This window comes from Bacillus sp. NTK074B (assembly GCF_017303375.1).
Classification (GTDB): Bacteria; Bacillota; Bacilli; order Bacillales; family Bacillaceae_B; genus Rossellomorea.
Map to the genome: position 1 here is coordinate 1 of NZ_JAFKOH010000002.1, position 115,343 is coordinate 115,343.

General features: G+C 40.8%; 115 protein-coding genes, 7 pseudogenes and 3 other annotated features (1 of these 125 running past the window's edge). Of the genes and pseudogenes, 26 read left to right on the forward strand and 96 right to left on the reverse strand.

Features of this window, described 5'->3' with window-relative positions:
* Positions 1–307: 307 nt before the first annotated feature.
* Together JI667_RS03355 and JI667_RS03360 are read right to left on the reverse strand one after the other, a co-directional pair.
* Complete coding sequence (locus JI667_RS03355) at positions 308–1,018, reverse strand: class I SAM-dependent methyltransferase (protein ID WP_206850545.1); 711 nt, start codon at positions 1,016–1,018, stop codon at positions 308–310.
* A 344-nt stretch (positions 1,019–1,362) separates the two neighbouring features.
* The gene (locus JI667_RS03360) at positions 1,363–1,890 is read right to left on the reverse strand and encodes a GNAT family N-acetyltransferase (RefSeq protein WP_206850547.1); all 528 of its coding nucleotides are present in this window, start codon (positions 1,888–1,890) and stop codon (positions 1,363–1,365) included.
* Between the two features lie 235 nt (positions 1,891–2,125).
* Between JI667_RS03360 and JI667_RS03365 the strand changes: the two genes are divergently transcribed.
* Entirely contained in the window at positions 2,126–2,680 is a 555-nt protein-coding gene (locus JI667_RS03365; protein ID WP_206850548.1) for an MEDS domain-containing protein, read from the forward strand.
* A gap of 219 nt (positions 2,681–2,899) precedes the next feature.
* Positions 2,900–3,343, forward strand: coding sequence for a hypothetical protein (locus JI667_RS03370; protein WP_206850549.1), 444 nt, complete (start codon positions 2,900–2,902; stop codon positions 3,341–3,343).
* 71 nt (positions 3,344–3,414) lie between these two features.
* Here JI667_RS03370 and JI667_RS03375 read toward each other — a convergent pair whose 3' ends face one another.
* From JI667_RS03375 to JI667_RS03395, 5 genes are all read right to left on the reverse strand, one after another.
* Positions 3,415–3,789 carry a nucleotide excision repair endonuclease gene (locus JI667_RS03375; protein WP_206850550.1) on the reverse strand — a complete coding sequence of 125 codons (375 nt, stop codon included), beginning with the start codon at positions 3,787–3,789 and terminating at the stop codon, positions 3,415–3,417.
* Between the two features lie 103 nt (positions 3,790–3,892).
* Positions 3,893–4,204, reverse strand: a complete 312-nt coding sequence (locus tag JI667_RS03380; RefSeq protein ID WP_206850551.1) for an iron-sulfur cluster biosynthesis family protein — start codon at positions 4,202–4,204, stop codon at positions 3,893–3,895.
* A gap of 12 nt (positions 4,205–4,216) precedes the next feature.
* The gene (locus JI667_RS03385) at positions 4,217–5,104 is read right to left on the reverse strand and encodes a diacylglycerol/lipid kinase family protein (protein WP_206850558.1); all 888 of its coding nucleotides are present in this window, start codon (positions 5,102–5,104) and stop codon (positions 4,217–4,219) included.
* A 140-nt stretch (positions 5,105–5,244) separates the two neighbouring features.
* Positions 5,245–7,401 (reverse strand): YhgE/Pip family protein, encoded by a 2,157-nt coding sequence (locus tag JI667_RS03390; RefSeq protein WP_206850559.1) that lies wholly within the window; start codon positions 7,399–7,401, stop codon positions 5,245–5,247.
* Positions 7,402–7,909: 508 nt separating this feature from the next.
* Positions 7,910–8,281 (reverse strand): MerR family transcriptional regulator, encoded by a 372-nt coding sequence (locus tag JI667_RS03395; protein WP_206850560.1) that lies wholly within the window; start codon positions 8,279–8,281, stop codon positions 7,910–7,912.
* Between the two features lie 92 nt (positions 8,282–8,373).
* Here JI667_RS03395 and JI667_RS03400 point away from each other — a divergent pair, with 92 nt between their 5' ends.
* Both JI667_RS03400 and JI667_RS03405 read left to right on the forward strand, forming a co-directional pair.
* Complete coding sequence (locus JI667_RS03400; protein WP_206850565.1) at positions 8,374–9,135, forward strand: SDR family NAD(P)-dependent oxidoreductase; 762 nt, start codon at positions 8,374–8,376, stop codon at positions 9,133–9,135.
* Positions 9,136–9,712: 577 nt separating this feature from the next.
* A complete protein-coding gene (locus JI667_RS03405) occupies positions 9,713–10,732 on the forward strand; it encodes an STAS domain-containing protein (RefSeq protein ID WP_206850567.1) in 1,020 nt (339 codons plus the stop codon).
* A 150-nt stretch (positions 10,733–10,882) separates the two neighbouring features.
* Here the strand turns inward: JI667_RS03405 and JI667_RS03410 are convergent, their stop codons facing one another.
* Together JI667_RS03410 and spoIIP are read right to left on the reverse strand one after the other, a co-directional pair.
* On the reverse strand, positions 10,883–12,277 hold the full coding sequence (locus JI667_RS03410; RefSeq protein ID WP_206850569.1) for a protoporphyrinogen oxidase: 1,395 nt from the start codon (positions 12,275–12,277) through the stop codon (positions 10,883–10,885).
* A 214-nt stretch (positions 12,278–12,491) separates the two neighbouring features.
* Positions 12,492–13,559 carry a stage II sporulation protein P gene (gene spoIIP / locus JI667_RS03415; RefSeq protein ID WP_206850570.1) on the reverse strand — a complete coding sequence of 356 codons (1,068 nt, stop codon included), beginning with the start codon at positions 13,557–13,559 and terminating at the stop codon, positions 12,492–12,494.
* 490 nt (positions 13,560–14,049) lie between these two features.
* On the opposite strand from spoIIP, the gene JI667_RS03420 reads away from it, so the two are divergent.
* A complete protein-coding gene (locus tag JI667_RS03420) occupies positions 14,050–14,286 on the forward strand; it encodes a DUF1797 family protein (protein WP_206850571.1) in 237 nt (78 codons plus the stop codon).
* A 93-nt stretch (positions 14,287–14,379) separates the two neighbouring features.
* The gene (locus tag JI667_RS03425; protein ID WP_206850572.1) at positions 14,380–15,141 is read left to right on the forward strand and encodes an AAA family ATPase; all 762 of its coding nucleotides are present in this window, start codon (positions 14,380–14,382) and stop codon (positions 15,139–15,141) included.
* 75 nt (positions 15,142–15,216) lie between these two features.
* Here the strand turns inward: JI667_RS03425 and JI667_RS03430 are convergent, their stop codons facing one another.
* From JI667_RS03430 to JI667_RS03445, 4 genes are all read right to left on the reverse strand, one after another.
* Positions 15,217–15,537: a DUF3892 domain-containing protein gene (locus JI667_RS03430; protein ID WP_368077884.1), complete on the reverse strand. Its 321-nt coding sequence runs from the start codon at positions 15,535–15,537 to the stop codon at positions 15,217–15,219.
* 182 nt (positions 15,538–15,719) lie between these two features.
* The gene (locus JI667_RS03435; protein ID WP_244668188.1) at positions 15,720–17,123 is read right to left on the reverse strand and encodes an N-acetylmuramoyl-L-alanine amidase; all 1,404 of its coding nucleotides are present in this window, start codon (positions 17,121–17,123) and stop codon (positions 15,720–15,722) included.
* A gap of 810 nt (positions 17,124–17,933) precedes the next feature.
* Positions 17,934–19,226 (reverse strand): Zn-dependent hydrolase, encoded by a 1,293-nt coding sequence (locus tag JI667_RS03440; protein WP_206850578.1) that lies wholly within the window; start codon positions 19,224–19,226, stop codon positions 17,934–17,936.
* 225 nt (positions 19,227–19,451) lie between these two features.
* The gene (locus JI667_RS03445) at positions 19,452–20,321 is read right to left on the reverse strand and encodes a sulfite exporter TauE/SafE family protein (protein WP_244668189.1); all 870 of its coding nucleotides are present in this window, start codon (positions 20,319–20,321) and stop codon (positions 19,452–19,454) included.
* Positions 20,322–20,401: 80 nt separating this feature from the next.
* On the opposite strand from JI667_RS03445, the gene JI667_RS03450 reads away from it, so the two are divergent.
* Positions 20,402–21,244, forward strand: a complete 843-nt coding sequence (locus tag JI667_RS03450) for a LysR family transcriptional regulator (RefSeq protein ID WP_206850580.1) — start codon at positions 20,402–20,404, stop codon at positions 21,242–21,244.
* Positions 21,245–21,296: 52 nt separating this feature from the next.
* Here the strand turns inward: JI667_RS03450 and JI667_RS03455 are convergent, their stop codons facing one another.
* The 13 genes and pseudogenes from JI667_RS03455 to JI667_RS03520 all read right to left on the reverse strand — a co-directional run bounded on the left by JI667_RS03455 (position 21,297) and on the right by JI667_RS03520 (position 32,177).
* Positions 21,297–22,517, reverse strand: coding sequence for a dicarboxylate/amino acid:cation symporter (locus JI667_RS03455; RefSeq protein ID WP_206850582.1), 1,221 nt, complete (start codon positions 22,515–22,517; stop codon positions 21,297–21,299).
* Positions 22,518–22,615: 98 nt separating this feature from the next.
* Positions 22,616–24,301, reverse strand: a complete 1,686-nt coding sequence (abc-f, locus tag JI667_RS03460; RefSeq protein ID WP_206850587.1) for a ribosomal protection-like ABC-F family protein — start codon at positions 24,299–24,301, stop codon at positions 22,616–22,618.
* 462 nt (positions 24,302–24,763) lie between these two features.
* Positions 24,764–24,853: pseudogene (locus JI667_RS03465) on the reverse strand (oxidoreductase); the annotation flags it as partial.
* A 236-nt stretch (positions 24,854–25,089) separates the two neighbouring features.
* The gene (locus JI667_RS03475; RefSeq protein ID WP_206850595.1) at positions 25,090–25,470 is read right to left on the reverse strand and encodes a VOC family protein; all 381 of its coding nucleotides are present in this window, start codon (positions 25,468–25,470) and stop codon (positions 25,090–25,092) included.
* A gap of 276 nt (positions 25,471–25,746) precedes the next feature.
* On the reverse strand, positions 25,747–25,929 hold the full coding sequence (locus JI667_RS03480) for a hypothetical protein (RefSeq protein ID WP_206850596.1): 183 nt from the start codon (positions 25,927–25,929) through the stop codon (positions 25,747–25,749).
* 75 nt (positions 25,930–26,004) lie between these two features.
* Positions 26,005–26,697, reverse strand: a complete 693-nt coding sequence (locus JI667_RS03485) for an alpha/beta fold hydrolase (protein WP_206850597.1) — start codon at positions 26,695–26,697, stop codon at positions 26,005–26,007.
* A gap of 40 nt (positions 26,698–26,737) precedes the next feature.
* A complete protein-coding gene (locus JI667_RS03490) occupies positions 26,738–27,157 on the reverse strand; it encodes a GNAT family N-acetyltransferase (RefSeq protein WP_206850600.1) in 420 nt (139 codons plus the stop codon).
* Positions 27,135–27,554, reverse strand: a complete 420-nt coding sequence (locus JI667_RS03495; RefSeq protein WP_206850606.1) for an ASCH domain-containing protein — start codon at positions 27,552–27,554, stop codon at positions 27,135–27,137. Before JI667_RS03495 ends, JI667_RS03490 begins: the two co-directional genes overlap by 23 nt.
* A gap of 235 nt (positions 27,555–27,789) precedes the next feature.
* The gene (locus JI667_RS03500; protein WP_206850608.1) at positions 27,790–28,719 is read right to left on the reverse strand and encodes an RNA polymerase sigma factor; all 930 of its coding nucleotides are present in this window, start codon (positions 28,717–28,719) and stop codon (positions 27,790–27,792) included.
* Positions 28,720–28,867: 148 nt separating this feature from the next.
* Positions 28,868–29,098, reverse strand: coding sequence for a hypothetical protein (locus JI667_RS03505; protein ID WP_206850610.1), 231 nt, complete (start codon positions 29,096–29,098; stop codon positions 28,868–28,870).
* Positions 29,099–29,110: 12 nt separating this feature from the next.
* Positions 29,111–30,211 carry a M50 family metallopeptidase gene (locus JI667_RS03510; protein ID WP_206850611.1) on the reverse strand — a complete coding sequence of 367 codons (1,101 nt, stop codon included), beginning with the start codon at positions 30,209–30,211 and terminating at the stop codon, positions 29,111–29,113.
* A 66-nt stretch (positions 30,212–30,277) separates the two neighbouring features.
* Positions 30,278–31,435, reverse strand: coding sequence for an ABC transporter permease (locus JI667_RS03515; RefSeq protein ID WP_206850612.1), 1,158 nt, complete (start codon positions 31,433–31,435; stop codon positions 30,278–30,280).
* Entirely contained in the window at positions 31,425–32,177 is a 753-nt protein-coding gene (locus JI667_RS03520) for an ATP-binding cassette domain-containing protein (RefSeq protein ID WP_206850617.1), read from the reverse strand. The genes JI667_RS03515 and JI667_RS03520 overlap by 11 nt, the downstream gene beginning before the upstream one ends.
* Positions 32,178–32,335: 158 nt before the next feature.
* Here JI667_RS03520 and JI667_RS03525 point away from each other — a divergent pair, with 158 nt between their 5' ends.
* Together JI667_RS03525 and JI667_RS03530 are read left to right on the forward strand one after the other, a co-directional pair.
* Positions 32,336–33,040 (forward strand): LytR/AlgR family response regulator transcription factor, encoded by a 705-nt coding sequence (locus JI667_RS03525; protein WP_206850619.1) that lies wholly within the window; start codon positions 32,336–32,338, stop codon positions 33,038–33,040.
* Between the two features lie 23 nt (positions 33,041–33,063).
* Positions 33,064–34,032 (forward strand): sensor histidine kinase, encoded by a 969-nt coding sequence (locus JI667_RS03530; protein ID WP_244668208.1) that lies wholly within the window; start codon positions 33,064–33,066, stop codon positions 34,030–34,032.
* Between the two features lie 352 nt (positions 34,033–34,384).
* Here JI667_RS03530 and JI667_RS03535 read toward each other — a convergent pair.
* The 19 genes and pseudogenes from JI667_RS03535 to JI667_RS03620 all read right to left on the reverse strand — a co-directional run.
* Positions 34,385–34,522 (reverse strand): annotated as a pseudogene (locus JI667_RS03535) (N-acetyltransferase); the annotation flags it as partial.
* Positions 34,523–34,551: 29 nt separating this feature from the next.
* Positions 34,552–35,154, reverse strand: coding sequence for an AAA family ATPase (locus JI667_RS03540; protein ID WP_368077885.1), 603 nt, complete (start codon positions 35,152–35,154; stop codon positions 34,552–34,554).
* A 12-nt stretch (positions 35,155–35,166) separates the two neighbouring features.
* Positions 35,167–36,195: a serine hydrolase domain-containing protein gene (locus tag JI667_RS03545; RefSeq protein ID WP_244668190.1), complete on the reverse strand. Its 1,029-nt coding sequence runs from the start codon at positions 36,193–36,195 to the stop codon at positions 35,167–35,169.
* 36 nt (positions 36,196–36,231) lie between these two features.
* Positions 36,232–36,748, reverse strand: a pseudogene (locus tag JI667_RS03550) (GNAT family N-acetyltransferase).
* A 6-nt stretch (positions 36,749–36,754) separates the two neighbouring features.
* Positions 36,755–37,645 (reverse strand): alpha/beta fold hydrolase, encoded by an 891-nt coding sequence (locus JI667_RS03555; protein WP_206850620.1) that lies wholly within the window; start codon positions 37,643–37,645, stop codon positions 36,755–36,757.
* A 20-nt stretch (positions 37,646–37,665) separates the two neighbouring features.
* Positions 37,666–38,196, reverse strand: a complete 531-nt coding sequence (locus JI667_RS03560) for a DinB family protein (protein WP_206850621.1) — start codon at positions 38,194–38,196, stop codon at positions 37,666–37,668.
* A 29-nt stretch (positions 38,197–38,225) separates the two neighbouring features.
* On the reverse strand, positions 38,226–39,350 hold the full coding sequence (locus JI667_RS03565) for a metallophosphoesterase (RefSeq protein WP_206850631.1): 1,125 nt from the start codon (positions 39,348–39,350) through the stop codon (positions 38,226–38,228).
* A gap of 60 nt (positions 39,351–39,410) precedes the next feature.
* Positions 39,411–39,794, reverse strand: coding sequence for a nucleoside 2-deoxyribosyltransferase (locus JI667_RS03570; RefSeq protein ID WP_206850634.1), 384 nt, complete (start codon positions 39,792–39,794; stop codon positions 39,411–39,413).
* Positions 39,795–39,797: 3 nt separating this feature from the next.
* Entirely contained in the window at positions 39,798–40,094 is a 297-nt protein-coding gene (locus tag JI667_RS03575; RefSeq protein ID WP_206850636.1) for a hypothetical protein, read from the reverse strand.
* Positions 40,095–40,737: 643 nt separating this feature from the next.
* On the reverse strand, positions 40,738–40,929 hold the full coding sequence (locus JI667_RS23120) for a YetF domain-containing protein (protein WP_368077886.1): 192 nt from the start codon (positions 40,927–40,929) through the stop codon (positions 40,738–40,740).
* Between the two features lie 26 nt (positions 40,930–40,955).
* Positions 40,956–41,543 (reverse strand): kinase, encoded by a 588-nt coding sequence (locus JI667_RS03580; protein ID WP_206850638.1) that lies wholly within the window; start codon positions 41,541–41,543, stop codon positions 40,956–40,958.
* 91 nt (positions 41,544–41,634) lie between these two features.
* Positions 41,635–41,869 (reverse strand): annotated as a pseudogene (locus JI667_RS03585) (hypothetical protein); the annotation flags it as partial.
* Between the two features lie 65 nt (positions 41,870–41,934).
* Positions 41,935–42,642: a M48 family metallopeptidase gene (locus tag JI667_RS03590; protein WP_206850642.1), complete on the reverse strand. Its 708-nt coding sequence runs from the start codon at positions 42,640–42,642 to the stop codon at positions 41,935–41,937.
* 3 nt (positions 42,643–42,645) lie between these two features.
* Complete coding sequence (locus JI667_RS03595) at positions 42,646–43,155, reverse strand: DUF1456 family protein (protein WP_206850644.1); 510 nt, start codon at positions 43,153–43,155, stop codon at positions 42,646–42,648.
* Between the two features lie 414 nt (positions 43,156–43,569).
* Positions 43,570–44,766 carry an ATP-binding protein gene (locus tag JI667_RS03600; protein WP_206850646.1) on the reverse strand — a complete coding sequence of 399 codons (1,197 nt, stop codon included), beginning with the start codon at positions 44,764–44,766 and terminating at the stop codon, positions 43,570–43,572.
* 255 nt (positions 44,767–45,021) lie between these two features.
* Complete coding sequence (locus tag JI667_RS03605; protein ID WP_206850648.1) at positions 45,022–45,639, reverse strand: HAD family hydrolase; 618 nt, start codon at positions 45,637–45,639, stop codon at positions 45,022–45,024.
* A gap of 11 nt (positions 45,640–45,650) precedes the next feature.
* Positions 45,651–46,220 (reverse strand): signal peptidase I, encoded by a 570-nt coding sequence (gene lepB, locus JI667_RS03610; RefSeq protein WP_206850651.1) that lies wholly within the window; start codon positions 46,218–46,220, stop codon positions 45,651–45,653.
* A gap of 219 nt (positions 46,221–46,439) precedes the next feature.
* A complete protein-coding gene (locus JI667_RS03615; protein ID WP_206850652.1) occupies positions 46,440–47,330 on the reverse strand; it encodes a cupin domain-containing protein in 891 nt (296 codons plus the stop codon).
* A gap of 92 nt (positions 47,331–47,422) precedes the next feature.
* On the reverse strand, positions 47,423–48,712 hold the full coding sequence (locus JI667_RS03620; protein WP_206851141.1) for a D-serine ammonia-lyase: 1,290 nt from the start codon (positions 48,710–48,712) through the stop codon (positions 47,423–47,425).
* Between the two features lie 103 nt (positions 48,713–48,815).
* Here JI667_RS03620 and JI667_RS03625 point away from each other — a divergent pair, with 103 nt between their 5' ends.
* A complete protein-coding gene (locus JI667_RS03625) occupies positions 48,816–49,589 on the forward strand; it encodes a putative hydro-lyase (protein ID WP_206850654.1) in 774 nt (257 codons plus the stop codon).
* Positions 49,590–49,820: 231 nt separating this feature from the next.
* Here JI667_RS03625 and fabF read toward each other — a convergent pair whose 3' ends face one another.
* From fabF to JI667_RS03655, 6 genes are all read right to left on the reverse strand, one after another.
* The gene (gene fabF, locus JI667_RS03630; protein WP_206850662.1) at positions 49,821–51,059 is read right to left on the reverse strand and encodes a beta-ketoacyl-ACP synthase II; all 1,239 of its coding nucleotides are present in this window, start codon (positions 51,057–51,059) and stop codon (positions 49,821–49,823) included.
* Between the two features lie 173 nt (positions 51,060–51,232).
* Positions 51,233–52,141: a glycine betaine ABC transporter substrate-binding protein gene (locus JI667_RS03635; protein WP_244668191.1), complete on the reverse strand. Its 909-nt coding sequence runs from the start codon at positions 52,139–52,141 to the stop codon at positions 51,233–51,235.
* A gap of 21 nt (positions 52,142–52,162) precedes the next feature.
* The gene (locus JI667_RS03640; RefSeq protein WP_206850663.1) at positions 52,163–52,900 is read right to left on the reverse strand and encodes an ABC transporter permease; all 738 of its coding nucleotides are present in this window, start codon (positions 52,898–52,900) and stop codon (positions 52,163–52,165) included.
* A 4-nt stretch (positions 52,901–52,904) separates the two neighbouring features.
* Entirely contained in the window at positions 52,905–53,897 is a 993-nt protein-coding gene (locus JI667_RS03645) for an ABC transporter ATP-binding protein (protein WP_206850664.1), read from the reverse strand.
* An 18-nt stretch (positions 53,898–53,915) separates the two neighbouring features.
* Positions 53,916–54,554 carry an ABC transporter permease gene (locus tag JI667_RS03650; protein ID WP_206851143.1) on the reverse strand — a complete coding sequence of 213 codons (639 nt, stop codon included), beginning with the start codon at positions 54,552–54,554 and terminating at the stop codon, positions 53,916–53,918.
* Positions 54,555–54,846: 292 nt separating this feature from the next.
* Positions 54,847–55,728 (reverse strand): TetR/AcrR family transcriptional regulator, encoded by an 882-nt coding sequence (locus JI667_RS03655; RefSeq protein ID WP_206850665.1) that lies wholly within the window; start codon positions 55,726–55,728, stop codon positions 54,847–54,849.
* A 212-nt stretch (positions 55,729–55,940) separates the two neighbouring features.
* Here JI667_RS03655 and JI667_RS03660 point away from each other — a divergent pair, with 212 nt between their 5' ends.
* The 3 genes from JI667_RS03660 (at position 55,941) to JI667_RS03670 (ending at position 61,773) form a co-directional block, all read left to right on the forward strand.
* On the forward strand, positions 55,941–59,000 hold the full coding sequence (locus tag JI667_RS03660) for an efflux RND transporter permease subunit (protein WP_206850666.1): 3,060 nt from the start codon (positions 55,941–55,943) through the stop codon (positions 58,998–59,000).
* Between the two features lie 192 nt (positions 59,001–59,192).
* Complete coding sequence (locus JI667_RS03665; RefSeq protein ID WP_206850668.1) at positions 59,193–60,629, forward strand: MDR family MFS transporter; 1,437 nt, start codon at positions 59,193–59,195, stop codon at positions 60,627–60,629.
* Positions 60,630–61,275: 646 nt separating this feature from the next.
* Positions 61,276–61,773: a DinB family protein gene (locus JI667_RS03670; protein ID WP_206850670.1), complete on the forward strand. Its 498-nt coding sequence runs from the start codon at positions 61,276–61,278 to the stop codon at positions 61,771–61,773.
* Positions 61,774–61,938: 165 nt separating this feature from the next.
* Here JI667_RS03670 and JI667_RS03675 read toward each other — a convergent pair whose 3' ends face one another.
* The 8 genes from JI667_RS03675 to JI667_RS03710 form a co-directional block, all read right to left on the reverse strand.
* Positions 61,939–62,733, reverse strand: coding sequence for an ABC transporter permease subunit (locus JI667_RS03675; protein WP_206850677.1), 795 nt, complete (start codon positions 62,731–62,733; stop codon positions 61,939–61,941).
* Between the two features lie 14 nt (positions 62,734–62,747).
* Entirely contained in the window at positions 62,748–63,539 is a 792-nt protein-coding gene (locus tag JI667_RS03680) for an ABC transporter permease subunit (protein WP_206850679.1), read from the reverse strand.
* A gap of 6 nt (positions 63,540–63,545) precedes the next feature.
* Positions 63,546–64,430, reverse strand: a complete 885-nt coding sequence (locus tag JI667_RS03685) for an ABC transporter ATP-binding protein (protein WP_206850681.1) — start codon at positions 64,428–64,430, stop codon at positions 63,546–63,548.
* An 18-nt stretch (positions 64,431–64,448) separates the two neighbouring features.
* Positions 64,449–65,060 (reverse strand): TetR/AcrR family transcriptional regulator, encoded by a 612-nt coding sequence (locus JI667_RS03690; protein ID WP_206851144.1) that lies wholly within the window; start codon positions 65,058–65,060, stop codon positions 64,449–64,451.
* Between the two features lie 275 nt (positions 65,061–65,335).
* Positions 65,336–65,689 carry a fluoride efflux transporter CrcB gene (gene crcB, locus JI667_RS03695; RefSeq protein WP_206851145.1) on the reverse strand — a complete coding sequence of 118 codons (354 nt, stop codon included), beginning with the start codon at positions 65,687–65,689 and terminating at the stop codon, positions 65,336–65,338.
* A 5-nt stretch (positions 65,690–65,694) separates the two neighbouring features.
* Positions 65,695–66,093, reverse strand: coding sequence for a fluoride efflux transporter CrcB (gene crcB / locus JI667_RS03700; RefSeq protein WP_206850683.1), 399 nt, complete (start codon positions 66,091–66,093; stop codon positions 65,695–65,697).
* 128 nt (positions 66,094–66,221) lie between these two features.
* The gene (mgtE, locus tag JI667_RS03705) at positions 66,222–67,580 is read right to left on the reverse strand and encodes a magnesium transporter (RefSeq protein ID WP_206850689.1); all 1,359 of its coding nucleotides are present in this window, start codon (positions 67,578–67,580) and stop codon (positions 66,222–66,224) included.
* Between the two features lie 108 nt (positions 67,581–67,688).
* Positions 67,689–70,853, reverse strand: a complete 3,165-nt coding sequence (locus JI667_RS03710) for an SNF2 helicase associated domain-containing protein (RefSeq protein ID WP_206850699.1) — start codon at positions 70,851–70,853, stop codon at positions 67,689–67,691.
* 641 nt (positions 70,854–71,494) lie between these two features.
* On the opposite strand from JI667_RS03710, the gene JI667_RS03715 reads away from it, so the two are divergent.
* From JI667_RS03715 to JI667_RS23125, 3 genes and pseudogenes are all read left to right on the forward strand, one after another.
* Positions 71,495–72,112 (forward strand): acetate uptake transporter, encoded by a 618-nt coding sequence (locus JI667_RS03715; protein WP_206850701.1) that lies wholly within the window; start codon positions 71,495–71,497, stop codon positions 72,110–72,112.
* An 876-nt stretch (positions 72,113–72,988) separates the two neighbouring features.
* Positions 72,989–73,171, forward strand: a complete 183-nt coding sequence (locus tag JI667_RS03720; protein ID WP_206850703.1) for a hypothetical protein — start codon at positions 72,989–72,991, stop codon at positions 73,169–73,171.
* Positions 73,172–73,279: 108 nt separating this feature from the next.
* Positions 73,280–73,653, forward strand: a pseudogene (locus tag JI667_RS23125) (DUF421 domain-containing protein).
* Positions 73,654–73,759: 106 nt separating this feature from the next.
* Here the strand turns inward: JI667_RS23125 and JI667_RS03735 are convergent.
* The 20 genes and pseudogenes from JI667_RS03735 to rlmN form a co-directional block, all read right to left on the reverse strand.
* Positions 73,760–74,674 (reverse strand): ferritin family protein, encoded by a 915-nt coding sequence (locus JI667_RS03735; RefSeq protein WP_414635219.1) that lies wholly within the window; start codon positions 74,672–74,674, stop codon positions 73,760–73,762.
* Positions 74,675–74,747: 73 nt separating this feature from the next.
* Positions 74,748–75,707 carry a GNAT family N-acetyltransferase gene (locus JI667_RS03740; protein WP_206850708.1) on the reverse strand — a complete coding sequence of 320 codons (960 nt, stop codon included), beginning with the start codon at positions 75,705–75,707 and terminating at the stop codon, positions 74,748–74,750.
* Between the two features lie 17 nt (positions 75,708–75,724).
* Positions 75,725–76,726 (reverse strand): serine hydrolase domain-containing protein, encoded by a 1,002-nt coding sequence (locus JI667_RS03745; RefSeq protein ID WP_206850710.1) that lies wholly within the window; start codon positions 76,724–76,726, stop codon positions 75,725–75,727.
* Positions 76,727–76,795: 69 nt separating this feature from the next.
* Positions 76,796–78,046 carry a tyrosine--tRNA ligase gene (gene tyrS / locus JI667_RS03750; RefSeq protein ID WP_244668192.1) on the reverse strand — a complete coding sequence of 417 codons (1,251 nt, stop codon included), beginning with the start codon at positions 78,044–78,046 and terminating at the stop codon, positions 76,796–76,798.
* A gap of 117 nt (positions 78,047–78,163) precedes the next feature.
* Positions 78,164–78,374 (reverse strand) — a binding site (T-box leader).
* 58 nt (positions 78,375–78,432) lie between these two features.
* Positions 78,433–79,089 carry an O-methyltransferase gene (locus JI667_RS03755; RefSeq protein WP_206850714.1) on the reverse strand — a complete coding sequence of 219 codons (657 nt, stop codon included), beginning with the start codon at positions 79,087–79,089 and terminating at the stop codon, positions 78,433–78,435.
* 129 nt (positions 79,090–79,218) lie between these two features.
* Complete coding sequence (locus JI667_RS03760; protein ID WP_206850715.1) at positions 79,219–79,668, reverse strand: SMP-30/gluconolactonase/LRE family protein; 450 nt, start codon at positions 79,666–79,668, stop codon at positions 79,219–79,221.
* A gap of 211 nt (positions 79,669–79,879) precedes the next feature.
* The gene (locus JI667_RS03765; RefSeq protein ID WP_206850716.1) at positions 79,880–80,176 is read right to left on the reverse strand and encodes a putative quinol monooxygenase; all 297 of its coding nucleotides are present in this window, start codon (positions 80,174–80,176) and stop codon (positions 79,880–79,882) included.
* 21 nt (positions 80,177–80,197) lie between these two features.
* The gene (locus JI667_RS03770) at positions 80,198–80,836 is read right to left on the reverse strand and encodes a nitroreductase family protein (protein WP_206851147.1); all 639 of its coding nucleotides are present in this window, start codon (positions 80,834–80,836) and stop codon (positions 80,198–80,200) included.
* A gap of 24 nt (positions 80,837–80,860) precedes the next feature.
* A complete protein-coding gene (locus JI667_RS03775; protein WP_206850717.1) occupies positions 80,861–81,295 on the reverse strand; it encodes a MarR family winged helix-turn-helix transcriptional regulator in 435 nt (144 codons plus the stop codon).
* 147 nt (positions 81,296–81,442) lie between these two features.
* Entirely contained in the window at positions 81,443–82,216 is a 774-nt protein-coding gene (locus JI667_RS03780) for an HAD-IIB family hydrolase (protein WP_206850718.1), read from the reverse strand.
* Between the two features lie 77 nt (positions 82,217–82,293).
* Positions 82,294–82,485 carry a hypothetical protein gene (locus JI667_RS03785; RefSeq protein WP_206850719.1) on the reverse strand — a complete coding sequence of 64 codons (192 nt, stop codon included), beginning with the start codon at positions 82,483–82,485 and terminating at the stop codon, positions 82,294–82,296.
* Between the two features lie 194 nt (positions 82,486–82,679).
* Positions 82,680–83,141: pseudogene (locus tag JI667_RS22620) on the reverse strand (DinB family protein).
* Positions 83,142–83,178: 37 nt separating this feature from the next.
* Positions 83,179–83,463: a hypothetical protein gene (locus JI667_RS03800; protein ID WP_206850730.1), complete on the reverse strand. Its 285-nt coding sequence runs from the start codon at positions 83,461–83,463 to the stop codon at positions 83,179–83,181.
* Positions 83,464–83,483: 20 nt separating this feature from the next.
* Positions 83,484–83,918 (reverse strand): hypothetical protein, encoded by a 435-nt coding sequence (locus JI667_RS03805; protein WP_206850732.1) that lies wholly within the window; start codon positions 83,916–83,918, stop codon positions 83,484–83,486.
* A 42-nt stretch (positions 83,919–83,960) separates the two neighbouring features.
* Positions 83,961–84,326, reverse strand: a complete 366-nt coding sequence (locus JI667_RS03810; protein WP_206850735.1) for a hypothetical protein — start codon at positions 84,324–84,326, stop codon at positions 83,961–83,963.
* 77 nt (positions 84,327–84,403) lie between these two features.
* The gene (locus JI667_RS03815) at positions 84,404–85,768 is read right to left on the reverse strand and encodes an NAD(FAD)-utilizing dehydrogenase (RefSeq protein ID WP_206850737.1); all 1,365 of its coding nucleotides are present in this window, start codon (positions 85,766–85,768) and stop codon (positions 84,404–84,406) included.
* 13 nt (positions 85,769–85,781) lie between these two features.
* Positions 85,782–86,639, reverse strand: a pseudogene (locus JI667_RS22625) (DUF2785 domain-containing protein).
* 58 nt (positions 86,640–86,697) lie between these two features.
* On the reverse strand, positions 86,698–87,924 hold the full coding sequence (locus JI667_RS03830; RefSeq protein ID WP_244668193.1) for an MFS transporter: 1,227 nt from the start codon (positions 87,922–87,924) through the stop codon (positions 86,698–86,700).
* Between the two features lie 14 nt (positions 87,925–87,938).
* Positions 87,939–88,982 carry an ArsR/SmtB family transcription factor gene (locus JI667_RS03835; RefSeq protein ID WP_206850740.1) on the reverse strand — a complete coding sequence of 348 codons (1,044 nt, stop codon included), beginning with the start codon at positions 88,980–88,982 and terminating at the stop codon, positions 87,939–87,941.
* Positions 88,983–89,224: 242 nt separating this feature from the next.
* Positions 89,225–90,295 (reverse strand): 23S rRNA (adenine(2503)-C(2))-methyltransferase RlmN, encoded by a 1,071-nt coding sequence (gene rlmN / locus JI667_RS03840; RefSeq protein ID WP_098351586.1) that lies wholly within the window; start codon positions 90,293–90,295, stop codon positions 89,225–89,227.
* Between the two features lie 330 nt (positions 90,296–90,625).
* Here rlmN and JI667_RS03845 point away from each other — a divergent pair, with 330 nt between their 5' ends.
* Positions 90,626–91,171 (forward strand): GNAT family N-acetyltransferase, encoded by a 546-nt coding sequence (locus tag JI667_RS03845; RefSeq protein WP_206850742.1) that lies wholly within the window; start codon positions 90,626–90,628, stop codon positions 91,169–91,171.
* Between the two features lie 51 nt (positions 91,172–91,222).
* On the opposite strand, the gene JI667_RS03850 is transcribed toward JI667_RS03845, so the two are convergent.
* From JI667_RS03850 to JI667_RS03870, 5 genes are all read right to left on the reverse strand, one after another.
* Entirely contained in the window at positions 91,223–91,906 is a 684-nt protein-coding gene (locus JI667_RS03850) for a serine hydrolase (protein WP_206850743.1), read from the reverse strand.
* On the reverse strand, positions 91,896–92,717 hold the full coding sequence (locus tag JI667_RS03855) for a hypothetical protein (protein ID WP_206850745.1): 822 nt from the start codon (positions 92,715–92,717) through the stop codon (positions 91,896–91,898). The genes JI667_RS03850 and JI667_RS03855 overlap by 11 nt, the downstream gene beginning before the upstream one ends.
* A 68-nt stretch (positions 92,718–92,785) precedes the next feature.
* On the reverse strand, positions 92,786–93,376 hold the full coding sequence (locus JI667_RS03860) for a GNAT family N-acetyltransferase (RefSeq protein ID WP_206850747.1): 591 nt from the start codon (positions 93,374–93,376) through the stop codon (positions 92,786–92,788).
* Between the two features lie 393 nt (positions 93,377–93,769).
* Positions 93,770–94,510, reverse strand: coding sequence for a class I SAM-dependent methyltransferase (locus tag JI667_RS03865; protein WP_206850749.1), 741 nt, complete (start codon positions 94,508–94,510; stop codon positions 93,770–93,772).
* Between the two features lie 49 nt (positions 94,511–94,559).
* Positions 94,560–95,255 (reverse strand): Type 1 glutamine amidotransferase-like domain-containing protein, encoded by a 696-nt coding sequence (locus tag JI667_RS03870; RefSeq protein ID WP_206850757.1) that lies wholly within the window; start codon positions 95,253–95,255, stop codon positions 94,560–94,562.
* 285 nt (positions 95,256–95,540) lie between these two features.
* Between JI667_RS03870 and JI667_RS03875 the strand changes: the two genes are divergently transcribed.
* On the forward strand, positions 95,541–97,172 hold the full coding sequence (locus JI667_RS03875) for a M4 family metallopeptidase (protein WP_206850759.1): 1,632 nt from the start codon (positions 95,541–95,543) through the stop codon (positions 97,170–97,172).
* Positions 97,173–97,302: 130 nt separating this feature from the next.
* Here JI667_RS03875 and JI667_RS03880 read toward each other — a convergent pair whose 3' ends face one another.
* Positions 97,303–98,784 carry a SulP family inorganic anion transporter gene (locus JI667_RS03880; protein WP_206850767.1) on the reverse strand — a complete coding sequence of 494 codons (1,482 nt, stop codon included), beginning with the start codon at positions 98,782–98,784 and terminating at the stop codon, positions 97,303–97,305.
* A 270-nt stretch (positions 98,785–99,054) separates the two neighbouring features.
* On the opposite strand from JI667_RS03880, the gene JI667_RS03885 reads away from it, so the two are divergent.
* A complete protein-coding gene (locus JI667_RS03885) occupies positions 99,055–99,471 on the forward strand; it encodes a universal stress protein (RefSeq protein WP_206850768.1) in 417 nt (138 codons plus the stop codon).
* Between the two features lie 28 nt (positions 99,472–99,499).
* Here the strand turns inward: JI667_RS03885 and JI667_RS03890 are convergent, their stop codons facing one another.
* The 3 genes from JI667_RS03890 to JI667_RS03900 all read right to left on the reverse strand — a co-directional run bounded on the left by JI667_RS03890 (position 99,500) and on the right by JI667_RS03900 (position 102,613).
* Positions 99,500–99,715, reverse strand: a complete 216-nt coding sequence (locus JI667_RS03890; RefSeq protein ID WP_206850771.1) for an alpha/beta hydrolase-fold protein — start codon at positions 99,713–99,715, stop codon at positions 99,500–99,502.
* Between the two features lie 140 nt (positions 99,716–99,855).
* Complete coding sequence (locus tag JI667_RS03895; RefSeq protein WP_206850773.1) at positions 99,856–100,905, reverse strand: M14 family metallopeptidase; 1,050 nt, start codon at positions 100,903–100,905, stop codon at positions 99,856–99,858.
* A gap of 235 nt (positions 100,906–101,140) precedes the next feature.
* Complete coding sequence (locus JI667_RS03900; RefSeq protein ID WP_206850774.1) at positions 101,141–102,613, reverse strand: esterase/lipase family protein; 1,473 nt, start codon at positions 102,611–102,613, stop codon at positions 101,141–101,143.
* 242 nt (positions 102,614–102,855) lie between these two features.
* Between JI667_RS03900 and JI667_RS03905 the strand changes: the two genes are divergently transcribed.
* Both JI667_RS03905 and JI667_RS03910 read left to right on the forward strand, forming a co-directional pair.
* Positions 102,856–103,164: a PadR family transcriptional regulator gene (locus JI667_RS03905; RefSeq protein ID WP_206850775.1), complete on the forward strand. Its 309-nt coding sequence runs from the start codon at positions 102,856–102,858 to the stop codon at positions 103,162–103,164.
* 18 nt (positions 103,165–103,182) lie between these two features.
* Complete coding sequence (locus JI667_RS03910) at positions 103,183–104,367, forward strand: chromate transporter (RefSeq protein WP_211201192.1); 1,185 nt, start codon at positions 103,183–103,185, stop codon at positions 104,365–104,367.
* 112 nt (positions 104,368–104,479) lie between these two features.
* Here the strand turns inward: JI667_RS03910 and pssA are convergent, their stop codons facing one another.
* Positions 104,480–105,154 (reverse strand): CDP-diacylglycerol--serine O-phosphatidyltransferase, encoded by a 675-nt coding sequence (gene pssA / locus JI667_RS03915; protein ID WP_206850776.1) that lies wholly within the window; start codon positions 105,152–105,154, stop codon positions 104,480–104,482.
* 210 nt (positions 105,155–105,364) lie between these two features.
* On the opposite strand from pssA, the gene JI667_RS03920 reads away from it, so the two are divergent.
* From JI667_RS03920 to JI667_RS03930, 3 genes are all read left to right on the forward strand, one after another.
* Positions 105,365–105,811, forward strand: a complete 447-nt coding sequence (locus JI667_RS03920; RefSeq protein ID WP_206850777.1) for a DUF2062 domain-containing protein — start codon at positions 105,365–105,367, stop codon at positions 105,809–105,811.
* A gap of 268 nt (positions 105,812–106,079) precedes the next feature.
* Positions 106,080–106,304 carry a hypothetical protein gene (locus JI667_RS03925; protein ID WP_206850778.1) on the forward strand — a complete coding sequence of 75 codons (225 nt, stop codon included), beginning with the start codon at positions 106,080–106,082 and terminating at the stop codon, positions 106,302–106,304.
* Between the two features lie 182 nt (positions 106,305–106,486).
* The gene (locus JI667_RS03930; RefSeq protein ID WP_206851152.1) at positions 106,487–106,873 is read left to right on the forward strand and encodes a 4a-hydroxytetrahydrobiopterin dehydratase; all 387 of its coding nucleotides are present in this window, start codon (positions 106,487–106,489) and stop codon (positions 106,871–106,873) included.
* Here JI667_RS03930 and JI667_RS03935 read toward each other — a convergent pair.
* From JI667_RS03935 to JI667_RS03960, 6 genes are all read right to left on the reverse strand, one after another.
* Positions 106,770–107,189, reverse strand: a complete 420-nt coding sequence (locus JI667_RS03935) for a GNAT family N-acetyltransferase (protein ID WP_206850779.1) — start codon at positions 107,187–107,189, stop codon at positions 106,770–106,772. The genes JI667_RS03930 and JI667_RS03935 overlap by 104 nt on opposite strands.
* Positions 107,190–107,207: 18 nt before the next feature.
* Positions 107,208–107,678 carry a GNAT family N-acetyltransferase gene (locus JI667_RS03940; RefSeq protein ID WP_206850780.1) on the reverse strand — a complete coding sequence of 157 codons (471 nt, stop codon included), beginning with the start codon at positions 107,676–107,678 and terminating at the stop codon, positions 107,208–107,210.
* A gap of 67 nt (positions 107,679–107,745) precedes the next feature.
* Positions 107,746–108,480, reverse strand: coding sequence for a UMP kinase (gene pyrH / locus JI667_RS03945; RefSeq protein ID WP_206850781.1), 735 nt, complete (start codon positions 108,478–108,480; stop codon positions 107,746–107,748).
* Between the two features lie 232 nt (positions 108,481–108,712).
* On the reverse strand, positions 108,713–109,915 hold the full coding sequence (gene thrS / locus JI667_RS03950) for a threonine--tRNA ligase (RefSeq protein WP_206850783.1): 1,203 nt from the start codon (positions 109,913–109,915) through the stop codon (positions 108,713–108,715).
* Positions 109,916–109,966: 51 nt separating this feature from the next.
* Positions 109,967–110,187 (reverse strand) — a binding site (T-box leader).
* A 35-nt stretch (positions 110,188–110,222) separates the two neighbouring features.
* Positions 110,223–110,444 (reverse strand) — a binding site (T-box leader).
* 73 nt (positions 110,445–110,517) lie between these two features.
* Complete coding sequence (locus tag JI667_RS03955; protein WP_206850784.1) at positions 110,518–111,339, reverse strand: undecaprenyl-diphosphate phosphatase; 822 nt, start codon at positions 111,337–111,339, stop codon at positions 110,518–110,520.
* A gap of 249 nt (positions 111,340–111,588) precedes the next feature.
* Positions 111,589–112,446 carry a YitT family protein gene (locus tag JI667_RS03960; RefSeq protein ID WP_414635221.1) on the reverse strand — a complete coding sequence of 286 codons (858 nt, stop codon included), beginning with the start codon at positions 112,444–112,446 and terminating at the stop codon, positions 111,589–111,591.
* A 474-nt stretch (positions 112,447–112,920) separates the two neighbouring features.
* Here JI667_RS03960 and JI667_RS03965 point away from each other — a divergent pair, with 474 nt between their 5' ends.
* Positions 112,921–114,189, forward strand: a complete 1,269-nt coding sequence (locus tag JI667_RS03965; protein WP_206850786.1) for an ATP-binding protein — start codon at positions 112,921–112,923, stop codon at positions 114,187–114,189.
* Between the two features lie 137 nt (positions 114,190–114,326).
* Positions 114,327–114,677: a hypothetical protein gene (locus JI667_RS03970; protein ID WP_206850787.1), complete on the forward strand. Its 351-nt coding sequence runs from the start codon at positions 114,327–114,329 to the stop codon at positions 114,675–114,677.
* Positions 114,678–114,789: 112 nt separating this feature from the next.
* Here the strand turns inward: JI667_RS03970 and JI667_RS03975 are convergent, their stop codons facing one another.
* Positions 114,790–115,343, reverse strand: partial view of an LTA synthase family protein gene (locus tag JI667_RS03975; RefSeq protein ID WP_244668194.1) — the end only. Its footprint extends 1,291 nt past the window's final position; only the last 554 of its 1,845 coding nucleotides appear in the window; its start codon lies beyond the right edge, outside the window; it ends in the stop codon at positions 114,790–114,792.

Genomic DNA, 115,343 nt, shown 5'->3' on the forward strand with positions numbered 1-115,343 from the left:
AAAAGTTTGACTATCACAAAGGAAATGTAGAGATCGCGTATGCCACTGCTTTTTCATTCGTTGCAGTGACTGATTTTCATTTAATAATCCGTTACTCTTTTTAAACTGATGGTCACAAACCATTTTACTCTGTCAACTACTTACTACTCTAGAGGGGAAAGGGAACTGCGTAGACTCCTACGGAAAACGGGACTGTTCCCTTCACCCTCCTGCACCACACCTTAAATGATAGAGCATTCGCAAATCTTAGTCTGTATTTAAATAGCAACAATCTTTGAGAAAACAGCCTTAAATATAACCATACACTTTATTTAATTCCTTTTTGAAAAAGTCCAGTCAGTAAGTCCGATGCACCGAAAAGGTTTTCTGACTCGTTTTGATCGATCATTTTTCTAATTTCAATGGGTTTCAACGAATGAAAGACATCTGTCAGCCTGCTCTCTGTATATCCCAGTCCACCCATAAGAGAACCTTTTCGATATACTTCCCAATCTGATATAGCAGAACCTCCTAAACTCCCACCCTGATGAAAACACGTGATACCAAAGTATCCTTCTGGCCTTAATGCTCTTTCTATAAGGTTTATGTAACTTATCCTTCTATGAGGGGCAATATGATGAAAACAACCTGAATCGTAAATAAAATCGTACTTTCCATCCTCAATTTCAATATCAAAAATATTTCGGTGAAAAAAGTTTATGGAAAGATTTCTTTCATCCGCTCGTTCCTTAGCCCAATCAAGAGATGTCTTTGACACGTCAACTGCATCTACTTCAAAGCCGTTTTCTGCCAGATAAATGGCATTCCTTCCTGGTCCACAACCGAGTTCAAGTACCCTGCCACAGGTGATGATTCCGCTCTTTAAATAAGAGGCCAGATTTTCGTCTGGTGCGTTAACAAATATAGGGACGGATTTCTCACGATCAGAAAAAAACTCATCCCAAAATGGAGCCGGTTCCCGTAAAAATGAATCCAGCATTCTCAATAAATCATCATAATGGTGAATGGTTTCTTGCATGTATTTCCCTCCTTTTCAATCTAATTCCATTGTACTTTATGACAAGAATAGGAAGGTTACGACGTTTTTACAATAAAGTTATATTTGGCAGAATCCCAAGATTAAAGATGAGGTATGTGTATGCTTTAAAACAGCCAGAAGACCCATTATGGAGTAAGGAGATACTGCTAAAGGGAATATATTCAAAATTCCTTTCATTCGGTGAGAGTCAATCTGGACATTCTGAAAGAGACAGATAAAATCTATCGGACTCGCACTTTGTCATATTTGTTACATGAACGTAACATTATATAAGTGAAAAAGAACGACGCTGGTTCCTTGGTCTGTTTATACATGATTTTCAACTATCCTATTAAGTCTTTCTCCATGCGTACATCAGCCCACATTTTTTCATTCCAATAAGTAAAGCCAGGTATTCTCGCTATCTCCTCGTATCCAAGCTTCTCGTACAGCCTGTGTGCATTACGATTAAACTCAAAGACTCCAAGTTCAATCCGTAGTAGTCCCTCCTTCCTAATCTCATTCTCCAGATATTGGATAACTTCAAACCCTATACCCTTACCTCTTCCCTCGGGTTCACCGATCGTAATGCCCAGCCAAGCAGTTCCCTTAACTTTTTTATGAAGATGACCTGGATCGATCATGTAATTCATTTCTCCCACAAGCTTATCGCCCAAGTATATAAGATAAATATGGTGAGAATTCAGTCGACTTCTTGATTCATCCAATGTCATATGTGACCGCTTCTCAAGTTCCTCCCCGTTTCGATTTGGGCGGATGAGGTGGATTAAATCCGGATGATTATCCCATTTATTCAATGTCTTGACGATTTTCGTGTCAGGATTAACTAATTTTTTGAAATGAACTTTCATTCACTCTACCTCCTTTTGATTTATAATAGCTTCCATCAGTGGCAGTTCGTGAAACAGAGGAATTTTGACAACTCCTACTTTCTTAAGGATGGAATGTTAATAGTGCAACTACTCAGCAATAAACCTGTATAGTTAGACAATTGATTATGTTATGCTAAATGTAACCAACCTTTTAAGGACAAGGTAAATGATTTCCTGAGGCTAAGATTTCCATTCGAATGAGAGGTGAGGATATATGGAAGTGTTAAATGAAAAATTGGAAACGTTGCACAAAGGTCATGTCTTTTATCAATTCCAGGAAGAAAATGCTTATATTCTGAACCTTATGATTTTTATACGCGCTGGTTTGGAAAATAATCAACATATGCTGATAATAGAAAGTATGAGGAATATCACAAAAGTTAAAAGTAGAATGAACAGGTTGTTTACACCAGAACAGGTATCATCCATATCCTTAGTTGATAACTTTGACTACTACTTTTTAAATGGTGATTTTAACACTCAAAATATTCTCAGGCACTTCCAGAAGGATCTAACCGTCATAAAAAATTTCAATCCTTCTATTAGAACCTGGGCTCACGTCGAATGGACTTCAAAAGAACCTGATGCAGCTCTCCTTAAAGAATTTGAATCAACAGCTGATGATTATGTTCTACAGGAAGGCTTACTTTCAGTCTGCGCCTATTCCAGAAACAGGCTGTCGAATACCTTGATACTAGCATTGGAAGAGGTACATCAGTATGTAATGACCGACGATGTCCTCAGCCTTTCGATGGCGTATGAAAGATAATAAATTACTCTAGAAGACCCGTCGATTAGACGGGTTTTTTTTGATCATACTGTGCAGAGCATTTTAATAGAATATTAAATTGATCTGAATCGCCGATATATCCTTATTTTAACATTAAACCATTATCCGCTGTTTTTTTATTTGTTCGTTCTATCGGTGCCCTTCCTTCAGTAAGTATAACTGTAGTACATGCAATAGTTATACCTAGGAGGTGTCCTTGTGGATGGATTAATTAATCCCATTGGGCTGAATGAAGTCATAAAGTATGATGATCTCTTTCATGGAACGGTTAACAGAATGTCCCTGAAGGCTGGGCGTATAGTACGGATAGTATATTGGATGAAACCTGGTAAATCTTTTATTACCTATGACATACTTAAAGGGAATAAGAAATACGTGAATATTGAAGATTGCCCATCCCCTCCTTCGATTAGAAGATCTGAAATCAGCTATGTAACGCTATTTGGGTTGAATCAGTCGGTCAATATCGAAGTAGCAGGGGTGCAGAGATCTTCTGTTATCGTATCCATCAACACCATTTGGGACGATGAAGGTTATACGGTTTATTATGGGGTGACAGATCGGACGGATACAACGTACTTTGGGGTTAAAGAAGAATTGCTTGTGAAATGGAATCCGCAATATGCTGAGTGGAATGATTAAGAAATAACACCTGCTGAATATATTCAAAAAGGGACCGTGGTCTTAGCTCAGACCAGAGTCCCTTTTATTCTTCACTTATAAAAAACTTTATCTACGTTATATTTAGCTTGTAATTTATTAATGATATATGTCTCATATATGTCGCGATCCATTGCGTCCTCTACTATGGCTACATCGATACGGTAGACTTCGCCTCTATGATTTCGTAATGGAGATACTGTATCTTCAAGATGCTTTTTGACTCTTTGTCTCAGCTTCCTGGCCTTACCTACGAATAAAAGTTCATCATTAATATTGTAGAATAAGATAATACCGCCCTTGTCTCTTGGAATTTCATGAAGATCAATAAAGCCTTCTATGCTTTTGATCTTTGGTTCTTCTGATTCTTTTGGTTGTTTGCGTTCCGTTATGGATATATCCGCTTGAGGGATTTGAATCTTAATCATGAATGTTCACGTCCTTTGTTTGCTGTAAGAGGTAATGGTAACATAGAAAGGATTAAATTACTACACAACGTTGCACTTATCGATAAAAAAGGGAGAATCCCACTTATGAGTAACGCAGTCCAATACGATTGTTAAATGTTTGATTCTTGTTTTTAAAAACAAAGAAATTATTTCTAAAGTCAATCGTCAGATCATGGTCGTACGTTTCTTCAAAATCATCGTCAACGATAAACATAAGATTTTCGGTACGGATAATCTTTTCATAGGATGCTGGTTCTCTTTGTTCTACTACCTTCATTTCATAGATATTGTTCACAATGTCGCAACTTCCTTTATCAAATGATAATTGAATGATTTTGTGTTCGGGGATTTCGTTTAATTTCTTTTTCGCTGTTTGGGTGATTTCTAACTTCATTCGAATCTCCTCCTATTTCTTTAATGGAACGAGTATATCTAAATGCTGCTTTAAATTCTCTATTACTATGGGTAGATTATCCCCTTCGTCGCCATCCACATTTGCGATCATTTCATAGGTCGATGATGCTTTCAGTTTGGTTGTTTTCATATAGTGGACGTGCTTACTTTCGGCCAACTCACCAGACAAAACCTTTGGAAGGAGCAGAAGGAATTGAGGCAATGCGATATCCTTAATGATAAACACGTGAAGTTTTCCATCATTTACTTTAGCATCGGGTGCTATCGTTTCCATCCCGCCTACAGAATTCGTGAGGGCCACCAGCATCAGAAGGGCTTCCCCTTCCCAGTCATGGTCGGATTGAAGCTTTAGCTCAAATGGCTGTTTCTCCTTCATTTTCTTCAATCCTTCTATTATATAAGCGAGTGGACCAAGTTTTGATTTCTGCTCAATGGGAGTGGAGAATGATGCTTCTGCCAATGCCCCCACGGCCACGATATTAATGAAGAATCTCCCATTAATCTTTCCGATGTCTGTTCTCTGCACTTGATTTTGTTTGAAAATATCAATTGCATCCTCTGGATTCATTGGAATATTGAGTGCACGTGCAAAATCATTAACTGTACCGAGAGGGATAAGACCCATTAAAGGACGATGTTCCTGTTCAGCCATTCCGTTAATGACTTCATTGATCGTCCCATCTCCTCCCATGGCCGCGACGAATTCAAATTCACCTTTACACGCTTCCCTGGCAAATTCCTTAGCATCTCCTTCTCCTTTCGTCTCCCGTACTTCTGTTTCATACCCCATTTCGTCCATGGTCTTAAGAGCATGATCAATATATTGTTTCCCCAGTTCCTTCCCTGAAGATGGATTGACAATTAGCATGGCGTGCTTCACGCTGGTTCCTCCCTTTTTGTATGTAATCAGTTAAGGTATACCCTATTTTGCAAGAGAGGAATCCTTCTAACCACAAGGAATGAAACGAAATCAGGGGAATTATTCGATCAGTAATGGATACTCATTAATTTTGTTTAAAGTTAATGGAACAACCCCGACTCTTTCGATTTTCTCATAAATGATTTAGTCCGGTCACTTAAAGGTCCTTTGAGAAACGCACCGAATAGTAATCCAATCACACCAAAAAGTCCGAGAATCAGAATGTCCCGATACACCCTCTCCCAAACGATACCACCAACAGCTTCTCTCATAAGATCGATGGCATATGAGAATGGTAAAAAGGGATGAATCGTTTGGAAAAATGTTGGTAATAGAGGAACTGGATAAGTCCCTCCTGCCCCTGCAATTTGAAGAACAAGCAGCACGATTGCCATCGCTTTTCCGATGTTTCCAAACACAGACACCAACGTATAAACTACAACCATAAAAATTAAGCTGATAAATAATCCGAATAAAATAAACCAGAATGGCTGAGCAATATGCACTCCTAAAACAAAAATATCACCAACTGTTACGATCATGGCTTGAACTAATCCGATACTAATAAATGTTAAAAGCCTACCAAAATAGATCTGCGTTTCTGAGAATCCTTGTTCACCTGACACCTCTGTAGCTAAAAGGGAAATGAGCAGAAGTGCACCTACCCATATAGCTAGAACGGTATAAAATGGTGTCATCGCTGCACCGTAATTTTCGATTGGGAATAAACTGTTCTTATTTAAAACGACAGGCTCTTCAAAAAAGCTTTTCTCAAGCTTTGGATCATTTTGTAGGATCCTAATGATTTCATTAATATCTGTTTTTCCTTGAATGTCCCTGATGCGATCGGCTAACTGGTTGATTTTATCTTTTACATATGGATATTGTTGTAACACGTTCTGAAGGGTTTCAGTTCCCTTATCTATATTTCCTTCTGTATTAGAGAGAATTCGCTGGACTTCTGGTATCGTACTCTGGATCTCTTGTAAAGTCCTTCTTGCTTCACTCAATGTTCCCTTCGCTGACGCTACCTCTTCCAAGACGGCCGGTTCTATCGTTTGTTTATATTCTTTTATAAAGGCATCAATCTCAGTTTTCGTTTTGACGGCACGATCTTGGATGCCATTTATTACATTGTCCACGTCTTGCTGCTTTGTTGTAAGAAAGGCATTTATTTTCTGCCCTTCTTGTTGAGCGGTCTGCATTTCCTCCTTGACCATACCGAGCTGAGTGAGAGCTTGTTGTATTTGTTCCTGATTTTGATTGTCTTCATTACTTTGTAATGACATTAAGGAAGATTCGATCGTATCGATCGTTTGAATCGAAGTTGAAAGCCTTTCATTCATTTGGTTATCAATGGCTTCTGCTCCACTAAGGTCAATTTTGGATGACTGTATCTGCTGGATGAAGTCGTTCACTTTGGCCGCCATTTCTTGTACGTTTTCCAAATCTTTTTGAATGCGGGGGGCGACCTTATTCAATCGGTCTTCAGCTGTCCTAAGAAAAGCGGTTGTCTGGTCAATCGTATCGAGACCTTGATTCGTCATACGCTTGGCCTCCGGTATCCCACTTTGTGCTTTATTGATAATTTCTTGGGCACTTTTGGCATCTGAAAAGGATTCATTTAAGATATCACCTATCTCTGGTAGCTTTTCTTCAACACCAAATACGTATTCTTCAAATCTTTTGATATCAGGAAGGTCCTTCTCAATCTCAATACCCAGCTCATTAAACAATTCGAAAATAGTTCCATTTACGGTTGATATAAAGGAACTGGTGATTTTGTTCACTATCCCACCTGCTCCAGACTCCGTAATCTTAGGAGCTATTGCATTAATTTTTTCATTAACGTAATACTCTAGGCTGGCTTTTTCAGGTTGATCCTCGATGACAGTGGCTAACTTACTGGAGAAATCCTCCGGGATGATGATAACTGCAAAATAATCCCCGTATCCCACACGGTCCATGGCATTCTTCTTATCAATAAATTGCCAGTTCATGTCGTGATTTTTCTTTAACTCCTTTACCAGATCCCTTCCAATATTTATTTCTTGTTCTCTAATTTCACCACCATTATCTTCATTTACAATTCCAACCGGAAGCTTATCTGTCTTACTGTATGGATCCCAGGAAGCTTCAATGTTGAACCATGCATAGAGTGAAGGTAATAGCATCAATCCACCAATCAAAAAGGCAGCTACTCCGTTTCTTGATACATTTATCATATCTCTTGAGAAAATACGCCAGATGTTTTTCATATCAAATCCTACCTTTGTCCAGATCTTTTAGTCTGGAACTTAGTATACCCATCTTCTATTTCCTCACTACCTTCCTTAGTTAAAGCTTAAAGTGAAAAAAGAAGATACCTTGGGACAAGGCATCTTTGCTTTAAACGTTTTTAGGATAACAGTGAAACTCCGTTTTTTACATCTACAGCTTCCTCATCTATGTTGCCAAGATGAAGATCTTGTTGTGGAAACTTTCAATAAAGGAACTCTCACCTGCGGAACATCACCACCAGTTCTTAAAAAAATGATATGTTTATTATCCAATGTCTTTATAAATTTAGCTTCATATTGATCTTTTTGCCATCCCCAACCAAATCATTAACAATGTCTTGGTTTCCTACTTTAATAGGGCGTTTACATAATAAAATATCACTAGCGGTGATAGGTAGATTTCCCCCTTCTAGTTAACGCGTAAACGATTTAGTTTTATCATTCCATCCCAAATAAAATCAGTGAAATAATGATTGATAGAAAAATATTACACACCTTTTTTTTTCTCATCCACAAGCCTCTTATACGCGTCAATCTTCTTACTTAACATTTCATTTGTAGACAATAGAACTTGGACCTGTTCCTGTATGTTTTTTTGATGATTCTCCAATAACATTAATCGATCTTGCGTTGTTTGGGGTCCTTCCAGGTACAATTTTGTATATTTCTTAATAACTGAAATCGGCATTTGTGTTTCCCGCAACTTCATCACAAAATTCAACCATTTTATGTGGGAATCAGTATATCTTCTCGCCCCTGCCGAGGAGCGGTCAGGTATTATAATTCCTTCTTTTTCGTAGTAACGCAGCGTGTGTGGATTCACCCCTAATACTTTTGATGCTTCGCTGATGCTATACATATAGGTTACCTCCAATGAATAAATACTTGACTTAGAGTCCACTCTAACCCTTAAGATTAAATTGTATCATACCAAGATAGGAGGAATAAAACATGAATTATACGGTCATTACGGGGGCAAGTTCGGGAATCGGATATGAAGCAGCACTGGCCTTTGCAGCCCGTGGGAAGAATATTATTGCGGTTGCAAGAAGAGAATACAAATTAAACGAGCTTAAAGAAGAGATTTTAACCATTCATCCTGAAGTGAATGTTGTCACAATGACGACAGATCTATCTATAAGCGACAACGTTTACTCATTTTATGAACGTTTAAAACCTTATGAAATTGAAACGTTTGTGAATAATGCAGGATTTGGCAACTTCGATTCTGTAGCGGATCAAAGCCTTTCTAAAATTCAAAGCATGCTAAGGCTGAACGTTGAAGCATTGACCGTGTTATCATCTCTATTTGTACGAGACTATGAAAATGTGAAGGGCACACAACTTATCAATGTTTCATCAGGAGGAGGGTACACCATTGTCGCAGATGCAGTCACTTATTGCGGAACAAAATTCTATGTAAGTGCCTTTACGGAAGGACTCGCCCAGGAACTTTCTTCAAAAGGTGCACATATGAAAGCGAAGGTCTTGGCTCCGGCAGCGACTGAAACTGAGTTTGCTCAACGCTCCTTTGATGTAAACGAGTTCGAATATAATGGTACCGTCCCACAATATCATACTGCAAAGGAAATGGCACAATTCATGCTGGACCTGTATGACAGTGACAAAGTGGTAGGGATTGTGAATGGTGAAACGTACGAATTCAATCTTGTGGATCCAATATACCCTTATGCGAATCGATCACAAAAATAATACAACCATTCCCCGGCTGGATAAACATATATATAAAAAGGATGGGAAATAACTAAATCTATACTCTCTAAGACGGACAATGAGATCACGTGTTACACGGCTGCCTGATTTCCGTGCAAGACTTCCCTTTCCCCGGGCGGAAGGCAAGCCTTCTCACAGCTTTCTCCCCTCTAGGGGTCTCACCTATTCCGCTTTTCCCGCAGGAGTCTTCGTCTTGCACTCCAATCAACTGATGAATCTGCTTAATACACGGATTCAGCTTTAGCACTAAAATTTAAAAAATCCGAACGAGTCAGATTTTTATCCAATCACTCGTTCGGATTTTCTTTAACTGAAACCCTTTGTCCCAGCTACTTTTTTCAACGCTTTCCAAGGTGGAAGCAATAGAAAAAGAATAAAGGTACAAATGTATCAAAAAAGATATTTCTATTAGCAATTCAACAAAAACAGGTGTGAAAAAAGTTCGATTTCTCTATCCAAGAGGTTTATTCATGGTTATATCAGGGTACATAAAAAACATTTGAGTTATTTGTACATATAAACAAATTCCATACTGTTGTTGATGGGGGTAAAGGGAATGCAGAAGTTTGATATTGATGTAAATGGATCTCTATTTGATTGGGATTTAGAAAAAGGTTCCATTACATTTGAAAATGATGAAGTGGTTTTATTTTGGGTGAATACTGCTTTTAAAACGTTAATTGACTCTATTGAGGAAATCGCAGGAGAAAAGGAAGCGAGACTGGTGCTCGAAACAGCCGGTTACCGTACAGGACTTATCGTAAGTGACTTTTACCTTGATTCCATCGGAAAACAGGAAGAGATACTGGATAAATTACCGAACACCTACGTAACTGCAGGGTGGGGAATTACCAAGATTTTATCGTACTCCCTTGAAGAGAAAAAAGCTGTTGTCCAATTCAGTAACGGGTGGGAGTACAAAGTGAACATCGCCCAGGGAAAAGAAGTAGAAGGAACATTTATGCCCGGTCATTGGGCCGGTGTATTAACAGGTATATTCGGTTCCAAAGTGTGGTATCGAGTACTCAAAAGTCAAATACAGGGGGATGACTGCAGTGTCTACGAGTTCTTCTCATCGGATATCTCGCCGTCTTTGAATGTCAATGCTCTTATAGAGGAACAAACAATGGCTGCCCAGGAAGAATTAAATCGTGTAACGCAGCAACGGACTGAAATCTTATCTGATATTATAAAGGAAATTTCTTCCCCAATCATTCCTGTATTGGATTCGATTCTTGTCGTACCGCTCGTTGGAAGCTATAACGAAATACGTGCAGAAGAATTGCTGAATAAAACACTGCTCAATTTACCCCGTTATAAGGCTCAATTCCTGATTATAGATTTAACAAGTCTTAGCCGGGTGGACGACTACACTCTATCGTTTATCCAAAAATTTGTTGGTGCAGCCTCACTCTTAGGAACTACATGTCTACTTGTCGGCATTTCTTCTGAACTGAGTATAAAGATTACACAAAGCGGTTATACAATGAATCATATTCCATGTTTTTCTCTTCTTCAACAAGGTGTAAACTATGCACTGGATCAACTGGGGATGGAAATTGTAAAAAAAAGATAAACGAGTAAACTGGCAGGAACATAGAATCCCTGCCAGATTTTTTCATCTCCCGGTTCTTTGATGAAAAACAAAGAAGGATTGCTATAGACAGCAATCCCCTTGAACATTCACGTACTAATAAAGATTTCACAATTAATTAATCTAACTACACTACGTTTTAATAATATCTTCTATAATGGATCCAGCCGTTTTCTTACCGTTCTGAATACAAGCTCCAATTCCAACTCCATAGTAAGATGCTCCAGCAAGCTTTACCCCCGGCCATTCAGATAACATATGAAGTTCCAATGCTTGTACAGAATGATTATGGTTTAAATTGTAATTCGGCATTAAATTTTCCCAGCTTGTTACATCTACTGATACCGGATTGGCGTCAATCCCAATACTCTGTTTTATATCTGTAAGAGCCACGCTTGTCAGTTCTTCGTCTGACAATTCCTTTAATTTATTATAATGAGGATTTGTACTTTTATAGAAGAGCCTCACCAACAGGTTATTTTCTCTAGATGTGTGCTTCCATTTCCTGCTTGTCCAGGTACATGCTTCACATTTCACACCGTTGCCTCCAGATACTATAAAACCCGTACCATCAGCGGGAAGCTCCTCATCCGGTATATCAAATCCAACGTAAACCGAAATTAACGAAGAGTTACGAAGTTGATTGAAATGTGGATTTAATCTTTCATCGTCCAATATTTGTTGTGTCACATCATGTGGTGTTGCCATTATGACATAATCAGCAAGAATGCTGCCTTTTCCTTTCAACTGGACCTCATATCGGTCGCCTACCCTTTGGATTTTATTTGTTTCAATCCCCTTAAGGATCGTCTCATTACCACATTGTTCTTCTAATCGGGTAATGATAGTAGATAAACCATTTTTAAAAGAAATGAACTTTTTATTTGAGTTTCCTTTGAATTTTTTCCTATTTTCAGATAACCCTTTCATAATGCTTCCGTATTCGTTCTTATAATCCAGCAAATATGGTAGTGTGGAAGCCATAGTCAAAGAATATAAATTACCTGAGTATACCCCTGATAAAACAGGGGCGATCTGATTTTCCACAAGCTCTTTCCCTAAAAACGTTTCTAAAAATTCCCCAATGGAACTGTTTTTAGTGAAATGGGTATTCTTCGATTCCAGGTCTTTCAAAGCTGCCTCCTTACCTTCTTCAGAAACAAGTGTGCTCTCATGGATTGCTTCAGGACTCATGGGAATCCCGAATATTGAGTCCAATGGAATTTTATGCAGCTCACCATTTGTATATATGTAGGATGTCCCAGTTTCATTATAAACCGCATTATCAATAAGATGGAGTTCCTCGATTAATGCAAGAACTTCTTCATGCCGCGCAACAATGGAATCCGCACCAGCTTCTATAATAAATCCGCCTTCTGTGTTGGTCCTGATTTTCCCACCAAGCTGTTGATCACGTTCGATTAGTAGACACTTCAAATCTATGTCATGTTCTAAGGACAATTTCTGAAGATAATAGAGGGTCGTTAATCCTGTAATACCTCCGCCTACAACAACCACTGTTTTCATACCATTCACTCCAATAATTACATTTATGTATACAGATTATCATGTTTTGGGGTGGATATAAAAAAATTCTATGGCAGAAATAAGAAAAATACTTCAATCAACCGATTAGGTGAGAAATTTGTCTAGAAGATGGCTAATGGCTGATCAACAGTTTTAGGTTGATTTAACGTTACATATAAAAAGATGTGTACATATATACACATCTTCTCACCATTTATTGTGCATTTACTTCCACAGCATCCTTTTTATAATATTGAGCAAAGATCTCCGCAAAAGCTTCGGTAGAGTTATATAGTTCTACTAAATTATTTTCGACTCCACCAAATTCCAAAAGCATAGCACGCTCTGTTAGATCCTGATTATAAACCCCGTTCCCTTCCGCCTTTGTTTTAACGAAGACTCCCCGACTGATACCTGGGTATTTTTCTTCTAATGTAGCATTTAATTCTTTCGCGATTTTCAGGTTTTTTTCAAAGTTTTTATTTTCTTTCCCTACGATAAAAAATAAACGCGCATAGTTTTTACCATTAATTGTCTTGGTGGTAATATTTCTTGGTTGGGAGTCCCGATGAATATCAATTAAGTAGGTTAAGTTCTGGTCCTGTGCGATGGCCTCCTGAACCAGTCCCCTTGTTAACTTATAGGATTCAAAATAGGTCCATGATTTGTTTTTTAATGCCTGATTTACATCTGTCTTGTCCTGGATAGCTCCAATTCCCCGTGATTCAAGCTCTTGTTTCAGCTTTGATCCTACTGCAATCACGTTGACCTTTTCATTGGTACTCGCCGGGTCTTTTGAATCATTGTTTTTAATCAAAGGGCTGAACGCTTCCCAACTGTGAGAGTGATAGATAAAGACAGACTTCTCATCAATTTCTTCCACTCCATTCCCTGAGTTATGGTTTGCCTGGTCAATTTGGTTCTGATCGATTTCCTGATTCTTTAGCTGATCTTCCGTTGGCGCAGGAGACTCGTTCGGAAGATTGGTAATATCCGTTCCTTTACCAGCAACTGCGATGTGGGTATGGTAGTTCTCAATCCCCGGTATCTCACGTCCAAACAAACTTCTTGGGTCAAGGAGCGATACATTTGTCACGCTTTCCAACCAATCAAAGTCATGATTTAATGCATCCTTATTCTCAATGCGTAATCCCGTCATTTCCTGTGACAATAGCATTAGGAATGTTTCCTTCGGCACAATCTCGGATACCGAAGTATAAAACAAGCTGTCCACCTTCAGTTTAATGGCCGTGGAAGAAATCAGCCAAACTGTTAAATACATGAGTATGATTCCTATTAATATGATCCGGATGACGGTTTTCATAGAAACGAACACTAGTGGGACTAGGCTATTATTATTTCGAGACTTATACGACATCATCAGTACCCCTATATAAAGTATTTAATAGTTAACTTTATGCAGAAGTTGGAGTGAGTAGAAGATATTTTGTCCATTTCGTTCTGATTACCTAACGAGAAGACCAGATGACCTTTTTTCTCACAGCAAACGATATTTCACGCTTTAATGTTTTCTTTCTTCAACTTAAGGCGTGTTTAATCGATTTTCATTTTATGCCGCTTCCTTTGTCCTTTCATCATATGAATCCCGATAAGTATGTATACGCATGTTTCATATGATTTAAACCCCATTTTCTGTTACTTTCAGAACGCATGTTTCTATTATTACCCATCTATGTTATACTTGAAGTTCATTGGGTCTACGAGACTGTATTTAGTCAATCCCTCGAGCAAGTAGAAGGGAGACATGTTAAATGTCACTAGAAAATATCGTAACCATGCTCAAGACTCTTAAGGAATTCAAGGAAAGTGAGATTGTTCATACAATATCTGACCATGAGAATTCACCTGTAATGACTGTTACTTACCATTGGGATACGGAATGCTTTCAGATTACCTATGTGGATACAATGAAAGTGGAAGAATTTACTGATATCAGCCTATTGGCGACTACCATAGAAAGTATTGCACTTCTTGAACCTTCAAGATAATGTATAAAGAAAAGCCATTACTCTCTTGTAATGGCTTTTTTCGTATTTGAATTATGATTTATTATGGTATCCTAAAAGAAAGGGAGTGAGCCAATGTCTTTTTACACTCAGCCATACATACGATCAGTGTCCCTAAAAAGGGAAACTATCCCCTCATTTCCCTCTTATCCCTTTGATATACCAAGTATACGTTCCTTAAAGGATCTTTCCCTTCATCCCAATGTCACGTTCATTGTTGGTGAAAATGGAATGGGGAAATCTACACTACTAGAAGCGATTGCGTTGGCAATTGGCTTCAATGCCGAGGGGGGAACGCTGAACTTTTCATTTTCAACGTATGATTCATCCCCGATCCTGGATCAATATTTGAAGATCGTAAGAGGAGTGGACCGACCTCAGGATGGGTTTTTCCTGAGAGCAGAAAGTTTCTATAACGTGGCAACAAATATCGAAGAAATGGATATGGAGCCCTTATCAGGTCCAAAGATCATAGACTCATTCGGGGGTAAATCCCTGCATGAGCAATCACACGGTGAAGCGTTTTTTTCCACCTTTATGACTAGGTTCAGGGGGAAAGGCATCTACATCTTAGATGAGCCGGAAGCTGCTCTTTCACCTTTAAGGCAATTATCCATGCTTTCCCGAATACATGAACTAGTTAATGATCACTCTCAATTCATCATTGCTACCCACTCCCCCATCCTGATGGCCTATCCATCATCGAAACTTATTCAATTAACCGATAATGGTTTACATGAATCGTTCCTGGAAGATACCAGTCATTATCAGATTACGAAACAATTTTTCGATGACCGTGAACGAATGTTGCATCACTTATTAAAAGATGAAGATTGATACAATGTTTTATAGGTCCGTCTCTCAAAAAACGAGCATAACCCTTGGTAGGTTATGCTCGTTTTTCTTTCACGCTTAGAATGAAGGAAGTTCACTAAGGTTATTTTCTTTCAATCCGTCTGGTTCACTTCGCAGTACATCCCTGCCATATCGGTTAATCACATCGACATGTGCGATTTTTCCGGCTTTTGCTTCTTCTAGTGCAGTCAAATAATCCAGTTCCCTTCCCCTTTCGGTTTTGAACGCGATAAGGTCATTGTCGTTATTTCTTCGGACAGCAATAATCTGTTCAGCGCCGGAAGAAAGTTCTTCAGACATCTCCGTCTTAGCCTGAATATTTCCCTGCTGCTTATATTCTGCATAAATTTTTTCGAAGTTTTTTTCTTCCGTTGAAATCACCTCCCGAATGTATATGTTTAGTATTCGCGTGATGACGTTTATTTATGAATGAAGCTTTGATTACTCTAAAGAATGTAATATGAATGGTGTAGGGTTGTTTTAACGTCCATTTATACACTTTCAATAATATTTAAGCACCTTAAAAAGAGTGCCAATCTGTCGGCACTCTACCTTTAAAATCATTTCAACTTATTTAGGGCATCCATAAGCATTGCTTTCTGAATATCCATGGCTTTAAGGGCATTTTCAAGATTCCTTTTGTAAACAGACAGAATGCTTTGACCATACGAAGTTCCTGGTACAGCCCACTTCCCATTTAGATCGGTCCAGTTTTTCGCAATGCCCCTGGTGACAAGTGAAAACCGGGGATCGACAAGTGGCGCTCCTTCTGGAAGAGGATTTGTGGATGCATACGCATAAAGGTGCTGTATATGTGCAAGTACTCCTTCTTCAGGTGTGGCAAATGATGCCCCATCATTTCCCGGTCCGGTCGTCCCAATCCCTGCATAATTGTTTTGAGAGGGTTTAACTTGTCCTGTGAATCTGAAAAAATTGGTTTCGTGAATGGCTTGTGCAAAAGCTATATCTCCTCGAATACCATAAAGATCACCATAATAAACATAGAATTCTCCCAACATAGGTGCAAAAGGATTCACGTTTATAACAAAATCATCTAATTGCTGTGATCGAACAATTGATGGTCCAAGAATGGAAAGGTCCATTCCAAGCTGCTGAGTCGGCTTTGGCGATTCTGTTGATGGAGGCTCTGTTGGATTGGAAACTGAGGCTGTCCCTTCTGGTAAAATAAAGGCTACAATTCCAATTTGATTTAGTACATTAACTTGATCTTCTGCGTTATCCAGCTTCGAGTAAGCACCAGATTGAACTCTATAATAGATTTTATCAGTAACAACCACAGTATCAATAAAAGATTCAATTGCTGCTGCTTTCAACTCGTTGACACGGTCTTCAGCATTCTTTCGTTCTGTAAATGAGCCGGCAATTACCTTGAAGAGCTGTTTGCTACCTGTCTCTTTTGCCGGTAGCGCCAGAGCTTTGGCTACTCCTTTCGCGAGAGCAGTCCCTACTGATTGCCTGAATTTTTCATCATTTAAAAGAGCAACGTCCTTCACATTATCAACGAATAATACTTCAACTAACACCGACGGCATTTTCGTTTCACGGAGCACATGAAAATTTGCTCTCTTCTTTCCCCTATCTGTTACATTATATGGTTTAACCGCTGCCATCACTTCATCGTGGATAATGCCTTGATATGATAAAGTTTCTGACGGTACGCTTCCATTGTAAACATAGCTTTCAAAGCCAGTCCCTCCACCTGCATTGTGGTGAATGGATAAATAAAAATCCAGATTCGAACGATTGGCAAGGTTGGATCTATCGGACAAGGATAAGGTTTGGTCTCCAGTTCTTGTCATCAGTACATTCACATTGTATTTCGACACCAAATAATCTTTGACAACAAGTGCAGTCAAAAGATTGAATTTCTTTTCTTCATTTCCTTTATAAGTGGCACCTGGATCTGACCCTCCATGTCCTGGATCAATCATGATGGTCTTCAATTAACATCCTCCTAAGAGCTTGACATATAGTACTATATTCCCATATGGATAAGCATGCTTGGACATTATCCTATCGGAACCCCTTACCCACATAAAAAAGGTTCCCTGCTAATGAGCAGGAAACACTTTTCTATACGTACGTTTCTATTTTTATGGAGGGGACTTTCTTATAGGGTTCTTTTATCTTTATCTCTATTGTATTTCGAAATCCACGTTCTTATTCACTTTATTCATTATCATTGAATTACCTGACCGGCGGAGTGCCATACTGTGATCGCTTCAATTTTTTCAGTATGAACCGTTGATCTTATAACCATTGTTTCTTAATTCCTACATGGGGTCTGAGGGTCGCCCCAAACTGTGCAGTGTACTGATTCGAGAGGGAAGGAGATCCCCAGATCAAAATTGGCATGAGTTACGGATGGACTTTGAAAAATATATTGTAGGATTTTTCTTGCCAATACATCACCTCCATAGAACACTTTATGTAGAAAGTGACTGGTTGGTGAGGACAAGCAACTCATTTTTATATAAAATGGACTACTTTTTTCATGCTATACATTCTTTAATAGATCTGGCTCCTTTTTCTGCCCCCAAAGCCGTTTACAGTGGAGGAGATGAAAGTGTTCATCAATCTGAAGTTTATAAATATCTGGCTTTGACGTCCCTTTCCAAAAATCAAAACCATACTGATCAGAAAAGTAGTTCATCGTACAGGTCATGATGTGCCCGTGAATTCCTATCACAATCTTCTTCCCTTTATGTTGTGAATAGAGTTCCCTAATATTTTACACACTACCTATTAACTCTTTACTTTTTTTCGTTAGAAGAATACTCGGCTTTATCAGGAACAAGGTGACTGTCTCCTTGTTCCTGACAAATGCGCATTGCGGTGGCGTAAAGAAGCTGGACACCTTTTTCGATGTCATCCATCTCAGCAAATTCTAATGGATTATGACTGATCCCTTTTTCACAGCGGACGAAAATCATGCCATAATCACTGATATAAGACATGATCAAAGCATCATGGAACGGTCCGCTCATCAAGGTCGGAGAATCGAATCCGAGCTTTTCGTCTTCTTCTCTCATGATTCCCTTGATCCAATCTGCACAGTACCTTGGTTCACTCCGTGTGTCTTCCTTTATATCGTATTTAAGATGGTACGTTTTAGAGGTTACTTCTATCAATTCATATAGTTTTCGCTCCAGTATTGTTCGTGCTTGAACGTCGATATCGCGCAGGTCGACAGTGAACTCTACTTTTTCTGCAATGATATTCCTCGAATTCGGAAATACCTGCATGCTTCCGACAGTCCCTACCGTTGTGTTCGTCCCTTCTTTTTTGACCAGTTCATCAAACTTCCGGATGATTTGTGAAGCACCTACAAGGGCATCCTGTCTCATCGTCATAGGTACGGATCCTGCATGACCTGCAAACCCTTCAAGTGTTACCGTCAGCCATATCGGGCCTGAAATCCCCGATACAATTCCTACCGGCTTGTCTTTTTCTTCAAGCACCGGCCCCTGTTCTATATGGAGCTCCAAAAAGGCTTCGATATCACCTTTCTTGTACACAGGACTATCTGACAAGTCGGTATCAACACCAAACTCTTTCAATGCCTCCCCCCTCGTCACTCCATTCTTGTCTTTCCGTTCAAGCTCCCCTTCTTCCAGCATCCCGGCCAAAGCCCTGACACCAAAGATACCCTTATTAAAACGGCTTCCTTCTTCATCGGAAAAGCATATCACTTCAATTGTTCGTTCAGGAATGATGCCATTGTTCTTCATGCTTTGAACGACTTCGATTGCTCCAAGTGCACCGACTGTTCCATCGAATCTTCCACCGTATGGCTGGGAGTCTATATGAGATCCAAGAATAAGGATTGGTTTGTTTTTATCCCGCCCCTCAAAACTGCCAATCAAATTACCAAATCCATCAATCCTTGGCGTTAATCCCGCATCAACCATCCAGCTTTTCACCAGATCCACTCCCTGCCGATCTTCCTTTGAATGAGCCAGACGGCAAACTCCTGTTTCTCCAATTTTCCCGATTTCAGCTAACTCTTTTAGATGACGTTCTAATCTTTCCCGATTGATTTTCATAGAATCACCCTTTGTTAACATATTTTAAGACATATTGATATTGTATAAGCTCTTGCATTCCTATTCATTAGACACATTGTCTATAAATTAAGGAAGTTTTTGCTGAACGGTCTTAAACTATGTAAAATAAGGATATTTGTTATGATTAGCTTCGATAGCTATCACGATAGATCCTTCACGTTTTTACAAATGACACACAAAAAAAAGAGAGGTTTTTCACCTCTCTTAATAATTTGCCGTTCTTTTTGACTGTTGTATTGAATAAATCAGTATTCCGAAAAATACGAGTACCGCTGAGAGAATCAAGACCAGTGAGACTGATGCAATGGAGAGCATCTTGAAAACAACACTCACAGCTACCACCATATAGAGGATTGCCAACATCCGTTTGACACGGACACCCGAAAAGCGTTTTAGCTGGATGGATCCGATCGGCGTTCCGATCAGTGCACCGATGATAAGCAAGACACCGTGTCTATAGTCAAGTGATTCCCCTGTATACATAAAGGAGGTTATCCCCGATAATACGATGATCGATGCAGCTGAAATGCTGGTCCCAATCGCTTTATTCAGATCAAGTTTAAGCCACTTTGTAAGTAACGGTGTCATGACAAATCCCCCGCTGACTCCCATAAGTGAAGAAATCATTCCAGTGAACATCCCAATGACAGGTGCTGCAAGTGGTCCTTTTGCTTTGGCATCCTCTTGCCCTTTCCTGAAGAACTGATAAGAAAACCAACTTAAGATGCCGATGTAAACAATTGATATAAATGTGGATGCTCCATTCATTGAATCTAGCCATTTTACAAACGGTACGGTCAGTACGGAGCCTATCACTCCGGACACGCCCAGGAGGACTGCCAATTTTTTATTTACGTTTCTTAATCGCAGGTGTGAGACAGTACCAGTCACCGTTGAGCCCAATGTAAGCATTAAAGATAGTATGATGGCCTGGCTGGGTTCATACCCCAGAACCAATAAAGTAGGGGTCAGAACGATTCCGCCTCCGATGCCAAAGAAACCCGAGATGACGCCTATGACGGCACCGCCTATCATAAATAATATCCATTCCATGTCGTACGTCACTTCCTTCATGTAACATTATACCTCGAAATTAGTTATAATAGAAATGAATAAAGATAATAAAGTCGATTACGTTTTATAATGGAGGGTGCATGATGCAACTGGATTGGATCCGGACGTTTGTTACACTCGCGCAACTTCAGCATTTCACTAAGACTAGCGAGTATCTGAATTTATCGCAGCCTACGGTCAGCGTCCATATAAAAAAATTAGAACATAGCCTGGGAACAGCTCTTATCTATCGTTCCTCCACCAACCAGCAATTTAAGCTGACACCTGCGGGAGACCAGGTGTTTGAGCAGGGGAAAGAGATGATGGAGTTGTGGAGATCAATGGTACAGGTCAATCAGAAGAAAGAAGAAATCCAACTACGGATTGGCTCGACCCATACGGTCAGTGATGTTCTGCTACCGGACTTTGTCAAAAAAATCAAGGTTCTTTATCCTCAAGTCCGTTTACAACTAATGATTCATAACCACGAGAGTATTGTAGAAGCCTTGAATTCGAATGAGCTCGATCTTGCCCTTGTTGAAGGAACGAAGGGGTTGGCACCGTTTCATGTAGAAGTGATCAGTCGGGATGAACTTCGCTTCTTCGCGAGCAGCAGGGTGAATCTGCACTCATCACCTTTCATACTGAGGGAACAGGGGTCAGGTACGAGGGAATATGCGGATGAGTTCTTAAGGTCTGAGCGAATCGTCCCCGTTGAAATCCTTGAAGCAAGCAGTCACTTCCTCATTAAGCAACTCGCTGTGAGGGGCCTTGGAATCGCATTTCTCTCGAGCTCCATGGTCAAAGAAGAAGTGCTACAAGGAAAGCTCATCCCAATCGAACCACACATCATCCACCGTCCCTTTTATGCCGTCCATCCTGAACATGTTGCTTCACTTTCCATCATCAGAGAGCTGGTATCCTTGATTGAGGATACGAATTAAATGAAGAGGGACGGACCTCCATTTGGAGGTCCGTCCCTCTTTCATATAGCCATTACCTGTTTGCTTCTGATCGATCAACCACCGCTGCTCCTACGATATCGCCGATTACGTTAGATGCCGTTCCACCCATACCTATGATGGCATCGACTCCTGCAATGAGGGCAACGATTTCGAGTGGTAGTCCAAACATCGTTAACACAGCCGATAATGTAACCAATCCAGCAGCAGGGACTCCTGACGTTCCAATGGAAAGTAAAGTCCCTGCCAAAACGATCATCAAGAGGTCAATGGCGGAAAGATGTAAATTCGTGACGTTTGCCGCGAAAACAATCGATACCCCCATTCTAAGGGCTCCCCCGTCTGAATTAAAGATGGCCCCTAAAGGTAATGCGAAATTGGCCGTTTTATCAGTTATACCGGCTTTCTTGGCAGACTGAATGGCAACCGGAAGAGATGCAATACTGCTTGAAGTGAAAAAGGCTGTACTGTATGCTTCTTTCGTCTTTTTGAAAAATGTGACAACCGGATTACCCGTCAATTTTAAAAAGCCCGCATATACGATCACCCAAAGTAGAAGGATTCCTAAATAAAAGACTCCCACAAACTTTAAGAGGGATTGAATCGTGTCCCACCCCTGCTGACCGAATGTCGCCGCACTGATTGCAAGCACACCGATCGGCGCGTAGGCCAGCACCCCTTTAAGGAGGATGTAGAACATTTCATTGAAAGCAGTAAAAATGTTATCCAATAATTCACCGTATTCTTTCAGCTTACTTTCTTGAGAGAACTTCATCCACGAAATGGCTATCCCCATAATAATGGCCAGGAACATGATTGCAAGCGTATCGCCCCTCGCAAAAGCCTGGAATAGATTATCAGGGATGATCTGCAGCAGTACATCTCCGAACTGTGGTGCTTCTGGCTCTTCCACCTGGGCATTAGGTAGTTCCAGGTTTGTACCAGGGTTGAACAAAAACGCCAATCCAAGACCGATGAAGACCGCTGCTGCCGTGGTAGCTGCATAATATATAATCAGCTTCCACCCCATCCGTCCAAGCTGGGTCACACTCATCTTATTCACGGCTTGCACTACAGTGAGGAAAATCACCGGGATGGCTATCAGGCTCAGAAGGTGAATGAGCACCGTTCCAAATGGCTTTAGAACTTCGGCATCTGATTTAAAGACTAGTCCAATGATGATCCCTAACAAGAACCCGACAGACATCTTCAAAACAAATGGGACTTTCATATATTGCTTCCATATGTACTTCATTAACATCTACGCCTTTACATATATTTTTTTCAGACCCCCATTATATCATTTTTCACATGAGAGGGACGGACCTTCTTTTCAAGGTCCGTCCCTCCAATTTATATGCAATCCCCATCTTTTCTCCGCTTTTCCAATTCCCGCTTATATTCATCATAATTGCCACTGTATCTTTTAAATGTATGTTCTTCAATTGCGATGATACTCTCAGCCATTCTATTGATAAAATAGCGGTCGTGGGAGATGAAGAAGATGGTACCGGTGAATTCGTCCAGGGCTTCCTCAATTGTTACAATCGTATCAATATCCAGATGATTCGTCGGCTCATCCAAAATCAGTAGATTGATATCCTGAAACAATAACTTCGCAAGTTTCAACCTGATTTTCTCACCTCCCGAAAGATGTTTCACTTTCTTGAATACACTCCCTTTATAAAACATGAATCTTGAAAGGTATTCCCGTGCCTTGCCTTCAACTATGGAAATATCCTCCCTAAAAGTATCAAGAACGTTTGCGTCTTCGTTTTTAAATATAATCGTCTGGGGCAAGTAGGCTGTATTTACATTTGCACCGAACTGTATTGTGCCTTCATCAGGGTGGTCTTCACCTATTAACATTTTTAGGAATGTGGATTTCCCACTCCCATTCGGACCAACCATCGCAACTCTTTCTCCATAACGGACCATCACATCGGTTTTAGAAAAAATCAATTTATCCTCAAACTGTTTCGATAAACCAATGACTTTAATGGCCTCTTTCCCCGATCGTCCTGAAGCTTTCACGTCAAGTTGCATGTTCCTCCTTTCAAATATAGGCTTATCAATTAGCTCCACCTTGGACAGTTTCTTTTGAACGCTTGCCGCTCTTTTAAAGAACTTCGTATTATCAGCCCTCAATGCCCAATCACGCAAACTCATAACCGTATGTTCCATGCGCTTGATTTTCTTTTGCTGTTCCTTGAAATGTTCATATTGAACTTTTAAATTCTCTTCTTTTTGAAGAACATATGAAGTGTAATTCCCTTTATATGAAATGGATTTTTTATTCTCGATCTCTACAATCTTTGTCACTACGTTATCTAAGAAATAGCGATCATGGGAAACAATGAGTACCATTCCTTTATAGCTCTTCAGGAAGCCTTCAAGCCATTCAACCGATAACATATCAAGGTGATTCGTCGGTTCATCCAAGAGCAGGATGTCGGGCTGATGAATTAAAAGCTTCCCCAGCCCGACAGTGGTTTTCTCTCCGCCGCTTAACTGGTTAAAGTTGCGCTCCAACAAGCATTCTGTAAGCTGAAGTCCCGAACAGATCTTGCTTATTTTTTCAGCCCGATCATAACCGCCCTTTACTTCAAATAACTGAGTGAGGTCACTGTATCGGCTCAAAGCTTTATCAAGTTCATTTCCTTCCAACCCGTTCATGTCATTTTCCAATTTACGCATTGCTACTTCTACCCGGTCCACTTCTTCGAATGCTGAATAAAGGACATCCCTCGCCTTCATTCCTTCTGGATAGACAGGCGCTTGTTCTAAATACGCACTGGTTGCCCCATTTGACATGTGAATGAGCCCTTCGTCATATCCGAAGCTTGAGGTTTGAGGGTATCCAGGATAATAATTCATCGGCTCAATGCCGGCGATCAATTTCAAGATCGTACTCTTCCCGCATCCGTTCTCTCCGACGATCCCCATTTTATCTCCTTGATAGACTTCAAGAGAAACATCTTCAACGACGAGTGTCGCTTCCATATATTTTTTGATTCCATTAATTTTTAACTCCAACATATCCGTCCCTTCCTTCATTCAAAATGAAGTTACGCTATTTATCGACAGGACAAAAAGAGAAGTACTATTATTCAATTTCCCAATAAAAAATGACCATAAGAAGGAGAATCCTTCCTACAGTCATGTATCATGATCAACATTTATTAATAGTGGGTCCACCCCAGTCAGGTACCGGGAGGTGCCCAACCTTCATGAACACTTCATATTGATATCAGGACAGTAAGCTTCCTTCTAATTGCCTGATTCCATAAAGAGCATAACAAACAAACCTGTTTTACACAGGCTATTAAAGCTCATTACAAAATCCGTATTAATTTAAAATTTAAATTAATCAGCAATTAGTTGGTTCCATAAACTTACTATCCCTCCTGCAACATTTTCATTATTATCTCATTATTAGATAAATTTGTAAATAGAGGGACGGACCTCTAATTTCATTTAAAAGGTCCGTCCCTCCAACGATTACTTCCCTAGAAAGCCACCTTCAGAATTAATGAGTTGGCCAGTGATCCAGTCGGATTCTTCACTAGCCAGGAAGTTGATTAATTTTGCAGTGTGAGAGAGAATCAGAAAAAATCTTGTCATGTATTTTTTCCATAAATAAGTCGTAATCCTCACGGGTTTCCCAAAATGCAAATACACAAGCAGTGAGATTTGGATCCCGCCTGATTGTCCAATGAATCCATTCACTGAATGAAGTCGGCTCCATTGCTTTTGAGATTCAACAATCATTCTTTCTAATTCTCCCTCTCGCTGGAGGTAATTCTCTTGATCAACATTTCTTCAACTCAAATATTTTCATGGATTTCCAGTAAAGTACCGTCGGGATCGCGGAAATGAGCGACCCTCATCCCCCACTCAACTTTTTCCATGGGCATTGTGATAAATTCCACTTTTTCTTTCAGTTTTTCATACGACTCCTCTACACTTTCTACTTCAAAAATCAAAGCAACATGGTCGACAAGAGATGCTTCATGAATATTTTCACTACCCAGTGCATCCGTCATCTGCTTCCGCTCAAATATACCTAAATGTATCTTTCCAACTTTAAACTGCCCATATTGGGAATTTTCATCTCCCCAGGATACTTTGAATCCCATAACATCCCTGTAAAAAAGGAAGCACTTTCTATAATCTTTCACCAGTAACCTGGTATGTGTTAAATTCAAAATAAAAACCTCCTCTACCACTCTTCTACTACCAATTATTTCAAATTACTTTATTGAATACAATCTTTTTCTTACAGCAAACTAGAAAAAGGGGTAAAATGAATGATTCTATTTGTTAAATGCTTACGCTAATAGAATGATTGATTGGATCAATTTAATAAGTCTAGTCATGGAATGACAAAAAGCCCAGTCTTTTGATGCTGGATTTTCCAATTCTTTGTTAGAACGGGAAATGAAGAGGGTCACATAGGTTTCATACTAATGGGCTGTGTCTCATCACTGCCCAGTCCCGCCCCCGGAGTCACGCCCGCCACCCATCGTGTAGTTTCTATCTTCTCCTGGTTTCGCATCATGGTCTATCCCCGGGGTGTGCCGGTCATTTCCTCTCCTTTTACGTCTGATATCAATGACTAATGCAAGTAATAAGATCCCGCCAATTAAAACTGCAAACCACGTCATTTATATCTCCCCCTCATAAATCATATGTCGAAGACGGAAATCAAATGCACTCCTACCTCTTTGCCCATATGAGTATCACAATGACTGACCTATTCGATCTAAAAACCTTTGTACAGTGGAATTAAATATATCCGGTTCATCCATATTTGCTGTATGCCCTGCATTCGGGATTAAGCCGACCTCAATATCCGGATTTGAATTTTTAATATAAGCAACTGACCCCACTTCATGACAATCGAGACTTCCATTTAAAGTCAGTACTGGCACCTTAAGACTTTGTAACTCTTCTTTGGTAACGCCGGGATAATTGTAGGTCATCGTGTGAATAACTTTTTGAATAGTTTCCTTCCATTTATCCCCGTGCAGTTGAATAAAATGTTGTGCAATTTCTATGTCATTCTCTTCAAGGTGCAGAAGGTAATCATTCTGTTTTTCCATGACCTCTTCCAACTCTTGTGGAATATAAGGAGAATAACCAGTCAGAATGACCCCTTTCACAAGTTTCGGCTTTTGTAATGCGATATGTATGGCCAGTGACGCCCCAAGTGACAACCCTAGAATATACCCTTCTCCTTTTTCATTCATCATTGAATACAGAGATTGCAATGTGTGGTCAATATAGTTATCCGAAGCCTCTATTATTGAATCCCCATGTCCGGGCAAATCGAGGATTATAAGCTCGTAGCGATCTTCAAAATATGAAATCTGATGTTGGAAGTGTGTTCGTGCCGTTCCCATAAAACCGTGCAGCATATATAGTTTTTCCATTTTTTAATCTCCCCCTTATTGTAGCCTTCCACAGCCTTCCTTAATGCTCCTGAAAGGTTTTCCTGAATCCATAAAACGGTCTGTACCCTTTTTGTTCATAATACGTATGGGAAGTAGAACTTGCCAGCATCTCTATTCTCGTATCCGGATACAAACCATGTACGTATTGAAGCAGTGCGTCACCGATTCCCTTTCCACGAAACACACGATGGATCAGTAATTCACAGATGAATAGGGTGATAGATTGATCGGTCAATCCCCTGATATAAGCGATGATTTCTCCTTCATGTAATGCCACATAGGCGATAGTAGAGTTGTTCCATGCGTTTTTTGTGCTTTCCTTCTTCTCCACCAGGTTGTTCCACTGTTCCTCTGAGTTTAGATCATGAATACGCGTAAAGTCTTCCTCTCTATATTCTCGTACTTCAAAGACTACATTATCTTTCAGACTTAATTCCATTTCGCCACTCCCCACTTTCCACTTTTAATAATTCCGTAACCCCGCCATTCACCGCTTTAGAAAGATTCACCCATATGACTGCACCCATTGGATGCTTGTAAGGGAAAGGTTCATCAAACAGCGTTGGCTGATCCAACACCCATGCATATGTCTTTTTGTAAGGCAGCGAAACGACGTCTTTTCCGTTAGCACCATGCCTTATGGAGTTCTCACGGTAATCTTCCAATGTCAATTCTATACTGTCTTTGATTTCAACTGTTCCTACGACTGTACCGGTACCGCTCTTTATTAATCCTACGCGTCCTCTGACAGCCGTATTAGAACCCCGTATCTCCCAGGTCTTTTCCCCTTTAAGGATGTAGTCGATCCATGGTGCTCTGATTATTAACCCTTTCATTGATGGCTCCTTCTACACTTATTTTGTGAACAGGACGATCGACTCCACTCCGATAAAACTCCTGCATATAGTCTTTTGTTTCATTTAACAGAGAAAACTCCAAGTCAAATTTACACACTGATATGAATCATGATTACTCATTCACTTTAACATAATTATCCAATGACGATAATCCCTTTAGGATAAAAAAAAGAAGCTAACCTCTGGATCAGCTTCCTACACAGTGCGATATACGTTAATCCCAATCAACGACAGGTTTATCTACTTGAGCCTTAATCCCCAGTTCAACTGCAGCAGCAAAAATCAATTCCTTCCTGAAATAGTAGCTGATGTGATGCACGATTTTCTCATTCTCCAATTCCTGATACTGTATATCATGAATTTCAGGACCTTTGTCGCCTTCTGATAGAATGACGATGACATTTCGTCCCCACAATCTAAATTCCACAGCCCTCATACATGGAAGTCCATATTTCATGGAACCTGAGCGCATTTCTTCCTTTCCAAATTCCTGGAAACCCAGTGCGGCATCATTTTGTGCTTCTTCACTGATTAATGCCAAAACTGCGTCGATATCCCCCTCATTCATGGCTTTCAGGTATGCCTTGATGATCGGGTGAGTTTCAGATTGTGTCTGTTGGTTTTTGCTCTCATGTACATCTATCGTTTTCAGTTTTTCCTTCATACGGCGGACTGCAGCATAGACTGCTCCTGGTGTCGTCCTCACCATACCAGCCACTTCCCTGGCATCGAACCCGAATACTTCCCTCAGCAAGAAGACAGCGACCTGACGGGGATAAAAATGGTCAAAAAGAATGTGTAACGCTTCTTCTGCCTCCAGCCCATCTTTTGAAGTATCTTGAAGACGTTCATCTTCTTCAAGGAGACCGACATGTCTTTTTTCTTTTCGGCACTGGTCAATCCACGTGGTTGTTGCCATTCTGTACAAGTAGGCTTTCGGATTTGTAGGATGCCAACGCTGGTAGTATCCTCCGAACGCTTTTAGCATCGTATCCTGAAATAAATCTTCCCCATCCCAAGGTGAACCCGTTAAATATCGGCAATATTTCCATAAATCTTCTTTAAATCCTTCCATCATGGAATGAAACTCACTCGCCAATTCCCTGTTTTTTTCCGTAAACAATTGATCCATGATTTCGCTCATATTTATCCCCCTCAACAATTTTCATTCATATGTAAAACGTTTAGCTACCGCCAAATTATACGGACACGACAAAAAAAGTGAAAAATATTTATTTCACTTTTTTATTTTACCATATTATTCAATTTTCCTTAATCAAGGACATAGGATACTATTGCCCATCGTGAGGCACCAATTCCTTTCTTGTTTGTTCGTGCTCCCTCCTTTTGTGTGCCTGCCACGTACGGATCATACTTGGTACACCAACTGACATGCTCACCATAAAACTCCATACAGTGTACATCCACTGGCCAGTGTATAATGCTACACAAATAAAAAACAACAGTTGACCCAACAGGGCAAACCATGAAGCAATCCATGCGAATATCAGATTCTCTTTCATGCTATTTCCTCCTCAATATCCATCTAATAAATGACCTTCTCCTGCATGACGGTATGCATGTGATTGTGCCATTTTATTCTCGACCATTTTTGTCAATTCCGCTTCAGCTTGAAAATATCCATATAATGCTCCGTTATCAGCAATAATTTTTTTAACGTATTGAAGTTTTTCATAAGCTTTTTCCTCATTATTCTGCAGGTGTGCGATGATGGCTTTTCCTCTATAGTAACTGACCGCCTCTATTTTTGTGAGCGATCGTTGGAGTTTTATCATTTCCGTTACGTTTGGTTCATTGCTAAAAAAAAGCGAGAGCTGTTCCAAATGAATGAGAAAACCAAGGATATGTTTGTCTTTCTTTGTAAAGGGGATGTTTCGGTAGGAATTAATCTTTTCCATAGCGGGTTTAAATCCATTCGAAACCACTTCCCGGTAAAAGATCATCTGGGCATAAAATATATTTCCCTTCTTCACTTCCTTCTCTTCTGCCTTTTGAAGATACTCTCTGCTCCAATCAAGGGGATGCTTCTTACTAAGCAATTCTTTCATGATAAGTAAATCGTCAATGAGATTGAATGACTCCTCGTTCTTTTTGAACAGCGTAATAAGCTGGTACCCATCACTTTTCATATGTATTTTCATTGGTATGATGGTGGCCATAAATATCGCACTATTCATCGTAGCTGAAAATAATAAGAAATCGTTATGCATCCATACATAAAGGAAATAGCTTAGTGATGCCGCGGCGAGTGAAATGGCTGGTCCCCCCGCAACGGCCGCTGCCCATTTTAAACGCAGCTTTTCCTTTGTTGTCGAGGGAGGGATCATCATGGCCACACCACCTATAAATAGCCAACGTTTGTTTTCTTTTATTTGAATCCCTTCCATTGTCATTTCAATTTGAATTGGACCTGCAGTAAAGAAACCAAATTCAAACCCATTCCATTTCCCGACTATGACATGCCCCAGCTCATGGAGGCAGATAGCCAACCACCCTGAAAATAAGATACTGACGACTAGAATCGTACCCTCCCTTAATGACTCAATGGAAAATCCTATCGTTAGCAAAATAAATCCAATGGCCGTGACCCATTTAGGGCTATTTAGTGATTTCAAAACTCGTTACCTCCTAACCAACTATAGAAGCAACCACGATCATAACCGTGATTGCTTCATTGTACTTTAATTCATCACCCATTTATCCTTCAAGAACAGCACCCTGCCAATGATGAAGATCATCACCATAATCACCAGATTACTACCGATCGTAATGGCGATGTGCTCATAATCGACAACCCCCATCAGGAGTTCTTTAAATTGGCTGAAGAGGTTCAGAATCGGGATGGCAAAATGTTTGAAAGTGAGTTCATTAAGTCCCACATTTGTGATAAACATGCCTGGAAATGCAGCAAGCATCATGATGGGTGCACTGTAGCTGCCTGCTTCCTTGACGGTTTTCCCTAGAATGCTTGTGATCATCTGGAGCGATGCAATAAATATGGCATAGACAATGGTAAGCATCAGGGAAATCCCGACTATCTCATAGACATTCTCACCGAAGGAAACTGCTTTTTTCAGATTTTCTGTAAACAGACTGATTTCAACAGCGAGGACAACGAGGGTGACAAGTCCTGTGATGACTCCAACAGAAGCAATGGTCAACCACTTTGACAACATCAATGTAGAACGTTTGATAGGTGTCATGAGCAATGCTTCCATCGTTTTTTTCTCTTTTTCCCCTGCGAATAAGTCTGCAGCCGATGGTGAGGTTCCCACTCCTATGGATATGGCCAGGATAAGAGGTACAAGGAAAGATAGCAGGAACATGCTCCCCTCATCATCCGCCACCTCTTGTTGTGTGATAGTGAACGGCTGAATGATGGAAGGGTCCGTCCCCTCTGCTCTTAATCTCTCTGATGTAACTTCTTTTTCATAGGCGGTTAGGGCATTTGTAGCTGCATTCATAAGATTACTTGAATTCTGGCTGAAGGAGTCTCCGATTAAAGTGATTTCAGTTTCCTTTCCCTGACTGATCCTTTGAATGAAATCAGTGCTTACCATCATGGCGGCAAGTGCTTCTCCCTCTTCAACAGCTGCTCTCGGATTGTCGGTCTTTACAAGGTCAATATTTTCAAATCCTGTGAATATTTCCGTGAGTTCACTACTGATAGAGGTGTCCACTGCAAGGGCATAGGATTCCCCTTCTCCTCCGGAAACCATATTCTCATAGAAGAAGACAAGTCCACTCATCATGAAAATCGGAAGGAAGACGGTAAGCAGAAGAGTTCTGCGGTCTCTGAAACTGTCTTTCAGTTCTTTCATGTAGATATTAAGAAGCATAGTGCTCATCCCCTCTCACCAATTTACTCATAAAGATGTAATTCAGATCCCTGCTCTTTTCAGTTTTATATAATTCTTCAATTTCTCCTTGGTACACCAGTTCCCCTTTATGCATCATGGCCACTTTATCACACAGCATCGATACTTCCTCCATGATGTGGCTGGAGAAGAGGATGGTCTTGCCTTCCCGCTTCAGTTGATGGACAAGCTGGCGAAAAACATTTGAAGACGTGATGTCGAGACCGGTCGTCGGTTCATCAAACAAAATGATATCCGGATTGTGGATTAATGTTCTAGAAATAGCGACCTTCTGACGCATCCCCTTAGAGAATCCTCCTACCCGTCTGTCAAGATAATCTCTCATTCCGAACATCCTCGACAAGTCATCGATTCTCACTTTCGTTTCATGCTTGCTCAAGCCGTAAAGTCGGGCGAAGTATTGCAGGTTCTCCCTTGCGGATAAACGGTCATATAAACCCGTTTCACCTCCAAATAACACACCGATCCTCGTTTTGATTTCGTTAGGATTTTTAATGGTATCGTAACCTGCTACTTCTATGAAACCCTCTGTAGGTGTCAGTAAAGTGGCAATCGCTCTTAGAAGCGTGGTCTTTCCTGCCCCGTTTTCACCGAGAAGCCCTACCACTTCCCCTTTCTGAACGGAAAGAGAGACATGCTTTAAAGCGGTTATATAATTCTTTTTATCTTTAAATGTCTTTGTCACTTCATTAATATGGATCAATTTTTTCACCTCATCAATATTTTATATATTCTCATCATACAAACGAAAGGCGAAAGAATCTTTACTTATGTCGTGAAAAGTCCATTTCTTGTCGTGAAAATGCCAAATCCTTCTTTAGAAATGGTAAAATGAAGTAGAAACATAGAAAAGCGGGGGGAATGGAAGTGAAGGTTGGTCTGGTAGACGATCGGATGATCGATTTAGATAAATTAAACGGCATCGTTTCCCGTGCTGACGGTGTGGAAATCGTCTTTTCCACCACCTCCGCCGAGGAAGCCTATGACCAAATCAAGAGAGAAACCATCGACGTTCTGATTGCGGATATTGAAATGCCCCACCTATCTGGATATGAACTGGCTGATATCATCCACTCTCATGCCCTCAATATTTCGGTCATTTTTGTAACAGCAAACAGTGGATATGCCGTTCATGCCTTTGAGTTGAACGTCCACGACTATATCATGAAGCCATATACGAATGACAGGCTCACGAAATCTATCGAGCGACTGATGGAAAAGTCGAAGTCGGCTGAGTTGAAGGGCCGCCTTTACCTAAAACAAAAAAATGATATACATATCGTACAGAAGAAAGATATCGTCTTTATTGAAAGATCCGGCCGCTCCACGACGATTTACACAAAAGAGGAAAGCATCAAAACCTATCTCACGTTGAATGAATTAGAAGGTGAATTGCGGGAAAGGGATTTTATCCGTTCCCATCGGTCCTTCATCATCAACATACACTTTGTGAAGAATTTCTCCCTTTATGCGAAAAATTCATATATCATCACATTTGAAGGTCTCGATGCTCAGGCCATGATCACAAAGGAAAAAGTAGAGTACATGCAACAACATTATTTCTAAAAGGTGGAACCGCATTGAAACAAATGATTATCTACTGGTTCGTACTATCGTTAATAGGATTTATACATATTCACCAAATATTTATGAATTTCCCGTGGCAATTGCCATACTATCTTACTTACCCGGCTGTTTTACTCATAGTATATTTGTTTTATAGAAAAACGATTATCCATACTCCCGATTTCATCCGAAAATGGAATATCCCTTTCTCTTTGGCACAAGGAATGTTGTTAGTACCATATGTGGCTGAAAAACCATCGTGGCAGCTGGGAGCATTATTTCTCGCATTTATCGGAATTGAAATCGCCAGATGGGATGTGGCAATGAAAATGAAGAGACTGATGAATGACCAAAAGCAATATGAAGAGGAGCGCACTCACCTGACAGAAACGTTCCGAATTGTCCGTAGTGAACGTCATGATTTCCTTAAGCACGTGACTTCCATTCACTACATGCTGGAAAATCATTACTACGAAGAAGCATCTGCCTATCTAGATGACCTGGTGGATGGTTATGAAGAAACCAACCTATACATTAAAGGAGAACGGGGCAGTGTAGCAGGGATCCTCCAGGAAATGTACAATCGTGGGAAGGCTTCAGGGGTTACGATGATATACGATGCAGACATGCCACTTTCTACCTTGCCAATGAAGGATAAACATATCGTCTCACTGCTTGGAAATCTGTTATCAAATAGCATTGAAGCTTCCACCGAGTGGCAAAAGCATTCCGGTAGGCAGGCAAACGTTAGCCTGCAGTTCTATAAGAGAAGTGGACTATATATGATTATTTGCCAGAATCCTTCTTTACCGATTCCGACACCGATCCTTGACCGGTTATATCAAAGGTATGGTCATACGACAAAAAATAATCACGAAGGCCTTGGAACAAAAATTATTCAGGACACAATCCATGCCTACACGGGTTCCCTCGACTTCACGTATAAGGAAGAGGAATTCACCGTGAAAATTAAGATTCCCGCCATTCATTAAGTGCTTTCAAGGCATTATCATACATGAGGTCAGAGATTGTTCACTTCCGACCTCTCTTTTTTTGTTGATCCATGCACATTGAAACGTTTTGAACAAGAGCATGCGGGGAATATGCTTATGAACGATTCGAGAGGAGGAACCTCATATGATTGGAGCATCTGGAGTTGCACTGTATATTATTATTCCTCTATTGATTATTGCAGGAATTATTGGAATAACGATCGGTTATTTTAGAAAAAAAGCGAGAAAAAATAGAAACTTCTAGGAATCAAGATGCGTATGAGGCTCAGTTTTTAGCCTGAGCCTTTATAATGCAAACAATTGATATATTTGTGTCATGCCCATTTAGAATTTACCGATGCCCCTCTTTACGTGCCTGAATGTAACCATAATACACACATGTTCCATTTCCCGTTAAATCTTTTACTTCGAAGCGGCAGGTTTCATAGAATTTGAAATTATTGGCAGAGGTATGAGCAAACCAATCACCAACAAATTGATTGTCTCCTTCCTTATGTGTTAAGTGAATATTCGCAGTTGCTTTATTTGTGTTTTTATCCTGCTGAATTTCTTCCTAACTTCACTTCTATCATCTGGCAATAATGTGATTTCAAACAGATCCGCGATTGATTCTGCAACCATTTCCACCGTCATATTGTTTGTATGGATACGGTTTTCAAAGATTTTGTGTGATAAACCTACTATGCATCTGTTGATCTGTTTTGCTCCCCATGAGTTCTTTCTATCTCCCCTTTTCCTTAATCTCTTTTCAATTATCTCTTTGTCCGCCCACAGAACAGCATGCTTGACAATTACACCATCTCTTCTTAATTCAGTAACAATTTCATGGAAATAATCTGTATCGACGATTGTCATGGGCACAATGATGACACCATTATAATGTTCATCAAGATATTTCAGAATGGAATAGTTGCATTCCCTCCAAGGTGTGTAATCTTGAAAATCTGCTTTCGACGCCTGTTCAGGAACCATCTTTCTGAACAGGTATCCTACTTTTTCCGGGTCATATACAAAGGAATCAGGTATTCGTCTATGTAATTCATATGCCGTTTGCGTCTTACCGGAACCAAACGCACCATTGATCCAGACAATCAATTCAATCACCTCAATACCCTAAATTCTTTTATGAATGAAAGCTCTATATACTTCCCCTATCAGCCCTTTCAGCTGATGAACACCCGTGTCAGTATTGGTCATGATCACCAGTCCGTTTTCTTCATAAGGGTTCGCCACCATCATGCATTGAAAGCCGACACCCCAACCAAGTGAAGAAATCTCAACCCGTTCACATCCGAGATCAAGAAAGACTCCAAGACCCATCCATTCCACTCCACCCTGTGGCTTGATCATGTCTTCTGCGGCAATGGAAGTGAGGAGATTACTTTCCCCCTTAAGGGCGGTCATTAATTCCATCACCATAATAGCCACTTCCGTTGGGGTGGTCCACAGGCCGCAAGCAGCAGGATAAGGATAAATCGGGTATTTTCCTTCTACTAATCCATTGTCTTTCGTGTGACCACAAGAAAACTGATTTTTGAGAGAAGGCAATCCATATGTACTTTGATTCAATTGCAGTGGCTGAAATAAATGCTCCCGTATCACCTCTTGAAAGGATTTCCCCATTATATTTTCAATCACAAGCTGAATCATGCAATAACCGGCATCGGAATATGAGAAATCGCTTCCAGGCTCCACTTTCGCTTCAATCAGACTGTTGAAATAGGGTGTCGTCCCTTCCAATAGTTCTTGCATGGTAGGTACTCCCCATAGAGTATTGAGTTCACCGAATCCGTTGATGGGATCAACAATCCCAGACTGATGACTGAGCAAATGTCTGAGAGTCATGACTTCATTACATAAATTCTCATGGATAATCCTTGTTGACAGGTATTTGCTTACATCTTCATCGATATGTAAAATACCCTGTTCCGATAAGGTCATGACCAACATAGAAGTGAAAAACTTACTGATGGAACACGCATTAAAGATAGATTCCTGATCAACTCTTCTTGTCGATCCTATTTCAAGGGAACCAAAACAGTCTGTTCGTCTTATCTCAGCACCTTCAATCATCGCCATGCTGACTCCTGCTATTCGATATTCTTCCATTTTCCTCATTAAGTTCATTGGTAGTGGTTCCATCGCAGCCCCCTGGGTTTTGTTTTGACTTCAGGATGATCAATAGTTGAACTTTATAGGGATGTCACGAACTGCTCTTTTCCAAATCATATGATCCGAGCCTTTACCCCAGTAATTCTTCAAACAATAATCCGGTGTCCCCAGTATATGGGACCATACCTTTTGAGCCCTCGCATATCCACTATCCAGACAAAACTCTTCAATGTCTCTGCTCTGGAACGTGAGGAGCATGGCGTTCAGCAGCAGCGAGCCAATTCCCCGCCTTTGAAAGCCGGGATGTACAAATACTGTTCCTATCTCATACAAACCCTTTAAAGTACCCTCTGTTATAGAATTGATCAGGTCACTGGACGGTCCATATTCAATCGTCCCCACACCCATCGCTTTGAAAGTCAGACTCCAAATAGTTTATCTTTGTTGTAATTTCATTCTTGATGTCCTCTTGAAGCGAAGTTAATCCTTCTTTTGCAAAAGTATCTTGAATGACCGTACAAAAGAAGTGATTCAATTCATCTTGATCCTCGATTCGAGGTCGATACATCTCAATGTCATTCACTCTGTATCACTTCCCTGTTAATTTAAGAACAGACTCAACAATGACATCAGGACGATCCAGAAAGATTGAATGACCTGAGCCCTCTGCAAAGATCACTTCGCCGTTTTCGGATAAACTTCCTTGTTGAATGATTAACTCTTCCCATTTCTCTTCAAATCTTCGTAACTCCCATTCCGGTATGTACGTCTCTGTGTCTGATAGAATGGTATGTTCTTTATCCCGTCCGATTACCACAAGAGGGAGATTTGGAAACTCATTCAATTTCTTAATGATTTCAGCATCCTTCTTCCAGTTTTGAATTTCGGATGCCATTGCTTTGTAAAGGGAAGGTTGAATTTGGAACGCGATTAACTTCTTTTGTACTTCTGCAGGAAAGTGTTTGTGTTTTTCCAGCAGGGAAGGTTGGATGATACTGATCAATTGCTCCTTTTCTTTTGAAGCATAATCTAGACATTTAAGCACCCATTTGTCATCAGATTCTTCATTCAGAAAGTGAAGGTCCAGTTCATCCAACTCTCTTACGTTCACCGAAGTAGAATCTACTAGAACCATTCCAGCCACCATTTCAGGATGCACTTTCACATAATGCTGTGCACACAAGCCTCCATATGAGTGTCCCACTAAATAGATAGGCTCTTTTACTTTCAAGAAGTGAAGAAGTTCATACAGGTCCTGGACTGTGGCAAAAGTATTTCTCACTTCCGCTCCCAGTTCACTATCACCAAGACCGGGGCGGTGATACATGAGGACTTGAGTTGTCTTCCTTAACTCTTCTGTGACTTCATACCACTCCTCAAATGAGCAGCCCATCCCTGTGAGAATGACGATTAATGGACCGGAATGACCTTTTTGGAGTATTTCCAATTTGTGATTATTGATGATTTGCAAACTGTTCATAACTGGTTCCCTTTTCATGATCACATGTGACTTTGGCTGTTACTTGCGGTAAGCAGCCTTCTGGTCATCCGGATTTGTCCTCTATGATTAATCTCATCTTCAAACACATGAAACCAAATAAAGTAATGGTTGGATGCCTGATCCTCCCATAAGGTGTCTTGAAACAGCCATTCATCATTGCGTGTGGAGAGTTCCAGAAGTGTATGGCTCCTGACCTCATGAAGTTGTGTCAGGTAAAATTCTAAGGGATTTCCTTTTATTGTTGCTCTTCCCTTTTCCCCAAGCCCATAGGCTGCACCCCACTCATCGATTTCCAGTTGATTGGGTTTCCTTCCTTCAAACAGCTCAATCTGAAACCCCCTCTCAACAGCCGCCATATGTAATAATAACGCTCCGATACTGTTTCCATCCTCACACGGTAAAAAATCCAGTTCAGTGGGAGTTAATCCCTTTACACTGTCCAATGTGGTCTTTCTAACATAGTCCATTTGAGAGACCAGGTAACTGATCTGCGGACTATAACCTGTTTGTTCTTTGATTCTATGTACCATTGAATTCTGCACCCCATCTGCCAATTTTTTCACCCTGCATGGATCAAGGTTGGTTCTTTCACTGGTGAAAGGACATCTTTAGGGATCCATCCCTCTTCCCCATTTTTCTTGATTAAGCTGTACCCTGCACAAGTATTATCTACAACAGAAACGACTTCCCCCTTCCTTACAGAAATCTGCGCACAAGAAAGATCAGTCTTTGCCCGGAATGTCCCATCTTCATGTTGATGAAGGTATTCATTCTTGACAAATAATTGTTCATGGGTACCCTTTTGTTTACACAGTGTAAAGTGCTCAGATGAATGTATAGGAATCAATTGATAGTGTGGATATGAAATAGCTCCAGTCATTGCTTCCGAATGAAAATCCTTCACAACCTGACAGGTGGGTAAATGATCTGTATGCACATGGGAAAAAGTGTCCCCACTTTCTGCTCTATGTATGATAAATGCATTTAACTGTCCTGAAGATTTAATGACGTTTCCTCCATCAATGGAGATGATTTTCTTTTCTTTATTCACAATTGGATTATTTGAAGGGATATCACTGGTATAGTTGACTACCGGCCAGTGTCCGACAATGACATACTTTCCTGAACCATGTGATTTCTCAAGGAAAGAAGGCATCATGATGGCTGCAATTCGATCTGTTTCCCGCCAATCATCTTTGTCCTCAAGACCTGCATGGACAAATATATAGTCTTCTGTATCAATCGCAGTCGGTAATTCCATCAGCCAATTAATTTCTTCAGAGAAATGATGAGCAAGGATTTCTTTCACCTCTTTGATCGTGGTACCATCATTCATGTCAAATCCCACTTCGTCAAGCCATTCCTTTAAAATGGAATGTTTTTTTGATCTTAAATAATTCATTAACTTTGGGTTCTCTTCCAGAAGGTCCTCCACCACGGTGTCACAGTTTCCTTCCGTTACATGGACGTTTTCATTCCTCTTTGATAAGTCCATGATAAACTTGAGCACACCTTTACTGTTACTTCCTTTTTCACAAAGATCACCGTTAATGATCAAATGATCCAGGGAACAGAAATGTATCTTTTGTAGAAGATCAGTCAATAGATCCAATTCTCCATGGATGTCTGAAATCACGATGATCCGTCCATGACTGGGTAAATGTACTGTTTTTATTTTTTTCAATGAGGGTCTCCTTCCACAAGTAATACTTTAAGCTTGAAGGGGCTTGTTCGGTCTTCCTGATCAAGCCTTCAGAATATATCCTAGTAGATCATTAATATCCCCGGAACACTTTTCCACTTCCGGTAAATGGTAGAAGGTAGTCGTAGTGGCCAAGTCATATATTTCATCCCCTGAAGAATAAAGAATGATCCTTTTCCGAAGACCAAGGGCGATGCCGAGTTCCACGTGACTTCCTTTTCCACCGGGAAGGATGAGAATGACTATATCTGAATCAATAATCGCTTCTTTTTCACACTGACCAATGTGTTGAAGGTCTTCTACTGTCGATGCACGTTCGTTTTGGGTCCAATCATATGTAAGGATATACCCTTCCCGTTTTAACTGTTCGCTTACATATTGTACAAGAGGTTTATTTAAAAATCCTGATGCCAGATAAAACTTCATAGTTCACTCCTTTTCCAGCTTATGAAACAATTTTCTCTGTTTCATGTAATCGATTGCCTTTGTTTTGTTTTTTTGTTTGACCACATAAGCTGCTTCATTCTTATCCCTCTGATAAGCAAGGAGCCTCTCCGGATCAAGATCTCCATCCTTGATGGCTGCTTTAATAGCACAATTCGGCTCAGTATTGTGGGTGCAGTTCTTGAATTTCCAATTGACTGCAAGTATCACGATGTCTTCAAATGAATCGGGAGTATGTTCTTCGGGATTCATAATTTCATTTATGTTTTTATTGGGGTTCATAGTGGTTCCTTTCCAAGTTCGGTATTTCATTTAACCTCAGGAGTGACTAAAAAAACAACCAAGCCAGGACAAGTGATTATATACCTCGAATATTTCTTGCTGTCGGCTCCTATCCCCCATTTCCATAGACCGGCCCTAACCAGATACACACCAAGCATTGTCATAAAACATGTATAAAGATGAATACCACTTTTTATTTTCCTTGTACCAAAACTTTGATTCATAAATCCCCAAAAGGATACAACAATACATATTCCAATTATTCCAAATTATCTCATAGAAAACAATGCTTTCCTATATAAAAAGAGGCTGGGACATAACTAAATCTATACACTCTAAAGACGAACATTTAGATCACGTATTACACCGCTGATGATTTCCGTGCAAGACTTCGCTTTCCGCGGGCGGAAGTCTTCCTCTTGCACTCCAATCAACGGCTAGAGCTTAATACTTGGATTAAGCTCTAGCATAAAAAATAAAAAATCCGAACGAGTGATTGGAATAAAACGCTTACTCGTTCGGATTTTTTTAGCTGAAACCCTTTTGTCCCAGCCTCTTCTTCATTCTGAAACTCGATCATTTCTTAGATCGATGTAAAGTGTACCATTTTTCTGAAGCTCGACGTTGAGCGCATCTTTTACATTTAACTGGAAGTAGTTAAGCTTACAATTCCTTCTGATGGAATATAGTTAGGATGGCCTGTAAAGACATTTTGATCTCTTTTTGTTAACGGTCGAGGACCTGGTTTTATTCTTAACGTTAATTTCCCGTCCGTTCCAAAGATGGCACTAGCGACTTCACTTATGGAAAATATATTTTTCTCCCTTGGGAGTATACTTAATTCAGGTGCACACTTCCATTTTAAGAGTTTATGACAATATCGGCGGTTTCAGCCGGTATGTAGTGGGTTACATAATATTCTTCAGCTTTCCAATATCTGTTCTCAAACTTTGATATATTTTGCTTTGTTTCAAATGTTTCCCGCTCAAATCTTGTTGCTTTAGGACAATCCAGATAGATGATCTTATCAAAGAAACCCTTCCATTCTTTTCGTTGAAGGAAGACCCCTTCTACAATGATCAACCCTCTATTCGGTAACTGAATGGTTCTGATCTCATGAATATCAGAGTCATTCTGATAAATAGGGAGGGTGAGCTGTTCGCTATCTTTCATTCTTTGAAAAAAATGCTCCTTTAGCCACTCCACATCCCATTGCAAATGGAAGTACTCATACCACTCCTCAAATCCAGTGTCATATCTCCGCTTCCGTTCAACAATAAGATCATCAAGATGAAAAATAGAATAGTCGAGGTCCTTTTTAAACATATACTGGCTCAACTCATTAACAAAAGTAGTTTTACCCGAACGGCTTAAACCATCTATCCCCAAAACAAACCTCCCTTCTCCATACTGAACACCGATATCACTCATTAAATCCTTCACATTCACCACTCCCTGATTGGAGGGACGGACCTCTTATTTCAGACCTAAAACCCTACAGATTAGGATTTGTTGGCTAAAATGGAGGTCCGTCCCTCATTTATGCTTCTTGTATGAAGGGGCTTGGTTCCCTTATGCTGAATAGCTGAAGTTCGTGCATGGATCTTGTGCATAGGCTGAAGAATAGTCTGCGGAGGTTTTCGTCTCCGTAGATTTTTTTGTGAGGCGCCGTAGATGATGACGGCGTCGAATTCAATTCCATTGTCCAAATATGCGGGAATGTCGACAATACCCTGTTCGTAATCGAGTGTTACGCTTGTCATAAGGTTAATGCTCCATAGAATCCCACATAGAAAAACGCCAATCTCTCCTTCTGTGTTTTTTAAAAAAGAGAATTACTCTACACCGTCATCTTCCAGCTTGTCATTGCAAGCCACCGCTCCTTCTCTTTATAATCCGGAACGATTTTCCCAACCAGCCGCCAGAAAGAACGATCGTGATTAAGATGTACCATGTGGCACATTTCATGGACGACAACATAATCAATGACTTCCTGTGGTGCCATGGCCAGCTTCCAGTTAAATGTAAGCTGCCTCCTTCCATCACACGTTCCCCATGTCTTCTGGCTATCCGAAATGCGAATGGACCGGGGCTTGGTTTTAAAATGGGGTTGATGTATTGAGATGCTCCTCTCAACGATTGCCTTACACCTTTGGTAGTAGAAACGCTTTAACGCCTGCTTGATTGTTTTATCCTCTACTTCTTTCACTTCGACAACTAAAATATTTCCTTTCAAAGTCACATGGTCTTGCTCAATATCTGGATTGTGATGAACTTCTATGGGAAAGTTCTTGCCGAGATACAGGAAGGGTTCTCCATGATGATAGGTCTTCAACTGAGGTCCATGTAAGCGTGCCTTTTTTTCTTTGGATTGTATAAGGACTTTCTTCCAATTATCCTCCAATAAACGGATGACGGATTCTTCATCTGTGCCTTTGGGTGCCAAGATTTCAATATTTCCATAGTTGTCCAGATATATGCCGGTTGATTTACGATTTTTATATGTTAATTCAAAATGGAGTGTTTCCCCTGAATATGTATGATTCATTTCTTAACCTCTATATTTTATTGCTAACCCCTTTAAGAAATTGCGAGCGTACCGATCACCGCAGACGCGATAATTTTTATGGCCTTCCCTTCGGAATATCGCACCTAATTCACCTTTTGAAATATGAACATCAGCAGATTCCAATATTTCAATCAAATCCTCACTTGTTAGCGATAGTGCTATCTTCACTTTTTTAAGAAGAAGATTATTTACATGTTCATAAGTAAGTGACGGTTTTTCAGACTGTCCAGGTTTTGGCTCCTGCCGTCCTCTTTTGAACGTTATGAATCCATTCAAAAAGGACTCGAACATTTCATCGTCGCATGGAATATGCCCATCGTTTTCTACGTCAATATCAAGTTCTTCTTCTTCCATCGACTTCGTAAGGACCTTCAGTACCTCTTCTTTCGACAAGTCCATTCCGCCCAGCTTGAAGATCTCCACCATCTCTGTATTTTTAATATCGAGAGCATACCGCAATCGAATTAGAATATCATTATTGTCAATATTCATCTTTATGCCTCCTGAGAATTTGCGCTTTACTAAATCATTAGCTTATCATTTAAAGGACAGAAAAAGAAGCTTATATGAACTACCCTATAAAAAACACCTGGAATTTACTCGTTTTGTCGCTTTCTCATTGGCTGTTTTCTTAAACATTGTTGCTCCTGGATGTAGCGAGTGGCGGTTGATTTCCGCTACAGGTGCTCGCTTTCCGCGGGGCTAGCGGTGAGCCTTCTCGGCTTTGCTGAGGAGGCTCGGCCGAACGTCCGTGGAAAGCGGAGCGGTTCCCTTCACCCTCCTGCACCACAACCTAATTGACAGAGCATCGTCAATCTAAGTTTGGATGCAAATAGCAACAATCTTTGGGAAAACAGCTTTCTTATTTGAACCAAAGGTCCGTCCCTCAAGAGGACAGACCTTTCTTTAAACGGATATGAGCGGGAATTGGAGGGTGACGGTTGTTCCTTTGCCGGGTTCACTTTGAAATTTTATTTCCCCGTTATATTTCTTAACGATGTTAAAACAGATCATAAGGCCGAGTCCTGTTCCTTTACTTTTTAATGAATAAAACGGGGTTCCAAGGCTTTTTACTTCTTCACCCGTCATACCTCTCCCATTATCCGAAATTCGGATCACGGCATGTCCTTTCTCCTGGTTAGCCGTGATAGATACAGAACCGCAATCTTTAGATGCTTCAATCGCATTTTTTATGAGATTAATGAACAGTTGCTTCAATTCGATTGAATTAGCAGAAATATGACATTCCTTTTCAATATGTAGATGTATACTGTTATCATTTAACATTCCGTACATACTCAGGAGCTCTGTTACATCCTTTAGGACCATTTCAACGTCGACATTTTGCACCATTCCTTTGCGATCAGGTTTTGAAATGGACAGGAATTGAGAAATAACATGCTCTGCCATATCCAACTCGTTAATCATCAGGGGGAAATTTTGTTTCGATTTGAGTGTCTCATCTTCTGCATAGTATTGTAGAAATCCCTTCACGACAGTCAGGGGGTTCCTGATTTCATGCGCAACAGCTGCGGCCAGTTGCCCCGTCGTCTTCATGCGTTCTGCCTGTTGTACCTGCTCATAATATACACGCTGTTTCTGCATTCGAAGATTTGTTAAATGAAAAATGAAATAAAGAAGAATTTGACTTGCAAAGAAGTTCACAACATTACCAATCAGGTCCTTATAAATATAGGGGTATAGGAACCCTTTATCGATCCAGGCGATAAAGCTGAATGTAAATCCAATGAAGACAATATTCAGCACTAAAGAAAAATAAAATAGCCATTTATCAAAAAACAAAATGGAAAACGCCGGGATAAAACAAAGGAGAATGAAATCAGACCATGTTTCCGGGTAAAGATAAAACAATATATAAAAATATCCCGTCGAAAAGATGACTGTCATATATCTTAAAAATGCATTTTCATATCGAGGGTATAAAACCAGGCATAAGGAAATGATGATAACCATAACACCATGGATTACAAAGCCGGAATTTAATTGATTATCAATCAAGAGGCCTACCGTCATCAATAAGATGATAAACGAAATGATTAAATAATAATACTTTTTATGCAAACTTTCTTGGAATTCTTTCATCACTATACTCCTACTAGTAGTCTAGAAATTTCCCATTCTATGTCAGGTTATTGTAACTATCTTACAAACAATAATGAAAGTCAATGCTTTTCATTTTGTAGGTCCGTCCCTGATTGGGCGGCCGGCAGGTTGAGCAGAGAGACACAACAATCGACACAAGTGTGGAATGTGAGGAATGGTTTATGTAAACCAGGGTGCTAAGACGCAAAAGAAGGCAAAAAATCTTCTACGATTCTTTGCCTTCTTTCAATGCATTTAAAATATCTTCAACAATTCATCGAATGATTCTACCATAAACTCATAGGTATCCACTTCCCCAAAACCATACGATACATAAACAAAAGGGACCCCTGCCTCTTTGGCTGCTTTTTGATCTCCTTTTGTATCTCCGACATATACTGGTTCTTTTAAATGGTTACGCTCGATGATGAGTTTGATGTTGTCTCCTTTTGAAAGACCAGTCCTCCCAGGGTTCTCATAATCATTGAAGTGCTTGTCCAGTCGGTGATAATCATAAAAGGCTTCAATATACCCATCCTGACAATTGCTGACAATGAATAATCTATACTTCTTAGATAGTTCCCCCAAAACAGAATCGATGTGTTGATATAATTCCCCACCATGTTTACGTAAATGAGGAATTTCATGTCTTGAGAGGTCTTTCAATAACTGAACACGTTCTTCTTCTTCTAATTCCGGGAATAATATTTCACCTATTTCTTTCATTTGAAGGCCCATGGTCCCTTCTAGTTGCTTTCGGGTAATACCATTCAAATTTCCACCATATTTCGTGATTACCTTATTCCATGCTTCAAGCACAGATTCGATCGGATCCCATAGTGTTCCGTCCAGGTCAAAGATGATGCTGTCCATTCTCACTCCTCCTATTTTTCACTAGTTGGCGCTTCATTTTGTTTCGTAATAATCTTCATTTCTTTTACCGGCCAATAAACAATATTTGTCGTCCCCACTACCTCATCAATCGGGATTGACCCGATCTGACGGCTGTCCTTACTGTATCTTCTGTTATCCCCCATAACGAAAAGTTCACCTTCAGGAACAGTGAGCTGTTTCACCGGCGTATCCATTAACGTGAAGTCTGGGGTGAGGGAGCCAATCACGGATGTTTTTTGCTTGTCCAGGTAAGGTTCTGCGTATGCTTTCCCGTTTATGTATAGTGTATCGTTCTTATATTCAACCTTATCTCCCGGCAGGCCAATTATTCGTTTAATATAGTCTTCCGTTTTGGTTGCGTGAAAGACGATGATATCAAAGCGTTCCGGCTCATTTATCTTATTGACAATCATGCGGTCCTGGTCAAGTAAAGTTGCATTCATTGAAGCTCCCTCTACTACAATCGGGATAATGATAAAGGTACGAATAACAAATGCCAGTAGTACCCCAATGATCATAGGCTGTAGCCAACCCCAAATTTTTCTTTTATCTGTCTCCATGTACGTCACCCTTCCTTATAACACTCTCCCCATCAATTTATTTTAGCATAAAATTTTTAATTTTTTGTTTTATCTAGAAAAGATGTGGAATATGACAGGGACTGAATGTAAAGTAAATCATTAGAATAAGCAGAGTTAAAACTGGATATAGTCAAGTAAAAAGATGCGAAAACCCCAGAGTTCGCATCTTCAAGTAGTTTGATAGGTCGATAAGCGTTTCTATTCTTTTTCAGCTGCTATCGCATCTGCCTTCGTGACATGAACAGTTCCCCGTGGATGTTGAGGCGGCGCATAAATGGAGTATAACTTGAGAGGGATATTTCCGGTATTGATGAGATTATGCCAAGTTCCTGCGGGAATTATGATAGCAAAGTCTTGCTTCACTTTTTTCTCGTACGTTAAATGATCTTGACGATCACCCATACGGACTATCCCTTCTCCTTGTTCCAGCCGGAGGAATTGATCCAGATTGGGATGGATTTCAAGGCCAATATCTTCTCCAGGATTGATGCTCATCAATGTTACCTGTAGATGTTCTCCTGTCCATAATGCTGTGCGGAACGTGTCATTATTCACAGTAGCTTCATCGATATTGAAAGCATACGGTGAAGGGCCGAAATCCTTTGACATCATACGGCTCTGTTCAGCTGCTCCCAATTCACTTAACGTTCGTGCGTGCTCCCACTCATCCCTGCACGTATTCACCAGAACCTCATATACAACCGAGTGCTGGGCCTGCATGCTGCAGAGCCGAAACTGCTCATAATCCCCAAGCTCTATTTCATATGCCCTTTTGAGTCCCTCTCGATAATTATGAAACGGAATGGTTTCAACTTGATAAACCGGGTGAGAGTCTGTTAATGAAGTGTATACATTCGTTAAATCCCACCAATGTCTCTGCTCATCTTCCATCACGTGCAATAGGGAATCTCTCTCTTCCTGGTTCGGGGCACTATTCGCAAGTCTGTGATAGAAATCAACGTTAGTAGCTTTTTTTTGAATTCCACTCAGCAGATTGTTCACCAATTGTCCTGGACTACCCTCTGTTCCCGATAAGGGTGATGGATAGGTAGAAGCATAAAAAGAATATCCGTTCGGTACATTGTACATACTGATCAATCCCTTCAGTTTTTCACCAAGATATCATATGCTTAAGTAAGATAGGTGTGCTTATGCCCACCGACCGAAATAGATTCGCTTCATCATTCCAGAAAGCCTTTCCCTGTTTCAATATACTCTTCCATATTCGAAGGAGGTACAAGACTCCCGCCAGTTGCCCATACCAAATGAGTGGCGTGTGATAAATCAACTCCAATTGAGGAAAGATGCTCTTGCACACTTGGCTGGACCGGTCCGATCATACCAGCCAAAGCGGACGGCTCCAATGAAATGGATTCTGAAATATGCAGTTGAGCGAGCAATTTGAAAAGCGTCTCATCACTGATTGTGAAAAAACCGTTTAACATATTTTGTATCATTCTACCTGCCAGGGCAGACGGCCTTGCAACAGCTAGCCCATCGGCTTCCGTGCGGTTTGTTAAATGGATATCCCGTACAGATATTCGTTCATGCTTTCCGGTTGCAAGCCCCAATAGCATACAGGGGGACTGAACAGGTTCTGCAAAATAGCAATGAACGTGTTCGCCGAATACATGCTTTAGTCCGAAAGTAACACCACCAGGTCCACCGCCTACCCCGCATGGCAAGTAAACAATCAATGGATGTTCTCTATCTACTTTTAACCCTTCACTTTCTAGCTGATCTCTGAGCCTCAGAGCAGCGACTGAATAGCCTATAAAAAGATCTTTAGAGTTTTCATCATCTATGAAGAAAACTTTCGGGTCTGACATACACTGTTTCCTGCCCTCGGCTACGGCATGTGAGAAATCCTGTTCATGTTCCACCACCTCGACCCCTTTCTCCCTCAAGAGCTCCTTTTTCCAAAGCTTTGCATCCCGGGACATATGCACGGTTACTTTAAAACCAAGTGAAGCCCCTATAACACCGATACTTAATCCAAGATTCCCTGTAGAGCCGACTGTAATGGTGTACTGGGAATAGAACTCTTGAAATCGTTTAGACCCAAGTATTGAATAGTCCACTGATTCGTTGATCCAGCCTCTTTCGATGGCGATGGCTTCAGCAATCTTTAATACCTCATAAACGCCTCCCCTTGCCTTAATTGATCCTGCAATAGGGAGATCATTGTCGCATTTCAAGATGATTTGTCCATGTATAGGGGATTTGTAATAATCCTGAAGGGTTCTTTGCATACTGTCCAGATGTTTGATGGGTGACTCGATCATTCCGTTCACTGTCTCTGGAAATAACTTTTTCAGCAATGGTGAAAACCGGGCAAGTCGCTCCTCCGCTTCGACCATTTCCTTAAGGCCTGACTTTGTTATACTATTGCTGTTTAAGGAAGGGTTCTCCCAGAAAACTTCCTTCGCCGATTGCAGTTCAGATAATAAATCCTTGTTCAACTGATACATGTTCTCCTCCACGACTGATCCCTCCTGTATGCCTGTTCGGAATGTGTGATAAAATAGATGATATTCTTCAGAAAATTATAACAGAAAAGGAGATCCTAATTTCATGTTACCTTCTAAACTGAGAGCAAACATTCGATCCGGAAACCATCAAACGCACACCTCAGGGCTTTGTCAGAATTATGTACAAGCGAATTTGGTGATCCTTCCAAAAGAATACGCTTTTGACTTTTTACTATTCACCATACGTAATCCAAAATCATGTCCTGTCGTCGAAGTGTTGGAACCAGGACAATTTCAATCCCAATATGCCAAGGATTCAGACATTCGCACGGACATCCCTATGTATCACATTTATGAACATGGTGAATTGGTCGAGAAAAAGGTGAATATTGAAGAAGTGTGGAGAGATGATTTTGTCAGCTTTCTCATCGGCTGCAGTTTCACATTCGAAAGCCAGCTGATCAGAGGGGGGATCCCCCTTCGCCATATAGAAGAAAATAAAAATGTGGCCATGTATACAACGAATATCCAAACCGATCAAGCAGGGGTCTTTGGTGGGTCAATGGTCGTTTCCATGAGACCCGTCCCTGATTCACTTGTGCAAAAAGCAACGGAGATCACCTCACTATTTCCTAAAATGCATGGGTCACCCATTCATATCGGTGACCCTGATAAAATCGGGATCCCGGATATCGCCAAACCCGATTTCGGGGACTACGTGGGAATCAGAGAAGGGGAAACACCGATGTTCTGGGCCTGTGGTGTAACACCTCAGGCAGTGGCACAGCATGCCAACATCCCTTTCATGATTACCCACTCACCAGGCTGTATGTTCGTTACAGATTGGAAAAATGAAGACTATCTGCATGGAAGTTAATCGAGAGGGACGGACCTTGCATGTGCAAGTTCCGTCCCTCTCTATCTTACATTTCATTTGATCCTGGATATTTGCGACGGCAGGTCCATATAATGATACTCTCGAAAATTCCTTTATGGACGCTTCCAGCACTACGTTTCTTTTATCTTCCTATATATTAAAGAATGCAGGCTTTGACAATTTCCTCATTCTTCCTTTCAGGAATAAAAACGATACATTTCTTTCCAGAAATCAAGAAAGAGCTTTAAATATCAGGACCGTATTATGCCCCCCAAATCCTAAGGAATTACTCAAGGCAAAGTTCACTTCCTTAAATCTTGGGAGGTTAGGAACATAATCCAGGTCACACTCTGGATCTCTTTCAATTAAATTCAGGGTGGGGAGGATGACTCCTGTCTTCATCGTCATGAAAGTGAGAATGGCCTCAACAGCACCTGAAGCACCCATCATGTGTCCCGTCATGGATTTGGTGGAGCTGACGGGGATGTCATATGCTTTTTCTCCAAAGAACGTTTGAATGGCTTTCGTTTCATCTCTGTCATTCAGTATAGTGCTGGTTCCATGTGCGTTGATATAATCAATATCAGATTTTAGAACGCCACTTTGTGCAAATGCCATCTCCATTGCTCTTACACAGCCTTCACCACCAGGAACTGGACTTGTGATGTGGTATGCATCTCCCACTGTTCCGTAACCTATGATCTCTCCATAGACTGGAGCGTTCCTTCTAATTGCCGATTCAAAGGTTTCCAAAACAAGAGCGCCCGCACCTTCTCCCATCACCAAGCCATCACGGTTACGATCAAACGGACGGCAAGCAGCTTTAGGGTCTCCTTGTGGTGAAATGGCTCCCATTGCACAAAATGCACCTATTCCTAAAGGAGTAATGGAAGCTTCAGTACCACCAGCAATCATGATATCCGCTTCCCCACTCTGAATCACTCTCATTGCGTCTCCGATAGCATTGGACCCTGAAGCACAAGAAAGTACTGTACAGTTATTCACTCCCTTGGCATTTAGTGCGATAGCCACCTGGCTCGAAGCCATATTTGAAATGACCAGTGTCGTAGCAAAGGGATAGACCCGTTCATATCCACCTTCGAGCAGTTGACGGTGTGTATCTTCAAAGCTCTCGATTCCTCCAATGGCGGTTCCCATCCAGACTCCTACACGGTCTGGTGGTACATCCACCCCTATCGTAAGCCGGGAATCTTCGACTGCCATCACCGAAGACGCTATGGCATACTGGCTAAACCTGTCCATCCTGTGCCTTTCGTTTACATACATATAATCGGATAAGTTAAAATCCTTCACCTCAGATGCACACTTCGCCGGGAATCCACTACAATCGAATCTTGTTATCTTATCAATTCCTGAATCTCCATTCTTTGCGGCATTCCATATTTCTCCTAAACAATTACCCATACCTGACACTGCACCTAAACCAGTTACGACGACTCTTTTACCCATTCCCCAACACCTCTTCCATTTTAAGGTTTCTATAACTTAATATTACCAAATATTTCTTGTTATTAGAATTTTCATCTCAAATATTTTTTTATGATTAGACGGATGACCTACACAACTGAATTTCATCAAAAAAAGACTAAACCGAAATGGTTTAGTCCTCATTTAAGTCCTTATTATTCTTTTATTAGGTCATTATCCACGAGCCAATCATGGGCTACTACTGATACGCTGTTTCCTTCAATATCAACTTTGTAATTCAGTTTCCGCATAATATCACTGTTAAGTTTATTTGCAAGCTTTGCTGTGATATCTTTTATTTCAGGATATTTTTTATATACCTCTTTATTGATGCTTACGGCAGCCCGGTACGGTGGGAAGAAGCTTTTGTCATCCTTCAAGGTGACAAGATCATAATCTACAATGGTTGCATCAGTTTCAAAAGCAACCGATACATCCACCTGCCGGTTATTCAACGCTCTTTGGGTCAAACCAAGGTCCATTTGTCTGATTTGCCCTGATCCAAATGTGAAACCGTACTTTTTCTCCACTCCCGGGAGACCATCAGACCGATTGGCAAATTCAGCATCGGATGCCATCGTTAATTCACCCGGGTGGCTGTTTACATACTTCGCCAGATCACTGATTGATTCAATTTGCAATTCTCTTGCCTTATCCTTGTTCATGGCAAGGGCGTATGTATTATTCACATTGGACATATTCATCCAATGGATTCCTCTCTTTTCATCAAGCTCTTTCACTTTTTTAAACGTTTTCTCGGGATCGGACATTGGTTCTTGTCCCATATAAGTGATCAAGGCTGTCCCTGTGTATTCCCACATCATATCAACCTGCTCATTTTCCAGTGCCTTTCGGACAACGGTGCTTCCAAGGTTGTTCATTTGCTTTACCTTAAACCCCTCTTCTTTTAATAAAAAGGCCGTCATCTCAGAGAGAAGGTACTGTTCGGTGAAATTTTTGCCACCTACTGATACTTGTTTGCCGCCTATCCCAATGTTCGAACAAGCAGAAAGCATCGTAATAAGGATCCCGATTCCTATCCACCTCAGTTTTTTATTCATCATTCACACCTCCTGCTTCAACCATTACATTTCCATTGTTTGTTTTGTGCCTTTTGGAACAACCAACCGTTCCACGAACCTCAAGAGTAAATCAACCAGTATGGCCAGTAACGTTACCGGAATGGCCCCTGAGATTAAATAGCCATTATCAAATAGCTGGATCCCCGTGAAAATCCAGACACCAAGGCCACCGCCTCCTACGACATAAGCAAGGGCTGCAGTCCCGATATTCAACACAACAGCTGTTCTGATCCCTGCCAGGATGGAGTAAGCTGCATTCGGTAATTCAATTCTAAAAAGGATTTGATGGGGCTTCATCCCCATCCCTCTTGCAGCGTCGATGAGATTATCATCAATGGAGTCAATCCCTGCAACTGTATTTCGATAAATAGGTAAAAGCGAATAAATAAACAGTGCGAATATGGCTGTTTTAAAACCGATCCCCAAAATACTGATCATTAGGGCCAGAACAGCCAAACTGGGTATGGTTTGACCAAGATTTACTGTGTTTGACACAATCCACTCGGCCCTCCTGAACTGTCTTCTGGTAATCAAGATTCCTGCCGGAACAGCAATGATTAGGGCAAGTAAAGAAGATACCAGGACTAATTGCAGATGCTGATTTAATAAATGTAAAAATGTTTTGGATTGACTGAACATGTAATCGAAATAATGGTTTTTAATGGCCCAGGTAAAGAATAGGATGACCAATGCGTAAATGATATACCGAACAATATTACTGATTACCTTCTTGGTATTCACAGAATCATCCTTCCTGAACAGCGTTCGATTTCCCTTTGATTTCATAATGTAAATATTTTTGAACCAGATCTATAGTGATCGCACCTAATTTATTCCCTTGATCATCCACTACAATCACTTGTTCAGCTTCTTGGTTCAATAGCATGGACAACGTATTCCTGAGATCATGTCGAACATGGATCGTTTTAGTATCAGGAATCGATTCGTCAAAATCCGCTAACCCTATGATACTCTCCAGATCCGAAATTGTATGCAGACTGAGACTCTTTATGGCCCGGTCCTTTCCGAAGAACTCATACACAAAGTCACTCTTTGGACGAACAAGCATCTCGGAAGGTGTATCATATTGCATGATTTCCCCTCCGCGTAATAATACAATTTTATCTGCCATCTTAATGGCTTCGTCAATATCATGACTGACAAACAAGATGGTCTTCTTTACTTCCCTCTGAATCTGCAGAAATTCATCTTGAATTTTTTCACGAATAATCGGATCTAATGCTCCAAATGGCTCATCCATCAACATGACAGGAGGATCTGCAGCAAGTGCACGGATGACACCGATACGCTGTTGTTGTCCACCTGATAATTCATGGGGATACCGTTTGCCGAATTGTTCACCCTTCAGCCCTATCATATCCATTAACTTATTAAATCGGTCCTTCTTTTTCTTCTTGCCCCAACCTAACATATCCGGGACAATCATAACGTTCTCTTCTATTGTCATATTCGGAAACAAACCGTTACTTTGGATGACGTATCCGATTTTCCTGCGAAGTTCGATTTGGTTTAATTCCATTGAATCCTGACCGTCGATGATGATCTTCCCGTCAGTTATCGACTCCAACCGGTTCACCATTCGCAATAAAGTGGTCTTACCACAACCGGATGGACCCAGTAATACGACAATGTGACCTTCTTCAACGGTAAAGTCGACACCCTTCACCGCTGTCACACTGCCTTCATATGTTTTGGTCGTATGATCAAACGTTATCATTACTTCACCTCTTTTACTTTATGCAATGCTTTTTGGGGTATATCGTTTTTGGATCCATAACAAAATGCCATCAGCAATCATGGCCAATATGGCCACTGCAACCGATCCACTGATGATCAAGTAGTTATCCCCCCTGGAAATCCCTTGAGTGATAAGCACTCCTAATCCGCCGGCACCGATATATGCTGCAATCACACCTATTCCGATATTCATTACAACAGCTGTGCGTATTCCTGCCATAATAACGGGAAATGCGTTTGGAATTTCCACTCTCAATAGGCGTTGATGGGTCTTCATCCCGACTCCCTTTGCAGCATCGCGCATCTCTGGACTAACATTGCGAATAGCTGTATATGTATTCCGAATGATGGGAAGCTGAGAATAAAGGACCAATGCCACAAAGGCAGGAACAAACCCAATTCCCTGATTAACGATAGAGAAGATCGGAATCATCAATCCAAATAGGGCAATACTCGGGATCGTGAGCATAACAGATGCTATCTGCAAAACTGTTTCTGCCAGGTAGTCATTTGTTGTCAGATAGATTCCGAGAGGAACCCCGATTAAAAGTGCAACAATAATGGCAAGTCCCACAAGCACTGCATGTTCTACCGTTAAATCAAGAATCCGGGGGGCATTGACCTCAAGAAATTTCATCCATTTATCCACATGTACTCCCTCCTTCATATATATGTATGGGCAAAATAAAAGCCGTCCAGGATCTAATATATCCTGACGACCCACGGAGTTAGTATAACCGTATAAATGCGCCAACATTCTTATTCCCTCTTATTCGGGTCTCGAAACATATTATTACATATGACGGCCTTTAGCAGAGGGGGTGAATCTGAATTTACTAACAGCCATTTCGAATTTACATTGTCATTACATGTTTTGGAAATGGGTTCTTTGAGTTCTTCAAGCGTTTCGATGAAAATAAAAACCTTCCCTATTTAACGGGAAGGAGCTGCTTTTCTAAATCTTCGGCTTGTAGTTTAATTTCTTGTTCTTCCATCAACAATCTGAACAGACCTTTAATAATCAACTCATCTGGATCGGTTTCACGGCATTGCTCTAAAATCCTGTTTGCTATGTTCATAAGGTAGGGAACCTGAGTTGTGTTCAATTCTTTAATCTTATCATAGAGTGCCCTCCACGCATTTTCCCTTTTCTCAAAAGAGATGAAGGCTCCTTCCTTATCCATGCTGACAGTAAAAGGCTTCATCAGATCATCGTCTAATAATGGAGCACTGTTACCATTTAGGAAATCACTTGCGAGGAGGGAAATTTGCCTGACAATATGCGTACCCAGTATTTCCGGATTCAGAGAATCATCATGTGAGATCATTAACATCATATAAGATGAATAGATTGATTGTGTCATCCACATCAGGTCCCATTTATAAGGACTGATCTCATCTCCGTAAACTGCCAAGAGATTGCGTTCGAGCCAGCTGAACAGCCTCCCCCTCATACGGTGTTCCATGGCATGCAGCTTTTCACTATTCTTGGCCGACTCCCCTCTCATGTGCATCTTCATATAGGATTTGTACTCTAAAATTCCTTCGAATTGAACTTGGAACTGTTTGGCGAATCGCTCCAATGGAGGCAGGTTCCCATCCAGTCCTACAACGAATGCCCGTTCAAATACGAGTTGCTGATAATGTTCATATATCGATATGATTAGATCTTCCTTAGATTGAAAAAATGTGTAAAGTGAACCCTTTGATATACCCACACTATCGGCAATCTGCTGCATAGAAGTCTGATTATATCCATAAGCTGCAAAGAGTTCCACTGCTGATTCAAGTATCGCCTTCCTTTTATCCATTTTCTACACCTCTATATTTAAAAAACATTCACTCTCTCATTTTAACCATACCCGAGGCAAATTAGAAGAGCATTTATTCTTGACTACATTGGAATTTTAGGTAAAATGACTAGTGAGTCATCTAATGTAAATTCCATTATATCAATGTTCCATCGCTTCTCATTCTAATCTAGTGACCAATTAGTCAAACGTTATTAAAGGAGGTTTCATGCATGTTAAAATCTATTCTAAATCGTTCGAAAATCGTGTTGATATTCGTCATATTATTTGTCATTATCGGGATTTTCACGTTTATCCAATTACCCCAAAGGGAGATACCTGAAACAAGTGTCAACATTGGCACGGTGACGACTGTTTACCCTGGTGCAACAGTTGATTCAGTCGAAAGGAGGGTAACCAATCCCATTGAATCATCATTGCAAGCAATCGATGGCATCAAGGAGATTAACTCTTCTTCAGCAGCAGGTTTCTCTACTATCATTGTAGAGGTTGAAGACGGCAAAGACAAAAAGGAAGTGTTCGGCGATGTCCGACAAGCCGTCTCGGATGCTTCAACATCATTTCCGGAAGAGGCATTCGATCCTGAAGTAAATGAATCCACTGTAAAAATGCCAATTGTTTCATACCACATAACGAGTGACAAGAAAGAAACACTTCTTGAGTTGGATGAAGAAATAAACAACTGGAAAGAAGAAGTGGAGGATTTATCTGGTGTCTCCAGCGTGACAGTGAAAGGACTCCCTGAAGAAGAAATTGTCATCGAACTAAAGCAGGACGAATTAAAAGCCTCGGGCCTTAATCCTTCGGCTATCATGAGTGCAATCAATGATGAGTATTATCCTACCCCACTTGGAAAGCAGGAAGTGGACAATAAGGTAGTACAATTAACCGTTGATCACTTTACCACTCTCGATGAAATGAACGAACTATTCGTCGGTAAGAACCCTCAAGGTGAATCGGTTTTTCTTAAAGACATAGCTAACGTAGAGACTGCCCCTAAGGAACTCAAAGACATTGTAACCTTTGAAGGAAAGCCTTCCGTTTCGTTTACTGCATTTGTACAACCAGGCGAAGATATTCCAACGGTTGATGAAAGAGTAAGTGATAAAGTGGAGGAACTGTCAGAATCCCTTCCAACTGATGTAAAGCTTGTGCCCTACTATTCCCAGGCATCCACAGTCACCAATATATTCGATGGACTCTTTATGTCCCTCGCCATTTCCGTTGTTGCGGTCATTCTGACTACCGCCCTTGGATTGACGGTTTCTGGTGCCTTTGTTGTAGCACTAGCTGTACCGATTTCCGTGCTAATGGGATTAATACCGCTTCCATTTGCAGAAGTGGACTTAAATCAGATTTCCGTTATCGGAGCGATTATTGCACTCGGTATCCTGGTCGATGACTCGATTGTGGTCAACGACAATATTCAACGTCGATATAAACTTGGTGATGGAGCATTAACGGGTGCTGTAACAGGAGTGAAAGAGATTTGGGTTTCGATTGTCACTTCCTCTCTTGCCATAGTTTTTACATTCCTGCCTCTTATCTTCTTGTCAGGTGGAAATGGGGCATTCATAAGGGCATTACCGACTGTCTTGATTACGACTATCATTGCTTCAACACTCGTTGCATTGATTTTTGTTCCCATCATGAGATACTTGCTTTATAGTAAAACGAAGAAAAAGGTATCCGATGCTCCCGGGTTATTCGGAAAGCCTTTGAATAAACTTGCAGATTTCTATGCAGATACTATTTTGACGAAGTTTTCAAAAAGGCCCTTTGTCGTTTCTGCCATCGGACTGGTCTTCACGACGGCGATCTTTGGCTTGATTGCCCTGACTCCATTTGAATTCTTCCCATCAGCCGATCGTGAAGAAGTAACCGTTGATGTCACCCTTCCTATTGGAACAACGATCGAAGAAACTTCCACCACTCTGCATGAAATAGAAGAACTCTTAAAGACAGATGATGGCGTCTATGAAACTTCTGCGTTCGCTGGTACCGGATTACCGAATCTTTTCAACAGTTCTCTATCAAATTCCGGACAGAACACTGGTCAACTTGTAGCAAGAGTCGATCGTAAAAATCAAACTGCACAAGGGTTGATTGATGACTGGACGGACAAATTACGTAAGGATTATCCTGAAGCGAAGATTTTCATGGAAACAATCCAGCAAGGTCCTCCTGCAGGAGCTCCTGTAACGGTTACCGTTTCAGGGCCCGATATCAATCAATTGATATCCCTAAGAGATGACATTTCCCCTGAAATTAATGCGTTGGATACTGATCTCGTCGTTGACAATGTTGGAGATATGGAGCCAACGATCCAATATGTGCCGAATCGTGAAAAACTTGAAGAAAATGGAATGACTGTTAATGATGTAAGCCAACAGCTCCGTTTAGCTACAGAGGGCATTCCTATGAAGGCATTTGATAATGGAGTCACAAAGCGGGATATGACTCTTCTTATAGAAGCAAAGGATGATGAAGTCGACCTCGCTTCACTTGAAGTTCCTGCTAAAAGTGGTAATCCTGCAGGACCTCCAAAGCTGATTTCACTGGATCAGCTTGTTACTTCAGAGAAGAAGGAAGAACTCCAGCTTATTCCACACAAGGGCGGTGAACGGGCCATAACGATTCGTGCCTTCCCTGATGACGAGGAAAATTATAAAGAAAATGTACAGGAAATTGTTAAAGATGTCCGAAATGACTTAGATGACAAAAATTATTCCATCACGTTAGGCGGGGAAAACGAAGCGCAGAATGATTTCTTTGCAGAAATCACCATATTGTTTATCATTGTTATATTCTTGGTGTATCTGTTGATTGCCCTTCAATTCAATTCTTTATCACTTCCATTCCTTGTACTGGTTGCTGTATACCTGGCGATAGCAGGTGCGGTCCTCGGACTGTTTGTCACCCAAACACCCATCAGCTTCCTGGCCGTGATGGGAATGGTCTCACTGACTGGAATTGTCGTAAGGAATTCCGTCGTATTAATTGAATTTATTGAGCAAGGGCTTAAGAATGGAATGAGTGTGAAGGAAGCAGTCGTTGAATCTGGCCGAACACGATTACGTCCTATTCTTCTCACAGCACTCACCTCTATCGTGGCACTTATTCCAGTGGCAGTAAGCGGGGATGCACTATTTACTCCATTAGCCGTAACGATTATCTCAGGTATCCTCTTTTCAGCTGTATTGACGCTGATTATTGTTCCAATGATGTACCTTGTCTTTAATCGGTTCAGAAGAAGAAAGGCTGAAGCTTAAAGCAAATACGCCAAAGGGGGAGACATAGTCTCCCCTTTTTTATGATTAAATAAATCCTAAGATGGAAAGATTATAGAAATCCTTTCTTGTGTACTTAAGTATCAAGGGACAGGATGAACATTCTTCTTGTGATATTTTCGTGCATCAAGCATGATAGATACGTGTAATAATTTATAATCTTGGAGGGAATTCATGCCTGCTATAAATTCAAAAGCGATCCTCATAACTTTTATGATCGGTGCTTTCTTCGCTATATTAAATGAGACACTGTTAAATATCGCACTGACAGAATTAATGGAGGTATTTAACGTAGATGCTCCCACAGTTCAATGGCTTGCCACGGGATTCATGCTGGTTATGGGGGTTTTGATGCCTATTTCTGCCCTTTTGATCCAGTGGTTTACAACACGACAAATGTTCATAGGGGTCATGACTATATTTCTTCTTGGGACCATCATCGCAGCATGCGCCATAAATTTCCCCATGCTTCTTGCAGGGAGAATGATACAAGCTGTTGGAACAGGATTACTGATCCCTGTTATCATGAATGCTTTGCTGCTTCTCTACCGCCCGGAAGTTCGCGGAAAGATTATGGGTACATTCGGTTTGGTCATCATGTTTGCACCGGCTATCGGACCTACTCTATCCGGTGTCATCGTTGATTTACTGGGATGGAGATGGTTGTTCATCACCGTCATTCCATTTGCCGTGTTTGCTATTCTGTTTGCACTGAAATATCTACAAAATGTTGGTGAAGTGACTCGGCCTGGTGTCGATGTGTACTCCATCATCCTTTCATCCATAGGAATTGGCGGCATTGTTTACGGTTTCAGTGCTGCAGGTGAAGAAGAAGCGGGATTCACTTCTATTAAGATCATTATCATCATAGCGGTTTCGATCTTCAGCATCATTCTGTTTGTATTCCGTCAATTGAAGCTTACTGAACCGCTCCTTGATGTTCGCGTTTTCCAATATAAAAGCTATACAAGAGGGGTGACAATCTTCGTCATTGTCATCATGGCTATGTTTGCTTCTGAAATCGTGATGCCGATGTATCTTCAGGGACCTCTGGGATATTCAGCTAAAACAGCAGGGTTATTGTTACTCCCTGGTGCCCTATTGAATGGACTTATGTCTCCAACGATGGGCTCACTATTCGATAAATACGGACCTAGAAAACTGATCATTCCAGGTACATTCACACTGGTGGGAGTCATGATATTCTTCAGTACAATCAATCCGTCAACACCTATTTGGCTTTTTGTTCTCGTTTACATCATTCTCATGCTATCCATTTCAGCCATCATGATGCCGGCACAGACGAACGGGTTAAACGAACTTCCGAAACACCTGTATCCGCACGGGACCGCCATTGCCAATACTTTGCAACCCGTTGCAGGTGCCCTGGGTGTCTCCATCTTTGTCAGCATCATGACACAAAGTCAGGCAGGATATATTGAAGGGCAGTCAGGTGTAAGAACGGAACAAATCTTTCATAACGCCATGACCTATGGCGTTCATCATGCCTATTGGTTCGCACTATTCTTGGCGGCAATCGCATTCTTCACTTCATTGTTTGTACGCAAAGCGATTGCACCGGATTTTGAAAAAGCCGAACTGGAAAATTAATTGGATTTATTTAATTGAACGAAAAGCTGATGAATAATTGGCTTTTCGTTTTTTTATAAGGCTGTTTTTGTAAACATTGTGTCTTTTGGATGTAGCAAGTGGCTGTTGATTTCCGCTACAGGTGCTCGCTTTCCGAGGGGCTGTTCGAGCCGCCTCTGCATCTTTCCCCCCAGGAGCGAGAATCAACTATACAGAAGAAATGTATTAGCATCATAAAGGAAATGTGGAGATAAATTATGCCGCTGCTTTTTCATTCGTTGTAATGAACGATTTTATTTAATCATATTTCCTTTAACCTTCCATAATCGATGTTCACGTTCTATATTGCTCTGTGAATACTTTACTACTCTAGAGGGTGAAGGGGACTGCGTAGACTCCTACGGAAAACGGGCGTGCCGAGACCCCTGAAGCGGTTTTTCCTGAGGAGGCTCGGCTGAACGTCCGTGGAAAGCGGGACTGTTCCCTTCACCGTCCTGCACTACAACCTAAATGACAGAGCATCGTAAATCTTAGTTTGTATGCGGATAGCAACAATCTTTGCGAAAACAGACCTGTTAAAAAAAAGGGATTCAAAAGGGCTTTTGCTGTACGTACCTTTTATCCGGGAGTAGAATGGAATTTAGAGCAGATTAGAGGAGGACATGTCATGGAGAAAGAGATTAAAACGATTGAAGATATTCGTTCTGAAGTATTAGATAGTGTAAACCATCTAACTGATGAGCAGTTGAACGAGGAATTGGAAGCCGACCGTTGGACAATCATGCAAGTGTTGGATCATCTCTATTTAATGGAAAGATCCCTTACGAAAACGATTCAATTGACGCTGGAAAAGGGTGAAGAGCAAGAAGTGGAATCAAAACCGGTTCACTTTACCGTCGATCGTTCTACCAAAGTAGACGCACCACCCTTCGTCGTTCCAACAGAAGAGGAGCTGACCCTCCAAGAAATGAAAGATAAACTGGCATCTTCTCGAAACGATCTTCTAACTTTCCTGGATACAACAAGTAAGGAAGCCTTGCAGCGAAAAGCTTATCCTCATCCCATTTTTGGACATATCCGATTAGATGAATGGATTTCATTTATCGGGTTCCATGAAAAAAGGCATTTAGAGCAAATCGAAGAATTGAAAAAAAAATTATTCTAGTAATCCATTGATTGTGTAAATTATCACCTAAGCTTTTTACAACGAATTCTTTCCTTTAATTAAAATGAGGAATGATTTTACGATATATCTTTAGTTTATATTCACAAAGTTGATGATAAGTTCTGACAGAAAAGCCCATCTAAAGAAAATTAGATGGGCAGTCCATTACACATTCAAATCTCGTTTATCGTAAAACAGGAATGTAGAAAATGCTAAAACCACAATCAGAACAAGTGATATCCCTACAAAGATAAATTCAAGTCCTCCGCCATACATGACGTTCTTCGCTTCAAAGTACTTGAATGGGGTGAAGTATTTCAAGTGCTCGATTTTTTTACTTAAATCGATGGCAAAGGAAAGGATAAAGGTGAATAACAATACGCCCGTCGCAAATGACCCTGCTTTACCTGATTGTTTACTGTAAGAAGCTATCGCAGATCCACTTACTAAAAAGAGCACTTGCAATATGAACATTCCTAACATGGTGATTCCTATATCCCCTGCTATAGGTGTTTCACTGTAATGACCCACAAACAACAAGGAGGAAATCCAGGCAGTTAGGGTTAGTATCCCAACCTGTGTCAAGGCAGCCAACAGCTTGATTCCTATAATATTCTTTCTCTTCAGTGGTTTGACGAACAAAAACTCTACTGTCTTATCCCTCTCTTCCTTGGAGATGATCGTTGCGCCAATCATGGCTGCATGAATGGTTGCCATTAACAAAATATAAAGAAAGAGCATCCCATAGTATCCACTTGCCGTGGACAAATCCAGCGTACCGAACCCCAGAAATGCTTGTAACGATTTGGGCATTCCGGCCATCAAATCATTCATGGACTGACCAGAAGAAGAATAGCCTGCATATTTCCCCATGCCGGATCCAATCAAAGCGACCATCCCCATGCACCAGATCATAAGGGACTTTCGATGTGCCTTTAATTCTCTCACAAATACATTCATCCTTTCCCCTCCTTCTACACCGTATGGATATCTTTTTTATTATAAATAACGAGACTTGTCATCAGGGAAACAAAAATCAAGACCAATCCCAGGATCAGGAATGCCCATTCATACCTCCCGTGATCCATAATATACGTGTAATCGAAGTACCTAAAGGGGGTGAAATAACGAGTTGCTTCTTCCACCGCTCCCACCATCCCCACTAAAAAGAAAGCGAATACCACACCTAAAGAAACCGAAATGACCGATTTCACTTTTGAAAATACGACCGCAATGATCATACCAATCGAATACATGATCATTTGAGTGAATAAGAGTGTAAGAGAAATCAAGAAGAAAACAATCAGACTGAAATCCTCCACCTTTACCATATTGGCAACAGTGATGGCGGAAATCATATAGACGAGATTGGTCAAGAGGATCGAAGTCAGAGCTGCCAGCACTTTAGAAGAAAGTACTCTCGTGCGGGTGACGGGCTTGGTAAACAGAAAATCAGCAGTCTTTTCCCTGATTTCCTTTGAACTGATCGAAATCCCAACATTCATGGCTTGAATGGCACCACAAAGTGTAATGTACAGAAATATATAAGAATAAAACCCGTTAAGAGACCCAATCGTTTCGACTTGAATCCCCAATGCTCTGCGAACTCCTTCCGAAAACCCTTCCAGAAGCTTTTTAAATTCGTCTATTTCTTTATATATGGACGGATACATGGACATGAACAAAATTAACAAGGTGATGAGTGCTAAGGTCCAAAACAAGGTAGACTTCCGATAAGCCTTCAGTTCATAAAGGAAGATATTCATTAAGAATCAAGCCTCCTTTTCATAATAATGCAAAAAGATTTCTTCTAAGTCCGGCTCCTCGATCCAGAGATTCGAAATTTCAATGTTTGCAATCTTCTTCAAAACGGTGTTTATATTTCCTCTAAAAAGGAAACTTACATGTTGATCTTTCATTTCCAGATTATTCACACCCTCAAGTTCAAAGTACGATGGATCCACTTCTCCATTGATTTCTATTTTGATTTTTTTATGATTGTTTTCTTTTAATGTGCTGATCCTCTCAACCTGAACGATTTTTCCATCCTTAATAATCGCTACCCGATCACAGAGACGCTGAACTTCACTCAGAATATGTGAAGAAAATAGGATGGTCGCTCCTTTTTCGTTTTCAGCCTTAAGCAGCTCAAAGAATTTTTGCTGCATAAGAGGATCCAGTCCTGATGTAGGTTCATCCAAAATGATCAGTTTCGGTTCATGAAGTAATCCTTGAATGATCCCGACCTTCTTTTTATTACCAAGTGAGAGTTCGTCAATCTTCTTTGATAAGTCCAGGTTTAACTCCTCGGCCAACTCCTTGATTCTTTTTGAGCAATCCTTTTTATAGAAGCTAGCAGAATACTTCAGGAGATCCATGACCTTCATATTGTCATAATAAAAGACTTCAGACGGCAGGTATCCAACTTCTTTCGCAATTTCAGGGGCAAATTCAATACAGTCTTTTCCAAAAATGGTTGCACTTCCGCTTGTCGGATGAATCAGTGATAGCAGTGTACGTATTGTTGTTGACTTCCCGGCTCCATTGGGTCCGATAAAGCCAAAGATCTCTCCCTTCTCGACGTGAAAAGTAATATCGGTGATCCCCCTTGATTTCCCATACGTTTTTGTAAGTGAATGAAGTTCAATCACATTCATCGATTTCTCCCCCCTTTTCTATTTGTAAAATGAGGTCTTCAATAACTGGATATAGGCGTCAATCTCCTCCAGAACTTCCTGCTGATTGATTTTATCCACCGAGAGTGACTTTGCTTTCTGCTGTTGTTGATTAGCAATGCCTTCAAAAGTCCAATAAATGATGTTAATCGACTTTTTTACATCGATTCCATCTTTGAATTTTGATGTATCGATATTAGAAAATAATGTGGCAAAACTACTCTGAACCATTTTTTCTTTATATTTCTCAATATCGTCTTTTACCTCTGGTGCTTCTTCTGAAAAGGCACTGGTAAGGAAATTGATCAGATCAGGATATACAGAAAATAGTTCAAATTTTATCAATGTAACTGAGCGGATCGTAATGAATATATCATGCTCATGCCAGTCGACCTTTTCGTAAATTTTGTCTGTGAATAATTCTGAGAGATATTCGTACAGAGAGATGTACAATTCCTTCTTGCTCTTAAAATAATGAAAAAGGATTCCCTTGGAAATTTTTGCTTCCTTTACAATGGCATTCGTCGAAGCTTTCTCATATCCGTTCTCGGAAAATACCCGGGTTGCTGCGTTAATGATTCGATCTTCCTTCTCAGAATCAATGTTTAACATTTTAAACAAACTTTTACACTCTCCTATAATAAGGGTTCCGTTGACCAACGTGGTCAACTTCATTCTACTCTTTTTGACCACTATGGTCAATATTATTTTTCTATAATGGTTCTTGATACTATGCTGAACAAAACTCCATCATATTCATTCGCGTTAATGATACAAACCGCAAAAATTGAAGTGAGGATAGATGAATGATAAAAGCTCAGGTTCGCCCTGAGCTTTTAAGTATGTTCTATTTGATTCCGGTTGCAACTAATGCTTATGAATTATTATTATCTACCTGCTATCATTCCGAAAAAAGCGAATAAAATGCCAAATGTATAACTAATTACAAGATAAGAAATAAGAGGTTTCCATCTTTTTTGAACAAAAAGTTGGATGTTTTCCAGTTTAAAAGTCGAAAATGTTGTGAAAGAACCTAGGAATCCTGTTCCCAGTAACAAAACACCATTTTCGCTGATACCGACTCCCATTACATAACCCAATAGAAATGATCCAAGCAGATTTACACTTAATGTGGCATATGGAAAATCAGACATACTGTATTTTTTAAATAAACGGCTGATCCAGAAGCGGGCAATGGCTCCAAAGAAAGCGCCGAATGCCACAAGCATTCCATTGACGATCATCTTTAAGCCCCCTTCTGTTTGTACTGTGTGAATTTATGCATTCCTATTTTATAGCCCGCCCATGACATTAACAGGCCACCGGACGCACTACCGACTAGATAGAGGGATGCTATAACCAAGTGTGAATGGGATAGCAGATGAACGGTTTCCACACTAAAAGTGGAGAACGTAGTGAATGATCCGACCAACCCTGTTCCGATTGCGGTTGTTAACATCGGGTGAAGCTTTTTTATTCGAAATATATAGGAGGTCATCAGCCCCAATGTAAAGCTCCCGATCATATTTGCCAGAAAAGTCCCCAGCGGGAACGTATGGTTCCACAAATCCCCGGTAAATATTCCTATATAGTATCGTAACAAAGCCCCCACCATTCCTGCTGCCCCAACGAATATGTAAACCATGTTTCCACCTCATATATCTTATTGTTAATGAAAGAGACTCCTGCCAATACGAATGCAAGTAGGAGCCATCTACTTTATAGTAGAAAAGCAAACTTGTTGCGCAATTAGCGTATTTCACGCCAATTATCTTACATTAATTTGGTTATAAACATTGTGGCAATCCCAAAATAGATAAGAAGGGAAAGAATATCATTAATCGTGGTAATCAAGGGACCAGAAGCTACAGCAGGATCGACGTTGAACTTATACAGAATAAGCGGGATGATGGTTCCAGCCAACGTCCCGATAATCAATGTGATGAGTAATGAGCTTCCCACCACAAATCCAAGGATCATATTTCCTAACCACACAAATGCGATTAGGGCTATCATGACTGCACAAGTGACACCGATGATGATCCCTACCCATAGTTCACGGAAGATCAACTTCACTACCTGCTTCACATCCAAGTCGTGGGAAACAAGTCCCCTGACGACCACGGCCAGTGATTGAGTGCCAGTATTTCCTGTCATACCCGCAATCATAGGCATGAAAAAGGCGAGTGCCACCACTTGTTCAAGAGTTGCAGAGAATTTGTCTATGATACTTCCTGAAACAAGTCCAATGAATAATAATAAAATGAGCCATGGTAGCCGGCGATAGGCAGCCACGAATGGTTTGGTCGTGAAGTCGATGGACTTCCCCGATGCAGACAGTTTCTCAATATCTTCATTAGCTTCTTGTATGACGACATCAATGATATCATCGACGGTAATGACTCCTACCAGTCTGCCATCCTCTTCAATCACTGGCAGCGTGATGAAGTCATAACGGCTGATCAATTTTGCCACTTCTTCCTGGTCGGTGTGAACATCCACTTTTACAACCCGGCTATACATGATATCTTCAATTTTATCGAATAATTCACTGAGCAATAAATCCTTATAGGAAATGACCCCTATCAGTTTTTTATCTTCGTCGATGACATACAGATAGTTCAGATATTCGGCCAATTCAGCAAAATGCTTGAGCTTATCCACCGCTTCGCGAACGGTATAATGTCGTGGGATCCAGACATACCGGTTGTTCATGATACGACCGGCCGTTTCCGGTTGATAGGTCATGAGATTCTGGACCACCTGTGATTCTGCCTGATTCATCTCAGACAAGAGTTCCTCGATCTTCTCCGGTTCCAAGTCTGTCAATAAGGTGGCCAGATTGTCATTTTCCATCAAATTGAGGACTTTAGTAGATTTTTCAATCCCCAATTTTTCCAATACGATCAACTGATCTTCCCTTTCAATCTCCTGGATGAACTCCGTTAATTGCTCAAGTGGCAAATATAAGAGAAATTTGTTACGATGCTTGGAAGGAATATGTAAATATTGATGAGCTATATCATAGGGCTGCAGCTCTTCAATGATAGTTAAGAAAACATCTTTCTTACCATCTTTCAAGCTTTGGATGATGGCAAGTGAGATTTCATTTTCAGTCGTGGCTAATGTCATATGCGTACCCCTTATGAAGATTTCTATTTGAATGCGCGAAATGGGGAGACACCTAAAGGAATGAACGTCCCCTGATAGTATCTCCTAAAGCATGTATAAATTCTACTTCTATTTCACTCTTTGATGATCTATAGATAGTATTTCCTTTAATTCATCCTCTGTTAAGGTTTGTACGACCTTTTCATTCGGATTCATGACTTCCTGAATCAAATGGCGTTTTTTGTCCTGAAGCTCGTTCATCTTCTCCTCGATTGTTCCCTTGGCAACAAGCTTGATCACCTGCACAGTATTTTTCTGTCCCATCCGGTGTGCACGATCCGCTGCCTGTTCTTCTACGGCTGGATTCCACCACGTATCGTAGAGAATGACCGTATCTGCAATTGTTAAATTCAGCCCCGTTCCACCTGCCTTTAAAGATATGAGAAAAACGTTCCGTTCACCCAGATTGAATTGATCACACATCCGTATCCTTTCTTCTGATGGAGTGCTTCCATTTAAATAAAAGTAGGTCTGTCCATTCCCGGAAAGCTCACGTGCAATCAGTTCAAGCATTTTCGTAAATTGTGAAAAGACAAGGACCCGTCTTCCTGATAATCTGGATTCCTCAAGCAAGTCCATGAGCTGTATGAATTTACCTGAGGTACCCTGATAGCCATCCACAAATAATGCCGGGTGGCAGCATATTTGTCTTAATCGGGTCAACCCAGCGAGAATCTTAATTTTGTTTTTTCTTAACGTATTTTTATCCAAATGCTTCATAGTATCATGTCTCAGCTTCGCGAGATAAGCCGCATACAGCTCTTTTTGCTGAGGCAGTAGATCTATAGATTCGGTGAATTCCTCTTTACCGGGAAGCTCAGCCAATACATCCTCTTTCAGTCTGCGAAGAACAAAAGGTCTAATTCTCTTCGCAATATCTTTTTTTGTCAGGCGGCTGTAATCCTTTAGGCTGCGAAATAAATGAGGAAATACTACGTGGAAGATGGACCAAAGCTCCTCAAGGGAATTCTCTACAGGTGTCCCCGTCAATGCGAAACGATTTTCAGCTTGTATCTTCTTAACGCTTCTGGCCGTTTGGGTGACTGGATTTTTAAATGCTTGTGCTTCATCGAAAATAACCGTATGGAATGTTTGAAGCTCAAACCATTTACTGTCGCTGCGAAGTAATGGATAAGATGTAATAATCACATCAGCATCCTTCATTTTCTTTTGTTTCTTCCTACGTTCCACTTTGTTTCCATCCAGGATGAAAGCATGTATGTCAGGAGCAAATTTCACACATTCATTTTTCCAATTATAGGTAAGGGATGAAGGGCACACAATGAGAACCGGAAGCTTCCTTGATCTTATCCCATCTAGTTCTGATACGATAAAGGCAATACTTTGAATCGTCTTCCCCAGTCCCATGTCATCTGCCAAGATCCCTCCCATTCCATAATGAGAAAGAGCCTTCATCCAGCGATACCCGGTTTTCTGGTAACTTCTCAGCAGTGTGTCCAAAGCAGCTGGAACTGATATCTTCATACTGTCGGGATCCATAAGGTGTCGGAAGCAATCTTTAAATGAGTCTTCCATAATTAATGTTTGTTCTCCATCTACTGAATCGAGGAGATCCATGCTTTGATGAAATGGGAGCTCAAGTCCCTTCACTAAATCATTCTTCTCTGCTTGAGAGGTATGAAGGAACCGCTGGATCTCCTGGAATTCCGTTGATTCCAATGAAAGCAGTGATCCGTTTTTCATCCGGAAATATTTTCGTTTTTCTTCCAACGCCTCGAGGATTCCCATCACCTGACTATCTGGTATACCTTCCATTTCAAATGTAAATTCCAGCCAGTTCATTCGTTCCTTTTTCACTTTCACCCGGATTTTCGGGGTATGATTGCCTCTGGATACTCTATTCCTGACAGCGGTGGTGGCAAAGATTTGAACATGTTGCTGGATCTTCGTCACCCCATAGGTTAAGAACTCATACTCTAAATCCTCATTATGTAAAAAGTATCCCCCTTCTGTTTTCCCGAACGAAAACTCCTCCATCCATTCGAGGATTCGGTCTTCCTTCTCCACATCACGGATGATAAGTGATCCTGAAGGAGTCTCCCTATTTTCAAGAGGATGAATGACCACTCCGTCATAATGAAATTCAAGTCCCGCTAATAGGCGATTTTTAACCCGGTCGAGATACAATTTCGCCACAAGGGGGGCGGTATCCAACCTCCGGGCTATGTCTTCTGAAAGTTTCACCTCACCTAATTTCTTTAGACCTACAGCAACTTTATCGAGGAAAAAGCCAATCTGTGATTGGGGAATCGGGATGGATTCGTTTCCTGATCTATTCAGGAGTCTCTTTAATTCAGAAAGTCGTTTAACGTCCATGCTTTCAAGCTGTGTAACTTCCCCATCATGTATGACCACTTGATACTGATTCAAGATGATCATATTCCTTAGTCCTGAAATACCTAATTGGAAACTGCCCCCTTCATCCAGCGTAAAGTCGAATGTTAACGGAAGAGGGAGTTCCCTTTCTTTGATTTCCACCAAGACCCCGTCATTTTGGAGTATTTTCACATTTTCACTTCTTAGCAAAAGTGGTAATAGTTGCTCCCAGGAAGATGGAGGTATAATCAACCTTTCGGCACTGTCACTTGATCCATTTGTTGATAAGGTCACAAGATGTTGAATGACAGCATCCGTTTCATTTTCAAAGCAATGAAACTCCTGATTGAATAGAAAGGAGTCTGAAAGAGGGAAAGGTTTCCCTTCGTTTAAGCTGTAGAGAAAAGAACGGACACCATGCACCTTTATATTTTGTATGGTGAATTCGATTGCAATCACCTCTTCCCCGCTCAGAAGTGTGACTGGCCGAATGAAGAATTTACATTGCAGGGTTTGTCTGGTTTCAAAATGACGCAACCTGCCCGTTTTTCGAAGGGATTCTTCTTGAAAAAGGGTGAAGAAGTCCTCAGTGATGCTTTCTTCAGAAGATCTCGAGCTTCTCTGTTGATGTTGAATTGCCATTAAAACGGCTGCAATATGCTGACAATCTTTATCAAACGATGCAAGCTTTGGACAGCTGCATTCAGCTTCAACTGTACCCCCGGCATCTTCTTGAATGATAACGTGGAAATCTTCTTCTCCTATGACTGTCGCTTTATAATAATGGCTTGTCGATTCATCTATATTCACTTTATTCGAGCGGAAATAGGCTTCTCCCCGTTTGAAAGAAACGTTACCGCATCGATCTTTTATGAGTTGTTGGTGTATAACTTTCAATAGATCTGATCCTTCCTTGAGTATCTATAGGCTTTATTTAATCCTTGATCATTCTTATGATAACAACAAAGTGGGAAATTAGAAACAAGGACTCGTGATTACTATTTTAATAGAAACGTATAATATCGGGATGATCAGCATAAAATATAGGGAAATGAATCCTATAAAAAAACCGCACTATGAGGCCAGTCACAGTACGGAAAACCACCTAGTTCTCTACTTTTCAATGTGATTCAATAAAGAAAGGATGAAGCTTCCTGCTTGGAACATGAGCATGAAAATATAATATTGCTCCATCATTCTCACCTCCTTTCGGGAAAAATAATTGTCCCCATTTGATATGTATGTAGGATTCACTCTATTCATGCGTTTTTTTGTTGTGAATTGAATCTTCTGTTATAGAGAGACAGAAATCCCGTGCGATCTTTTGAGAGATCCCACGGGATTTTTGAATTTTTCCCCATTCGAAATGGAGATGAGAAGGCAGGGGAGAAGTTTATCAGGGAAACACAAATAGCCTCCTGCCACACACAGCAGTACGATAAATTCATGAAAGTTTCGCTTACATCATTTTTTCTATTGCATACCGTGACTTTTGCATGTAAATTAGTCAAGTATGTTTATTAGGAGGTATCATCATCATGAATCACACACAAAACACTCAACGGATTCAAATGGCAACTGCCGATCCATCCGCTCTTGGTCTTTTCGGACTGGCTATGGTCACCCTTGTAGCTTCTTCGGCAAAATTAGGCTGGACAGACGGCGTTTCGTTCATATTACCGTGGGCCATTTTCCTTGGAGGAATTGCTCAATTAATGGCAAGCTTCGGGGATGCCAAGCACAATAACACGTTTGGAATGACGGCATTCGGTGCCTTTGGACTATTCTGGCTTGGAGTCGGTACGTCCTGGTTGATTTCATTCGGGGTATTCGGAGAACAAGCAGCTGCTGCAGTCGATCCGGAACAGCTGGGGATTGCTTATATCGGGTATTTGATATTCAGTCTTTTCATGACGGTTGGCGCCATGGAAACCCATAAGGTTTTATTTATTATATTTGTACTGATTGATTTCTTGTTTATTGGATTATCTCTTTCAACCCTGGGAATTGCTCCTGAGGCTACCCATAAACTGGCTGCCATCTCTGAATTATTCATTGCACTGTTCAGCTTTTATGGTTCTGCTGCCAGTGTGTTGAATACCCATTTCGGGAAAGAGACTCTTCCGGTTGGAAAGCCATTTGGTATATTTAAATAATAAAAAAAGAGACAGGCGAGTTAATAACGCCTGTCTCTTTTTTACTAACGGGTTCGGTTTTAAAGTACAAAATTTGAATTAGCAGTGCTTTTCGCACAGTAATTTCCGGTAGAATCAGTACACATTAGCAGTTAAATTAACACGTGAAAAGCTCTCAGCCATAATGCTTCGATCCTTTTTTTATCATTCCTTATTAAGTTGAATAAGGAGAGCCGTTTCCCTGACGTTTAAAAATTAGCGGAATAATTCCGTTTAAATCAGGAATTGCAGCTATTTTACGAATCTTAGCCGGAGTTTTTCCGCTTATTGAAAAATATCCGTTGAATATTGTTCCATATTGAGGAGTTAAGCGGAACTTCTCCGCTTATTTCAGCATTTTAACCCTCCTCCAGCTGCCTTAGACGGAATTTCTCCGCTTATTAATCTGCCGCCAAGGTTAGTTAAATAAGTCTCCCTGTCAATATGGACATACCCATTCACACTCACATCCCCACGCTGACAATAACTTTTGACACCTTGCTAAAAGGAGTGCGAATCCGGGTACACTCCTATACGCTCATTAAAAACCCTAATATCAACAAAAATTAGCAGTCCAATTCAGTTACGAATTGGACTGCTAATTTCCGTGCTAATCAAGTTTTTGTACTCGAAAACGGAACCCTTTCCTTTTTCAGTATGCCTTTTTCACAATGGGGTTCAGAATTTCAAAGTGAGGATCATCTAAATCCAGGTATGGGAACTAACTCATGCTTGATGTATGAATTATTTCCCTCGTTAAAAATTCAGTCTTTTTATATACAGTCCCTGAGACACGATAATACAAACCATATTTTGTTTCATACTAAAACTAATTACTAAAGGTAAAGGATGTTATGTATGAGCGGGATAGTAATTTCAGTCATTCGGACGTTGGTCAGTTTTATACTATTGGTTCTCTTGGCCTTAGGGATAGGCAAGCATATTAACGCTCATAAGAATCATTTTAGTTTTGCCTTATCCATTACGATCGGCTCTCAGATCGAGAAGATGGGATTTAATACCCATCTTCGTTTCACTTAAATTCTTGGTTCATTTTTCTCGTTAATCCTTCCCTTTTACATCCTTCTTATTCTTACCTCTCGAAATAGAACATTACGAAGATGGGTTTCAGGAGCTCCAACCGTCATTATTGAGGAAGGAAAAGTGCTTGAACATAATATGAAGAAAATGAAATTCACGTTGGATGATTTAAATCAACAAATGCGTGAAAAAGGATCTTTGACATTTCTGAGGTAGAATTTGCTCTATTGGAAGTAAGCAGACAACTCTCTCTTAAAAAGAAAGATCCATTTCAGCACGTCACTAAAATGGATTTCCAGCTGCCTGTTAAGACTTCCAACTCGCTTCCCATTGAATTGATCATGAATGGAATGATTATCAGCAAAAATCTCACCCCCCCCAATACAGTGACGAATGGTTGGAAAAGGAATGCCGCAGCAGAGGACTATCAGTTAGAGAAATTTATTACGGGGTTGTCAGTAGTGATGGTTCTTTTTTTATAGATTTGTTTCACGACCGGATTCAATCCCCGACAGATATCGAATAAGGAAATATTCGCCTATATTTAATGATCACGCACTTTTACATTTCGTTTCGTGCATCCTCAATTTATCTTGCCAGCCCTCTTTCAAACGCAGCTAAATGATTCTGTGATGCATTCCTCAACTGTGTGAAAACAAACCCTACATCCTCTGGAAGTGGGTAAGCAAGAAATGTATCATACATAGCAATATTATCGATTTCCCCTTGGACCCCTGCTCCATAAGCGTCATTAATCGAATCCGGTGTCGTCACGTAAGATTGGGACTGATCTTGTGGCAACGGGATTCCATATCGTTGAAATAAAGTCTGGAGTGCTGTGATATGGCGGAGCTCCGCTTCTTTAATCCTCATAAATGTTCGAACATTGCCGAATTTCTGTATGATCCGATCATACCTCGCCTGAGCCAGATACTCATCCTGCATGGCATAAACGAGCATTTGAGGAACCGTAAGATTCGAGGCAGCGAGTGCTCCCATTGATCCATAATCTCCTTGGCGGAAAGCACTTCTGCTTCCTTTATTCTTCATGATATAATACAAAAACCAAACAGCGTGATTCTGCTCGTCTTCAGCCGCATGTGAAAATGTTTCCTTTATATAGGCATCCTGTACTCCATCACGGATGCCATGGTAAAAATCAACCGTTTCCTGTTCATCCTTGAAAGCAAATTGAAGTCCTTTTTTATATTCATCCGGACAACCTTCCTGCAGTTTTGGACTAGGCTGGAGTCCTGTCAGATTCGTATAGATCTCACTGAATGCTTTAAAATGACGTTTTTCATCTTTTCTAATTTCCAAGATTCGAAGCCTTTCTTCCTCATTGGGTGCAAGATTTGCAAGCTTTTTATAGCAGGCAATCGCACTGTACTCGCCATTGATGGCTTTTTGAAGATCATCCACCAGGGAGTGACTATCGGTCACACGGGTGTAGCCATTCAGGTTAAAGGGTTTGAATTGGCGGTAATAATGGTATGGATTCAACGTAACATTCACCTCTTTTTTTCCAGTCAATACTAAGATATGACTAGTCAAGAAATGGGTGTTTGTACCATTTTCATTTCTTCTTACTTTGTGCGTAAGCGTCCAATAAGTCCTTCACCAAAATTCCATCAATCAACATACCTGATATATCACAGTCAGAAATAGAGACATTTTTCAAATTACAGTTTTGAAACTTCGACTCTTTAAACTCACAGCGCTCAAACCTCATCGGTTCACCTACATCCCCAAGATTTGTGTCATGAACATGTAACCCCCCGAGGTTTACGTGGACTATTTCACTTTGTGACAGATTGAGATCAGCCAATAGAGCCCTTTGGAAATTTATATTCTGAAAACGGGTTTCTGCAAGGTTACAATTGCTAATCTGCACCCCTTTCAGATTGCTGTTGCTGAACGTGGAATTACTCGCGTTAATTCTGTAGAATTCGCCCCTCTCCATATTGCAATGTTCCACATGAATGTCAGCCAGATCAACATCTTTCATACTATCACCTGCAAATGTTACATATCTCTGAATACCTTGAGGATCAGTTTCTACATTCATTCTCTTCTCATAGCAATATTCATCATGAGTTTCGAATATTTTAGTGAAACCCAGATTTTCATAAAAAGTGTGATTGCTCAGCTGCAAGCCCGACGTCTCAAGTTCCCATGACACGACATGCGGAAAATTCCCTTCCATAATTTTCATTACTTGAGATCCGATTCCTCTTCCTTGATAGTAGGGGTCAATGAATATCCGGTCGATCCGTCCATGGCGTTTGCCTACGACCGTTACAATCAGTCCACCCACTATGGTGCCGTTATAAAATACCTTGTAATAATCCAATTCCCTTATCATATACGTATTCATTTCGATAGAATCATAGCCCGGAGGCTGGATATTATAATCTACGATTCCTGCTTGATTTTGAGACCATTTTTCCCTTTCTGCATCAAACACCTTTTTTTGGACAGCTGTAAGGACTGAAGCGTCCCCGATATATGCTTGTTCTATTTTCACTGTACTCACTTTCAAGATCCTCTTTATCAGTTGAAATAGTTTTCTATCACTTTAGTAATGTCAAATGCACCCGAACTCTTATTTGATAACACAACTACTTTCAGATCTTTTTCCATGTAATGGGCAGAATGAAAACTCACCCCAGGATCATATCCCATCACATGCTGCTTCTCAGGCAGGTTTAACCACATTCCATAGCCGTAGTCCACGCCTTCCTTCACATTGACATGGGGTTCGGTTATCCGCACGGTATTCTCTTTTTTCAAAAGCTTATTGGTCAAGAGAGCTTCCCAAAACGAAATCATATCAGGACCCGTCACATATGCTCCTCCATCCGCCCCTCCCTGGATGGGAATGGAATAGATATTCGTTCTCCAGGTGTTGTCGCTTTCTTCAATGTAGCCGTTGGCCGTATTAGCCGGTAAGCGATCAAGGCGGAAATATCCGGAAGCCTTCATAGACGCCGGTGTAAAAATGTTTTTCTCTATATAATCTTGAACCGTCATCCCAGAAAGATTCTCGATAACCAATCCAAGTATGATATAACCGGCATTATTATAATGGAACGTCTCACCAGGTTGCGATTTCATCGGTGAATTCTGAAAGAAGGGTAAAAAATCCTCTCCCCTCTGAATGAGATACATGGGCGTTTCCTTCCATAAATCCTCGAAGTCATCCATCACTTCTTCATCAAAATAATCTGGAATCCCGGATGTATGTGTCAATAAGTGTTGGATGGTCACACGATCATCGAAATATGGAAATGGAATGGACAGGCATTCTTTTAGCGGCGTATGCAAACTCAACATGCCTTTTTCCACAAGTTGACAGATGGCCACTGCGGTAAACAATTTACATCCTGACGCAATTCCGTATCGAGTGTCTACATTGTTTTCACGTCGTGCAGAGCGATCAGCATAACCAAATGCAGCTGCTACGAGAATCTCCTCATTTTTCCTTACGATTACTGTCCCAGAAAAGTCACTTTTTTCTGCATGTTCTTGAATTATGGTTGATAATTGTTTCATACCTGCATCCGCTCCTTTATAGTCATAAAGTCTTTCTTGAAATGCTTATGTGGCAAGGGGTATCTCTCTTTAACGCACCCATTTCAATCGCTTGAATTTCCTCTTGCCCACCTGCACAACCATCCCATTTGCAATTGTTACTTCCTGTTGCACATTCAGCACCTTTTCACCGTTGATCCTGATTCCCCCATTTTGGATCATCCTGCGTGCTTCACTTTTTGAACTTTGCATCTGTAGGGACACTAGCAGATCGACGATGGATATCGCCTCTTCCCCATGCCATCTTGCTATAGGAATATCATCAGGAAGTGCCCCTTTTTGGAAAACCTCCTTGAATTGGTTCTCGGCTTGTTCTGCTGACTCTTTTCCGTGATACATCCTCACAATCGTCTTCCCTAAGAGAATTTTGGCATCCCTAGGGTGAAGAGATCCATCACTTATTTCATTGGTGACCTTTTCCTTTTCTTCTAATGATAAATCTGTTATGAGATTAAAGTATTTAACTATTAACTCATCAGGAATCGACATCGTCTTGCCGAACATTTGATTGGGATCTTCATCGATTCCAATGTAATTATGTTTGGATTTTGACATTTTCTCCACTCCGTCAAGACCTTCGAGTAATGGGAGCAGAATGACAACCTGTTTCTCCTGGTTATAATGTTCCTGAAGATGCCTTCCCATCAGTACATTAAACTGCTGATCCGTCCCTCCCAGCTCAATATCACTTTCAAGGGCGACGGAATCATAACCCTGCATCAAAGGGTAAAAAAGCTCATGAAGCGATATTGGCTTTCCTTCAGACAGCCGGTTGGAGAAATCATTTCGTTCAATTAACCGCGCGACCGTGATCTTTGAGGATAAGTGAATGACCGCTTCTAGATCAAGGGATGAAAGCCAGCTTGAATTGTAGTGAAGCTCCACTTTATCTTTGTCGAGTACTTTGCCGAATTGTTCAAAGTATGTCTCTGCATTTCTCTTCACCTCCTCATTTGTCAGTTGCTTTCTTGCGACCGACTTCCCGGTGGGATCCCCGATTTTCCCGGTGAAATCCCCGATAATGAGCTGGACGATATGGCCGTTTTCTTGAAACTGCCTTAATTTATTCAAAACAACCGTATGGCCCATGTGAACATCAGGGGCAGTAGGATCCAGACCCAGCTTGATCTTCAACGGCTTACCGGTAGAAATTGACCTCACCAATTTTTGTTTTAATTCTGTTTCTGGAATGATTTCATGCACTCCATTTCTATATTGAGCCAGCTGCCTTTGGACTTCGAGCTGCTGGGCTTTTGTTAGGGATTTCCCTTTGTGATCCATCATCATTTCTCCTTCAATTAGTCTGTGTCGAACTCACAGCAAGTTTCTGCTTATCGCTTTACTGAAGTTTTCTGATTCTTCTAACCCTACCTAAACAAAAAACCACGCCCCCCTATAATAAGGGACGTGGTTAACGCGGTACCACCCTAATTGAAGATCACTCTTCCACTCTATCCGGATAACGGCCCGGCCGTTCTCTGCTACTCTATCAGTTCACAAAGAATGTTCAAGGAGGTAATTCATGCTTATCTATGTACTGATTTTCACCAGACATCAGTTCTCTACGACAGGGAGATAAGTCACTACTGAATCCTATCATTACATGTATGATTTAGAATTTTCATTTATTTTACAGGATAATTCAGGAAAAAACAATCATAATTTATTTATTCTTTCACTATCCCCATTACAAACCCATCGTAACCTTTTGATCCCACGGTCTGAACCACCGTTGAATCGATTCGTTCTTCTTTCGATAATAGTTCTACGAATGTACGTACTCCCTGAACACTTTCATCCTCACTGTCTTCATCAATGACCCTTCCTCCACGAACGACATTATCCGTGATGATGACCGTCCCGGGCTGCGACAATTGAAGAGCCCATTTTATATAGTTGGAGTTATTTTGTTTATCTGCATCAATAAAGATGAAATCAAATGTACCTATAAGCGTAGGCAGCGTGTCCAGGGCCGCGCCAACTCTGATTTCCACTTTTTCTTTCATACCTGCCCTACGTATATTTTGCTCGGCAACCTTAGCATGTTTGTCACTATACTCAAGTGTCACAAGCCGGCCGTTCTCCGGAAGGGCTCTCGCAAGCCAAATTGTGCTATATCCGCCAAGTGTTCCGATTTCCAAGATTCGTTTTGCCCCTTTAAGTTGTGCCAGTAAGGAAAGGAATTTTCCCTGATTTGGTGAAACATCAATGGCAGGAAGCTCTGCTTCGCTATTTGCCTGTAATACAGACTCCATGATTCCATCGGTTTTATGAAGTTTCTCAGAATAATATTGATCTACTTTTGTCCAAGTATCTGCTGACATTTGTTTCATCACTCCTAAATTGTTTACATAATGTTTTTATGTATAACTATTACTACTAATGATCCTCTTTTGATGACTCATTCACTTTTCTCCTCAAACACAAAATTCCTTATTCCTCTAACATTCGTTTTACGCGAGACCGTTTGATGTGCTCACGCTTTCGACCTTTTTGGTTATTTGTAACGTAGAGTGGACAACGTATAAAGACCCATTCCCATTTACCCCTGTTTGATCAGTCGTTCCCGCCCAAAAGCGGCCGGAAGGATCACATTTCCCATCATTGAATCTGTTTTCCTCAAGATGACTTTCAGGGTCCACCACGCTTTCTAAGATACCCGTGTCCCAATCAAAAAAATGGATGCCGTGTTGAAGTCCAAGGATTGTCCGTCCCCTATTTGTCTGAGAAAGACAACCTGCGGATTGATTCAACTGGACTTCTTCCAACTCATCATTCAAAGTATGTAGGCGAAAGATTTTCTTTTCCATAATATCTACCCACAGGAACATCTTTCGCTTAGGGTCCCAGCATGGACTTTCCCCCAGAGTATTTCGTAAATCTACTACTACATTGACTGACATAAAAAAACTTCTTTCTAAGAAAGGTTGCTACTATGTAATTCTAGTTAAATAATGTAAATCCCTTTAATTGTCCCTATATTTCCGCAATTACCCCTTTTTAAAAAGATATCACCGCTGGATTCACTTCTTTGAAGTAGTTTTCTCATCGTTCATCTTCTTTCTTACTACAATTTAAAAGCACCCGGCAATAGGCCGGGTGCTTTTAAAAAGGTTATTTTTCTATCTTATTTCCTTCATAAATCTTTACATCAAGTGGAGCGGCTAAATATTCAGGAGCCCTTCTTACAAATGATGTGAAATGTTCACTTGTATTATGACTCTCAACCGCTGATGAGTCCTTCCATACTTCAACCATGGTATAGACGTGATCTCTTTCAGTATCTTTCATTAAATCGTATGAAATATTCCCTGTTTCTGCTCTGGAAGAAGCGACTAACGGACGCATTTCTTCTAAAAATGCCTGTTCTTGTATAGGGTTAATTTTAAATTCAGCGTGTATGATAATCATATTGATTCTCCTCATCTATTATTATTTCCATTCTGTGATGGATTCAACTGGCAAACGGACTGATTTATAGCCTGCATCTGCCGCTTTCCCGATCGAAATCAGCATAACCGGGTAGTAACGTTCTTTATCCATGTCATAGGCTTCAGCAATTTGATCTTTTTCGTAACCACCTATCGGATTTGTGTCATATCCGTGAGCACGTGCAGCAAGCATCAGCTGCATCGATACCAAACCTGCATCGATGAGGTTCATCTCTTTGAACTGTTCGACCGGCATCGTATCAAGTAATCCTTTAATGGCAGGAAGCTGTCTGTCTCTTACTTCTGCAGGCATATGCCCCTCTTCGACAGCCTTATTATAGATTTCATCTGCATAGTCCAAGCTGCTCATATCAACAAATACTGCAATAACGGCTGAAGATGTCTTGACTTGCGTTTGATTGAATTTTGCAAGGGGCAGAAGGGTTTCCTTTCCTTCTTCACTGTCAATGACCACAAATCGCCAAGGCTGCATATTGACGGATGACGGGGCAAGGGTTGCCTCTGTTAGGATTTCTGTCATTTCTTCTTTACTGATTTTGACTGACGGGTCATAGTTACGAATGGAACGGCGACCTGTGATAATTTCATTAAAGTCATTGATTTTTGTAGTATTCATGATGCATTCTCCTTCATGTCTAATTTCTTAGTATTCAATGTCCTGTACATTGTCTTGGATACGATTTAACATGCCTGAAAGAATTGATCTTTCTTCTCCTGTAAAAGTCTTGAAGACCTTAGAGATAAAAACCTCTTTCTCTTCCCGGTAAGCTCTAATCCTAAGTCTTCCTTCTTCTGTCAGGCGAACAAAGGTGAAACGGTTGTCAGCAGGATTTTTACGTCGCGAAACCATTCCTTTTCCTTCAAGCTGTTTTAAATGCCTGGTAACAGCCGCACTGTCGATATTCACTTCACGTTGAAGGGCAGTCTGACTGATTTCTTCTACTTCAAACAGCCTGTGCAACAGTTCCAAACGGGACTGACTGATTCCTGTACAACGCTCAAATTTCGGACTCATTTGCTTATATATATCATTAAGTTGAATGATGATCTTCTCTTCTTCACGACACGAGTTGGACAAAGCATCCTCCTCCTTTTAGATAATTGAGAGGTCAATTGTTGACCCATCAATTAATATAATATATTTAAATATAATAGTCAACCAAATAGATTTGTGTAAAAAAAAGCCGGCTTAAAGAGATGCGACCCCTTAACCAGCTTTCTTGATTTATTCTTTTACTTCAGTATATGTAAAAGATAACTCTTTCAATTTCTTAATGATTTCCCCTTCATAATCATCTATTAGAGGAATATGTTCATCAGCATATCCTGAAAGCCCTTCATGGTATCCGACCATCACAGCATGCTTCGCTTTCTTGAACATACTTACGTCATTAGAATCATTTCCAAAGGCAATAAAATCCATTTCAGATACTCCAAATGTTGAAAGAGCACTCCATTTATGTATTTTGGCAGGACTGAGATCCACTACCTCTTCATTCGTGTGGTTATTCACAACAATATCCAGGGACTTTAAATCTTTTGACAAGTCCTGATAATTAGTTGATGTTAACAGCAATATCTTCACAATCCTATTCAATGATTCAACCGGAAGGGACCTGGCAAGATTGGCTGGATCCAAAAAATCCAGGATGGGATGATCGTTAGGACCTGTGTAAGCATAATCCCACTCACTATCGATTAAATAAGTCGCTTCATATTGGTCTATAAGTTCATGAATCTTCTCAAGGTCGTTTGGATGAAAGGAATTTGAATGTATGACTTCTCCTCCCTGATAAAGAAGTGACCCGTTTCCACCTATTAATGGATAAGAATGCAATCTCACATCCAGAACGGGAAGCATATCCCGAATCGGACGGGCGGAGGCAAAGAATAGTTCATGACCACTTGATTTCAGATCAAGCAAACATTGGACCATTCTTTCTGAAACAGGCTCCCCTTTAAAACAAATCGTTCCGTCTAAGTCAAACACAAATTTCATGATGCACACCCTCTCTCAATATGTATGATTTTACCACATGAAAGAGAATGTAGTCACCCTTTTTCAACAGCTAAGAGCTACTCCTTCGGCAAGTCCAGCGCTTGATAGGCAGACTGATATTTCCCACCTTCTGCGACTTCTGAATGGTAAAGAGCTTTAAGGGCAAACGTTCTCTCTAAATTCATTTCTTCCATCAATACTTTCAGTCGTGTCTGCAACTCTTTATTATCCCTTACCAATAGTTTCATTTGCGATTTCATATATCTCATATTGAGTATTTCCCCATTTCTATTTGAACAATTCATCAAGTATACCACCGATGACCCCTGTTCTAAAGTGATTTCTTTCTGGAAGGCCTGTTCACATTCATTTGTTAAGAAAGTATTGACCAAAGAATTTTTATACATACGCTACTTTAATTCACTGGTTAACAAAACGACCATTTTTGAATCAAAGGATCATTTCATCTGAAAATAAAATCACTGGACACTGGTTTTTTCCCGATCTCCCTTGCCCATACGGATAGTTGACCAATATGATGGATTTCATGGGTCACTACATGTTGCAAAACCTTTTTGAATGTAAGACTGTAAGTCCTGCCAGATTTTGTTGACATATTGAATTCTTTCTTGTCGTAGGCAGGGGTCCATAAGGAGAGAAATTGTTCAGATTGTTGCCGGGTATTTTCTGAAAAACAAATGACTTACTCTAATGTGGTAATCGTATGGTTGTTCTTCATCGGCGGAGGATTTCCTTGCAGCTGATTCATCCAGATCCGTTCACAATCCGCAACATGATAAAGGTTCTTTAGGAAGCTTCCCATTCCCCCTGTACGCTCTTTCAGAAGTTCTTCATTTTCAATTTCCCTGCACCATTCAAACCAGTCTTTCCTTACTTCCCAGTTATAAGAAAAAAAGTCTATCATTCTCTCATCTATCCTTTCATTATGTCATTTAAAACCGCTATTCCATGAAGTATCCAACCACCATGATCCTCAGCCCGTTCAAAGCAAAGAATATCCCATAAATCAGCATGACCATCCCCGTCCCAAAACCATATGGATCAAATGGGCTTAAGGAGAAACCAGTCACAAGCATGATCAAGGGACTGAGAAGAAAACATGCAATCCCCGACCATATCCGCTTCTTTTTACTACTTCCTGAAACCTTCACGACTATAAGATTGGTGAATGCCAAAACCGTCACAATCATCAATAACAAAACAAAGAGGATGCACCACTCACTCATCCCCATTCCTCCCCCTCTCACTAACTATAGGCAATCCAAAAAGAAAGTCCCCAACTCAATACGAGGAACAAGAGACTGGCAATGAAGTAGGGACTTTTACCCGTAGAGCTTGCGGATTCATATTCATATTTGAACTGATTATTCGTGATAAATTTAGCAAAGGTCCCTGCCTGATTGAATTGTGCCCTTTTGGAGATGTTTGTCACCCATCCAAGTGCAAAGAAACAGAGGCTTGAGATGAAGGCCGTATCCAACAAACTCCAACTTTTCAATGAGCTGACCATTATCGTAGAACTCAACATCAATGTAAACAGAATCAATACGACTGTAAGGAATAAGAATCTAGGAGGTATGACCCTTTCTAATTGTTTACTGAATTGGTCGATGAAAAAAGCTATCAGCGTCCCGATGATCAGGATGATGATCGTCAGGAAAACGTTAAAATAGTAATACAAGTATAATCCTCCATTCATTAATACCTCTATATATCTGAGTCTCTAAAATGTAAGGAAGAAAAAGATAACATCCATGATTCCCAAACACAATAGAGTGATGAGTAAAGACGTTTTCTTCCAATATCTTTTAAAGTACAAAAATAGCAAAGTGAAATATAAGAATCCCATAGTGAACAGGAATATAAAGTATTCTCTCATCAATTTCCCATCAGCAAGAATGCCCTTAACATAAACCCATTGCAACTGTTCGTTGACATCCAGTGGGACCGTGAAAAACATCAGTCCGAATCCTATCATCATAAACGCTCCTAGTAAATTGAGGAGGGAATACATACTCAACTGCTTTTTTGGATGATGAACTATAATCGGTTCACCATCAACATCGCTCCTGTCAACTCTTACTCCCATTAAAAAATCCTTTCTGCCTGTTCTTTCCTACTACTACGAAAGAACAGACAGAAAGGTTTCAAATAATTCTAAATTTATCAATTATTGGCAATGTCTTTACCCAGATATCTGCCTAAATATATACCACTCGCAGCTGCCTGAGATAAAGAATGTGTCTCTCCAGAGCAATCACCAATCAAAAACAAATCAGGTACTTCAGTCTCAAAGTTTCGATCCGTTTGTAATTTAGGCTCATAGAATTTCGCATCCAAGCCGTATAGGAGTGTATCAGGATGCACTTTCTCTCCTATCAGCTCTTCCAAGCAAGCCAGAAACTCAAGGAGTGCATTCCCATATTGATCAGGCACCTCTTCCCATATACTCCCGACTCCCCCATCGAGGGACGGATTTATAAGATTTCCTTCCAAAGAAGTTGTCCTTCTATGTAATTGGAAATCTTCCAGCCTTTGAACGACAATCCGCCCCCGCCTTTGATTGATGCCGCTAATAATCTCAGATGCATAATCCATGGCTTCATCATGGCCGGAAAAGTGTCGAGGCACGAACAAGCTGAAATTTAAATTCGCACTCGGGCTCTCTTTTTCACGTTCATTTTGTCCATCCGGCATTACCATCCCATGTTGATGTTTACGGATGATCCTCCCACGGGGATTCATACAATACGTGGTTGCACTAAAGGTGTCCCTTTCAATCTTCAGCTTCGTTTCAAACGTATCCTGCAATATTTTCTGTAGCTGATCCCCTTTCATCTCTACACGTATCCCTAGATCCAAACGGGTTCCCCCCGGATGAAGCCCTAGAGATGCGGCTTGTTTTTTCAGCCACGAGCTGCCGCTCATCCCGGTTCCAATTACTACTTTTCCAGTGGTGAAATCACCTTTATCAGTTTCAATGCGAAATCCTGGATCTTGGATTGAAATCCTCTCAATGATCGTTTCGAAATGGAAATTGACCCTGGTTTTCAGAAATTCATACATCTTTTGGAACACTTGATTTGCCAATGCTGTCCCCAGGTGTCGAACCTCCGTTGATAATGCATGTAGTCCAGCAAGTGCCGCCCTGTTTGAAAGCTCCTCATTTTTTGTACTGTAAACAGGTCTGATGGCGCCGCCAAACTCACAGAGGATCTCGTCCACTTCCTGCATCAAGTCAAGTGTGTGCTGTTTTCCAATCTTCCTGCCAAGCTCTCCTCCGAAATCATTCGTATAATTGAACTTTCCTTCTGATTTACCCAGGCCGGCAAAACCGATATATTTACTGCATAGGCCGACACACGTGCACTCTCCACCGGTATCCAATCCACAAATCCGCTCACTCAGTGCCTTGCCAACATCGACCATATGGATGGTGAGATGTTCATTTTGTTTCATCAATGTGTAAGCGAGAAACACACTGCTCACACCTGCTCCTATGATGGTGATGTCGTGATGATTTGACTCCATGTCGTCTCCCCTCTCAGTTGAATTCGTGCCTGTGCCACTTTTGAAGCACTGAATCAACAAGGTCTCTTGATTTGCTTCCAGAACCTTTCCATTTCAGTCGGAAATAACAGGTCTGCATGAATTGTTTGACATTCATTTGCTCTCTGTAAAACGATAGGGAATATCCATTATCCTTATAACGTTTGTTTACAGAACTGGAAATCTCCATCACCCATGAGTGCAGCTCTTCATCAGTCAATCCTTTATCGATCAGCGCTTCAATGGCATAACATAAGCGGCCATCCTCATTATCCATATAAGCTGCGTCTTTGAACATGCATACTTTGACCACCTTAAGGCTTCTCTGATGAAGCTCTTGTGGAAAATGTGGGTGGTTGATGACTTCCGTTAAATAGTCGGCTCAGTGTGCAATGCTGTGTGCCCACCCTTTCCTTTCCACATAACCCCGGGTATCGACTTCTGCCTCCAAATAGTGAAAACAGGCTTCGGTTGCTTCCTGGATTTTTTCGTAGGGTAAATATGGCCTTTCACGGTCCTTATCCAAAAGTAATGCCAAAACCAATGATGAAAATGAACGAGTAAAAACCGAATCATCTTCCACTTTTCCAATTCCATAAAACAAATGAGTTTCGTCAATACAACGATCAAACAAGAATATCATTTGCTCATCTGAAAGATGGTTTCCTTCCATCAGTCTATAGAAACTCGTATAAATCAGCGTATACCTTAAGTCTCCATTAATGGAACCAATGTGGTGGAGCATTTCATTTAATAATTCATCCATGTGCGTTTCTTTAATGGATTCTAAACGTGTGAAATCAATCGTTCTCAATTTCATTGCCAACCGTTCTTCCGTGATCATATCCTTCATCCCCCTGCTATCATTCTATTTCTATCCTACCATAAAATACTTTCTGAGGTCCGTCCCTCTATTTATCAATTAAACTATGATGTAAATACGGAATCGAGGCCAGGGTGGAGATGGCACCTGCCAGAATGATTGTATGGTGTGTCCCAATGGATTCTGCCAATAATCCCGCCAGGAATGCTGCAAGGGGCATGAAGACCCACGTCATGAGTCGACAAGTGGCCTGTACCCTTCCCAATAAATGATCCGGTGTCAACGTTTGTCGGATGGTAACAATGCACGGGCTCATCATTGAAGCGCAGAAAGTCCCTACTGCATTCATGATGACAAGGCCTGGAAAAGTTTCCATCCAGCCGAAACAAAGGATCGAAAGTCCCCCGATCACGGAAGACGTAAATAAAATGGTGCGATAAGAGAACCGCTTCCGGAACAGGCTAGACGACATCGCACCCAATATGGCACCTACTCCTCCCATTGATAACAACCACCCTATCAAAACCGTCTCCAATTGGATGGAATCTTTAAGATGAAACACCAATAACGTAAGGAATAAAGTAGTTCCAAACACAGAAGTGACCATGGCAAGGTTGGTATATAAGATTGGTTTAGTCTTTACGACGTATATAAATCCTTCCCTTATTCCCCCCCAAATTGAATTATCTGAAAACTCTTTCTCCTTCACCTTCATCCGTAGACTCGCAACGGCAAGAAAAGACAACAGAAAGCTGAAGCTATTGACAAGTAAGGCGTACCCTGGGTTAAAGAAGGAGATAATCATTCCTCCCAATCCCGGTGCGATAAACACGGCTAAATTGAATATCCCTGAATTCAATGAATTCACAACCTGAAGGTCTTCTCCCCTGACAAGACCCGGTATCGTGGCAAATTGAGATGTATTATAAATTTGACTCAATAGACCAATCCCAAACACCGCAGGATAGATCATCCACATTTCAAGAATTCCCAGTATGAAGAGAACCCCGATCACGCCGACAAGTAAGCATCGCCCCACATCACATATCAGGAGCAAGTGCTTACGGTTGAAACGATCTGACAGGATCCCGGCGAATGGCTGCAGTAAAATCGGAAGCCGCTCAAGAGCGGCCACAACTCCCATGGTTACAGGTGACCCAGTGATGCTTAATACCATCAAAGGAATGGCGATTAAATAGATCTGGTCCCCGAAAAACGAAATCAAATTTCCTCCCATGAATCTGAAAACGGAATAGTTCTTCTTTAAAGGCGGAAGTTCATTCATTTGATTGATGCTGACCGATGGTTCTCCCAAATTCTTTCATCCCCTTAATCCATTAAGTATTTCACCAATTCTTTCGACAATGAGCCTATAGCATTCTCTTTCAAGCGATATTTTCCATCCTGGATGTCGACAAGCCTGGCAGACCTGAGGATTTTCAAATGATGATGGACCGTGGATTTACCCATACCCAACTCATTCGTGATTTCCTGCAGCGTGCGTTCTGAACGTTTTAACAATTTCACCATCCTGAGGCGTGCATCATCCCCGAGGGCTTTATGTTTCTGTACGAGAAAATAGTTTGGCATATCCTTATCGTCCGGATAGACACTTTCATTGGCTACAGGGTAATAAAACACTTTCACTCCTTCTACATCCCCTTCGACGTTCCAAGGACGGTAAATCGTCTGTGGAATGAGGAGGACCGTGTGGACAGCGGGCTCGGGTAAATAGGTGATACCGCCTGTGGCCCACTCCACCAAAGCTTCAGGATTCAACTTTCCACTCATCTCTTTCTTGGACTGTTTATCCCTTGTCAATATCCCGGATAGTGTCTCCAGTTCAGTTGAAATCACTTCTTCATACCATCGCGTCATCACACTTTTTAGGTGCATCTTAAGATTGTGGACATTTGTCGTGCTGATGAATTCAATATAGCCTGGATAGTAAGGATTATCATCACTCTGTTCTTTCAATCTGTTCCGTGATGGCACATCCCCCTTTGAAGCGAGTATTCGACATTCTTGAAATTTAAGACCTATGTAAGGAATGCAATGGTATTTGAATTTTTCATCTTCCAAGTCATCTATATATGAGATGAATTCAGGTAATGTCCGAAATTCTCTTTGGTGTAATAACAGGAGAAGGGATTTCCAGGTATTATTCTTTTCCACGAACTCCAAATCTGTCAGCAGGGGGCGAGATAGGGACTTTTTCAACTTATCCCATGATGCCTTGGATTTTTCTAACGTATCAATAAGCCTTGAATTGGTGATCGCCGCAATCCCTAGCGCACACTCCCATAGCAGGGAGGCTTCCATTTTCACTTCATATGTTTCTCTTTTCCGACTGGTCATATGGAGTACTTCCATACAGACACACCTCTTTTCTAAAAATTTCAAAAAATTTTTTTCTAAGACCATTCTATAATTATAGAATTCATAATTCAACATAAATTGAAATAAAACACAAAATATTACTATTTTTTTATAAAAAGGTAGTTGGCGATCCTTTTCTTAGTGAAAATAAAGGAGATTCCCACACCCTTGTCATCGCACACAAGAAAAAAGCACATAAATCCTATACAGGGATTCATGTGCTCCAATTAAAAGTATTACGATTTAACTTTATCTTTCTTGATTTGCTTACTTCTCAACTGACCGCATGCTGCATCGATATCCGTCCCCTGCTCTACACGCACGCCACAGTTAATACCATGTTCCAGCAGGGTACCATAGAATTCAACAATCGCTTCTTTTGTACTTCTCTGATACTGGTTGTGTTCGTCGACCGGATTATAAGGAATCAAGTTTACGTATGAAAGATGACGCTTATTCTTCAGCAGTTTGGCAAGCTGAAGGGCTTCTTCCTTATGATCATTCACATCACTTAAGAGAATATACTCGAAGGTGATCCGACGATTGGTCTTCTCGAGGTAATAATCAATCGCAGGCATGAGTTTCTCTAAAGGATAGGCACGATTGATCTTCATGATCCTTGTACGCAATTCGTTGTTTGGCGCATGAAGTGAAACAGCCAGATTGATTTGAATGTTTTCATCAGCAAACTTGTAAATCTTATCTGCCAATCCACTTGTGGAAACGGTAATGTGACGCGCTCCAATTGAAAGACCTTTTTGGTCATTTACCACACGGAAGAAGTCCATCATATTATCATAGTTATCGAACGGTTCACCAATTCCCATCACAACGATATGACTGACACGTTCTCCGTTCCCTGCTTCATCCAGATGGTGCTGCACATTCATGATCTGTTCCACAATTTCACCGCTGGATAAGTCGCGGTTCTTCTTCAACAGTCCACTTGCACAGAATGTACACCCGATGTTACAACCTACCTGTGTAGTGACACACACACTCAGCCCGTAGTTGAAACGCATCAAGACGGTTTCAATCAGGTTCCCATCTTCAAGTTTGAATAGGAATTTAATCGTACCATCCTTTGATTCCTGCTTGATTTCCTGAGTGAGCGTGTGAAGATAGAAATTCTCTTCTAGAAGCTGAACACAGTCAGCGTTCAGGTTCTTCATGTCGGCAAAGTTTGTCACTCTTTTCTTATATAACCAATCCCATACTTGAGCCGCACGGAATTTCTTTTGTCCGTTTTCAACGAGCCATGACGTCAATTGATCTAATGTTAATCCATATATGGATTTCTTTTCCATTTAAAACCCTCATTTCAAAACTCTACAATTTTCTACTTATCTATACTACTTAAAGTATGGGAATGTTTCAAGGGATTTATAAGTGTTGAGAAGAATTGGAATTCCGTAATTTAGTACAAAAACACCAAAATACGCCGGGTTTTGATCCGGCGTATACTTTAAATATTGACCCTATGGCCAATTAAGAGATTTTCTTCTATTACAAGATAATTTCTGTTTCAACGTATTACCTTGCAAGGATACATTTTTAATCTTATTAAAAAAATAATGAACTTCAAAGCATCCCGAATATGGTATAATCTTCTAAATATTAAAAAGGAGATGTTAACCATGTTTTCTTTCACAGTAGATCCAGAAATTTCGATCGATCTGTTTCAACAGCATCATATACACGAGTTGTACGAACTGATTGATTCAAACCGGGAACATCTTCGAAAGTGGCTTCTATGGGTGGATAAGCGGCAATCACCTGAGGATTTGGAACCGATTATCCCAATGTGGATCCGGAATTACGCGGATAACAACGGATTTGATGCCGGCATACGGTATCATGGAAGATTAGTAGGTATGATCGGGCTTCATTATATCGATTGGAAAAGCAGGAGTACAAGTATTGGATACCTTCTTTCCCGGGAAGCTGAAGGAAAAGGGATCATCTCCCGCGCTGTTTCCTCACTCTTACAATATCTTTTTTTAGAAATGGATCTAAACAGGGTAGAAATTCAATGTGCCCTCAACAATAAGAAGAGCATAGGAATCCCGGAACGTTTGGGGTTCACAAAAGAAGGGATCACCCGGGAAGGTCAATGGTTATATGATCATTATGAAGACATCGTGACCTATAGTCTATTGAAAAGGGATTGGGAGGTTTCTTGATAGAATAAAAAAACAACCAGCTTCTTTTAGTTAAAGCTGGTTGTTTAGTGTTCACTTTATGCTGTATACCTTTTTAATGTACCTCTCTACCGACTCTCCAATCGTAGACATGAGTTTCTCCAACTCATTCCATTCAACTAGGGGATCCTGACAGTGAAGCAATCCGATGACAATGACTACAGTTTCATCTGTCTTTATAAAACCGACATCATTGCATACACCTTCTAAACCACCTGTCATATGGAACCACGGCAGGGAAAAACAAAACCCATCTGGATCACTCTGATGTTTCATTCCTTTCATTATAGCTTCCTTATGATCAGGTTTTAATCCTTTACCCAGTAAAAGATCCATCATTTGAAACAAACCCTTTGGAGTTCCGATATTATTCACTGTATCTCTATTCTGATCAGATACTTTACAATCAACATCCAAACTTGCAAGAGAATCATTCAGGTACTGTTCCGGGAGTTCGTGGATCAAATTAACGTAAGACCCCGTGCTGTGTTCACATACGGTTAAATATAGATCTTCATTTACTACTGAATGGGTACTCCTTGAAACGAGAATGGAGGTAATCCATTTAGAAACGCTCGCCAAAGGAAGCCTCTCATCCTCATTGATAGTGATCGTTTCCTTAGTATTCGTGTCGTGCAGGTAAAAACCGAATAATGTGTGGGATGGAATTAGGCTGGTGATTATACTCTGCAATGCTTGCGTCTCTTTAAGTTTCAAACCATACTCCTTCCAAAGCCTTCACGTACCTCTCAGCAGACTTCTGCACTCTCTCATGTGCGTTCTCCTTTACCACCCGATGAAAGGCATTATATAATCGGTGAAATTTCATGTCTTTGACCACCTTTGCCATTTGGACTACTTTCCTTGCGGGAAGGGGGATAAGATTTGGATAGCTGTACATGAAGCTGACCCACTGTCTGTCGGCCACCACCTGAATGATATCCCCTGTTAAGAGAATTCCTTTACTGCCGCAACCTTCTTTCCAGTGAAGGATAGAACCGCCTTTGAAGTGTCCGCCAAGACGGTGTATGGTCAAACCACTATGTAATTGCAGGGATTCACCGGACCAATAAACAATCCGATCACTTTTCCTCATCACCCACTCCCGGTCATCTTCGTGTATATAGATGGGCACATCGAATGTTTCAGCCCAATCTACCTGTGTGGAGTAATAATGGGGATGGGACAGGGCAATGGCATCCAACCCTCCAAGTCTCGCAATCTCACTGATCGTCTCTTCATCAAGGTACGAAATGCAGTCCCATAAAAGGTTGAACCCTTCTTCTTGAATGAGATAAGCCGTTTGTCCGATGGCAAATTCAGGTATTGTTTTCACACTATATAACCCTGACTCCTCTAGTGTGATTTTATTCCTGAAAGGTTTCTCCTTCATTTTCTCTATCGTGGTCCAGGCTTGACCCGATGGACTTACATATTGCCTTTCTTCCTCACAAATCACACATCGTTCAGGAATTTGCGGGGTATGTTCGTACTGTACTCCACATGTTTCACATATGTATCGGTTCAAAAGAACCCCTCCTTCTACAAATACTGAGAAAATACTACATTATCATTTTACAGGAAGATTTCCCCAATTCAAAGTTGACTTTTCTCTATTCTCTGACTATAGGAGATCTTGGCATATACACATGTATCCGTTAAATGTTTACCATCCACGGAAAGATCTTCGTTTCGCAGGATTCCTTCCAAATCATATCCAAGTTTCTCGGGTATGGCCCTGCTCTTAAGATTCGTTGATTCACATCTTATTTCCACCCTTCTTCCACCCAGCCCAGTCAAAGCAAACTTCGTTAATTCCCCCACCGCTTCTACCATGTATCCATTACCGCTCATCCTCGTGTCGATCCAATAGCCGATTTCTAGTTTCGGAATACTCCAGTCGATATTATGAAACCCCGTTGATCCGACAAATTCGTCTGTGTTTTTCAAGAAAACCAAGTATCTAAGACTCTCTCTGGTAAGAAATTTCGCATGGGCTTCGCGGGCGTTCGACTCGGTATCTTCCACTTCGGGATTACTTAGGGCAAACCCAAGCCAAGGCTGTAATTCAGACAAGGATGCTTTGATTGCAGCATTAACCTTACTGCCATCTCCGGGACGCGGCATTCTTAATCTTAATCTTTCGGTTTCAATCATTGTTGGTATGTCTAGTAATATTGGGTTCATTGTAAGCACTCCCTTTATAAAAAGTAAAAAAACCCCCGTTCTCAAGAAATGAATCTTGAGGACGAGAGTTTCGTGGTACCACCTCAGTTTACCGGTATGTCACCATACCGACCTTAACGGATAACATGTATCCGCCCTCTATAACGGGAGTTCCCGTTGTAATGGCTGCCTAGAGCAGCTTCATGCACAGCTCCGAGTCTTTTATCGTCCTTACCGTGATGTCCCTTTTCCACCATCAGGGCTCTCTGTTCATCACTTCTGTAACAATGACAATCTCTTCAACGCTTAATTGGAAATATTTTAAATTATTGAAATTATAAGGCAATGGTGATCTTCATGTCAATACTTTATTTTAGACTATTCAGTGATTGATTCATTATTTCCACTGTCTATTCAACTGGACTTACGCCCACTAACAATAAGAAACGATGGCCTTCTTTCCTCATTTCTTAGCCCAGGCATCAGATCCAGTCCTTCAGGAGTCGGCAGGGGCTCAAGCAGCTTTTCCAACGTGAAACCCTGTTGTATCAGGCCATTAATCAACGTTGGTATCGTGCGGTGATATTTAATCACCCCGTCCACATACCAATGCTGCTGCCGTTTCCCTTCATGGCGATAGTGATCAAGTGCCCAGTGCAGCCGTTCACCCTCATCATTTCCCCACCAATTGTTCATGTCTTTTCGTGCGGTCACGATGGGGTGCTCTATAGAGTATACCAGCCTTCCTCCGGGTTTCAAAAGAGTGTGGAGCTTCTGAATGAGAGATCCATAGTCTTTGATATAATGAAGTGCCAATGAGCTTACAATCAAGTCAAAGGGCTCTCCCGTGGAGGACAGATCCTCGATAGGACTGCATACATATATTATCTTATTATCGGGATGATCGTTTAAAGCACGTGATATCATGTTTTCAGAAATATCCACCCCGACGACAGAAGATGCTCCCTGATCAATACAGTATTTCGATAATGCACCTGTCCCGCATCCAAGATCCATTATGCGTTTTCCCGTTAGGTCCTGAATCTCTTCTTTCATAGCAGGCTGCTCAAGAAAATCATTATATGTCCGACCTGAATCCCGCAGGTTCATATACCCTTCAAAGAATATGGGATCGTCATATATGTTTTGTTTCATTTTCACCCTTCTTTCTCTACTAGAAAGTCTTATGAACTTCAGATCTCTATCAGGAAGATTTAAAACATTGAGAAAAATCGCCGCCCGGCTCTATCGTTTCCTTCTTCTTGCTTGAAGCAAATACATAGGCAGGAATAGTACCCAGCACTTTGGTTCTGCCATTTTTCACTTGTAAACCCGTCTCTTCACTTAGTGCTATCACAGGTTTACCGTATGTATCAATGAACCGGTTTATTAGATGATCATTTTCTTCCTCATAGTGACACCAAATAGAATAATCATCCAGATAGGATAAAGCTTTGCTGGCCCTCAAGAGAACTGTATTTTCATCCATATGTTCACAGGTTGAGATATTGCTTCCCATTACAATGGCTCCGGCACTCCCACCATAAATCAGTCCGCCTTCTTCTTTAAATGCGGTTAACGGAGCGTGGAATCCGTCCTGTAGAATGGAATGCATCAAGTTGAACGTATTGCCACCGCCTATATAGACAGCCGAAAACTCCTTAAGCTCCTCCAGTGATTTCCCCCTCAAATCCAACCACATCGTAATGTCCGTAATTCCAAACGGTCCGAATACACTATGTATCCATTGATAGCAATCCTCATACGAAATTTGAGCGGGATCCATCGCAATCGGAAGATATAACAACGGCTTACCCCTATCCAATTCACTTGCAAATACCTTATCAATCTCACACGTCTGCTCTCTACCCCCACCACCTGAAAGATACAACCCGCTCAACTCATCTCCCCCTTTTGAGGGACGGACCTCCAAATTCCTATCCCTAATTATGTTAATTATAGCAATAAATAGTGTTAAATCAAAAAAATGTTTTAAAATTGGAGGTCCGTCCCTCGCTCTTTTATAGTTCTGAAAAAACGGTGTAATCATGAAAATTTTCTTGTTTTGGCTGAATTAAGGGCGATTCCTATCTGAAAATAGTCCTATGTTTTCTCAATACCGCCTTTTCCTATCCTGTGATATTCTTAATTTGGCAGAATTATTAGAAAAAGAGGAGGAATTGGAATGAAGAAGAAAAAGATTTTAACCATGGGACTATCCGTTGGAATTCTCTCCGGAATGATGGCTACCGGCAGCCTTGCTGCTCCTTCAGATCATGCTCATTTCCAAATGAACAAGAAAGCGGGCACACCTGAATTTGTAACAGGGCAATTATCCGCTCCCACTGGAAAAGATGCGGAAGCCGTTGTCCTATCTTTTGTAGAACAAAACAAATCTGCATTCAAACTGTCCAACAAAAAAACGGACGAGCAGTTCAACGTGCTCTCAATTGAAAAAGACAGCCTGGGTAATACAGTCGTCCGCATTCAGCAAACGTATCAAAATGTTCCTGTCTGGGGGTCCACACAGTCAGGAGTCGTGCAGAAAAATGGTGTTCTCCAGGCATTTTCCGGATCAGTGGTGGCAGACCTGGAAGAAAAAATGTCCTCCTCCAAAAAGAAAATAAACGCCAAAAAGGCATTAAAGCTTGCTAAAGAGGATCTAGGACAAAATCCAAAATTAGAGAAAGAAGCAATGCCGGAGTTAGTCGTTTATGCAGATGGTGATAAGGCTTCTTTTGCCTATTTTATTAACCTGAACTATCTAGAACCGTCTCCAGGAAACTGGAATTACTTTATTGACGCAAAGACCGGTGATATCCTGAATAAATATAATGACATGCATGAGGTCAGCGGGACGAATCAAGTAGGGACGGGTAAGGGTGTCCTGGGAGCTTCAAAGCCCCTAAACACGACTCTTTCAAGCGGAAAGTACTATTTACAGGATAATACAAGAGGAAGTGGCATTTTTACATACAACATGAATAACCGTACGTTCTTCCCCCAATTTTTCTTACCAGGCACCCTTTGGTCGGATAGCGATAATGTGTTGAATGCCACATATGATGCACCAGCGGTTGACGCCCATTATTTCGCAGGAGTCACGTATGATTATTATAAAAACCATTTCAATCGAAATTCCTATGACAATCAGGGTGCTAAATTAGTATCATCCGTTCATTACAGCAGCGGATATAACAACGCATTTTGGAACGGTTCTCAGATGGTATACGGTGACGGGGATGGCACTACCTTCGTTCCGCTTTCAGGTGGGATTGACGTTGTTGCCCATGAACTCACACATGCTGTTACAGATTTCTCTTCTGATCTCGTTTATCAGAATGAATCAGGGGCGTTGAATGAAGCGATTTCAGATATTTTTGGTACGTTGGTGGAGTATGAGAACGGGTATAATCCCGACTTTGAAATCGGGGAAGATATTTATACTCCTGGCACTACAGGAGATGCCCTTCGCTCTATGAGCAATCCGGCGAAATACGGTGACCCTGATCATTATTCCAAGAGATATACAGGGACGGCAGACAACGGCGGAGTTCATACAAATAGCGGTATCATCAACAAGCAGGCGTATTTATTGAGTGAAGGCGGCACCCATTATGGTGTCACTGTCCCGGGAATCGGTCGTGAGAAGCTTGGGGATATATACTACCGTATGAATACGGTCTACTTGACTGCCTCATCTACTTTCAGTCAGGCAAGAGCAGCTGCCGTACAAGCAGCTGCCGATTTATACGGCAGTACTTCGTCAGAAGTGAATGCTGTGAGGCTCTCTTTTGACGCTGTCGGTATCAATTAATGATCGGATGGGCAGTAATTCTATCTCTGCCCATGTATGATCAACAACAATGTGGTGTTTGAACATTTCCATTATAAAAAAACCAAAAAAAGTCCTTGATCAATCGATCAAGGACTTTTATGTGTGTGAATTAGTGATTTGCTGCTTTATCCATTCCACCTGGCTTCTTGTGGACAGCCAGTTTATCAATTAAGTTATTGCTTTCTGTATTCAATCCTATTAGATTGACTTTCACATCATTCTGATGGTATTTGATCATAATTTTATCAATCGCGCCGACCGCTGAATCATCCCAAAGATGAGCATGAGTCAAATCAAGTGTCACTTCTTTAATATCCTCATTGAAATTGAAGCTTTCTACGAACTCGGTTACAGAAGCAAAGAACAATTGACCCGAAACCCGGTATACTTTTTTGTGTGTTTCTCCTGATGCCATCGTCGTAATGTTAACTTTCGAAATTTTAGAAGCAAAGAATACAGCACTTAAAATAATTCCTACCAGTACACCTTTAGACAAGTCATGTGTCATTAGTACGGTTCCAACCGTTACAAGCATTACCAGTGTATCTGTAAAGGGAGTTTTATGCAGGCTTTTTAAAGACGACCAATCAAACGTCCCGATAGATACCATGAACATGACACCAACCAGGGCAGCCATGGGAATCTGAACAAGGAAATCATTCAATACGAGTATAAGAGTCATTAAGAAAATCCCTGCCACAAGGGCGGAAAGCCTTCCTCTTCCTCCCGATTTCACATTGATGACTGATTGTCCAATCATCGCACAACCCGCCATCCCTCCAAAGAACCCGGATACGATATTGGCAATCCCCTGGCCTCTTGCTTCTTTATTCTTATTACTTGAAGTGTCCGTCATATCGTCTACGATAGAGGCAGTCAGAAGCGATTCTACCAAGCCGACAATCGCAATCGATAACGAATAAGGGAAAATGATTTGCAACGTTTCAAATGTGAGTGGAATGTCCGGAATTAAAAATAATGGCAGAGTCTGGGTTAATTCCCCCATATCCCCAACCGTACGCACTCCACTTCCAGTCAGCACTGCAAAGACAGTCACGGCAATAATTGCAACCAAGGCGGAGGGTACAGCTTTGGTGAAGCGAGGCAGAATGTAAATGATAGCAAGTGCCCCGGCAACCATGGCATACATCACCCAAGTCTCCCCAACGAAATGCGGTAATTGTGCAGAGAAGATCAGGATGGCTAATGCATTCACGAATCCGACCATAACAGAACGTGGCACAAATTTCATTAAGCGTCCTAACTTCAGGACACCCATGATAATCTGGATCACACCTGTCAATATTGTTGCAGCCAGTAAGTATTGCAAACCATGATCAGCCACTAGAGTTGTCATCAACAGGGCAGTTGCACCCGTTGCAGCTGAGATCATTCCCGGTCGCCCACCAACAAACGCAATGACTACGGCAATACAAAATGAAGCATATAATCCGACCATGGGATCTACACCAGCAATTATGGAAAACGCGATCGCCTCAGGTATCAAAGCCATTGCAACGACCATCCCGGAAAGGATATCCCCTTTCACATTTCCAAACCATTCATATTTTATTTTTTCACTAAAATTCATAATGCACCTCTTTCGATTAAATGATGACTTTCAACTCTCATGAAAGTCGGGGCCGTTTAACACAAGGCACATTATATAATGGATAGGTGTATTTGTGAAACCCTTAAGAAAGCGCAAACATTAAACATTTCCTTTCAATTTCTCTTCTTTACACTTACTTTCTGCTACATTTCAATAACTTGTAAAAAATATCTTCCTGTTCATTAGAGGAATATGAAGAATAAACTAGAAATAAATACTAAACGCTTTCATGAAATGAGGGAGATAGTATTGTTCAAAAATATCCTACTTGCTACAGACGGGTCCGAGCACTCCTTAAGGGCAGGAGAAAAGGCAATTGCTCTCGCTGGTTGCCATGAAGGCTCCAAGATCGATATTGTATACGTTATAGATGGGAAACAATCAAAAGAGGATGTTCTTAAATCCTGGGGATTCGATGCAGGCGACAAGCGGAAGCAAAAGCTTCAAATGCTTGAACAAAAAGCGAAACATCAAGGGATCCGGTATGAAATCATCTTCTTACATGGGGAACCTGGACCGTCCATCGTGGAGTATGCGAATAAACATGAGTTTGACGCAGTGGTCATTGGAAGCCGGGGATTGAATGCCTTTCAGGAAATGGTACTTGGCAGCGTCAGCCATAAAGTGGCCAAAAGGGCAAAATGTCCTGTCATGATCGTAAAGTAGAAAAGACTTCCGTTTGGGAAGTCTTTCTTTAATTCTTATACAAATAATCAAAGACCATCGGTACCCTTTCTCTCCATGCCATCCCATACCCTGCATCTTCATCAAGATAAAGGTTTTGTCCATCATGCATATACAATACAGGGTACCTTTTTCCTGTCGTTTCATGATAATCCTCCGGTAAATAAACACGAATGGTCCTTTTCCTGTTCAAAGGGGTCATATTAACTTCAAAATGCTCATACATCTTGGTCCCTCCAATGTATTTTTGTTTAATTTAGCATCATATGAGATAAAAAGGTATTGGTATATGGTTGAGAAGTATTAGATTCAGCAACGAGTGAAAAAGGTGCACATCCTTTATGGAAATGCACCTTTATCTCAGCTTCATTCACTTTCGCTTCTATTATAGGAGCTCTCCGGCAGTGTATCCCAGAATGATGTATCCGCTTCTTCAATGGAACCATCCCCAATCGCCTTTGCCGCCGCTTCTAAACTGATGACCGCTTGCTTTATGAGATATCCATTGCTCTTTTGTCCAAGGACATAATCCTCTCTATAATGATCTGCCATACCCCTCATTTCAAAAAGAAGTGTGGCAATCCCATACTCGACAGCAAGTCCATTCCGGCTTATTGTAGGAGCTGATCCACCGATGTATTTTGACAGGGTACCGAACCCTCGGGCCTCAACCGTGTTGTATAGGATAGCACCAAGCTGCTTTGATTTTTCAACCACTTCCGGATCTACATTCTCATTTGTTGGGTATAAAATTGAACCTGAGACAAGTTCATCCGTGTCGCCAAGAGTGGTTTCCGCCCCTTGATGATGAAGATCAATCATATAGTCAGGCTTATATTTCTGAAGTACGTTTTCATGAAGGGCCTTCGTTTCAGGCTGATTACGATCCACATGATCGCGATTCAAGTCCACTTCATTTGCATTGTACCGTGTGTGAGTTCCTGCCACATAATCATTGAGTGAGAAATCAACGTCCCCTTCTGCCCCATCGACATTCAAGCGTGGAGCAACGAGTATGTTCACGTTCTCAAGCATTTCTTTCACTTCTTTAGAGTTGGAAGTAAGATGCTTGATGAATTGAAGTGCTCCTTCAGTCGTCAAGGCTTCATTACCATGTTGCTGGGTCAAATAAAGAACCGTGGGATTTTCTTCATTGTTTCCAAATTTCGCTAGATAAAGATCTCTTCCTTTTACAGACTGACCGTAAGCTTCTAACGTTAGAGCATCTGATTTCTGATCAAGATGTTGAAGCATGCTCACCATTTCTTCATAGTCATGGAGACGTTCATTCTTAATGGTCTCATTCCCTTTGTACTCCGGTCCATCTGCCATTACAATCCCGCCTGGTGTCGAAAAGGCAATTCCTGAAGCTACTAGAGCACTTGAAAGGGCTCCCAACATTAATTTCTTCTTCACTATGTATTCCTCCTCATATATTTCATATCCCTAATATACTTAGATGTAAGAGGTTTGAATTCCTTTCCAGTTCTCCAAAATGAAACATTCGAACTGACTTACGGAATAACGGGTGGATATTAATCCCTAGATTGAATCGAAAAATGCTAATTTTTGTCTAACTATTGAATCAGGTCGATTTCACAAAAAAAAGAGAAGCCATATTGATCAGCTTCTCACCAAACCTTGTGTTCCCTTATTCTCCGAAAATACGGCCTTTATCATCTACATAAATCGTTTTGATCAGTGTTCGATTGAATGCATTCTTCCCCTTTTTTCCTTTTATATCGATCGTCACATTATAGACGCCTTCTCCAAGTGAGGGCAGCTTTAATAATCCGTTCTTGGATTTAAGCTTACTTTCTTTTAACTTTCCATTTTTATAATACTCAATTGTCATATCTTGTTGAATGCTTACATCGCTGTCCTTTTTCTTCAAACTGATTTGGTCTTGTTCCATACTCATACTCACAGCATTATTCATTATACTATCAAAAGAAACATTCAATAAATATGTTTCCGTGCTTTGCGAGGCAGATTCAAGAGTCCACTCCCCCGGATTAGGAGTATTAATCGTAAGAGTATGATGATATGCTCCGTTAAAATAATCACTGTTGTCCTTACTCACATCAAAAGAAGAATATTTATTTTTCTTCGGGTCTTTCAGGACCAAACGGGAGGAAGGACTGCTGCTCATCCAGTCAAAAGTGACCGACCTTGCACCTTCTTCCACCAGGATTTTCTCTTGAGTTTCCCCGCTATATCCCCCACCCCTGAAAAACGAGTCTGCATCATTATTGAAGGATGCACTTTGAGTTACCGCTCCCGAGGAATTGTTCGTCGTTTCGTTCAAGTAACCCTTAAATAAATTAAAAGTAGAAGACCCTTCTTTAATGGTGTAATGATTCCATCCCCCCACCTTCAATTCAGTAGCGTAAGGAAGTCTAGAACTATTGACAGTGACAGCCCCATCATTACTTCCATATCCTGAAAGATATAATCCTCCCCAATACAAGGAACTGCCAAAGCTTCCCCATTTCGTTCCACCGAACGTATAGAATGGGACCTTAGTTACATTGGCATTTTGATCCGTTTCTTCCCGAAAGTAACTCATATATCCTGTTTGCAATGAGTAGGTGGCCTCATTTTTACTGCCAAGGATGCCTGCCAGCCAACCTGCCCAGCTGCTATAAGCTAGATCAGCCAATTGAGATCCGTAATGTGGAGTGGAGAGAGTAATCACCCTCGAAACATACGGATATGCTCCATAGTGAACAAGAGCTGACTGGACATCGATGCCTCCTTTACTGTGGGCGACAATCACTACTTTTTCTCCGTAATAATTGTATATATCACGGATCTTTTGCGAGAGGAGGGTGCCGTTGTCCCACATATTCCTGGTTGGATACAAATCGATAAAAGCGGTTTCATAACCGTTCTGATAGGCCGTATCGTACATATTGTTGTCATTCCACCATGTGTTAGAAGAGCTGTTTAATCCGTGAACAAATAGAATCGGCTGCTTGGATGGAGCTACAGACGAAGGGGTCGTACCTACATACCACTGCCCGGGGACCCCTGAAGGGTCTTTAGTCCAAGAACCCGCATGACTCCATGACGGCAGTAAAAGAAACAAGGCCAAAACGGTCATACTAATCTTTTTGATCATACCCTCTCTCCTTTATGAATGTGATAAACATGTAAAGTATATAGAAAGGCGTAAATAGATATGACTGGTGATATGTAATTTGTGATAAAAGAACTAAAAACAGGAAAGCGAAATGTATGTATAAAAGTCGACCAGCTCGCTATGAACTCTTTTAAAACATATGAATTCATGCTATATTCACAGTATTAAAAATGATATCGAAAAACGATATCGGATCACGATATTAACAAGGAGGTGCATCATTGGAAGAGAGGGTAATACGGAAACTATTTCTTGGGTTCATTCAAATTCACATTCTTCACCATGCTTTAGAAGAGCCCATATATGGGACATGGATGGTCGATGAACTGAAAGAACATGGGTACAGCATCAGTTCAGGGACATTATATCCCATACTCCATTCAATGGAGAAAGATGGGCTGTTACTGAAAGAAAATATGAACGTCGACGGCAAAATCAGAAAATATTATTCAACCACTCCTAAAGGAAGAGAGATTTTGATTGAAGCCAGGAACAAAGCATATGAGCTATTTAAAGAAATAAAAGACTGATAAGTGGGTGAATACGTATTGAATACATCAAGAAAAATAAAAACATTACTAGAAATTTTGTTCATTTCTACTAGACTCGGTTTTACTTCTTTTGGCGGTCCTGTTGCCCACCTTGGATATTTTCATGAAGAGTATGTCCGCAGGAGAAAATGGATGGATGAAAGAAGCTATGCCGATCTCGTAGCTCTATGCCAGTTTCTTCCCGGACCGGCTAGCAGTCAGGTTGGAATGGGCGTCGGGATTATGCGGGCGGGCATCCTTGGTGGGATTGTATCCTTTATAGGGTTTACCCTTCCCTCTGTCCTTGTTCTAATTCTATTTGCCCTACTTCTAAAAGGGAATGACATGGCGGATACGGGATGGATACACGGTTTGAAAATTGTAGCAGTGGCAGTGGTCGCTCATGCCATTATTGGGATGGCCGCTAAATTGACTCCTGACTTAAAGAGAAAAACGATTGCCCTCCTTGCCCTGGTGATTATGTTAATTTGGCAAAACGTCATTTCACAAGTTGTTGTGATCTTTCTGTCTGCATTCGTTGGATTCCTGTTATATAAAAACGAGGCAGCAGATGATCAAGTACGAATGAAGTTTCCGATTTCCCGAAAATCTGCGGTGATCTGCTTATCCTCATTCTTCGGGTTGCTGATATTCCTTCCCATTTTGAGAGAAATAAGCTCACTGGAATGGGTAGCACTCTTCGATAGTTTTTATCGATCTGGATCGTTGGTATTTGGGGGTGGACATGTTGTTCTCCCTCTGCTTGAAAGGGAGTTTGTACCGACAGGTTGGTTAACGGAAGAACAGTTTCTGGCAGGTTATGGTGCAGCTCAGGCCGTCCCTGGCCCCCTTTTCACTTTTGCAGCGTATATCGGCTCGGTGATAGACGGGTGGAAAGGCGGATTACTGGCAACCGCTGCAATATTCCTCCCTGCCTTTCTGCTCATCACCGGTACATTGCCTTTCTGGGATTCTCTTAGACGAAATCCCAAGATCAAAGGGGCATTGATGGGAGTTAACGCTGCCGTAATCGGAATCCTGATAGCGGCTTTTTACCACCCTATCTGGACTTCTTCCGTCCTGGGCCCAACTGATTTTGCTTTCGCAGCGATCTTATTCAGCATGTTGGTCTTTTGGAAGCTCCCCCCTTGGATTGTCGTGATTTCTGGTGCTCTTGGTGGTTTTTTGACGGGAATGATTTAAAATATGGGGTATAACGTTTAGATATGTTCTTTTTGAAGGACATGTATACTTATACTGGCAGAACATAGAAATGAGCCGGTTCCTTCCCGGCTCATTCGTGTGTAAAAGGATATTATCTTTTGATAAAGCGATACGCCAAATAGGCAATATATAATGGGGTTGCGATATAAATCAAATAAGGGAATTCTTCGTAAGTACCTTTAAATATCACATATAGTAATGCCCCGATGAATATGGTCACGATCGTACCATATTTAGGCAACGGAACTTCCTTCAAGCTTGGGATTCTAATCCTGCTCACCATAAGAAAGCACATCGCTGTAAAAATGACCGTTGTCACGATATTCGGAATCCAGTTGCCGAATAATGTAAGAATGGCCAGGATCCCACCAGCAGCTGTTATGGGGACCCCCACAAAATAGTGAAGGGACGACTTTGGTGGACTTGTATTGAAGCGTGCGAGGCGGTACGCCCCGAATAGTGGGAAAAGGCCTGCTACAATGAATCCTAATAATCCGAATTGAAAAAAGTATGTATAGTATACAAGAAATGATGGGGCCACACCGAAGGTCACAATATCTGCCAGAGAATCCAGCTCTTTCCCAAGAACACTGTCTGCATTGAGCATCCTTGCAAGCCTTCCATCCATACTATCGAGCATCATGCCTATAATGATTAAGACTGCAGCATTTTTAAATTGTCCACTTGCTGCAAAACCGATGGATAAAAATCCACAATATAAATTCCCCAGAGTCACCATATTCGGGATTTTTTTTGTTAGTTTCATTTTTTTGTCCTCGCTCTGTCAAAGATTCTACTATTACTAGAATACCACTTTATTTTTGCTCATAAGGTCAATCATGAAAAAAATTCAATGAATTCCCTAAAAAAGTACAATTCCAATTTACATTCGTTGAAATTAGACATACTATAAACTAAGAAGAACATTATAAACGTAAAACACAAACAAAATTTCAACATATTTGGTGATTTTATCATGATTAGAAAAAAACTGCGAGAGTTGAAATGCCTTACTTTAAAATTACTGCGCCTTAAGGACAATGCACATAGTATTGCACTGGGGTTCACAGTTGGACTCTTGATTAACTTTGTTCCCTCCTTCGGCATAGGACCCGTTATTTCAACTGCATGTGCAAAAATATTCAAGGGGAACTCATTCGCTGGACTAGTTGGAGGGATTTCTTTAATTTGGGCATTCCCTTTTTTCTTTTACCTGAACCTTGCAATGGGCCATGTAATCTTCCCTTTGGATCACACCAATGATGCGGTTGGAGTTGGCTTGCAAATAGGGAAAGCCTTCTTTACCGGAATGCTCATCAATATCCCTATTTTCGGGACTCTAATCTATTTCATCATGAATTCCGCAGTGAAAAAATACAGAGGAACTATGCTTACTTTTGTACAAAGGAAATGGAATGTGTGAAGGTCTCTTTATCTAAGAGATCTTCACACATGAAGTCTTGAGGTTTCCGTCATAAAGGACCCTTATTTTTGTAAAGCTTCGGCCGACTATCAATTTCCCCTTCCCCCTCAACACAATTAATTGTTTGAAACCATTCCACCTTCTTATCCGTAAATATATGTATCAATAACCTTACGACAGTTGACCATTTTTTCACTATTTCAACTCGCACTTTGATATAATTTAACTAGTGCAAGTCGAGAATGAAAAGAGAAAGAGGAGGATTGAAATGACTGGAACTATAGCAGTAATCATGATTTTTTCCATACCTATCCTCGGTATCATTACAGACCATTTTCAAAAACAATCCAAGTATAAACAAAAAATGCTGGAAGATGAACTGGAGCTTGAAAAATTGAAGCATGAGAATTTCGTCATTGAAACTCAAAAAATGAGGCTTGAATTGGAAAAAATGAACCTTGAGGATCCAAAGGGTAAATCGCATTCTTTATAAAAATGCCACTATGGCGTTTTTATTTGTCTACTTATAAAATACCTCTCCACTAACGCTTAAAAGCGTTACGGAGAAAATGCCCAAGGTAAGTGACATGAACAAGCACTTGGTCAAAATTGGCTGGGGTACAAAGTTTGTCGTTTTATTAATTCCCGGTACTGCATTCTTTGACTTCCAGGCAGATGGAATTCTGCCCATCACTACAGACATCCGAGGAAACGGTTTATTTCAAGGACTACCTTGGAGGATTTCGGTTTGTTAACCGTTGGTCTGAACAAGCCGAGAAAGTGAATCATCCCTTTATTACAATCCAGTACAAACTCATTATAGTAGAAATGACTTCTTGGAATGAGAGTGGATTGACGGATGCACACGTTGATCTTGCAGAAAGGTATGATCGATGGTTCGATGAAATGAATGGATTAAAAGAGACAGTTAGCGTCGTGACTGTCTCTTCTTCATCTCTTAGTCCAGATATTCCTTCGCAAGGGATGAATCAAGGTACCTTGCCATACTGGTCTTCACGTTTTTCATACCGTGTTTTCTATAGAATGCTTCTTTCCCTGTAGTTGAGATCAGCAGGATGCACGATACGTCCTTAAGTTGTTCCAATAAATCCCTCATAATATGACTGGCGATTCCCCTCCGCTGGTAATCCTGGTGGACGACTACATCGTAAATCGTCGCATTGAAAACGCCATCCGACAGTGCTCTTCCCACTCCGACGATGCGCCCATCATAAATAGCGATGGAAACGACATCACTTCTTTGAAATATGGTAGAAATCACTTCATCCGAATGTTTCATCCATCCTACTGACTGGTACACATCTTTGATTTCATGGAGTTTATCCTTTTCAAATTGGTTTAGTATTTTAAGATTCACCAGGTACTCCTCCCACTGCTAACTCTCGCTAGAGTATTTCATCTTCAAAAATTCATAGCTGCTCCCATTTGTGTGTTGAATGAATGTTTCTAGGGGGTGGAACCCTACTATGGTATACACTTTAATCGCACGTTCATTAAAAGTGGCCACGGATAGACTAAATGATCCCGCAGAATACTGGGTTCTTGCAAATTCCGATCCAGCTTCTGTAAATTGCTGTCCCTTCCCCTTTCCAGTGATACTCGGCCTCATTCCCAGTCCGATATCTACAGTTTCATCTTTTAATAGATGAAATGAGTAGAAACCAACCATCTCCCCATCTTGAAATACTGAATAAACTGAGCTACCACGTTGTCTCTCGTCCAAGAATTCTGCTAAGTCATCTTCATCTGCCGACATATCATAAGAGGTATATTTTCCTTCATATTTCCATTTATTCGCAATGTGTTCAGCCTGTTCCCGGGACATGATTTGGAAAGTAAAGCTCATATGAATCTCCCTTATCAAAAAAGTTTAAGGTGTGTTTTATTCCTGAATTCGATTAACATCTCAATCTTTACATTTGCAATTTGGTCTCTTCATGATTAATCAAGGTCCCCCGCTTCTGACCTGAGCAAATTCTTTTCATGATTCCCACCTGCTCAAAGTTAAAGATGTGAACGGGCAGTTTATAGTCCCGTGCTAACAGGAGGGCTGACTGATCCATGACTTTAATATTGTGTTTGACGACATCATCATAATTTAAATTATGATACATCTTCGCTTCTTTATTCCGTTTAGGGTCAGAGGTGAATACACCATCAACTCCTTGTTTCGCTACCAGGATCGCATCACTATTCGTTTCAATCGCCCTTTGTACGCTGGGATAATCCGTCGTAACGAACGGCTGGCCGTTCCCCCCTCCGAATATGACAATATATCCTTTATCCAAATGGTGGACGGCCCTGAGCCGGATATACGGTTCAGCAACTGTTGAGACAGGGATTGACGTCATGACTCTTACTTCTTTATCCGTTTTACTTTTGAGAACACCTCTGAGCATCAAGCTGTTGATGATGGTTCCCAGGGTGCCTATACTGTCAGCCTCTACCCGCTCGATACCCCAAGTATCTGCTAAACTGCCACGAAAGATATTGCCGCCTCCCACCACTAACGAAACTTCTATTCCCATGTCTACAATGGACATGATTTCGTTTGCGATATGCTCAAGCTCTGCTGTTCCAAAGTTATTCCCTTCGTTATCAGCCAATGCGCCACCGCTTAATTTAATTAACACTCTCTTATATCCCATTTACATTCCCCCTCGACATAAAAAAGCTAAAAAGTAAATGATTACTTTTTAGCTCTTGGATAGAAAAGAAGAAATACTGCTGGAATCCGATGCAAAGTGCTCATTTCTTCTCCCCCATTCTTTGTATTCAGAATTTTCCTTCTGTTAGTTTATAGAAAATACAGGGAATGGTCAAGTGGAATTTAGTAACCTCTACCTTTTCAAACATAGAAGTTTTTCCCTCTTGATCCTGTTATATCATCTCGCCATTCAGTTTATGGATCACATCTTTTACTTGAAGTACTCCCAGGTTACCCTCCTTCCTTTTTCGGAGCGCAACCGATTGTTGCTGCATTTCTTTATCTCCTATAACCATCATATAAGGAACTTTCTTCATCTCGGCCTCTCTGATTTTCAATCCCATTTTTTCAACTCGATCGTCTAGTTCAACCCTAAATCCTTCCCTTTCTAATTGAGACTTCACTTTTTGGGCGTATGGAATATGTGCTTCGGAAATTGGAAGAATCTTCACCTGATGCGGAGCTAACCAAAGGGGGAAATCCCCTCCGAAATGTTCAATGATAATGGCCATAAAACGCTCAATCGATCCATAGATAGCGCGATGGATCATAATCGGTCTTTGAACCTGATTATCTTCACCAATATATTCACAATGGAATTTTTCGGGCATCTGAAAATCAAGTTGAACCGTTCCACACTGCCAACTCCTCCCCAGGCAATCCAGAATATGAAAGTCGATCTTCGGTCCGTAGAAGGCTCCATCTCCATGGTTAGTATGATAGTCAACGCCCCTTTCTTCCAATACACCTTCAAGATCCCCTTCGGCTTGATTCCATAGTTCAACTGATCCCATAAAGTCTTCTGGACGAGTTGAGAGCTCAACTTTATATTCGAAACCGAATTTCCCATAGAATTGATCAATGAGATCGAGCACTTTATGCAACTCTGCACGAATTTGATCTTCCCTTACGAAAAGATGAGCATCATCTTGAGTGAAGGAACGAACTCTCAATAACCCGCTTAACGATCCTGATAGCTCATGACGATGCACCAGCCCAAGCTCCCCATAACGGATAGGCAACTCCCGGTAGCTTCGTCTCTTGCTTTTGTAAATTAGCACTGCTCCTGGACAACTCATCGGTTTGATGGCATATTTCTGATCATCCACTTCAGAGAAATACATGTTTTCATGATAATGGTCCCAATGACCTGACTTCTCCCACAAATCCTGTTTCATCATGACCGGTGTCCTGATTTCCTCATAGCCGGCCTTCAGATGCTCCTTCTTCCAAAATTCCTCCAGTTCATTTCGTAACAACATGCCTTTCGGTAAAAAAAAGGGCATTCCAGGAGCCTCCTCCATGGAAATAAATAGTTCAAGCTCCTGACCTAATTTCCTGTGATTTCTCTTTTCTACCTCTGATTGAATGGACATTTATTTTCCTCCTTCTAATTTTTTATATAAAAAAACCGCATTCATCCCTAACCAAGGGACGAATGCGGTCGTGGTACCACCCTAATTCCGAAGTGCTAAAATAGCCCTTCGCTCAAAAGTTGATAACGGTTTTCCCGATTATGGATACTGTAACTTCCCCATAATAGCTCCAAGGTGGTAAACCATTTTACTTTCTTCAGGGTTTGCAGCCTGATGACCCTGTTCTCTGGTAAGAAAGCCAAAATGATTCATGTCCTCTTCTTCGCGCTCTATTCAGTTGAATAATAAAAACCGCACTCATCCCTAACCAAGGGACGAGTGCGGTCGTGGTTCCACCCTAATTTCGAAGTGTAAAATATAACTCTTCGCTTAAGTAAGATAACGGTTTTCCCGATTATGGATACTGTAACTTCCCCATAATAGCTCCGAGGTGGTAAAACATTCATCTCTCTTCAGGGCTCTCAGCCGGCGACCCTGATCTCTGATTTAGAGAAAACTAAATGAATCATGTCCTCTTCTTTGCTTTCATATAGTATATTCAATTCCTGATAAAAGTGTTATTGAAATTATATGGGAGTATTTTCTAACTGTCAAGAGTCATTTTAAACAAAAAAGACCAGAATAATGCCGACTAGTAAAAAGCGGTAAACGGCAAATGGGAGTAACTTGACTTTATTGATAATCTTTAGAAAGAAACGAATCGATAAATAAGCAAAAAGGAACGCACTTATAAATCCGACTAATAAAAACGGCATGAATTCCGCATTAAAATACATCCAATTTTTCAAGAGGGACAGACCACTTGCCCCCAACATAATCGGCACGGCCATGATGAAGGTGAAATCCGACGCAGCCCGATAACTTAATCCGAGGAGCACACCTCCTGAAATCGTTGAACCAGATCTTGAAAAACCGGGCCATAATGACAAACATTGGATCAACCCTATCAATAATGCCTTCTTGTGAGTGATCTCATCGACGGATTCCACCGCTATCGCTTTTGGCCGTAACAGATCTGCAACGATCATAAGGATTGCGCCAATCACTAACCCTGCAAGAACAGTGTTGATTGAAAAAAGATGCTCATCAATATAATCTTCAAATAATAACCCGAGGATTACCGCTGGAAGTAATCCAACCAGTATATGTGTTAGTTTTAAATGGGATGTCCTCTGTGCGTTACGTGAATCCATCCTTAATAAATCTTTGAACCTGTCACGAAATACAATGACTACAGCCAGAATGGATCCAAGTTGAATGACTACCTTAAACGTATTCGCAGGATACTTCCCCAACACTTCTTTCGATTTGATCCAAAGATCATCCACCACGATCATATGGCCTGTGGAAGATACCGGAGCAAACTCCGTCAGTCCTTCTACCATTCCGAGAATAAATGCTTTAAACAATATGACATATTCCATGGGTTTTTTCTCCTCTAGTATAGATCCTGTTATTTTGTTTTACTGCCATGTGGAAAATCCTCATTGAATGTCCATTGTTTACAAGGAACGAAAAAGGAGTCTTTTCTCATAACAATCTAGAATATAGTACTACAACTCGATGTAGTCGACAATAAGAACTTATACACATAAAAAAACACAGAAACAGGTGATAGGCCCGTTCTGCGCTTATCAATATCTTTTATCCGGTCAAATCATGCTGTCCAGTGGTCAATGGATATCTTTCTTCTTGAACCTTCCACCCCTTACCTCAGCGATATCCGCTATGGCTAGAAAAGCGGAAGGATCGTGTTCCGCAACGATGTCTTTCAACTTTGCTTCTTCAAGGCGGGTAATGACACAGAATATGACTTTCTTGTCATCTCCTGAAAAAGCCCCTTCCCCCTTCAAATAGGTAACACCCCTGCCTAACCGGTGCAGGAGGGCATCCCCGATCTCTTCATAATTTTCACTGATGATCCAAACGGATTTAGATTCATCCAACCCTTTTATTGTAATATCAATAATTTTAAAAGCTACATAATATGCCAGTAAAGAATACATGGCTCTATCCCAGCTAAAGACAAAGCCTGCACTGGCTAAAATGAAAAGATTCACAAACATAATGATCTCCCCGACAGAAAAAGGAAGCCTTTTACTGGATAAAATAGCAAGGATTTCTGTCCCGTCGAGAGATCCGCCGTAACGAATGACCATGCCTACTCCTATACCAAGAACGATTCCTCCGAATAATGATGCCAATAGAATGTCTTGAGTAAAAGCAGCAACAGGGTGGAGGAAGGTGGTAGAAATCGATAGAATGACAATGCCATAAAGCGTAGAGAATGCGAAGGTTTTCCCGATTTGTTTATAACCGATGAAGAAAAAGGGGATGTTCAAGATGAAGATAAAAAGTCCGAGCTTAATACCCGTAATATGCGAAAGCATGATTGATACACCGACGATTCCTCCATCGATGACCTGGTTGGGAACAATAAATATCTCAAGGCCGACAGCCATGATAACAGCTCCGATCGTTATCAGGATCGTCCTCTTCACTACTTCTTTCAAGGGGATTTTCTTATGCATGACCTTTACTTGCCGGGGTTCATGTATGATCTGACCTTCCATCACCATTCCTCCTCCTTAAAGATCCATTCACTCCATCTCAGCTGAAAAACGGAAATGCCTAAACTCTTCAATATAATTCACACCGACTATGTATGGCACCCTCCTGACGAACCTTACAAAAATAAGCTTGTATAATGTATATATTCCATCCTCCAAGCTAAAATTCCTTTAAATAGGGAGGGACGGACCTTGAATTTAGCACTCATGTAGCGGGAATGAGATGCTTACATCCCCTCAAACCATGCTTTAACACTACATTTTCTGTTGGGAGGCCTTTAACCACTAACAGCGATTTTGGAGGTCCGTCCCTCATAAGGTAGTAGGATTTGACTAATACGGAAAAATGAAGTATTTTAATTACTTGTATGTTCATGTTTGGATGAGCGTTGGACAGCGTGCTCTTAAGTTAAGTAGATTTGTGGAGGCTTTTCTTTGATTACATTAATCAAATCATTACTGGTCAATATTACGATTTTATTTTCTTTTACTTATAACGCCAATGTATTGTTTCCTTTTAAGGATAAACAAATTAAGGATAAACAAAAGTCCGTATATAAACACAAGATCACCTATGGACTGGTTGCATCATTTGGCGCTCTTTTATGTATGCTGTATCCAATTGAAACCCTTGGGGAGACTCACTTCGATCTGAGAATGATTGCGATATTGATCGTGACGATCTATGCCGGTTTACTATCGGGATCAATCGTTCTCTCTTGCGTCATCATACTCCGCTATTTTATCGGTGGTCCTTACGTAGGCGTGGGGATTGCTGTTTCAGTGCTGGCATTTGTAATCGGTATGCTCTTCCGCAGTATTCTATTGAAAACACAGTTTAAATTAATTGTAAGCACCATGATCTTTATCATTCATGCCATTCTATACATTATCATCATCAACATGTTTATTCCGATATTGCATCTCCCATTTTATATCATTTATTTTACCGTTTTCTACTTTACATTTCTTTCGTTGGTGTTCATCATTGAGCATTTGATCCGAACGAATAAACAAATAGAAGAAATGGTCTACATGGACAAGCTGAATATGATTGGACAGATGGCTGCATCGATAGCCCACGAGATACGCAATCCCCTTGCCACTGTAAGAGGATTCATCCAGCATTTAAGCGAGGATTCAGACGATGACCGGTTAAAGAGATACTCCCCCCTCATCCTGAATGAATTGGATCGAACGAACAAAATCATTACGGATTATCTAAGTGTGGCCAAACCGAACGGCTTTCAATTATCCAGGCTCAACCTTGAAAGTATTATTAGGGACTGTGTGGACTTGTTAAGACCGTTTGCAGCATATTCCAACACATCAATCCATTTCGAGATGGCCGGATCCCATTACATTAAGGGGGATGAGGATCATATGAAGCAGGCAATCATGAATGTCATTAAAAATGGTATTGAATCCATTGAAGATCGAGGCGAAATATCTATTAATCTTAAAGAAGATCCTTTTTCACAATCCATCGTCATGATTATTTCGGATAATGGAAAAGGAATGACCGGAGACCAATTGAAGAAAATAGGTTTACCCTTTTATACGACTAAGACCAAAGGTACGGGACTTGGGAGTATGGTCACAAATAAGCTCATTCGTGAAATGGGTGGAATGATCGAATACGAAAGTGAATTAAATAGAGGAACAGTTGTCAAAATTCGACTGCCTGTTATATCCCAAAAATGATTCCTATAAAGAGCCAGAGCCTTGGATTTTCCAAGGCTCTTTTCTTATGCGCCAGTCTTCGCTTGATTCTACTATACTATGGTACACTTATATTATCTGGATTTTCCAATACTCTCATAGAAAGAAGGAATTAATTGGTGAGCAAAAGAGGAACATTTCTATTTATATTCTCTGTAATCGTAACACTCAGTATTGTCTCGATCCTAAACAAACCGACTGAAGAAGATCTTAAGAAGTGGCTAAAGGAAAAGCATCAGTTCGACTGCAATGAAGACTGTTCCATCGTAGAGCTTGAGCGTGTTCATGGAGACATTACCGAGAGAATAAAATATTCTGATGTAAGAGGGACCTATGCCCCCGGTTTATTCACTCTCCGCATAAAAAGGGAGTATAAAAGTTTAAATGATCCTGGGCAAATGATCACGATCGATGTGATTGGATTTAATGGGAGGTTCTATTCCCTGCAATCTGAGGAAGAGCTTTTATAGGGTTGCTTCTGTTTACATAATTAAATTACAGTTACCAATACTATCCTTCATTAATATTTAAAACAACCCCCCCAGGTCAAACCATAGTGGACAAGGGGGTTTTAAATTACTCCTATTCCAGAAACCTTACTAAATCCCCATACAAAATATCATCTGACATCCTTAATTCCTTTCGAACCGTTTGCTTATATGGCTCACATCGTGATTCACTGACTGATTTCTCACTTCTCGTACTGTAACAAACATTGTCTTGAAAGATATATTCCTTAGTAATGAAATCTCCATCCCGGAATATGACTGGATGATTTTCTTCACGGGTGAACAGACTGTGACCAAACGAAAGGGTATCCTTCGATTTAATTCCCAATAAATGAAGAACGGTTGCCCGAATATCAATCTCTCCTCCAATGGTTTCAATTATTCTACCTTCTTGTCCTGGAACATGGATAATAAGGGGTACCTGCTGAAGCTTGGCGTGATTAACTGGAGTATCCTTTTGATTGAGGAGTTCGAACACACCTTGTTCATATTTTTCGGAAATCCCGTAATGATCACCATATAGGACCACAACCGTATCATCATACAACCCGTTTGCTTTAAGGTCCTCAAATAAAGTCTTAATTGCTTCATCCTCGTATCGCACTGTTGTCACATAACGGTTCACTA

What these genes read in the sequence shown, in the direction of transcription:
- JI667_RS03355 (WP_206850545.1), bottom strand. Translation starts at nt 1,018, where the DNA reads ATGCAAGAAACCATTCACCATTATGATGATTTATTGAGAATGCTGGAT.
- JI667_RS03360 (WP_206850547.1), bottom strand. Translation starts at nt 1,890, where the DNA reads ATGAAAGTTCATTTCAAAAAATTAGTTAATCCTGACACGAAAATCGTC.
- JI667_RS03365 (WP_206850548.1), top strand. Translation starts at nt 2,126, where the DNA reads ATGGAAGTGTTAAATGAAAAATTGGAAACGTTGCACAAAGGTCATGTC.
- JI667_RS03375 (WP_206850550.1), bottom strand. Translation starts at nt 3,789, where the DNA reads ATGATTAAGATTCAAATCCCTCAAGCGGATATATCCATAACGGAACGC.
- JI667_RS03380 (WP_206850551.1), bottom strand. Translation starts at nt 4,204, where the DNA reads ATGAAGTTAGAAATCACCCAAACAGCGAAAAAGAAATTAAACGAAATC.
- JI667_RS03390 (WP_206850559.1), bottom strand. Translation starts at nt 7,401, where the DNA reads ATGAAAAACATCTGGCGTATTTTCTCAAGAGATATGATAAATGTATCA.
- JI667_RS03395 (WP_206850560.1), bottom strand. Translation starts at nt 8,281, where the DNA reads ATGTATAGCATCAGCGAAGCATCAAAAGTATTAGGGGTGAATCCACAC.
- JI667_RS03400 (WP_206850565.1), top strand. Translation starts at nt 8,374, where the DNA reads ATGAATTATACGGTCATTACGGGGGCAAGTTCGGGAATCGGATATGAA.
- JI667_RS03405 (WP_206850567.1), top strand. Translation starts at nt 9,713, where the DNA reads ATGCAGAAGTTTGATATTGATGTAAATGGATCTCTATTTGATTGGGAT.
- JI667_RS03410 (WP_206850569.1), bottom strand. Translation starts at nt 12,277, where the DNA reads ATGAAAACAGTGGTTGTTGTAGGCGGAGGTATTACAGGATTAACGACC.
- spoIIP (WP_206850570.1), bottom strand. Translation starts at nt 13,559, where the DNA reads ATGTATTTAACAGTTTGGCTGATTTCTTCCACGGCCATTAAACTGAAG.
- JI667_RS03420 (WP_206850571.1), top strand. Translation starts at nt 14,050, where the DNA reads ATGTCACTAGAAAATATCGTAACCATGCTCAAGACTCTTAAGGAATTC.
- JI667_RS03425 (WP_206850572.1), top strand. Translation starts at nt 14,380, where the DNA reads ATGTCTTTTTACACTCAGCCATACATACGATCAGTGTCCCTAAAAAGG.
- JI667_RS03440 (WP_206850578.1), bottom strand. Translation starts at nt 19,226, where the DNA reads ATGAAAATCAATCGGGAAAGATTAGAACGTCATCTAAAAGAGTTAGCT.
- JI667_RS03445 (WP_244668189.1), bottom strand. Translation starts at nt 20,321, where the DNA reads ATGAAGGAAGTGACGTACGACATGGAATGGATATTATTTATGATAGGC.
- JI667_RS03450 (WP_206850580.1), top strand. Translation starts at nt 20,402, where the DNA reads ATGATGCAACTGGATTGGATCCGGACGTTTGTTACACTCGCGCAACTT.
- JI667_RS03455 (WP_206850582.1), bottom strand. Translation starts at nt 22,517, where the DNA reads ATGAAGTACATATGGAAGCAATATATGAAAGTCCCATTTGTTTTGAAG.
- abc-f (WP_206850587.1), bottom strand. Translation starts at nt 24,301, where the DNA reads ATGTTGGAGTTAAAAATTAATGGAATCAAAAAATATATGGAAGCGACA.
- JI667_RS03480 (WP_206850596.1), bottom strand. Translation starts at nt 25,929, where the DNA reads ATGACGTGGTTTGCAGTTTTAATTGGCGGGATCTTATTACTTGCATTA.
- JI667_RS03485 (WP_206850597.1), bottom strand. Translation starts at nt 26,697, where the DNA reads ATGGAAAAACTATATATGCTGCACGGTTTTATGGGAACGGCACGAACA.
- JI667_RS03490 (WP_206850600.1), bottom strand. Translation starts at nt 27,157, where the DNA reads ATGGAATTAAGTCTGAAAGATAATGTAGTCTTTGAAGTACGAGAATAT.
- JI667_RS03495 (WP_206850606.1), bottom strand. Translation starts at nt 27,554, where the DNA reads ATGAAAGGGTTAATAATCAGAGCACCATGGATCGACTACATCCTTAAA.
- JI667_RS03500 (WP_206850608.1), bottom strand. Translation starts at nt 28,719, where the DNA reads ATGAGCGAAATCATGGATCAATTGTTTACGGAAAAAAACAGGGAATTG.
- JI667_RS03505 (WP_206850610.1), bottom strand. Translation starts at nt 29,098, where the DNA reads ATGAAAGAGAATCTGATATTCGCATGGATTGCTTCATGGTTTGCCCTG.
- JI667_RS03515 (WP_206850612.1), bottom strand. Translation starts at nt 31,435, where the DNA reads ATGCTTCTTAATATCTACATGAAAGAACTGAAAGACAGTTTCAGAGAC.
- JI667_RS03525 (WP_206850619.1), top strand. Translation starts at nt 32,336, where the DNA reads ATGGAAGTGAAGGTTGGTCTGGTAGACGATCGGATGATCGATTTAGAT.
- JI667_RS03530 (WP_244668208.1), top strand. Translation starts at nt 33,064, where the DNA reads ATGATTATCTACTGGTTCGTACTATCGTTAATAGGATTTATACATATT.
- JI667_RS03545 (WP_244668190.1), bottom strand. Translation starts at nt 36,195, where the DNA reads ATGGAACCACTACCAATGAACTTAATGAGGAAAATGGAAGAATATCGA.
- JI667_RS03555 (WP_206850620.1), bottom strand. Translation starts at nt 37,645, where the DNA reads ATGAACAGTTTGCAAATCATCAATAATCACAAATTGGAAATACTCCAA.
- JI667_RS03560 (WP_206850621.1), bottom strand. Translation starts at nt 38,196, where the DNA reads ATGGTACATAGAATCAAAGAACAAACAGGTTATAGTCCGCAGATCAGT.
- JI667_RS03570 (WP_206850634.1), bottom strand. Translation starts at nt 39,794, where the DNA reads ATGAAGTTTTATCTGGCATCAGGATTTTTAAATAAACCTCTTGTACAA.
- JI667_RS03575 (WP_206850636.1), bottom strand. Translation starts at nt 40,094, where the DNA reads ATGAACCCCAATAAAAACATAAATGAAATTATGAATCCCGAAGAACAT.
- JI667_RS03590 (WP_206850642.1), bottom strand. Translation starts at nt 42,642, where the DNA reads ATGAATCATACATATTCAGGGGAAACACTCCATTTTGAATTAACATAT.
- JI667_RS03595 (WP_206850644.1), bottom strand. Translation starts at nt 43,155, where the DNA reads ATGAATATTGACAATAATGATATTCTAATTCGATTGCGGTATGCTCTC.
- JI667_RS03600 (WP_206850646.1), bottom strand. Translation starts at nt 44,766, where the DNA reads ATGAAAGAATTCCAAGAAAGTTTGCATAAAAAGTATTATTATTTAATC.
- JI667_RS03605 (WP_206850648.1), bottom strand. Translation starts at nt 45,639, where the DNA reads ATGGACAGCATCATCTTTGACCTGGACGGAACACTATGGGATCCGATC.
- lepB (WP_206850651.1), bottom strand. Translation starts at nt 46,220, where the DNA reads ATGGAGACAGATAAAAGAAAAATTTGGGGTTGGCTACAGCCTATGATC.
- JI667_RS03615 (WP_206850652.1), bottom strand. Translation starts at nt 47,330, where the DNA reads ATGTACAATGTACCGAACGGATATTCTTTTTATGCTTCTACCTATCCA.
- JI667_RS03620 (WP_206851141.1), bottom strand. Translation starts at nt 48,712, where the DNA reads ATGTATCAGTTGAACAAGGATTTATTATCTGAACTGCAATCGGCGAAG.
- JI667_RS03625 (WP_206850654.1), top strand. Translation starts at nt 48,816, where the DNA reads ATGTTACCTTCTAAACTGAGAGCAAACATTCGATCCGGAAACCATCAA.
- fabF (WP_206850662.1), bottom strand. Translation starts at nt 51,059, where the DNA reads ATGGGTAAAAGAGTCGTCGTAACTGGTTTAGGTGCAGTGTCAGGTATG.
- JI667_RS03635 (WP_244668191.1), bottom strand. Translation starts at nt 52,141, where the DNA reads ATGATGAATAAAAAACTGAGGTGGATAGGAATCGGGATCCTTATTACG.
- JI667_RS03645 (WP_206850664.1), bottom strand. Translation starts at nt 53,897, where the DNA reads ATGATAACGTTTGATCATACGACCAAAACATATGAAGGCAGTGTGACA.
- JI667_RS03650 (WP_206851143.1), bottom strand. Translation starts at nt 54,554, where the DNA reads ATGAAATTTCTTGAGGTCAATGCCCCCCGGATTCTTGATTTAACGGTA.
- JI667_RS03655 (WP_206850665.1), bottom strand. Translation starts at nt 55,728, where the DNA reads ATGGATAAAAGGAAGGCGATACTTGAATCAGCAGTGGAACTCTTTGCA.
- JI667_RS03660 (WP_206850666.1), top strand. Translation starts at nt 55,941, where the DNA reads ATGTTAAAATCTATTCTAAATCGTTCGAAAATCGTGTTGATATTCGTC.
- JI667_RS03665 (WP_206850668.1), top strand. Translation starts at nt 59,193, where the DNA reads ATGCCTGCTATAAATTCAAAAGCGATCCTCATAACTTTTATGATCGGT.
- JI667_RS03670 (WP_206850670.1), top strand. Translation starts at nt 61,276, where the DNA reads ATGGAGAAAGAGATTAAAACGATTGAAGATATTCGTTCTGAAGTATTA.
- JI667_RS03675 (WP_206850677.1), bottom strand. Translation starts at nt 62,733, where the DNA reads ATGAATGTATTTGTGAGAGAATTAAAGGCACATCGAAAGTCCCTTATG.
- JI667_RS03680 (WP_206850679.1), bottom strand. Translation starts at nt 63,539, where the DNA reads ATGAATATCTTCCTTTATGAACTGAAGGCTTATCGGAAGTCTACCTTG.
- JI667_RS03685 (WP_206850681.1), bottom strand. Translation starts at nt 64,430, where the DNA reads ATGAATGTGATTGAACTTCATTCACTTACAAAAACGTATGGGAAATCA.
- JI667_RS03690 (WP_206851144.1), bottom strand. Translation starts at nt 65,060, where the DNA reads ATGTTAAACATTGATTCTGAGAAGGAAGATCGAATCATTAACGCAGCA.
- crcB (WP_206850683.1), bottom strand. Translation starts at nt 66,093, where the DNA reads ATGGTTTACATATTCGTTGGGGCAGCAGGAATGGTGGGGGCTTTGTTA.
- mgtE (WP_206850689.1), bottom strand. Translation starts at nt 67,580, where the DNA reads ATGACATTAGCCACGACTGAAAATGAAATCTCACTTGCCATCATCCAA.
- JI667_RS03715 (WP_206850701.1), top strand. Translation starts at nt 71,495, where the DNA reads ATGAATCACACACAAAACACTCAACGGATTCAAATGGCAACTGCCGAT.
- JI667_RS03720 (WP_206850703.1), top strand. Translation starts at nt 72,989, where the DNA reads ATGAGCGGGATAGTAATTTCAGTCATTCGGACGTTGGTCAGTTTTATA.
- JI667_RS03745 (WP_206850710.1), bottom strand. Translation starts at nt 76,726, where the DNA reads ATGAAACAATTATCAACCATAATTCAAGAACATGCAGAAAAAAGTGAC.
- tyrS (WP_244668192.1), bottom strand. Translation starts at nt 78,046, where the DNA reads ATGGATCACAAAGGGAAATCCCTAACAAAAGCCCAGCAGCTCGAAGTC.
- JI667_RS03755 (WP_206850714.1), bottom strand. Translation starts at nt 79,089, where the DNA reads ATGTCAGCAGATACTTGGACAAAAGTAGATCAATATTATTCTGAGAAA.
- JI667_RS03760 (WP_206850715.1), bottom strand. Translation starts at nt 79,668, where the DNA reads ATGTCAGTCAATGTAGTAGTAGATTTACGAAATACTCTGGGGGAAAGT.
- JI667_RS03765 (WP_206850716.1), bottom strand. Translation starts at nt 80,176, where the DNA reads ATGATTATCATACACGCTGAATTTAAAATTAACCCTATACAAGAACAG.
- JI667_RS03780 (WP_206850718.1), bottom strand. Translation starts at nt 82,216, where the DNA reads ATGAAATTTGTGTTTGACTTAGACGGAACGATTTGTTTTAAAGGGGAG.
- JI667_RS03785 (WP_206850719.1), bottom strand. Translation starts at nt 82,485, where the DNA reads ATGAGATATATGAAATCGCAAATGAAACTATTGGTAAGGGATAATAAA.
- JI667_RS03800 (WP_206850730.1), bottom strand. Translation starts at nt 83,463, where the DNA reads ATGAGTGAGTGGTGCATCCTCTTTGTTTTGTTATTGATGATTGTGACG.
- JI667_RS03810 (WP_206850735.1), bottom strand. Translation starts at nt 84,326, where the DNA reads ATGGGAGTAAGAGTTGACAGGAGCGATGTTGATGGTGAACCGATTATA.
- JI667_RS03815 (WP_206850737.1), bottom strand. Translation starts at nt 85,768, where the DNA reads ATGGAGTCAAATCATCACGACATCACCATCATAGGAGCAGGTGTGAGC.
- JI667_RS03835 (WP_206850740.1), bottom strand. Translation starts at nt 88,982, where the DNA reads ATGGAAGTACTCCATATGACCAGTCGGAAAAGAGAAACATATGAAGTG.
- rlmN (WP_098351586.1), bottom strand. Translation starts at nt 90,295, where the DNA reads ATGGAAAAGAAATCCATATATGGATTAACATTAGATCAATTGACGTCA.
- JI667_RS03845 (WP_206850742.1), top strand. Translation starts at nt 90,626, where the DNA reads ATGTTTTCTTTCACAGTAGATCCAGAAATTTCGATCGATCTGTTTCAA.
- JI667_RS03860 (WP_206850747.1), bottom strand. Translation starts at nt 93,376, where the DNA reads ATGAACCCAATATTACTAGACATACCAACAATGATTGAAACCGAAAGA.
- JI667_RS03865 (WP_206850749.1), bottom strand. Translation starts at nt 94,510, where the DNA reads ATGAAACAAAACATATATGACGATCCCATATTCTTTGAAGGGTATATG.
- JI667_RS03875 (WP_206850759.1), top strand. Translation starts at nt 95,541, where the DNA reads ATGAAGAAGAAAAAGATTTTAACCATGGGACTATCCGTTGGAATTCTC.
- JI667_RS03880 (WP_206850767.1), bottom strand. Translation starts at nt 98,784, where the DNA reads ATGAATTTTAGTGAAAAAATAAAATATGAATGGTTTGGAAATGTGAAA.
- JI667_RS03890 (WP_206850771.1), bottom strand. Translation starts at nt 99,715, where the DNA reads ATGTATGAGCATTTTGAAGTTAATATGACCCCTTTGAACAGGAAAAGG.
- JI667_RS03900 (WP_206850774.1), bottom strand. Translation starts at nt 102,613, where the DNA reads ATGATCAAAAAGATTAGTATGACCGTTTTGGCCTTGTTTCTTTTACTG.
- pssA (WP_206850776.1), bottom strand. Translation starts at nt 105,154, where the DNA reads ATGAAACTAACAAAAAAAATCCCGAATATGGTGACTCTGGGGAATTTA.
- JI667_RS03920 (WP_206850777.1), top strand. Translation starts at nt 105,365, where the DNA reads ATGATTAGAAAAAAACTGCGAGAGTTGAAATGCCTTACTTTAAAATTA.
- JI667_RS03925 (WP_206850778.1), top strand. Translation starts at nt 106,080, where the DNA reads ATGACTGGAACTATAGCAGTAATCATGATTTTTTCCATACCTATCCTC.
- JI667_RS03930 (WP_206851152.1), top strand. Translation starts at nt 106,487, where the DNA reads ATGGAATTCTGCCCATCACTACAGACATCCGAGGAAACGGTTTATTTC.
- JI667_RS03940 (WP_206850780.1), bottom strand. Translation starts at nt 107,678, where the DNA reads ATGAGCTTTACTTTCCAAATCATGTCCCGGGAACAGGCTGAACACATT.
- pyrH (WP_206850781.1), bottom strand. Translation starts at nt 108,480, where the DNA reads ATGGGATATAAGAGAGTGTTAATTAAATTAAGCGGTGGCGCATTGGCT.
- thrS (WP_206850783.1), bottom strand. Translation starts at nt 109,915, where the DNA reads ATGTCCATTCAATCAGAGGTAGAAAAGAGAAATCACAGGAAATTAGGT.
- JI667_RS03955 (WP_206850784.1), bottom strand. Translation starts at nt 111,339, where the DNA reads ATGGAATATGTCATATTGTTTAAAGCATTTATTCTCGGAATGGTAGAA.
- JI667_RS03960 (WP_414635221.1), bottom strand. Translation starts at nt 112,446, where the DNA reads ATGCATAAGAAAATCCCCTTGAAAGAAGTAGTGAAGAGGACGATCCTG.